This window comes from Streptomyces sp. NPDC045899 (assembly GCF_056431485.1).
In genome coordinates, this window is the sequence record NZ_JBWKKP010000015.1 from 65,839 (window position 1) to 157,305 (window position 91,467).

The window sequence follows — 91,467 nt, forward strand, 5'->3', positions numbered from 1 at the left end:
GGCCAAGGGCGAGTGCAACTACGGCCAGCATGAGATCGCCTTCCGTTACGACGATGCGCTGACCACCTGTGACCAGCACGTCATCTACAAGACGGGCGCCAAGGAGATCGCCGCGCAGCAGGGCAACGCGCTCACCTTCATGGCCAAGTGGGATGAGCGCGAGGGCAACTCCTGCCATATCCACCTCTCGCTGCGCGATGAGTCCGGTGCACCGGTGCTCGCCGACGACACGGGCGAGTACGGCATGTCGAAGACCATGCGCCACTTCCTGGCCGGGCAGCTCGCCGCCATGCGGGACTTCACCCTGCTCTACGCCCCCAACATCAACTCCTACAAGCGGTTCCGGCCCGGTTCGTTCGCGCCGACCGCCGTCGCCTGGGGTCCGGACAACCGCACCTGCGCACTGCGGATCATCGGCCACGGCCACGCCCACCGGCTGGAGAACCGCCTCCCCGGCGGTGATGTCAATCCGTACCTCGCGGTCGCGGGCATGGTGGCGGCCGGACTCCACGGCATCGAGAACGAGCTGGAGCTGCCCGAGGTCTGTACCGGCAACGCCTACAACGGCGACGCCGAGCATGTGCCGACCACCCTGCGCGACGCCGCCGAGCTGTGGGAGGCCAGCCCCATCGCGCGGGCCGCCTTCGGTGACGAGGTGGTGGAGCACTACCTCAACATGGCCCGCGTCGAACTGGACGCCTACGACACCGCCGTCACGGACTGGGAGCGGTTCCGGTCCTTCGAGCGCATGTGAGGAACCAACAGGTGACCAACGACCACCCGCACGAGCACCACGTACTCAACCCGGCGACCGAGGAGGTCATCGCCACCGTCCCGGCGGCCTCCGCGGCCGATGTGGACGCCGCCGTCGCCCGCGCCACCACGGCCCAGCACGGCTGGTCCGCGGCCGCGCCCGCCGACCGGGCCCGGCTGCTGCGCCGCTTCGCCGCCGTCGTCGACGACCACATCGAGGAACTGGCCGCACTGGAGGTCCGCGAGGCGGGCCATCCGATCGGCAACGCCCGCTGGGAGGCGGGCAACGTCCGCGATCTGCTGGACTACGCGGCCGGCGGGGCGGAGCGGCTGACCGGGAGCCAGATCCCGGTCGCCGGTGGCCTGAACGTCACCTTCCATGAACCGCTCGGCGTGGTCGCCGTGATCGCGCCGTGGAACTTCCCGATGCCGATCGCCGCGTGGGGCACCGCGCCCGCGCTCGCCGCGGGCAACGCCGTCCTGCTCAAGCCGGCCGAGACCACCCCGCTCACCGCGCTGCGGCTGGCCGAACTCGCCCTGGAGGCGGGGCTTCCGGAGGGCCTGTTCCAGGTGCTGCCCGGCGCCGGTCCGGTGGCGGGCACCGCGCTGGTCGAGCACCCCGGTGTGGCCAAGGTCGTGTTCACCGGGTCGACCGGCGTCGGCAAGGAGATCATGGCCCGCTGCGCGGCCGGGGTGAAGCGGGTGACGCTCGAACTCGGCGGCAAGAGCCCCAACATCGTCTTCGCCGACGGCGATGTCGAACTGGCCGCCCGCTCGGCCCCGGGGTCGTTCCTCGACAACACCGGGCAGGACTGCTGCGCGCGCAGCCGGATCCTGGTCCAGCGGAGCGTCTACGACCGGTTCATGGAGCTGCTGGAGCCCGCCGTGACATCGTTCGCGGTCGGCGACCCGGCCGATCCGGCCACCGCGATGGGCCCGCTGATCTCGGCCGCCCAGCGGGAGCGGGTGCGCTCCTACGTCCCCGAGGACGCGCCCGCCGCGATCCGCGGCGAGGCTCCCCGGGGCAAGGGCTTCTGGTACCCGGCGACCGTCCTGGAGGCCACCGGCCCGGAGGACCGCACCGCCGTCGAGGAGATCTTCGGCCCGGTGGCCGTGGTGCTCCCCTTCGAGGACGAGGCCGACGCCGTACGGCTGGCGAACGCCACCGACTACGGCCTGTCCGGTTCGATCTGGACCCGGGACGTCGGCCGCGCGCTGCGGGTCTCGCGCGCCGTGGCCGCCGGGAACCTCTCCGTCAACTCGCACAGCAGCGTGCGGTATTCGACCCCCTTCGGCGGCTACAAGCAGTCCGGCCTCGGCCGGGAGCTGGGCCCCGACGCCCTGACCGCCTTCACCGAGACCAAGAACGTCTTCATCAGCACCGAGGAGCAGTGACGTGACCGAGACCCCTGTGTGCCGCCGACTGGTCGGCCGTACCGCCGTCATCACCGGAGCGGGCAGCGGCATCGGCCTGGCCACCGCCCGCCGCCTCGCCTCCGAAGGCGCCAACGTGGTCTGCGCCGACATCGACGAAGCCGCGGGCAAGGCCGCGGCCGACGAGGTCGGCGGGCTCTACGTCCGCGTGGACGTGACCGACCAGGAGGAGGTGGAGGCGCTGTTCAAGACCGCGTACGACACCTACGGCTCGGTCGACGTGGCCTTCAACAACGCGGGCATCTCGCCCCCCGACGACGACTCGATCCTCACCACCGGGCTGGACGCCTGGAAGCGGGTCCAGGAGGTCAACCTCACCTCCGTCTACCTGTGCTGCAAGGCGGCGCTGCCGTACATGCAGCGGCAGGGCCGGGGCTCCATCATCAACACCGCCTCCTTCGTGGCCGTGATGGGCGCCGCGACCTCGCAGATCAGCTACACCGCGTCCAAGGGCGGGGTGCTGGCGATGTCCCGCGAACTGGGCGTGCAGTTCGCGCGTGAGGGCATCCGGGTCAACGCCCTGTGCCCGGGGCCGGTCAACACCCCGCTGCTGAAGGAGCTGTTCGCCAAGGACCCGGAGCGGGCCGCGCGCCGTCTGGTGCACGTCCCGGTGGGCCGGTTCGCCGAACCGGAGGAGATGGCCGCCGCGGTGGCCTTCCTCGCCAGCGACGACTCCTCGTTCGTCAACGCGGCCGAGTTCCTGGTGGACGGCGGTATCGCGGGCGCGTACGTCACACCCGTGTGAGGGATGCCGGTGTGAGGGATGTCCGGCCCCGGTGACGGAAGGGTGTCCGAGGGGGCGGGGGTGAGGACCCGGCCAGGGGGTGGCGTGCGTGCGTACGCCACCACCGGCCGGCACCCCGGTCCCGGACCCCGGGGCACCGGACCGGACGGGGCGTCCCGCCCCGGTGTACGGCCGCCGACTCGTGGCCATAAGGTGACAGCGTGACCACGAACACACCTCCCGGCTGGTACCCCGACCCCGGTGACGCGGGCAACGGCCCCGGCATCGAGCGCTGGTGGAACGGCTCGGCCTGGACCGAGTACACCCGCGGCGGCCCCGCGGCGCCCGGGATGCCGTACGGCACGCCCCCGGTCCCCGGCCATGTCCCCGGGCAGCCGGGCGGGCTCCCTGGGCGCGGGCGCGGACCGAAGGTCGCCGCGCTCGCGGTGGCCGTGGGGGTCGTGATCGCCGCGATCATCGGGGGTGTGGTGCTGCTGGGCGACGGCGGGGACGACGACGGCAGGCCCAAGGCCAAGCCGTCCCCTTCCGCCCCCGCCCCGGAGGACGACGGCAACGGCGGCGGCGAGCCGTCGGAGCCGCCCACCGAGGACCCCGGCGGTACGCCCAGCTTCGACCCGGACACCGCGCCCGACCCGGTGAACGGCATCAGCCTGCCGGTGCTCTCCGGGTGGCAGGCGGGGCGCAGCAGCTCAGGCGGCGCCGGGATCACCACCTCCCGCTACCCCTGCCCGGGTGATCCGTCCACCGAGTGCGTGCGCGGCGGCGCCTTCTCCCGGACCGCCAGCGGCTACAAGGCCGACACCGCCAAGGGCATAGCCAAGGAGGACATCGCGCAGAACGCGGAGGACTCCTACGGCCAGGACGAGGAGAGCAACCGCAAGGCGTACGGCGGGATCAGCTCCCACAAGCAGCTCAAGGCCGGGGCGGTCGACGTCGCGGGCGGCAAGGGCTACCTCGTCCGCTGGAAGGTGAACACCAAGAAGGGCGACGACGGCTACGTCCAGTCGGTCGTCTTCCCCTCGCCCACCGTGCCCGACACGATGGTCGTGGTGCGCTTCGGCTTCGACGTGAGCGACAAGGCTCCGCCGCTCAGCGATATGGACAAGATCATCAAGGGCATCAAGGCGCTGGCCGGCGACGGCCGTACCATCTGAGCCCCGGCCGGTCCCCTTCCCCGGAGCCCGGAGGCTAGAGGAACGTACGGCCCTCGCCCCGGTAGGTCGGGACGGAGTTCACCACCCGGTCCCCGCTCTCTCCGTCGATGAGGTGGAGCACCGCGAAGCGCTCGCACAGCTCACCGGCCTTGGCGTGCCGGAACCACACCTTGTCGCCGATCAGCAGATCGTCGGCGGCCGTGCCCAGCAGCGGTGTCTGCACCTCGCCGGGCCCCTCCTGCGGGTCGTACGCCAGCCCCTCCGGGAGGTAGGGCACCGGCAGCCGGTCGGCCCCGGCCGCCCCCGAGGCCGGATAGCCGCCGCCCAGCACCGTCACCACCCCCACGCCCGGGCGGCGCACCACCGGCTGGGCGAAGAGCGCCGCCGGGCGGCCGTGGAACGAGGTGTAGTGGTCGAACAGCCGCGGCTGGTAGAGCCCGGATCCGGCGGCGATCTCGGTCACCGCGGCCTCGGCCGCGGTGTGCTGCACACTGCCGGTGCCGCCGCCGTTGACGAACTCCAGATCCGCCACCGCGCGCACCGCCCGGACCGCCGCCGCCCGGCGCTCGGCCAGCTCCCGGCGGGCGGTGCTCTGCATCAGCCGGATCATCCGGGAGCGCAGCGGACGGCCGGGCACCGCGTCACCCACCCCCGCCACATGCCCCTCGTACGCCATCAGACCGACCACCCGGAAGCCGGGGCGGCGCTCGACCGCCCGCGCCAGCTCGGCCAGTTGGACGGGTTCGCGCAGCGGTGAGCGCCGGGCACCCACCCGCACCCGGCCGCCCAGCAGCCGTAGCGAGGTGTCCAGCTCCAGACAGACCCGGACTTCCTCGGTCCCCGCGCGGACACTGTCGATCAGATCGAGCTGACCGATCCCGTCCACCATCACCGTGACCGCCGCGGCCAGTTTGGGATCGCTGGTCAGCGTGGCGAACCCGTCCCGGTCGGTGGAGGGGTAGGCGAGCAGCACGTCGTCGAAGCCCTCGCGCGCCAGCCACAGCGACTCCGCGAGCGTGAAGCTCATGATCCCCGCGAACCCGTCCTGCGCCAGCACCCGTTCCAGCAGGGCCCGGCACCGCACCGACTTGCTGGCCACCCGGACCGGTTTGCCTCCCGCCCGGCGCACCAGGTCCCGGGCGTTGCGGTCGAACGCCCTCAGGTCGACGATGGCCAGGGGCGCTTCGAGATGGGCGGTGGCCCGGTCGTACCGGGCCCGGTCAGCGGCGGCAGACGACATGCACGCAGCTTGCCAGACCGCTATTACCACTGGGTAGAGGGCAGCGGTGCGCGGGCCCCCTGGTGCACCGTAGAGTGTCGCGCACGCCACGACCGGCAGGTCAGGGGCGTGATGTCCGTATACGGGCCCGCCTGTCCGAAAGGCGGTGGCACAGCGCGGCGAACCGGACGGAGTCAGGTGAACCAGGTCCTGAAGCGCGCGAGGGGGTGCAGGTGAGCACCGACGCCGAAGCGGCACACTCGCCCCACGACACACCTCCGCCACACCCCGCGTACCCACCCCAGCCGTCCCGGCGTGCGCACACCGTGCCCACACAACCGTCCGCCCCGCCGCGCCCCTCCGCGCCGCCCGGTTTCACCCCGGATCCGGACACCCCGGTCCTCGGTGTACCCGCCCGGGTCCCCTCGCCGCGGCGCTCCCGGCCCCGTGACGACCGCCCGCGCACCACCACCGCGGCGCACGGCCACCAGCCGCCCCCGCGGCCACCCGATCCGCCGCACACCGCGATATCCGCCCCCGCCACCAGCGGCCGTCGTTCCCGCGGCCGCACCGCGGCCGCCGCCGTCTGCCTCGTGCTCGGACTCGGACTGCTCGGCGGGGCGGCGGCCGGAAGCTGGCTCGGTGACGGCGCCGGGACCCCGCCGACCACCGCCGACACCTACGCCCACGCGCGCACCGCCTGGCGTGCCGTCCCCGTCGACACCCTCTTCCCGCGCACCCTGCGCGGCAAGGGCGAGGGCCCCGGCGGCGCCGACCGCGGCTGGACCCGGATCGCCGTCGCCCCCGACAGCAGCTGCGGCGGCGGATTCGACCCGCTGCTCGGCAAGGCACTGGCCCCCGTGGGCTGCAAACGGCTGCTGCGCGCCACGTACACCGACGCCACCAGCACCAACGTCACCACCGTCGGTCTGCTGATCACCACCTCCGACGCCGCCGGGATGCGTGCGCTGCACCAGCGCTTCTCCATCGAGCGGCTGGACGAGCGCACCGACCTGATGCCCCGTCCCTACGCCGCGAAGGGCACCGCGGCCGCCCGGTTCGGTGACGACCAGCGCGCCAGCTGGCACATCACGGTCCTCACCGACGCCCCCGCCGTCGTCTACAGCGTCAGCGGGTTCGCCGACGGCCGGAAGGTCACCGACCCCGGCCCGGCCGGGGAGGCCATCGAGCGCGGCGCGACCACGGCCCCCGCGCAGTCGGGCCTCGGCCATGACGCCCGGGGCCTGGCCGAGGAGATCACGACCGCCTTCCGCCGGACCCTGGCCGACTCCGGGGACGGCACCGCATGACCGGGACGGGACGGCGGTTCGCCGTGGCCCTGGCCGCCGCCGGTCTCGCCCTGCTGCCCGTCGCCCCCGCACGGGCCGACGGCATACAGGCCCAGGAGTGGGCGCTGGACGCCCTCCACGTCCGGCAGGCGTGGCAGACCACCAAGGGCGCCGGTACCACCGTCGCGGTCCTCGACACCGGTGTCGACCCCGACCACCCCGACCTCAAGGGCCAGGTGCTGCCCGGCAAGGACCTCATCGGCTTCGGCGCCGGACCCGGCGACCGCGCCTGGGCCCGCCACGGCACCGCCATGGCCGGGATCATCGCCGGCCGCGGCCACGGCACGTCCCGCGGCGACGGGGTGCTCGGCGTCGCGCCCCGTACGAGGATCCTCCCGGTGCGGGTGATCCTGGAGGACGCCGACCCCGACCGGAAGAAGGCGCGTGCCTCCCGCGGCAGCGCGCTCGCCGACGGCATCCGCTGGGCGGCCGACCACGGCGCCGACGTGATCAACCTGTCGCTCGGCGACGACAGCGAATCCGCCCACCCCGAACGCGCCGAGGACGCCGCGGTCCAGTACGCCCTGCGCAAGGGCGCGGTGGTCGTCGCCTCCGCGGGCAACGGCGGGGAGAAGGGCGACCGCGCCTCCTACCCGGCCGCCTACCCCGGCGTGATCGCCGTGACCGCCGTGGACCGCTACGGCAGCCGCGCCGCGTTCTCCACCCGCCGCTGGTACGCCACCGTCTGCGCGCCCGGGGTCGACGTGGTCATCGCCGACCCCGACCGGCGCTACTACGAGGGCTGGGGCACCAGCGCCGCCGCCGCCTTCGTCTCCGGCTCCGTCGCCCTCGTCCGCTCCGCCCACCCCGGGCTGAGCCCGCGCCAGATCCGCCAACTGCTGGTCAGCACCGCACAGGACGGCCCCGAGGGCGGCCGCAGCGATGAACTCGGCGCGGGCATGGTGGACCCGGCGGCGGCCGTCGCGGCGGGGGGCAGGCTGACGCCGCGCGCCCAGGAGCCCACCGCCGCTGCCGCCGCGCACCGCTACTTCGGCTCCGGCCCCGGCCACGGCACGAGCCACCGGGAAGCGGACGGCCCGGGCCGTCCGGCGCTGTTCGCCGGACTCGCCGGAGCGGCCCTGGTGGTGGTCGCGGTCGCGCTGTGGCGGGGCTCAGGACCGCTGCGACTGCCGGGGCCGCGCGGGGCGTTCACCAGCCGCCGTCCCCGTTGAGGGCCGCGGTGGTCGCCTCGACGGCCCGTCGCGCCGCCTCCTCCACCAGCGCGACCCCGCTGTCCATACCGGCGCTGCCGTCGGAGAGCACGGCGACGAGGTAGCCGCGCCCGCCCGCCGTGATGTGACCGATGCTGTTGACGTCCCACAGACCGGTGGTACTGCGCGGCAGCCAGCCGTTCTTGAGCCGGAATCCGGTGCCGTCACCGTCGGCGGCGGCCGAGACGCCCCAGCTCTGCTCGTCGGCGGTGCGTCCCATCAGCGTGCCGATGTAGTCCCGGGCCCGCTCGCCCAGTGCCGAACCGTCCTCGAAGACCGCGCTCAGCAGCCGCAGTTGGTCCGCCGCGGTGGTGCGGGTCAGGCCCCACCTCCCGGCCTCGCCGCCGAACGTCTCCGTCAGCCCCAGCCGGCGGTGTGCCGCGTCGAGTCCTTCGGCGCCGCCGATCGCCCGCCAGAGCGCGTTCGCGGCGCCGTTGTCGCTGTGCTCGATCATCGCGGCGGCATGTGCGTGCTCCTCACCGCTCAGCTCCCGGCCCTCGTCCTGGGCGTCCAGCAGCAGGGCCGCGAGGATCCCGACCTTGACGATGCTCGCGGTGTCGTACCAGCCGCCGCCGTACACCCCGACCGCCCCGGACCGCAGGTCGCGCAGGCCGACGGAGAAGTACGCGCCGGAGCCTTCCGCCATCGGGGTGAGTGCCCGGGTGAGGGTGTCGCTGAGGGGGCGGGCCGGGGGCGGTGGCGCCGACCGCGGTGGCGCGGATGTCCGTGTTCCGTCGTCGCCTGCCGCAGCTCCTCCTCCGTCCATGTCCGCCGTCGGTCGCCCCGGGCCTCCGGCCGGCCGTTCGGGGCCGCCCGCCGGCCGGGCCGGTACGTCTCCGTCGGCCTGCCGGTCCCGTACCCCGGCGGTGCCGCAGCCGAGCAGGGACAGGGTCAGCGCCGCGACGACCGCGACCGCGGCGCTCGTGGTGACCCGGGCGGGGCGCCGGGTCGGTCGAGTGTCGTCGTATCCGTCCGAGGACGCCAGATGGCCTGCTTTCGTCCGTGATGAGGAAATGATCAACATCTCATCAGTAAAGACGGCTCCCCGGCGCGAGGCCGGTTGCCCCGCCCCCGATACCCTCGCCATGTGGCGTTCAAGAACATTCCCGACCCCGGCTTCTCCGGCGACGACGGCTCCGCCGACCCCCGCCTGACCGCGGCGCTCGCCGCCTGGGCCGATGACCGCTCCACCGAACCCGAGGTGCTGGCCGCGCTCGCCGGGGCCCGGCTCCTGGTGCCGGTGGTCGCCGTGCTCGGCGAGGTGGAGGAGGGGCCCGGGGGGCTGCGCCGCGAGAAGACCAGCGACATGGCGGTGCCGACGCTCCAGGCCCCGGACGGACGCCGCGCGCTGCCCGCCTTCACCTCGACCGAGACCCTGGCCCGCTGGCGTCCGGACGCGCGCCCGGTGGCCGTACCGCTGCGCCAGGCCCTGGAGGCCGCCGCGCACGAGAAGGCGGACACCCTGGTCCTGGATCTCGCCGGTCCGGTGCCCTACCAGCTGACCGGTCCCGCCCTGCTGGCCCTCGCCGAGGGCCGGACCAGCGCCGATCCGCTCGGCGACCCCGCGGTCACCGAGGCGGTGCGATCCGTGCTGGCCGCCGAGCCGGATGTGGTCCGAGCCCATCTGGGACCGGCCAAGGACGCCGACGGCATGCTCGCGCTCGCCCTGGCCCCGCACGCTCCGGCGCGCGAGACGGCGCAGCGCGTGGCGGGCGCCCTGGCCTCCGACGAGGTGCTGCGGGCCCGGCTGGTGCGCGGGCTGACGCTGGCACTGCTGCCGCCGGACGCCACGGTGTCCGGGGAGCCGCTCTTCCGCCGCTGAGCGGGACCCCGGAACGGGCGCGGGATCAGCCGCCCCGGCCTGCCCCGACCCCCTCTGACCCGGGCCGCAATCGAACCAACAGGCGAAATCTCCTGAATCGCCCCACAATGCATAGGGCAACTGGCGGTCCGATCGGTAATGAGGAGAGCGCCATGGAGACGAGAACGGTCGTAGCGGAATGCACGGGGACCGCGATGCTGGTCCTGTTCGGAGTCGGTTCCCTGGTCCTGGCCGGGGATTACATCAACGCCCTCGGCATCTCGCTCGCCTTCGGCTTCACGCTGATCGCGATCGCCTACGCGTTCGGGCGGATCTCGGGCTGCCACGTCAATCCGGCGATCACCCTCGGGGCGCTGCTCGCCAAACGCATCGACATCCGTCGGGCCGTGGAGTACTGGGTCGCGCAGCTGGTCGGCGCGATCATCGGCGCCGCGGTGCTCTTCCTGCTGGCCAAACAGGTGCCCAGGCTCCAGACCGACGGCGCGTTCGGCACCAACGGCTACGGCGGCCGGTCACCGGTGGGCCTGGGCGCGGGCGGTGCCTTCCTCGCCGAGGTGCTGCTCACCTTCCTGCTGGTCTTCGTGTTCCTCACGGTGACCCAGCGGGCGGACCGGAAGGCCGGCCAGGCCGGCGAGGGGGAGGGGGCGGAGGAGGAGCCGTCCGGCTTCGAGCCGATTCCGATCGGCCTCGCCTACGCCGCGGTCAACCTGATCGGCATCCCGCTGACCTGGGCATCGGTGAATCCGGCGCGCAGTCTGGGCCCGGCGCTGTTCGCGGGCGGCGCGGCGCTGTCGCAGCTGTGGCTGTTCCTGATCGCGCCGCTGGTCGGCGGAGTGCTGGCCGCGGTGGTGCACCGGTTCACCCATCAGCACCCGGTGGGCCAGGCCCAGCGGGAGCAGACGACCGGACAGCCCGCGGCCGGGCCGTGGGGCCGGATGCGCGGCGGGCACCGGCCCGAGGCGGGCGGCCCCGGGGCCAAGGGCTCCGAGGCGGCCTGAGCGACTGCGCCGGCGTCCGTTCCGCGGAACTCTCAGCTGAAGACGGGGCCGGTGAACTTCTCGCCCGGCCCCTGACCCGGTTCGTCCGGCACCACCGACGCCTCGCGGAACGCGAGCTGAAGCGACTTGAGGCCGTCCCGCAGCGGGGCGGCGTGGAAGGAGCTGATCTCCGTGGCACTCGCCGTCACCAGCCCCGCCAGCGCGTTGATCAGCTTCCGCGCCTCGTCCAGGTCCTTGGTCTGCGGACCCTCCTCGGCCAGCCCCAGGTTGACCGCGGCCGCGCTCATGAGGTGCACCGCGACCGTGGTGATCACCTCGACCGCGGGCACGTCCGCGATGTCACGGGTCATACGGTCGAAGTCGGGGGCCGGCTGCCCGGCGTTGGCGTCGCTCATGGTGGTCGGGGCTCACTTCCTGGAAGATGGGTGTCCCCAGCCTAGGGGGCCGCCCGGAACCGCTCGTACCGGGCGGGTGCCGGCCACCGGGCGGGCGGTGCGGTGAGCAACGCTCCGCGGTCCTGGTAAGCTAGGTGAACGACCGGCCGGTCACTCGCGTGCCCGGCCCACAAGTGGAGGCTCCACGCTCCCACCTTTCGGCCCTCGGTCGGCAGGTCATCGGTCAGGCTGCGCCCCGCGGTGATATCGCGGCGGTGCTCCCGGTCAATGAGGAGCCCCGCCTGTGCACCGCCAGGGGCGTTTTGTGCGTCCGGCGCGGTGGTCTCAACCGATACAGACGTTACGCGGCAGTCCGCCAGGCGGTCGCGTGGTGCAACCGAGGAGGATCCATCAGCGCCGAGCCCCGCATCAACGACCGGATTCGCGTCCCCGAGGTGCGACTCGTCGGTCCCAGTGGCGAGCAGGTCGGCATTGTGCCGCTTGCCAAGGCCCTGGAGCTTGCGCAGGAGTACGACCTCGACCTGGTCGAGGTGGCGGCGACCGCCCGTCCGCCGGTCTGCAAGCTCATGGACTACGGAAAGTTCAAGTACGAGTCGGCCATGAAGGCCCGTGAGGCGCGCAAGAACCAGGCGCACACGGTCATCAAGGAGATGAAGCTCCGGCCGAAGATCGACCCGCACGACTACGACACCAAGAAGGGTCACGTCGTCCGGTTCCTCAAGCAGGGTGACAAGGTCAAGATCACGATCATGTTCCGTGGCCGTGAGCAGTCCCGGCCCGAGCTCGGCTACCGGCTGTTGCAGCGGCTCGCGGAGGATGTCCAGGAGCTCGGCTTCGTGGAGTCCAACCCGAAGCAGGACGGCCGAAACATGATCATGGTCCTCGGTCCGCACAAGAAGAAGACCGAGGCGATGGCCGAAGCCCGCGAGGCCCAGGCCGCCCGCAAGGCGGAGCGCCAGGGCGGCACTGCCGCCGAGGAGCACGCCGAGGAGCCCGCCGAGGCGTGATCGCGAGGCGCGAGCCTCCATCGCCCAGCCGGGGCCGCAAGGCTCCGGAGACCAACCGAAATACCAGACGCTTCCGGACGCCGGACCGCGGTCACCGCCGTGCCCGCCCGGTACCGGACAGCGCCCCCGACGAGGAGTGAACGGCGACATGCCGAAGAACAAGACGCACAGCGGTGCCCGCAAGCGCTTCAAGCTCACCGGTTCCGGCAAGGTCATGCGCCAGCGCGCCGGTCGCCGCCACCTTCTCGAGCACAAGTCGTCCACGCTGACGCGCCGCCTGGCCGGCAAGACCGAGATGGCCCCGGCCGACGCCAAGAAGATCAAGAAGCTCCTCGGCAAGTGACGCCCCCGCCCCGCCGAGGCGGGGTGTGCGTCGAGCCGACCGGGACCTATTCGTTTCCGGGCCGTATGAGTCACCCGCGGCCCCGTACAAGGAGTTAAACAAGTGGCACGCGTCAAGCGGGCAGTCAACGCCCACAAGAAGCGCCGGGCGATCCTCGAGCAGGCCAGCGGCTACCGCGGCCAGCGGTCCCGCCTGTACCGCAAGGCCAAGGAGCAGGTCACCCACTCCCTGGTCTACAACTACAACGACCGCAAGAAGCGCAAGGGCGACTTCCGGCAGCTGTGGATCCAGCGCATCAACGCCGCTGCCCGCGCCAACGGCATGACGTACAACCGCTTCATCCAGGGTCTGAAGGCCGCCAACATCGAGGTGGACCGCAAGATCCTCGCCGACCTCGCGGTCAACGACGCCAACGCGTTCGCCGCGCTGGTCGAGGCGGCCCAGAAGGCGCTGCCGAGCGACGTCAACGCCCCGAAGGCGGCCTGACGCGTAACGCTGAGCCGTACCGGCGACGGACCCGCAGGTGATCACTCACCTGCGGGTCCGCGCGTGTCGGCGCCCCTGCCCCGTCACCCCGCATGAAAGAGCGCACCCCATGGCGGCCCCTGAGCTGACTTCCCTGAAATCGCCGCGTGTCACGGCGGCGCGACGGCTCGCCAAGCGCAGCTTCCGCGGCAAGGAGCGGCGGTTCCTCGTCGAGGGTCCGCAGGCCGTACGGGAGGCCGTCGCCCATCTCGTCGAGGTCTACGCGACCCCCGAGGCCGCCGGGCGCCACGCGGAGATCGTCGTCGCCGCGCGGGCCGCGGGCGTGCCGGTGCTCACCGCCTCCGACGAGGTCGTCGCGGAGATGTCGGACACCGTCACCCCGCAGGGCATCGTCGGGCTCTGCCGCTTCCTGGACTCGCCGTTCGAGGAGGTGCTGCGCGCCCGCCCGCGGCTCGTCGCCGTCCTCGCCAACGTCCGTGACCCCGGCAACGCCGGAACCGTGCTGCGCTGCGCGGACGCCGCCGGGGCGGACGCGGTGGTGCTCACCGACGCCTCGGTGGACCTGTACAACCCCAAGGCCGTCCGGGCCTCCGTGGGCTCCCTCTTCCACCTCCCGGTCGCCGTCGGGGTGCCCGTGGAGCGCGCGGTGAGCGGGCTGAAGGAGGCCGGCGCCCGGGTGCTGGCCGCCGACGGGGCGGGGGAGCGGGACCTGGACTCCGAGCTCGACGACGGCCTGCTGGGCGCCCCCACCGCCTGGATCTTCGGCAACGAGGCATGGGGACTGCCGGAGGAGACCCGCGCACTCGCCGACGAGGTGGTGCGCGTTCCGATCCACGGGAGGGCCGAGAGCCTCAACCTGGCCACGGCCGCCGCGGTGTGCCTCTACGCCTCGGCTCGTGCGCAGCGCGCTCCCGCGGGGTGCCGCTCCGTCACACCGACCTAGTAGGGTTGCCCCCTCTGGGGGCCCAGGAGGGGGTGTGGGGATGGACGTCAGGACCTCCGGTGCCAGGGCGGCCGACGCCTGCGCGCCCGGAGCGGGGCTGCCCGCCGCCGCGGACGGGCCGCCGGAGCCCGACGCCTTGGCGGCCGCGCTCGGCCTGCACCCCGACGATCTGCCCGACGGCCTGGTGGTGGCCGATGAGACCGGCCTCGTCACCTGCTTCAACGCCGCGGCGGCCCGGATCACCGCCACCCGGCCCGCGGACGCCGTCGGCGTTCCGATCGAACGCGCCCTGCCGTTAGAGGACCTGGACGGCCGCCGCTGGTGGACCCTGACCGATCCCTACGGCGGGCTGGCCACCCGGGTCGGGCAGCCGGAGCGCAATCTGCTGCTGCCCGGCGGCCGGGAGGTGCTGGTCTCCGCGCGGTACGTCCGTGACCACCCCACCGGACCGGTGCGCCGGCTGGTGGTCTCGCTGCGCGGCACCGAGGCGCGGCGCCGCACCGAGCGCAGTCACGCCGAGCTGATCGCGACCGTCGCCCATGAGCTGCGCTCCCCGCTGACCTCGGTCAAGGGGTTCACGGCCACCCTGCTCGCGAAGTGGGAGCGGTTCACCGACGACCAGAAGCGGCTGATGCTGGAGACCGTCGACGCCGACGCCAACCGGGTCACCCGGCTGATCGCCGAGCTGCTGGACATCTCCCGTATCGACTCCGGGCGGCTGGAGGTGCGCCGCCAGCCGGTGGACGTGGCCGCCGCCGTCCGCCGCCACGTCCAGGCGCTCACCGCCGCCGGACACTGTGCCGAGCGCTTCCTGATCCGGGTCAGGGGCCCGCTGCCGGATCTGTGGGCCGATCCCGACAAGATCGACCAGGTGCTGGGCAACCTGCTGGAAAACGCGGTGCGTCACGGCGAGGGAACTGTCACCATCGAGGTGGCATCCGCACCGGCCAGGCCCGCTGCGGACGGCCCGGCCGTGGAAGGCCCCGCAGTGGAGAGGACCGCCGTCACCGTGAGCGATGAGGGCCCCGGGATCCCCGAGGAGTCGATGAGCCGCGTCTTCACCCGCTTCTGGCGGGGCAGCAAGCGCGGCGGCACCGGCCTGGGCCTGTATATCGTCAAGGGCATCGTCGAGGCCCACGGCGGCACCATCACCGTCGGGCGGGCCCGCGGCGGCGGCGCCGAGTTCCGATTTACCCTGCCCGTGGGCACCCCGGCCTATCTGGTCTGAGTCCGCCCACGGGCTTCCCGCGGAACAGCAGAACCCGCGCGCCCCTTAGACTCGGGCCCTGGCACCTTTGGCGTCCCTTGTGGTCCCTGTGGTCGCAGCAGCCGTCGAGCGGGGTCGCGCAGCCAGGGGGCACCTCCCCAGCGGTAGCTGGGGAACAAACGGAAGCACGGGAAGAGATGTCGGCACCCAATAAGTCGTACGACCCTGTCGAGGTCGAGGCACTGAAACCGGAAGAGATCGCCCGGATGCGGGACGAGGCGCTCGCCGCCATCGCCGCCGCGGGTGACCTCGAGGCGCTGCGCGAGGTGAAGGTCGGCCACACCGGTGACCGTTCCCCGCTGGCCCTGGCCAACCGCGAGATCGGCGCCCTGCCACCGCACGCCAAGGCGGACGCGGGCAAGCGCGTCGGTCAGGCCCGCGGCCAGGTGAATCAGGCGCTCAAGGCCCGTCAGGAGGAGCTGGAGGCGGAGCGCGACGCCCGTGTGCTGGTCGAGGAGGCGGTGGACGTCACACTGCCCTACGACCGCATCCCGGCCGGCGCCCGCCACCCGATCACCACCCTCTCCGAGCGCATCGAGGACGTCTTCGTGGCCATGGGCTACGAGGTCGCCGAGGGCCCCGAGGTGGAGGCCGAGTGGTTCAATTTCGACGCGCTGAACTTCCCGCCCGACCACCCCGCCCGCGAGATGCAGGACACCTTCTTCGTGCGGGGCGCCCAGGGCGACGAGCCCTCGGGCGTGGTGCTGCGCACCCACACCTCGCCGGTGCAGATCCGGTCGATGATCGACCGCGAGCCGCCCATCTACGTCGTCTGCCCGGGCCGCACCTTCCGCACCGATGAGCTGGACGCCACCCACACCCCCGTCTTCCACCAGGTCGAGCTGCTGGCCGTGGACGAGGGGCTGACCATGGCCGACCTCAAGGGCACGCTCGACCACATGGTGCGGGCGCTGTTCGGCGAGGGCATGTCCACCCGGCTGCGGCCGAACTTCTTCCCGTTCACCGAGCCGTCCGCCGAGATGGACATGCTCTGCTACGTCTGCCGCGGTGAGTCGGTCGGCAACCCCGACCGCCCCTGCCGCACCTGCTCCAGCGAGGGCTGGATCGAGCTGGGCGGCTGCGGCATGGTCAACCCGCGGGTGCTGGTGGCCTGCGGTGTCGACCCGGAGAAGTACAGCGGGTTCGCCTTCGGCTTCGGCATCGAGCGGATGCTGATGTTCCGGCACAACGTGGAAGACATGCGAGACATGGTCGAGGGTGATGTGCGCTTCACCCGGCCCTTCGGGATGGAGATCTGATGCGGGTCCCGCTTTCTTGGCTGCGGGAGTACGTCGACCTGCCGGCCGGTGAGACCGGACGCGACGTACAGGCCAAACTCGTCGCCGCCGGGCTGGAGGTCGAGACCGTCGAGCAGCTCGGCGCCGGTCTCAAGGGCCCCCTGGTGGTGGGGCACGTCCTGGCCATCGAGGAGCTGGAGGGGTTCAAGAAGCCCATCCGCTACTGCCAGGTGGACGTCGGGCAGGCCAACGGCACCGGTGAGCAGCAGAACATCGTCTGCGGCGCCCGGAACTTCGCCGTCGGCGACAAGGTCGTCGTGGTGCTCCCCGGCGCCGAACTCCCCGGCGGTTTCGCGATCGCCGCGCGGAAGACCTACGGCAAGGTCTCCGAGGGCATGATCTGCTCCGCCAGTGAGCTGGGCATGTCCGACGACCACGACGGCATCATCGTGCTGCCGCCGGAGTACGAGCCCGGCACCGACGCCATCGAGCTGCTGGAACTGGTCGACGAGGTCCTGGACATCGCGGTCACCCCGGACCGGGGCTACTGCCTGTCGATGCGCGGTGTCGCCCGCGAGACCGCCACCGCCTACGGGCTGCCGCTGCGCGACCCGGCCCTGCTGGACGTGCCGTCGCCCAACAGCCACGGCTATCCGGTCACGGTGACCGATCCGGTCGGCTGTGATCGCTTCACCGCCCGGACCGTCACCGGGATCGACCCGCAGGCGCACTCCCCGATCTGGCTCCAGCGCCGGCTGCAGAAGGCCGGGATGCGCCCGGTCTCGCTGGCCGTCGACATCACCAACTACGTGATGCTCGAGCTCGGTCAGCCGCTGCACGCCTACGACCGCGCCCGGATCAACGGCACGATCGGGGTGCGCCGCGCCGAGCGGGGCGAGAAGTTCACCACCCTGGACGGCACCAAGCGGGTGCTGGACGCGGAGGACCTGGTCATCACCGATGAGAGCGGGCCGATCGGCCTCGCCGGGGTGATGGGCGGCGCCGACACCGAGATCGCGGACGCGGTGGCCGACCCCGCGACCGGGGAAGCGGGCGGCACCACCGAGGTCGTCATCGAGGCCGCCCACTTCGCACCGGTCTCGATCGCCCGCACCGCCCGCCGCCACAAGCTGTCCTCCGAGGCGTCGAAGCGGTTCGAGCGCGGCGTCGACCCGGAGGCCACCTCGGCCGCGGCCCAGCGCACCGTCGATCTGCTGGTGCTGCTCGCGGGCGGCACCGCCGAGGCGGGTGTCACCGAGATCATCTCGCCCGGCGCCCCGCACACCATCACCCTGCGCGCCGACCACCCGGACCGGGTGGCGGGCGTGGCGTACGGCCGCGAGACCGTGGTGCGCCGCCTCCAGCAGATCGGCTGCGACGTCTACGGCGCCGACGACCTCACCGTCACGGTGCCCAGCTGGCGGCCGGACCTCACCGACCCCAACGACCTGGCCGAGGAGGTCATCCGGCTCGAGGGGTACGAGAACCTCCCCGCGACGCTGCCCCAGCCGCCCGCCGGGCGCGGGCTGACCGAGCGCCAGCGGCTGCACCGCAGGGTGGGCCGGGCGCTGGCCGGTGCCGGGTACGTGGAGGCGCTCAACTACCCGTTCATCGGCGAGGAGGTGCTCGACCAGTTCGGACTGGCCTCCGACGACCCGCGCCGGGACCTCGTCACGCTGGTCAACCCGATCTCGGACACCGAGCCCGCGCTGCGCACCACCCTGCTGCCGGGGCTGCTCGCCGCGCTGCGCCGCAACAACGGCCGGGGTGAGCACGACCTCGCGCTCTTCGAGACCGGTCTGGTCTTCCGCGCCGGCGGTGCCCGGCAGACCGCGGTCACCCTGCCGGTGGACCACCGTCCGTCGGACGAGGAGATCGCCCTGCTGGACGCCGCACTGCCGCGTCAGCCACGCCGTGCCGCGGTCGTACTGACGGGCGCGCGCGAGCAGTCCGGATGGTGGGGCACCGCCACCCCGGCGACCTGGGCCGACGCGGTCGAGGCGGGCCGGACCGTGGCCCGTGAGGCGGGTGTCGAGCTGATCGTCCGCCAGGACCAGCAGGAGCCGTGGCACCCGGGCCGCTGCGCCGCGCTGCTGGCCGTCGTGGACGGCCAGGAGGTCCTGGTGGGCAACGCCGGCGAACTGCACCCGCGGGTCACCAAAGCCCTCGGCCTCCCCGAGCGCACCTGCGCCATGGAGATCGAGCTCGACCGTCTGGAGGAGGCCGGTTCCGGCTCCCTGGAGGCGCCGCGGGTGTCCACCTTCCCGGTGGCCACCCAGGACGTGGCGCTGGTCGTGGACACCGCGGTGGCCGCGGCCGATGTGGAGTCGGCACTGCGCGAGGGCGCGGGCGAACTGCTGGAGTCCCTGCGGCTGTTCGATGTGTTCACCGGTGAACAGCTCGGCGCGGGAAGGAAGTCGCTGGCCTACGCGCTGCGCTTCCGCGCCGCCGACCGCACGCTGACCGCCGACGAGATCGCCGCCGCCCGGGACGCGGCGGTGGCCCTCTCGGCCGAGCGCACCGGCGCCGTGCTCCGCGGCGCCTGACACCGGTCGTACGGCCCGACAGGGCGCGTCCCGCCTCGGCGGGGCGCGCCCTTCGCGTGCCGTTCGCTCTCCCGTCCGTGCCGCGGCGCGGTGTTCGGACGCCGCTCGAGGACGGCATCACACGATCGGGTGAGAATCGGAAGCTGCTGGTCCATTTGGCAGTGACTGTCGCGAGAATCGTCCCGGTCGCACGGCCCAGGTCAGGACCGAGTCAGAGCCGATCCCAGGGTCCCGCCGGCCGCCTCATTGGCTGTGAACGGGGGCGTCGCATGATCGGAAACAGGGCGGGAGGCGGGCCGCCGGGAACGGCCCCCCGATGCGGGCGGAGGGCTGCCGTCGCGCTGATGTGCGGATGGCTGCTCGGCATCGTCGTGTGGGAGCTGAGCTGTCCCTACGGCCCGCGGGTGATCCAGCTCCTGGCCGCGGCGCCCGCCATCGCCTGCGCCTTCACCGGCAGCAGACTGTGCATGGTGCTCGGCGGCGCGAGCGCGCTGTTCGCCCTCGTCCCGCTCGGCATCCCCGCCCCGGAGAGCTCCGCCGACGCCCTGGGGGCCCGGATCGGCGCCTGCGCGGCCATCCTCACCGTGGTCGCGGTCGGCTATCTCACCACCGGCCGGCACTCCCGGCTGGTCCGTGAACTCCACCGGGCCCGGGAGGTGGCGGCCGCCGCCCAGCAGGCTGTACTGCGCCCGCTGCCGCCCCGCCTGGAGGGCATCGAGCTGGCGGGCGGCCATCTGTCGGCCAGCCGCGGCGCGGCGGTCGGCGGCGACCTCTACGAGGTGCTGGCCACCCCGTACGGCGTCCGCGCCGTCATCGGGGACGCCCGCGGCCACGGCCTCGCCGCCATCGGCACCGTCGCCGCCGTCCTCGGCAGCTTCCGCGAGGCCGCCCACGAGGAACGCCGGCTCGCGGGTGTGCTGCGGCGGCTGGACCGCGCCCTGGAGCGGCACCTGCGCGAGCGCGCGGGCGGCGCGTACACCCCGGAGAGCCCCGAGGCCGAGGAGTTCGTGACCGTCCTGCTGCTGGAGGTGGGCCCGGACGGCGAGGTCACCGCGCTCAACTGCGGCCACCCCTGGCCGTACCGGCTCCTGGAGCAGCCGGTCGGCCCCGCCACCGCCCGGCAGACCGCGCCCGGTGAGGTGCTGCCCCCGCTCGGCCTCTTCCCGCTCCCCGCCGAACTCCCCCTGGCCCGCTGCGCGCCGCTGCCACCCGGGGACGCCCTGGTGCTGCACACCGACGGTGCCGAGGACGCCCGGGACGCGGCCGGCACCTTCTTCCCGCTGCGCCGTGCGCTCGCCGTGGCCGCGGGCCCCGGACCGATCGTCCCGGCAGCGGTGGTCGAGGGGGTGCGCGCGGCGGTACTGCGGCACACCGGCGGACGGCCGGCCGACGACATGGCGGTGGTGGCGCTGCGCAACGACCGCCGCCCGCTGTCCGCCACCTCCTCGCTCTCCGTCCCGGCCGGCGATGCCCGGCACCGTTGACCGCTGTCCCGTTCACACCCCGTGCGAATCCGTCTCCACTACGCTGGCGCCACCGAGGGCGTCGGGAGGGCGAGATGGAGCCCAACACACTGCTCGACTCCGTACTCGACGAGGCCGGGATCTCCCACGCGGGCCTGGCCGCGCACATCAACGAGGCGGGCCGGGCACGGGGTATGACACTGCGCTACGAACACACCGCGGTGGCGCGCTGGCTCAAGGGGCAGCGTCCGCGCGGCCAGGTGCCCGACCTGATCTGCGAGGTGCTCGGCGAACGGCTGCGCCGCGCCCTCACCCTCGACGACATCGGGCTCGGCACCCCCGGCAGTCCCCGCGCCCCCGCCACCCCGCTCTCCGGGTTCGTCGAGCGCGCCACCGCGCTGTGGCGCTCCGACGAGCAGCAGCGCCCGCATGTCATGGCCGCCCCCGCGGTCACCGGCACCTCCGCCGTCATCCCGGTGTGGGAGTGGGAGAACCCGCCCGAGGACGGCGATGTCTCCCGCAAGGGGCTGACCCGCGTCAACATGTCCGACATCGAGATGCTGCGCGCCGCCCGCGCCCACTACGAGCAGCTGTACCGCAAGGCCGGGGGAGTGGCGACCCGGGCCCGCGTCGTGGGCTTCCTCAACGCCGAGACCGCCCCGCTGCTGCGCGGCAGCTACCCCGACGACACCGGGCGCCAACTCCACCGCGCCACCGGCGGACTGGTGGCCATCGCCGGGATCTGCGCCTACGACTCCGACGCCCACGGCCTGGCCCAGCGCTACTTCCACCAGGCGCTGCGGCTGGCCAAGGCCAGCGGGGACCGCGGGCTGGGCGCCTATGTGATAGCGCTGCTGGTCAACCAGTCGCTGTTCATGGGGGAGTACCGGCAGGCGGTCGCCTTCGCCGAGTCCGCGCTGCGCGCCGCGGGCACCCAGATCACCCCCGCGCTCGCCGCCGATCTGTACGCCATGCAGGCCAAGGCGTACGCGCGGCTCGGCGACGGCGCCGGGGCGCTGGCCTGTATCCGGCGGGCCGAGACCGCCGCCGACCGGATCCGCCCGGGCCAGGAGCCCGAGGAGACCGGGTATGTCCAGCCGGGCCTGGTCAACGTCCAGGTGGCCGAGGCGCTGTTGAGCCTGGGCGACCTCGGGGCCGCCCGCGAACACGCCACCGCCGCCGCCGGCGCGCCCGCCCACGACCGGGGGCGGGTGCACCGGCTCGCCATGCTCACCCATATCGAGCTGCGCACCGGCGACGCGGACCGGGCGGGCGCCACCGCGGTGGAGATGACCGAGCGGGCCCGCGGGATGGAGTCCCAGCGGTTACGCGACCGGCTGCGGGCGGTCCGGGAACACCTCGCGGCCAGCGGGTGCGCCGCGACGAACGAGGCCGCGGAACTCATCGACGGGGCACTGCGCGTTCCTCTCTGAGCGCGGTCCGCACTCTCGTCAGCGGCTGGCCGGGGATTGCCATCTGTGCGGCGGAAGGTGTCCGGTAGTGCGGTGGAAGAACCTCAGGGAGCGGACCGTGTACGAGAACCGGTGGTTCCGGGTCAATCTCGCCGATGTCAGACTTCCCGACGGCCGCCATCTCGACCACTATCTGATCCGGCTGCGCCCGGTGGCCGTGGCCACCGTGGTCAACGCGGCCAATGAGGTGCTACTGCTGTGGCGGCACCGCTTCATCACCGATGCCTGGGGCTGGGAGCTGGCCGCCGGTGTCGTCGAGGACGGTGAGAGCGTCGAGGACGCCGCCGCGCGGGAGATGGAGGAGGAGACCGGCTGGCGCCCCGGGCCGCTGCGCCATCTGCTCTCCGTCGAACCGTCCAACGGGCTCACCGACGCCCGCCACCACATCTACTGGGCCGAGGAGGCCGCGTACGTCGGCCCGCCCGAGGACGACTTCGAGTCCGACCGCCGGGAGTGGGTACCGCTGAAGTCGGTGCCCGATCTGGTCGCGCGGGGCGAGGTGCCCGCGGCCAACATGGCGGCGGCGCTGCTGCTGCTCCACCACATCCGCCTCGGCTGACCGCGGGCCCCGGCGGGACGCTGCCGGTACGGCCTAGCGCCCCGCCACCTGCCACACCGCGAGCACCAGGGACAACAGGCCGGTCACGGCGGCGATGGAGGGCAGTGGCCAGCGCCCGTGCTCCAGGATCCTGATCCGACCGGCCAGTTGGCCGACGTCCTCCTCCGCCTGGTCCCCCCGGTGGTCGAGCAGGGCGAGCTGGCCGTCGACACGGGTGAAGCCCACGTCGACGGTGCGCCGGAGTTCCGCGAGCTCCACGGATAACGCGACGTGGTCGGGCTCGGTGGTCACGGGTTGATCCCCTTCCGGATGTACGTCCGTGCAGTGGTCACGTAGCCGAGTCAACCGCTTACCGGGGTCGCGCGGGAGAGTGTGCGGCGGGGGTGTGTGAGTCACCGGCGCACACCCCGTGCGAACGTCGGCGCGCTCCGGCCCCGCTCTTCCGTTTCCCCTTCCGGTTGGCACGTTTTCCGGCCGGTCCCTGGGTACTCGGGGCAGGCATGGGGTGGGCTTTACACAGAGTGAGCAGGGAGGGCTATCCGTGCACACGATCGCCGCCCCGCTGTGGGACTTCTCCGCCGACCAGGGGGCGCGGCAGTTCGCCGAGCTGGGCATCGCGCTGGTGCTCTCCACCCTGATCGGGCTGGAGCGGGCCGTCCAGCAGAAGAGCGCGGGGCTGCGCACCCACACCCTGGTCGGTGTGGGCAGTGCGCTGTTCATGCAGGTCTCGCAGTACGGCTTCGCCGATGTGCTGCTGCGCGACCACGTCACCCTGGACCCCTCCCGGGTGGCGGCGCAGATCGTTTCCGGGATCGGCTTCATCGGCGGTGGCCTGATCTTCGTCCGCCGGGACGCCGTCAAGGGGCTGACCACCGCGGCGACCATCTGGCTCACCTGTGCGGTGGGCATGGCCTGCGGCGGTGGGCTGGCGCTGCTGGCCACGGCGGCCACCGCGGTCCACTTCCTGGTGGTGCGCGGCTATCCGATGGTGACCCGCCACCTCCCGGCCGTCTGGGCGGAGGAGCAGGTGGAGGTGCAGCTCGCCTACCGGATCGGTGGCGGACTGCTGCCCCGGGTGCTGGAGCTGTGCACCGCCGCCGGGTTCCGGGTGCTGCGGGTGCGGGTGGACCGGGCCCCATGGAAAGGCCGGGACCGGCCGACCCGGACGGTGCGCGCCGAGGAGGAGCGCCGCCCGGACGACCAGGGCGTCGCCGAGGTGCTGGTGGCGCTGGAGGGCAGCGGTGATGTCCACCGGCTGGTCGGGGAGATCTCCGAGCTGGACGGGATCCTGGGCGCGGACGCCGGACAGGACCTGGACTCCTCCGACTGACCGCCGGCCCGCCCCCGCCCCGGAGGGAAGGGCACGGGCCCGTGGCGCGCGGCGGGATCAGTACAGGTAGAAGCCGGAGCCGGTCTTACGGCCCAGCCGTCCCGCGTCCACCATGCGCAGCAGCAGCGGGGGAGCGGCGTACAGCGGCTCCTTGTACTCGGCGTACATCGAGTCGGCGATGGCCGCGATGGTGTCCAGGCCGATCAGATCGGACAGCTTCAGCGGGCCCATGGGGTGGGCGCAGCCCAGCTCCATGCCGTTGTCGATGTCCTCACGGCTGGCGATCCCGGACTCGAACATCCGGATCGCGGACAGCAGATACGGGATGAGCAGTGCGTTGACCACGAAACCGGAGCGGTCCTGGGCCCGGATGGCGTGCTTGCCGAGTGCGTCGTGGACCAGCGCCTCGGCGCGCTTGAGGGTCTCCTCGCTGGTGGTCAGCGCCGGGATCAGCTCCACCAGCGCCTGCACCGGGGCCGGGTTGAAGAAGTGGATACCGATGACATGGTCCGGCCGCGAAGTGGCGACGGCCAGCTTGACCAGCGGGATCGAGGAGGTGTTGGAGGCCAGGATCGCGTCCGGGCGGGTCACCACCTGATCGAGCACCTGGAAGATCTCGGTCTTGACCTGCTCGTTCTCCACGACGGCCTCGATGACCAGATCGCGGTCGGCGAACTCCCCCAGATCGGTGGTGAAGCTCAGCCGGGCCAGCGTCGCGTCCCGCTCCTCCTCGGTGATCTTGCCGCGTTCGGCGGCCTTGCCGAGGGAGTTGGTCAGGCGGGTCCGCCCTATCTCCAGGGCCTCGCCGGTGGTCTCCGCGACCATGACGTCCAGGCCGGAACGGGCGCACACCTCCGCGATGCCCGCGCCCATCTGGCCGCAGCCCACCACTCCGACGCGTTCGATGTCGGTCACATCGTGCCTTTCGCTGATCACTGATCTGTCTGCCGGCTGTGTCGTCCCCCTGTCGCCCCAGACGTTACCTCCCGGTTATGGCCGGGGGACGGGGCGGGGCCGGATTCACCTGGGGCCCTCCGTCCCCGGTCACCCCTCCGTCACCACCCGTTTCCGCGCGGACGCGCGCGGCCGGGCGCCCGCGCGGGAAGAGTGAAGTCACCGGGGTGCGGCGACCGGCGGATCAGGCCATCGCGGGAACCGCGGGAGGCATTGCCTCCGGGCCCGCAACGGCCGCATCATCAGCGGGAGTTACGGGCGACAGCGGGAGTATCGGCGAGCGGCGAGCGAGGAGACGGCCATGGGGCGGATCACACGCAGAAGTCTGACGGTGGCGGCGGCCGGGACGCTCGCGGGCGCCACCACGGCGGGTGAGGCGCTGGCCGCCGGGCGGGCCGCGCGGCAGCGCCGTGAACTCCGCGGGATGTGGCTGGCCACCGTCGCCAACCGGGACTGGCCCTCCCGGCCCGGCCTCCCCGCCGAACAGCAGCGGGCGGAACTGCTCGCCTTCCTCGACACCGCCGTACGGCGCAGGCTCAACGCGGTGATCTTCCAGGTGCGGCCGACCGCCGACGCGCTGTGGCCCTCACCGTACGAGCCGTGGGCGGAGTACCTGACCGGCGCCCAGGGCCGGGACCCGGGCTGGGACCCGCTGGGGACCGCCGTGCGCGAGGCGCACCGGCGCGGTCTGGAGCTGCACGCCTGGTTCAATCCCTACCGCATCGCCAACCACACCGACCCCGGGCGGCTGGTCCCCACCCATCCCGCCCGGCGCCATCCCGAATGGGTCGTGCCCTATGGCGGGAAGCTCTACTACAACCCCGGACTGCCCGAGGTCCGCCGCTTCGTCCAGGACGCGATGCTGCACGCCGTCGTCCGCTACGACATCGACGCCGTCCACTGGGACGACTACTTCTACCCCTATCCCGTCGCGGGCCAGGTCTTCGACGACGACGACGCCTACGCGCGCCACGGCACGGGTTTCCCGGACCGGGCCGCCTGGCGCCGGGACAACATCGACCGCCTGGTCAGCGAGACGGCCGCGCGGATCAGGCGGCTGGGGCGCGGGGTGCGGTTCGGCATCAGCCCGTTCGCCGTCTGGCGCAACGCGGCCACCGATCCGCGCGGCTCGCAGACCACCGCCGGGGTGCAGACCTACGACGACCTCTACGCGGACACCCGCGGCTGGGTGCGGCGGGGCTGGCTGGACTACGTGGTGCCGCAGGTCTACTGGAACATCGGCTTCGCCGCCGCGGACTACGCCAAGCTGGTGCCGTGGTGGGCGGACGTGGTGCGCGGCACCGGGGTGCGGCTGTACATCGGCGAGGCGCTCTACAAGGCGGGTGATCCGGCGCAGCCCGCCCCCTGGCAGGACCCCGTGGAGCTGTCCCGCCATCTCACCTTCGACCGGGACTTCTCCCAGGTCCGCGGCAATGTCTTCTTCTCGGCCAAGGAAGTGGCCGCCGACCGCAACGGCGCCATGGCGCGTGTGGTCGCCGACCACTACGGGTGCCGGGTGCGCCCGCCCCGCTGAGCCGCTCCCGCCGAGCCGGTCCCGCGGCGGCCTAGCGCCGCGGTCCGGTGGACAGGTGGCGGACGATCGAATCCGGGCCGGGGGAGAACAGGCACTCGTGGCCGTCGTCCTCGTAGCGGACGCGGTAGGGCGGTTCGCCGTGGTCCCCGAGCACTTCGATGATTTCCGCGGTCCGGTCGTGAATGCCGACAACCCTGCCGTGCACCAGCAGTTTGTCGCCTACGGTGGCCTCCATCTGCATGACCTCCTACGGCTTTTCCGGAGGACAATCCCTGTGGCCAGTTTATGGCCGCTCCTCCGGGTTTGCGCCTGCCCGGATGCCGTGCCCTCCGGTCTTCTCCGTCATCCGGGCCCGCTGGGTCGCCCCGATGCACACCAGCACCGCGACCGCGGTGGCCGGGGCGGCGGGGGAGAGGTCCTCGTCGAGCAGCAGCACCGACCACACCAGGGTCAGCAGCGGCTGGGCCAGCTGCAGCTGGCTGGCGCGGGCCACCCCGATGGCGGCCATCCCGCGGTACCAGACCAGCAGCCCCAGGAACTGCGAGCCCACCGCGAGCCACAGCAGTCCGGCGACGGCGTGGAAACCGAGGTGGACCGGTTCGAACCGCAGGGACAGGGCCGCGCCCGCCACGGCGAGCGGCAGACATCCGACCAGGGCCCAGCCGATCACCTGCCAGCCGGGCATATGGGCGGCCAGCCGTCCGCCCTCGGTGTAGCCCGCTGCGCACACCAGCAGCGCGGCGAACAGATACAGATCGCCGGTGGTCGGGGCGCCGCCGCTCTGCTGCACCGCGAAGGCGATCACTACCGCGGCCCCGGCCAGTGCCGCCGTCCAGAACAGCCGGGACGGCCGCACCCCGGTGCGCACGGCGGAGAAGGCGGCGGTGGTCAGCGGCAGCAGTCCGACGACCACCGCCGCGTGGGAGGTGGTGGAGGTCTGCAGGGCCAGCGTGGTCAGCAGCGGGAAGCCCACCACCACCCCGGCGGCCACCACCGCGAGACCGGCCCAGTGGCGGCGGGGCGGCAGCGGTACCCGCAGCGCGAGCAGCGCGCCGCCCGCGACCAGCGCGGCGAGCACCATCCGGCAGGTGGTCACCGACCAGGGACCGAGTCCCTCCAGGCCCCAGGCGGTGGCGGGGAAGGTCAGGGAGAAGGCGGCCACGCCGAGCGCGGCGAGCAGGGTGCCGGTTCCGGAGCCCTCGGTGGGTGCGGTGCCGCCCGGCCGCGGACTGTCGCCCTGGTGCACCGCTATCGCGTGGGATGCGGTAGCGCTATCCTGTGCTGTCATGCATGAGCGTAGCAGTGTGACCGAGCTGGCCGAAACGTTGCGGAAAGAGCTGAACCGCTACTCGCCGGGCGAGAAACTGCCGTCCAGTCGGGCCCTGATGGAGCGCCATCGGGTGAGCCCGGTGACCGTCTCCCGCGCCCTCGCCGCCCTCGCCGCCGAGGGACTGGTGGTCACCCGCCCCGGCGCCGGTGCCTTCCGTGCCGTCCGTTCCGCTCCCGGGACCTCACGCCCCGGCGACACCTCCTGGCAGGAGATCGCCCTGAGCGTCGAGACGGCGGGCGAGTCCGTCCCCCGCTCGGTCGACGCCTCGGGGGTGCTCGCCACACTCGCCGCCCCGCCGCCCGGCATCCTGGAGCTCAACGGCGGCTATCTCCACCCCTCCCTCCAGCCCGAGCGCGCCCTGGCCGCAGCCCTCGCCCGCGCCGGACGGCGGCCCGGCGCCTGGGGCCGCCCGCCCATGGAGGGGCTCACCGAACTGCGGGACTGGTTCGCCCGGGAGATCGGCGGTCCGGCCGGCACCCTCGCCGCCGGCGATGTCCTGATCACCGCGGGCGGCCAGGCCGCGCTCACCTGCGCACTGCGTGCCCTCGCCCCGCCCGGCGCCCCGGTGCTCGTCGAGTCCCCCACCTACCCCGGCATGCTGGCCGCCGCCCGCGCCTCCGGACTCCGCCCGGTGCCGGTCCCGGTGGACAACGACGGGGTGCGCACCGATCTGCTCGCCGAGGCGCTGCGCGCCAGCGGCGCCCGGGTCTTCGTCTGCCAGCCGCTCTTCCAGAATCCGACCGGGGCGAGCCTGGCCGCCGGGCGGCGGGGCGAGGTGCTGCGCATCGCCCGCGAGGCGGGCGCCTTCGTGGTGGAGGACGACTTCGCCCGCTGTCTGGTCCACGAGGACTCCCCACCGCTGCCCGCCCCGCTCGCCGCGGACGACCCCGACGGGGTGGTGGTCCACGTCCGCTCGCTCACCAAGGCCACCTCGCCCAGTCTGCGGGTCGGGGCGCTGGCCGCCCGTGGCCCCGCCTTCGAGCGGCTGCGCGCGATCCAGGTCGTCGACAGTTTCTTCGTTCCCCGGCCGTTGCAGGAAGCCGCCCTGGAACTGGTCGGCGCCCCCGCCTGGCCCCGTCATCTGCGGACCGTCGCCGGCGAGTTGCGGGCCCGGCGCCAGGCGATGGTCACCGCTCTCGGACAGGAGCTGCCCGGTCTCCACCTGGCGCACGTCCCGCCCGGCGGCTACCTCCTGTGGCTGCGGCTGCCCCAGCACACCGACGATGCCGCGCTGGCCGCCGCCGCGCTGCGCGCCGGGGTCGCCGTCGCCCACGGCCGCCCGTACTTCTGCGCCGAACCGCCCGCGCCCCATGTGCGGCTGAGCTTCGCCTCGGTGGCCGGGCCCGGTGAGCTCGCCGAGGGCGTCCGCAGGCTCCGTACCGCCTGTGCCGAGGTGCTCGGCTGAGCGGGCCGCCCGGGCCCGGCCACCCCCGGGGCCCGGGCGGCAATTCGGTCGCCGCGCCGCCCGGCGGCTGATAGGAACACCCCATGAACGACGGTTTCGAGATATCCACCGACCCGGCGCGGCTCGATCCGGCCCGGATCCATCACTGGCTGTCCACCGACGCCTACTGGGCGATCGGCCGCAGCCGGGAGACACAGGACCGGGCCATCGCGTCCTCGCTCAACTTCGGCGTCTACGACACCGCATCGGGCGCCCAGGTCGCCTACGCCCGCATCGTCACCGACTACGCCACCTTCTCCTGGCTGTGCGACGTCTACGTCGACCGCTCGGTGCGCGGCAAGGGAGTGGGCTCCGACCTGGTCACCGCCGTCCGCGACCACCTCGCGCCGTACGGGACCCGCCGAATCCTGCTGGCCACCGACGATGCCCACGGTGTCTACGCCAAGGTGGGCTTCGAACCGCTGGATGACCCCTCCCAGTGGATGAACCTCCTCTTCGCCCGGCAACCGTCCGCCCGCGCCGAGGGGTGAATACGATGCCGGGATGACGTTCCGGCTCACGCTGATCGCCGCCGCCCGCAGCTCCTCCCGGCTCGGTGAACGGTTCGAGGACGAGCGGCCCCTGGACGTGGAGGGCCGTATCGCCGTGGAGCGGGCCGCGCCCGCCCTGCTCCCGCTGGCCGCGGCGGAGCTGCGCTACTGCTCGCCCTCGCCGCGCAGCCGGGAGACCGGCGGCGCCCTCGGCTTCACCCCGCTCGTCCAGCTCGCCCTGCGCGACTGCGATATGGGCCGCTGGCGGGGCCGCACCCTGGCGGATGTGATGGCGCGCGAACCGGCAACGGTGGACGCCTGGCTCGCCGATCCGCGCTCCGCCCCGCACGGCGGTGAATCGCTGCTGGAATTCATCACCCGGGTCGGCGGCTGGCTGGACACCCGCCCGGCCGAGGAACACAGCAAGATGCTCGCCGTCGCCGACCCCGGGGTGATACGCGCGGCCATGATGTACGCCCTCAAGGCGCCCCCGCACTGCTACTGGAACGTCGACATCCAGCCACTGGCCACCCTCGTCCTCACGGGACGGCCGGGCCGGTGGCGGCTGCGGATGGACGCGGACGCCCTGCGCTGACCGGGCGCTCACGGGGCGGCCGTTCACCTGGATGATCTTGTCAGGTCGCCAGGGAGCGCGAACCGGGTGAGGCTGACGGCGGAGCCGGGTCCGCGGTCCGGCGTGGGGCCGGACCGAACGGCTCCCCAGACCTTACGGAGTCGTACGATGCGCCGCTTCGCCCCCCTCGCCCTGAGTGCCGCCGCGCTCATCACCACCCTCGTCCAGGCCGCCCCGGCGGTGGCCGCCGGTTCCGTTCCCGGCGGTGGCCATCCGGCGGGCGGTCACCGGACCGAAGTCCTCGAACTGGTCGCGCGGCAGACCCAGACCACCTTCATCGACCACGGCGACCCGGGTACGAGCCAGGGGGACGAACTCGTCCTGGCCGGGGACCTGCTGCGGGGGCCCGCCCTGTTCGGACGGTTCGGCGAGGTCTGCACCCTGACCCGGGTCGGCCCCGCGCCCGACTCCTTCGACCAGCAGTGCGTGGGAACCCTCACCCTCCCCGGTGGTGACCTCACCCTCCAGGGTCTGATCTCGGTCACCGCGGCCGGACCCGGTGAGATCACCGTCGCGATCACCGGGGGCACCGGGCGCTACCGCACGGCCCACGGCGTCATCGAGGCCGTCAACACCAGCGACACCGAGACCCGGCTCACCCTGCGCATCATCTTCTGACCGCGGCAGCCGCCCGCCCCCTGAGCACGCGGGGAAGAAGCGGCCGGTCCGGCGGTGACCCCGGCCGGGCCGGCCGCCCCGTGTCAGGGCGCGGAGGTGAAGACCAACGAGGCGTTGTGGCCGCCGAATCCGAAGGAGTTCGCCAGTGCCGCCGTCAGCGCGCCCCGCCGCGGTCCCTCCGCCACCACGTCGAGCCCCACCTCCGGGTCCAGCGTGTCCAGGTTGCGGGTCGGCGGGATGACGCCGTCACGTACCGCGAGGACCGCCGCCAGCGCGCCCACCGCCCCCGCCGCCCCGAAGAGATGGCCGGTCATCGACTTGGTCGCGGTGACGGCCGGATGTGTCCCGACGGCCTCGGTGACGGACCGCGCCTCGACCAGATCGCCCTTGGGGGTCGAGGTGGCATGGGCGTGGACGTGCCCGATGTCACGCGGGGAGAGCCCCGCCGCCCTCAGCGCCCCCCGCATCGCGCGCACCTGGCCCTCGGGGTGGCCCGCGGTGATGTGGTACGCGTCCGAGGTGACCCCCGCGCCCGCGAGCGCCGCATGGGCGCGGGCCGTCCGCGCCGCGGCGAACCCCGCGCGCTCCAGCACGACCACCGCCGCGCCCTCCCCGATGACGAAGCCATCGCGGTCCACATCGAACGGGCGGGAGGCCAGGGCGGGTTCGTCATTGCGTGTCGAATGTGCCCTGGCCTGGGCGAACCCCGCCATCGGCAGGGCGTGGACACAGGCTTCGGTGCCGCCCGCCACCACCACGTCGGCCCGGCCGAGACGGATCAGATCCAGTCCCATCGCGATGGCCTCGGCCCCCGACGCACAGGCGCTGACCGGAGTGTGGGCGCCCCCGCGCGCACCCAGCTCGATACTGACCCACGCCGCGGGACCGTTCGCCATCAGCATCGGCACGGTGTGCGGCGAGACCCGCCGCACACCGGACCGCTCCAGGACATCGTCCTGACCCAGCATGGTCAGCGCTCCGCCGGTGCCGGTCCCGATCACCACCGCCAGCCGCTCCGGATCGACCCCGGGCCGCCCCGCGTCCGCCCATGCCTCCCGCGCCGCGATCAGCGCGATCTGCTCACAGCGGTCCAGCCGCCGCGCCTGGATCCGGTCCATCACCTCGGTGGGCTCGACCGCGAGCCGGCCCGCGATCCGTACCGGCAGCCCGGCCGCCCACTCCTCCTCGATCGGGACGATCCCCGACCGCCCGGCCAGCATCGCCTCCCAGGTCGAGGTCACGTCCCCGCCCAGCGGTGTGGTGGCCCCCAGTCCGGTGACCAGCACCGGTTCCGCGTTCCCGGCCGTATGGGTGTGCGTTATGGACATTCAACAACCCCCTTTGTCGTAGTGACACAACCCCGCACATCGATGACGATGGCGGGGATCACGTCTCAACGGCCAATCTGCCAGGGGTATTGCATGTGATCACATGAGGTGCGGTGCCGAGACCGGCGCCGAAGATTTATAGGAATCTTCTAGGACAGCTGGTAGATCTGCCCAGTCTGGGCACCCTCCACGGACCGGATGTACGCCTGGGCCACCCGGGCCAGGCCGACCGGCTCCATCCCCGGGAAGAAGTCCCCGTAGTCCGCCAGGCTCTCGGTGAAGACCGTCGGGCTCACCGCGTTGATCCGCTGCGGGGCGATCTCGATGGCCGCCGCGCGGACGAACGCCTCCACCGCGCCGTTGGCCATGGACGCCGCACTGCCGGTCGGAATCGGCTCCCGGGCCAGCACTCCGGTGATCAGCGTGAACGATCCGCGGCCGGCGATCCGCGGCACACCCTGCCGCACCAGTTCGAGCTGGCTCAGCACTTTCCCCCGGAACGCCGACAGATAGTCCTCCGGCGCCATCTCCGTCACCGGCTTGTACGGCACGTCGCCCGCCGCGCTGACCACCGCGTCCAGCCGTCCGGCCCGCTCGTACAGCGCGGTGATCCGCTCCGGATCGGTGATGTCGTACCGCAGCTCACCACTGCCGCGCCCGGCGGTGAGCACCTCGTGGCCGCGCCCGGTCAGCGCCTCGGTGACGGCCGTGCCCAGCTTTCCGGCGGCCCCTATGACAAGAATCCTCATACCGGTGACGCTAGATCTCACCCGCGCACCCTGAGAAATACCGTTTGCGCTGCACTTATGCTGGGCGGTTATGAATGTGGAGCTGCGCCATCTGCGGGCCCTGGCGGCCATCGGCGACGAGGGCACCATCACCGGTGCCGCCTCCGCCCTGCACATCAGCCAGCCCGCGCTCTCCCGCACCCTGGACCAGCTGGAGAGCCGGACCGGCACCCGGCTGGTGGAGCGCACCACCCGGCGGCTGTCCCTCACCGACGCCGGGCGGCGGCTGTGGGAGCACTCCCACCGCATCCTCAACCAGCTCGACGAGGCGCTGGCCGAGGCCACCACCGCCGGGCCGCGGCCCCTGCGGATCGGCTTCGCCTGGGCCGCCCTCGGCCGTCACACCGTGCCCCTGCTGCGCACCTGGCGCGAGGACCACCCCGGCGTCCCGGTCCGGGTGCACCGCCGTGACGACCCCGAGGCCGCCCTGCGCCGCGGTGAGCTGGACGCCGCCTTCCTGCGCACCCCGCCCCCGGACGACGCCGGGCTGACCGCGCTCGCGCTGTACACCGAGCGGCGGTTCGCCGCCGTACCCGACGGCGGGCCGCTCGCCCGCCGCTCCGCGCTCCGGCTGGCCGATCTCGCCGGTGAACAGGTGGTCCTGTGCGCCACCGCGGCCACCTCCGGGGCCGGACTCTGGCCGGAGGGCAGCCGTCCGCACACCTTCGAGGTGGCCAACGTGGACGAATGGCTCACCGTGATCGCCACCGGGGAGGCCGTCGGTGTCACCGCCGAGGGCACCGGGCACAGCCATCCGCACCCCGGGATCCGCTATCTCCCGCTGGAGGACGCGGCCCCCGTCAGCGTGCACCTCGTCACCCCCCGCACCCCCACCCACCCCGCCACCGGCGCCTTCCGCGCACATGCGCGGCATCACACGGCCGATTCCCGAGGGCCCTTTCGAGAGGGGCCCGAACACGAGATATCTTGATGTCGAGCAATGTTGCAGACGTGGAGGAGCGGAGCACCCGGTGACTGACTCGACGATCATCTACACGCACACCGACGAGGCCCCGGCCCTCGCGACGTATTCCTTCCTGCCCGTGATCGAGGCCTACGCCTCGACCGCCGGGGTCACCGTCGAGCGCCGGGACATCTCCCTGGCCGGACGGATCATCGCTCAGTTCCCCGAGCGCCTCGAGGAGAGCCAGCGGATCCCCGACGCCCTCGCCGAACTGGGCGAACTCGCCAAGACGCCCGAGGCGAACATCATCAAGCTGCCGAACATCTCGGCGTCCATCCCGCAGCTGAAGGCCGCGGTCGCCGAGCTCCAGCAGCAGGGCTACGCGCTCCCGGACTACCCGGACGACCCCAGGACCGACGAGGAGCGCGACATCCGCGCCCGCTACGACAAGGTCAAGGGCAGCGCCGTCAACCCGGTGCTGCGCGAGGGCAACTCCGACCGCCGCGCCCCCGCCTCGGTCAAGAACTACGCCAAGGCGCACCCGCACCGCATGGGCGCCTGGACGGCCGACTCCAAGACCAATGTCGTCCACATGGACGGCGACGACTTCCGCTCCACCGAGAAGTCCGCCGTCATCGCCGAGGACGGCTCGCTGCGCATCGAGCTGACCGGCGACGACGGCTCCACCACCGTGCTGCGCGAGTCGGTACCGGTGCTCGCGGGCGAGGTCGTGGACGCCTCCGTGATGCGCGTGGCCGTGCTGCGGGAGTTCCTCGCCGCGCAGGTCGCCCGCGCCAAGTCCGAGGGTGTGCTGTTCTCGCTGCACCTGAAGGCCACGATGATGAAGGTCTCCGACCCGATCGTGTTCGGCCACGCGGTGCGCGCGTTCTTCCCGAAGACCTTCGCCGCCCACGGTGAGACCCTGGCCGCGGCCGGTCTGACCCCGAACGACGGCCTCGGCGGCATCCTCAAGGGCCTGGAGTCCCTCGCCGAGGGCCCGGCGATCAAGGCGTCCTTCGACGCCGAGCTGGCCGAGGGCCCGGAGCTGGCCATGGTCGACTCCGACCGCGGCATCACCAACCTGCACGTCCCGAGCGACGTCATCGTGGACGCCTCCATGCCCGCGATGATCCGCACCTCCGGCCACATGTGGGGCCCGGACGGCGAGGAGGCCGACACCCTCGCGGTCATCCCGGACAGCAGCTATGCCGGGATCTACCAGGTCGTCATCGACGACTGCCGCGCCAACGGCGCCTTCGACCCGGCCACCATGGGCTCGGTGCCCAACGTCGGTCTGATGGCGCAGAAGGCCGAGGAGTACGGCAGCCACGACAAGACCTTCGAGATCCCCACCACCGGCACCGTGCGCGTCCTGGACGGCGCCGGGAACGTGGTGCTGGAGCAGGTCGTCGGCGCCGGTGACATCTTCCGGATGTGCCAGACCAAGGACGTGCCGATCCGCGACTGGGTCAAGCTGGCCGTCACCCGCGCCCGCGCCACCGGCGACCCGGCCGTGTTCTGGCTGGACGAGGGCCGCGCCCACGACGCCAACCTCATCGAGAAGGTCAAGGCGTACCTGCCCGAGCACGACACCGAGGGCCTCGAGATCAAGATCCTGTCGCCGGTCGAGGCGATCACGTTCTCGCTCGAGCGCATCCGCCGCGGTGAGAACACCATCTCGGTCACCGGCAACGTCCTGCGTGACTACCTGACCGACCTGTTCCCGATCCTCGAGCTCGGCACCAGCGCCAAGATGCTCTCCGTGGTCCCGCTGATCAACGGCGGCGGGCTGTTCGAGACGGGCGCGGGCGGTTCGGCCCCCAAGCACGTCCAGCAGCTGGTCAAGGAGAACTACCTGCGCTGGGACAGCCTGGGTGAGTTCCTGGCCCTCGCGGTCAGCTTCGAGCACCTCGCGCAGAAGACGGGCAACGCGCGCGCCCAGGTGCTCGCCGACACCCTGGACCGCGCCACCGGCTCGTTCCTCAACGAGAACAAGTCGCCCAGCCGTCGCGTCGGCGGGATCGACAACCGCGGCAGCCACTTCTACCTGGCCCTCTACTGGGCCCAGGAGCTGGCCGGGCAGACCGATGACGCCGAGCTCGCGGGCGCGTTCGCGGCCCTGGCCAAGACGCTCACCGAGCAGGAGCAGACCATCGTCGACGAGCTGATCGCCGTTCAGGGATCGCCCGCCGAGATCGGTGGCTACTACCAGCCCGACGCGGCCAAGGCGTCGGCGGTCATGCGGCCGTCGGCCACGCTCAACCAGGCCCTCGCGACCCTCGGCTGACGCCGGCGTGAGCGCCCCGGCGACGTGACCCGCACCGCCCCGGCCGGATCTCCCGGCCGGGGCGGTCGTCGTTCGCCCCTGGTCAGTTGGAGAGCAGCCCGCCGGTGTACGGATCCTCGGCGAGCATCCGCCACGAATGGGCCGGGGTCCGGAACGCCTCCGGGTCCACCGCCTCCACCATCGTGTCGACCCGGCTGCTCAGCAGCGCGAACGGGTCGAAGACCCGCCAGGTCTCCGCGGCGGCGCCGTGGTCCCAGCGGTACCACTCCCTGCGCAGCCGCTCGTAGATCCACCAGGCGTACAGCAGCGCCGACAGATCCCGGTTGAGATAGGCCGCGGGTTCGCCCTCCCCGTACCAGTCCGGGAGCTCCAGCCGCCCGGTGGCGCCGTCGAGCGCGACCGCGAGATCGTGCGGCCACCAGCCGAGGGCGAGGAAGTCGCGCTGGTGAGCCCGGCCGGACGCCGCGTCGAAACCCTCTCCGTCCGCCGTCGCGAAGGTGTCCGGATGGGTTTCGGCCATGGTGCGCAGCGGTTCCTCCCCCACGCTGAACAGCTCGCCGCCGAGGGGCAGTCCGGCCTCGGTGAGCAGCCGCCGGGTCGGTTCGTGGGTGAGCCGGTCCGGCAGTTCCTCCGGGCGGTAGCGGCGCACCCGGTCATCACCGTCCAGCCGGGCGAGATCCCGCACCAGGTCCGGGCCGAAGGCGTACGCCAGCCCGTCCGCCGGACCGGGCCGGGCGCCCCAGGCCAGGGAGCGCACCAGCAGACAGGTGCGCCAGTGCGCGGGGGCGGCCCCGGCACCGAACAGCTCCGGATCGGCGGCGCGCAGCCGCCCCGAGGCGGCCTCGATCACCTCGGCCATGACATCCGGCCCGCGGCGCCCGCCGTACGCGTCGGCGTCCCGCGCGGTCTCCGACACCCCCTCACAGATGCCGATCAGCTCCACGAGGGCGGACAGGGAGGAGGCGAGCGGATCGTGGACGAGCTCCGCCTCCGCGCCTGCCTCCGCGTCCGGGTGGCGCGTACTCCCGGCCCACTCGGCCAGCATCACCGCGCCGGTGTCCCCGTCGAGCACCACCCGGCTGCCGCAGTAGTCGGTGGTGCCGAGCACCAACAGCCGTCCCTCACCGACCAGTCGGCCGCCACGGGTGGTGAAGGGCTCCAGGGTGCCCGTGCGCAGCGCGGTGAAGTCGAGGTCGGCGGCGGTTCCGGGCAGCCCGCACCCGGTCAGGAACGCCCGGCTCGGCCTGTGGCCCAGCCCCTCCGGCAGCGCCTCCGCGGCCAGCCGGCACCTGTGGCCGGCCGTCGCTCCGGTGTCCATGCTCGGCCTCCCCGAGATCAGCGAGGTGCCAGTATGACGTCATGCCGAACGCGTGAACGAGGAACGGGGATTCCCTGTACGAGGGTGAGTGCATCGTCCGGCCTGCTGTGCCGGGCGGCGCGTTGGGCGGCGATTCCGATACGCGCCACGGCGGCCCAGCAGCCCCGGTACCTCCTCGGCGGTTCCGAAGTGGTGGCGCACCAACCCACCCCGCCCGCCGAGGAGTCACCGCTTGATGCGGGGAGCAGAACCTAGCGGATCTTGAAGTAGGTGTAGCAGGTGTAGGCCAAGCCCAGCGTGAGGTGGGCGTTGGAGGCGCTGCCGGGTTTGACCCAACCGCTGGAGCGCTTGGAGCCGGCGATCTTCACCGAGGACGCGTGCCACTTCGACCCGTGCAAGTAGTTCGAGTAGCAGTACTTGCCGCTCGTCGTGGTCCTCCAGCCGTAGCACCACTTGCCGCCACTGGTGGGAACGCAGGCCTCCTGGTCCGGCCTGACGGAGTGCGCCGAACTGTTCACCTTGATCTTCGCCACACCCCATGCAGAGGGGTTCCCCAGCTCCGCGGGCGGCTTCGTGCCGTCACCGCGCTGATGGGTGGTGACCTGACCGACTTCAGAACCATCCGCGGTACCCGTCGCGGTCTGAGCGCCGTTTGCGGCGGCCGGCGCAACGAGGCTGCCTACCGCGAGTGCCGCGCTCGCGAAGCCGAGAGCCATCGATCTACCAGAAATCCTCATGTGCACACACGCCTCCCGTTTTTTCCGCATTCTGCGGTCCTTCATTCGATGTCTGCCCGGGGGCGTCGGCAGGCGCGCCGCTGCCGGATTTCCCGCGCGGCACGTCCCGCTCCGGGCAGCCCGGGGCGGCTGTGCTTCCAGCGCCTCGTGCTCCCGCCCCCCATTGGTCCGGCAGGTACATCGACAGACTGCCGGGTCCGCCACCGGGAGGGCGTTAGCGGTGAGTGCACAGGTGCTGCGCAATGCGTCTCGGACGGGGCGAGCATGCGGAACTCATTGCCCTCCACCGGACGCACGGAGCCCGGCCACCGCCCATTTGGCCCGGGTGGACAGCCGGCTGAGCTCCTTCGCCCAGCCCTTGCCGATCACCTTCAGCAGGAGTCGGCCGTGGGCCATCGTCGCGCGGGCCAGGTCCGCGTCGCCCGTCTCGACCGCGGCGAGCACCAGCTCCAGATGCTGTTCGGTGATCAGCCGGCCGAGCCCCCGGCGGTGCCACTCCTCGACCGTCCCGTCCGGCGGTGTGCCCCCGGCGCCGACCGCCGCCCTCGCCCGTTCCAGTGCACGGGCCGCCGCATCGAGGTCGCCCTTGCGGCGCTCCAGACGGGCCAGTACATACGCCTCCGAGGCCCGGCCGCGGGCGGTGTCCTGGAGCGAGAGGAGGCTGGTCTGGGCGCGGGCCGCCTGCGCGTGGTCGCCGAGGCGCTCCAGCGCTTCGCGCAGCCTCCGGAGCCGGTCCGCGTCCGGACCCGTGGCGTCCAGCAGGCGGATGAGCGCGACGCGGGCATGCTCGATGCGGCCCTGCCGGTGGGCCAGTTCGATCCAGGTGAACTCGCTCTCCGGGGCCACGGCCCGCGCGGCCCACTCCACCGCCTCCGCGGTGTCGGTGATCTGCCCGATGGTGGCCGACCGCAGCAGCGGAGCGTCCTCGTCCTGCCCGTGCGCGGCCACCAGCGCCGCGGCCAGCCACCGTTCCTCGTACCACTCGGACCGTTCCGCGGCCTCGCGTTCCAGCAGGAAGCGCAGCAGCGGCAGATCACCGTCACGGCGGTCGTACCGCGCCGCGCGCAGCACCCCCGCCCGCAAGCCCGGATCCCCGGCCGCCTCCTCCCGTGCGCCGGGATCGCCGGAGCGCAGCCGCTCCAGCACCTCCCGGCCGGGCTCGAGAACGATCTCGCGCAGCGGCTGCCGGAAGGCTGCGTCCAGCTGGTAGGCGCACAGATCCCGGGAGTCGAGCAGGACATGGTCCGGCTCGGTGCGCCGGCCGGCCGACTCCGACCGGGCGAGGAGTTCGACCAGCGGACGGTCCGGCAGGCCCAGTCCCTCGATCAGCGCTGCTCGCCGTGCGTCCAGGTCCGGGACGAACTCCTCCCGCGCCTCCTGGTCCGCCGCGCGTATCGCGGCCCGGAGCCCCTCCTCGTCCAGCCCGGTGGAGAGGTTCTCGCACCATCGGGGCAGCCGGACCAGGATCTCGAGCGCTTCACCCACATCGTCGGCGAACAGCGAGGCGGCCCCGTCGGAGGACGCGTGGAGCACGGCCGTTCCCCCGGACAGGAAGTGTGTGCCGCCGGATTCGTCACCGGCGATCGGCTCCAGTGACGCACCGGAAGCCAGATGCACCGCCTCTCCGTGGTACGCCCGGTTCAGGTCGAAGCCAAAGGGGAACGCGGCCAGTTCGGCCAGTTCCGGCCGGGCGCGCAACCGTTCCAGAACGCGGTCGGTCATACCGCGTTCCCGTGCGGGGGCCCGGACCGGTCGGCCAGGGCGGTGATGCCCGCCGCGGCGGCGGTGGCGAGGTCGGTGATCATCGCGTCGTCGACGGGCAGATCGAGGATGTACAGGCCGGACGCCAGGGAGCCGAGCAGCAGCAGATGGGCCATCGCGGGGTCGACGGTCCCGGCCAGTTCGCCGCGGGCCACGGCCTGTTCGATGATGCCGGCGAAGGCGGCCTGTTCGGTGGCCAGGAAGGTGTCCTGGAACCGGGCCCGCAGTTCGGGATTGACGGCGAGTTCGCCGATCAGCGCCGGTGCCAGCTGTCGGGCCGCCGGGGTGGCCATCCGGGCGTGGAACGCGCGGACCAGCGCCAGCAGATCCCCTCGCAGGGAGCCGGTACCGACCGGCGCGGGCAGCTGCCGCTCGTGCACGGTGGCGACGAACGCCATCTCGGCCTTGGAGGCGTAGCGGCGGTAGATCGCCGCCTTGCCCACCCCGGCGCGCGCCGCCACCCGGTCCACGGTCAGGGCCGGATAGCCGACCTCATCGAGCAGTTCACGCGTGGTCCGCAGGATCTCGTGGTCCACCCGACTGTCCCGGGGGCGGCCGCCCCGTTGCCTTCTCACGGTCATGCCCCCCATGATACGGAACGCGTGTATCGAAACTGCAGTATCGTAATTAGCTCCTTCACGGCGAGTGGGAACGGAGAACTCAGGTGATCAAGTGGGCTGGCTGGATCATCACGTTATGCGGCACCGCGCATACGATCGGTGCCCTGGCGGTGCAGAAGGCCGCGCGCCACGCAGGGGCGTGGTTCAGCGGCGGACTCTGGGACGAGGACCTCGCGGAGATGAGCCCGGCGGGCAGTGCGTACTGGCTGAGTCTGGCCAGCTTCGGCATACCGCTCATCCTCATCGGCCTGACGGTGCTGTGGCTGGACCGCCGTGACATCACCCCGCCGGCGTTCATCGCCTGGACGCTGGCGGCCTGGACCGCCGTCGACGCCGTGGTCCTCCCGTTCACGCCCTGGCCGCTCTTCGCCCTCGCGTGCGCCCTGCTGCTGACCGGGGCCCGCCGCGCCGATCGCGGCAACCCCGTGTGTGACAGGGCCTAGTGGGCGGATCGGGTCGGTGAGCGGCGTTCACCGCCGGGCGGCCAGCACTGCCGCGAGGCCCTCTCGCAGATCTTCGACGAAAGGCCCGGGAACCTCCAGCGACGGAAAATGTCCCCCGGTATCAGGCTCGGCCCATCGGACGATCTGCCGGTACCGCTCCTGTGCCCAGGGGCGCGGACACTTCTCGACGTCGCGGGGATACATGGTGATCGCTGACGGGACGTCGACCCGGAGTTCGGGATCGAGCGAGTCATGGCTTTCGTAGTAGATGCGGGCCGACGATGCGCCGGTCCGCGTCAGCCAGTACAGCGTGACGTTGTCGAGGACGCGGTCTCGGGAAATCCTTTCGAACGGGCTGTCCTCGGTGTCCGTCCACTCGGCGAACTTGTCGAGGATCCAGGCGAGAAGTCCGACCGGTGAGTCGACGAGCGAGTAGCCGATGGTCTGCGGCCGGGTCGCCTGCTGCTTCGCGTATGCCGCGTGGTGGCGCCAGAAATCGCGGTTCTCCTCGGCCCACTTGCGCTCGACCGCCGTCAGCCCGTCCATGGTCAATCCCGGCGGGCCCTCCGCGAACGTCGTGTGGATGCCGAGGACGTGCGCCGGGAACCTGCCGCCGAGAACCGTGGTGATATTTCCTCCCCAGTCGCCGCCGTGGGCCACGAACGTGCTGTAGCCGAGCCTTTCCATCAGTTCCACCCATGCGGCCGCGATCTTTTCGGTTCCCCATCCGGTGGTGGCCGGCTTGTCGCTGTAACCAAAGCCTGGAAGTGACGGAACCACGACGTGGAACGCCGGTGCGGCCGCGTCGTCCGGATCTGCCAGCTCGTCCACCACATCGATGAACCGGGCAATGCTGTCCGGCCATCCGTGCGTCAGGAGCAGAGGAGTGGCATCCGCGCGCGCGGACCGGCGGTGCAGGAAGTGGATTCCCAGATCGTCAATGGTCGTGCGGAACTGGCCGACACGGTTGAGGCGCTCTTCGAACGACCGCCAGTCGTACCCGGTGCGCCAGTAGTCCACGACTTCGACGAGGTCGGCGAGCGGAACGCCCTGGTCCCATCGGCGAGGACCGGGTGCGGCGCGATGGACCGTCTCGGCCTCCGGCAGCCGCGCCGCGGCCAGCCGAGCGCGCAGATCGTCGAGGTCGGCGTCAGTTGCGTGGGTTTCACATTTTTGGACGTCGCTGGTGGGGCGGGGCATGAGACCTCCTGGGCATCGTGGAACCGGCTAAGGCGGTTCTAGCAGCTCTCCGAGCGGCGCCGCAACCGGCTAAGGTGGTTCCATGTGCGCAGCGTTTCCTGATTTCCGCCTCGGCAAGGTGCTGGCGACCAGCTTCACGGGGACGCTCTCGGAGCGTTATGGCGACGCCGTGGAGCGCATTCCCGTGCCGCGGCGACTCGTCGACTGGCTGGCGGTGAGCGGCCTCGCCGTGGACTCCTGCACCACCGCCCAGCTCGACCTCGCCCGGGAGCTGAGGGAGTCGATCCACGCCGCCGCGACGGCGGCCGCGCTCCAGGACGCTCTCCCCGCGTCCGCCGTCCAGGTCATCAATGACTTCAGCGCCCGGGGCCGGGCCGCGGCGATCCTGACGCCCGAGGGCGAGCGGCGATGGCAGCTCAGCTCGGCTTCCTCCGTGGAAGATGCCCTCGGTGTGATCGCCGCCGACGCGGTCAGCATCATCGCGGGCGAACGAGACGGAAAACTGGCCTTGTGCGCGTCACCGACCTGTCAGGCCGCCTTCTTCGACGCCAGTCAGAGCCGCACCCGCAAATGGTGCGAGATGAACACCTGCGGGAATCGCCAGAAGAAGGCGCGCTTCCATGCCAATCAGCGCAGGAACCCCGGTTCGCCGGAGTGACCGGTTGGCGGGATACGCCAACCGAAGCGCGCTCCCATGGTCGGGGTCACATCCGGGGACTCCGGACGCGTCTCGGCTCGCCGACGACCCGGTTCACAGGAGCGTGCTTCCTGCCCGGGCAAGTGCCACTGCGGCACTGAGGAGGAGCGCGCCGAGAACGATCCTGTGGAAGCGTGCTCCGTCGAGGGAGCTCAGTACCCGGCTTCCGGTCCAGCCCCCGATGGCGCTGGCAAGCCCGCCGGCCAGGCACAGCTGCCAGGTGTTCCGGGTCGCCTCGCAGGACCAGAAGAACCCGGCGACGCCCAGTGCCCCGCTGAAGGTGAACACCGCCGCGAGGGTGGCCCGAAAGGCCCGCGGCTCCAGGCCGAACGCGCGCACGGCCGCCGCCAGGGGCGGACCGTAGGTACCGGTGGCGGTCAGGAGCAGGCCCGAAAGCGCTCCGACCGCGCCGACCCTCAGCGGTGTCGGCTCCAGCTGCCACCCGCGCCAGACGACGGCGGCGCAACCCGTCACCACCACAGCGATCAATGCCGTCAGCGTCGACGCGGACACCTCGGACAGGACGAGCAGCCCCAGGGGTATGCCGAGCAGGGCCGTCCCGGAGAACGCCAGCGCGACCGGCCAGCGCACATGGCGGTGGTCGGCCGTCGCGGTGACGGTGGTCAGGAGAAGGCTGACCTCCCCGACCGTGACCACGGCGGCCTTGGGATCAATGACCGATCCGAGCAGCGGAACGGCGGTCAGCGCGAATCCGAACCCGGTCACCGACTGCGCGAAGGCCGCCACGGCAAAGATCAGGAACACCGGAATCGTGGCCATTCCGCCTCCAGCCGCGCAGCCGAGTCCCCGCCGGTTCGGCGAAGTCCCGCCGGACGGCGGGCCCATTCGACGACCGAAGCGCTCGGTCACACCCGCTGAAAGGCTGGGCTCGCCATCCTTTGCATAAAACTGTCCTCGATCGTATAGTCATGCCATACCCGAGGAGGACAGCGATGGCGGTACGTGCTGCGGTGGCAGGGGCGAGCGGATACGCGGGCGGCGAGCTGCTGCGTCTGCTGCTGGCCCACCCCGAGATCGAGATCGGCGCCCTGACCGGCAACTCCAACGCCGGACAGCCGCTCGCCGCCCTCCAGCCGCATCTGCTCCCGCTCGCCGACCGGGTCCTCGAGCCGACCACCGCGGACGCCCTGACCGGGCATGACGTGGTCTTCCTCGCCCTGCCGCACGGCCAGTCCGCCGCCGTCGCCGAGCAGCTGGGGGACCAGGTCCTGGTGATCGACTGCGGTGCCGACTTCCGGCTCGCCGACGCGGCGGACTGGGAGCGGTTCTACGGTTCGCCGCACGCCGGTACCTGGCCGTACGGCCTCCCCGAGCTGCCCGGGGCCCGCGCCGCACTGGAAGGGTCCCGGCGCGTCGCGGTGCCCGGCTGCTACCCGACCGCCGTCTCGCTCGCGCTCTTCCCCGCGTACGCCGCCGGGCTCGTCGAGCCCGAGGCCGTGATCGTCGCCGCCTCCGGCACCTCCGGGGCGGGCAAGGCGCCCAAACCGCATCTGCTGGGCAGTGAGGTCATGGGCGCCATGAGCCCGTATGGTGTGGGCGGCGGCCACCGGCACACGCCCGAGATGATCCAGAACCTCTCCGCCGCCGCTGGTGAGCGCGTCTCCGTCTCCTTCACCCCGACCCTCGCGCCCATGCCCCGCGGCATCCTCGCCACCTGCAGCGCCAAGGTCAGGCCCGGGGTGACGGCGGAGGCGCTGCGCGCCGTGTACGACAAGGCGCTGCGCGACGAGCCGTTCGTCAGGCTGCTGCCCGAGGGGCAGTGGCCGTCCACCGCCGCCGTCCACGGATCCAACGCCGCGCTGCTCCAGGTGGCCCTGGACGAGGCGGCCGGCCGCGCCGTCGTGATCAGCGCCATCGACAACCTCACCAAGGGCACCGCGGGTGGCGCGGTGCAGAGCATGAACATCGCCCTCGGCCTCCCCGAGGAGCTGGGACTTTCCACGATCGGAGTCGCTCCATGAGCGTTACGGCCGCCAAGGGCTTCACCGCCTCCGGCGTCGCGGCAGGGATCAAGGAGAGCGGAGGCCCCGATCTCGCCCTTGTCGTCAACAACGGGCCGCGCCTCGCCGCCGCGGGCGTCTTCACCTCCAACCGCGTCAAGGCCGCCCCGGTGCTCTGGTCCGAGCAGGTGGTCAGGGGCGGACAGATCTCCGCGGTGGTCCTCAACTCCGGTGGCGCCAACGCCTGCACCGGTCCGCTCGGCTTCCAGGACACCCACGCGACCGCCGAGAAGGTCGCGGACGCCCTCGGACACAGCGCGGGCGAGGTGGCCGTCGCCTCCACCGGGCTCATCGGCATCCGGCTGCCGATGGACGCCCTGCTGCCCGGTGTCGACAAGGCCGCCGCCGCGCTCTCCCCGCACGGCGGTGAGAAGGCCGCCATCGCCATCAAGACCACCGACACCGTGCACAAGACGGCCGTCGTGCAGAGCCCGGACGGCGCCTGGACGGTCGGCGGCATGGCCAAGGGCGCGGGCATGCTGGCCCCGGGCCTCGCCACCATGCTCGTCGTCCTCACCACCGACGCCGATGTGGACACCCCCGGCCTCGACACCGCGCTGCGCGCCGCCACCCGCACCACCTTCGACCGGGTGGACTCCGACGGCTGTATGTCCACCAACGACACCGTGCTGCTGCTGGCCTCCGGCGCCTCCGGGGTCGCCCCCGGCCGGGCCGAGTTCGCCGAGGCGGTCCGCGCGGTCTGCGACGACCTCGCCCGTCAGCTGATCGGAGACGCCGAGGGCGCCTCCAAGGACATCCGGATCGAGGTCATCGGCGCGGCCACCGAGGACGACGCCGTCGAGGTGGGCCGCTCCATCGCCCGGAACAACCTCCTCAAGTGCGCCATCCACGGCGAGGACCCCAACTGGGGCCGGGTGCTCTCCGCGATCGGCACCACCTCCGCCGCCTTCGAGCCCGACCAGCTCAACGTCGCCATCAACGACGTATGGGTCTGCAAGAACGGTTCGGTCGGCGAGGACCGCGAACTGGTCGACATGCGCTACCGCGAGGTGCGGATCACCGCCGATCTGTCCGCGGGCAGTGCCTCGGCCGTCATCTGGGCCAATGACCTGACCGCCGACTACGTCCACGAGAACAGCGCCTACTCCTCATGACGCAGACGAATCCCGCCACCCCGGACGACACGACTCGTCCCACCGCCCGCAGGCACACCGCGCTGCCCAAGGCCCGCACCCTCATCGAGGCGCTGCCCTGGCTGACCCGCCACCACGGCAAGACCGTCGTGATCAAGTTCGGCGGCAACGCGATGGTCGACGAGGAGCTGAAGTCCGCCTTCGCCCAGGACGTGGTCTTCCTCCGGCACGCCGGACTGCGCCCCGTCGTGGTCCACGGCGGCGGCCCGCAGATCAGCGCCCAGCTCGACAAGCTGGGCCTGGTCTCGGAGTTCAAGGCCGGTCTGCGGGTCACCTCGCCCGAGGCCATGGACGTGGTGCGGATGGTGCTGGCCGGACAGGTCCAGCGCGAACTGGTCGGTCTGCTCAATCAGCACGGCCCGCTGGCCGTCGGTCTGACCGGCGAGGACGCCCACACCATGACCGCCACCAAGCGCTGGGCCGAGATCGACGGCGAACGCGTGGACATCGGCCGGGTCGGTGAGATCACCGAGATCGACGCGGGCGCGGTCCGGGCGCTGCTGGACGACGGCCGGATCCCGGTGGTCTCCTCGATCGCCCGCAGCGCCGACGACGGCCATGTCTACAACATCAACGCCGACACCGCCGCCGCCGCGCTGGCCGCCGCCCTCGGCGCCGAGACGCTGATGGTCCTCACCGACGTGGAGGGGCTGTACGCGGACTGGCCGGACAGCGACGAGGTGATCAGCCAGCTCACCGCGAGCGAGCTGGAGAAGCTGCTGCCGGAGCTGGCCAGCGGCATGGTGCCCAAGATGGAGGGCTGTCTGCACGCCGTGCGCAACGGCGTCACCACCGCCCGGGTGCTCGACGGCCGGGTCCAGCACTCCATCCTGCTGGAGATCTTCACCGACGAGGGCATCGGCACCATGATCGTTCCGGACCCGGCCGGCACGGCCCACGACGAGGGGGAGGACAGTTGAGCAACACCGGACTCGCACAGCGCTGGCAGGGGGCGCTGATGGACAACTACGGCACCCCCCGCCTCGCCCTCACCCACGGCGAGGGCGCCCGGCTGTGGGACGCCGACGGCAAGGAGTACCTGGATTTCGTCGGCGGCATCGCCGTCAACGCCCTGGGCCACGGCCACCCCGCCGTCGTCCGGGCGGTGTCCGACCAGATCGCCACCCTCGGCCATGTCTCCAACCTGTTCATGGCGGAACCGCCGGTGGCCCTCGCCGAGCGGCTGCTCCGGCTCTCCGGCCGCACCGGGCGGGTCTACTTCTCCAACTCCGGTGCGGAGGCGGTCGAGGCCGCGTTCAAGATCGGACGGCGTACCGGCCGAACCCACATGGTGGCCACCACCGGCGGTTTCCACGGCCGCACCATGGGCGCCCTGGCACTGACCGGCCAGCCCAGCAAGCAGGAACCTTTCCTTCCGCTGCCCGGCGAGGTCACCCACGTCCCCTACGGCGACACCGAGGCGCTGCGCGCGGCCGTCACCACCGACACCGCCTTCGTCATCGTCGAACCGGTCCAGGGCGAGAACGGCGTCGTGGTGCCGCCGACGGGCTATCTGGCCGCGGCCCGCGAGATCACCCGGGCCACCGGCACCCTGCTGGTGATCGACGAGATCCAGACCGGAATCGGCCGGACCGGCCACTGGTTCGAGCACCGGGCACAGGGTGTGGAGCCCGATGTGGTCACCCTCGCCAAGGGGCTCGGCGGTGGTCTGCCGATCGGCGCGACCCTCGCCTTCGGCCCCGCCGCCGATCTGTTGACCCCAGGTCAGCATGGATCCACCTTCGGCGGGAACCCCGTGGCGTGCGCCGCCGCGCTGGCCGTGCTGGACACCCTGGAGGCCGACGGGGCCCTGGACCGCGTCAAGCGCGTGGGGGAGCGGCTGCGTGACGGAATCGAGTCGCTCGGCCACCCGTTGATCAGCCAGGTCCGTGGTGCCGGGCTGCTGCTGGGTATCGTGCTCACAGAGTCCCTCGCGCCACAGGTGCAGCAGGCGGCTCAGGATGCGGGACTCCTGGTGAACGCGGTCGCTCCGGACGTGGTCCGGCTGGCCCCGCCACTCGTCGTCGCCGACGGCGAGGTGGACACCTTCCTTCGGGAGCTGCCCGCCGTCCTGGACGCCGCACACGGGGGCCACGGGGAACGACGATCCGGAGACTGACGAGACGATGACCGAGGCGCAGCACACCGAGGCCCAGGACGCCGGGACGAACCACAACGGACCGTCCGTGCCGCAGACCCGCACCGCCCGCCACCGCCGGATCGTGGACATCCTGAACCGGCAGCCGGTCCGCTCCCAGAGCCAGCTCGCGAAGCTGCTCGCCGACGACGGACTCTCCGTCACCCAGGCGACGCTCTCCCGCGACCTGGACGAACTGGGCGCGGTGAAGATCCGCAACACCGGCGGCGAGCTGATCTACGCGGTGCCCAGCGAGGGCGGCGACCGCACCCCGCGCGCCCCGCTCGGCGAGTCGGCGAGCGAGGCGCGGATGGCGCGGCTGGCGGGTGAACTCCTCATCTCCGCCGAGGCGTCGGCCAACCTCGTGGTGCTGCGCACCCCGCCCGGCGCCGCCCAGTTCCTGGCCTCGTCCATCGACTCGGCGGAGCTGCACGCCATCCTCGGCACCATCGCGGGCGATGACACGGTGCTGCTGATCAGCCGGGACCCGGCGGGCGGGCAGGCGCTCGCCGACCATCTGCTGAGGCTGGCCCAGAAGGCGCGCTGACCGCTCCGCGGGGCCGGCCCCTCAGGCCGGGCCCGGCGGAAGAGGCAGCGGCAGCCCCGGCAGCCCGTCGATGCTCCGCGCGATGTGCTCCTTCTTCCCGAAGTAGCGGCTGAGCGAGGCGTCGTCCTCCCGGTGGAAGCGGTCGCCATGCAGGGTGCGCTCCTCGCGGTAGTCCAGATACGGGACCGCGAAACCACAGGTGTCCCGGATCAGCTCGGCCGTCACCACGATGACCGCGCGCAGCCCGTGCGCGTCGATGTCCACCTCGGGGAACTGCTCCACCAGCCCGGCGAACCGCGGATCGTCACGGAACACCGGCTCCCCGCGGCCGTGCACCCGCACGATGTTCGGCGGGCCGGTGAAGGCGCACCACATCAGCGTGATGCGTCCGTTCTCCCGCAGATGGGCGATGGTCTCGGCGTTGCTCCCGGCGAAGTCCAGGTAGGCCACCGTCCGTTCGTCGAGCACGGCGAAGGAACCGGCCAGCCCCTTCGGCGAGAGGTTCACCGTCCCGTCGCCGTCCAGCGGGGCGGTGGCGGTGAAGAAGACCTTCTGCTGTTCGATAAAGGTCCGCAGCCTGCCGTCGATCCGTTCGTAAACCTTTCCCATGTGGCGCATTATCCGCCGGGGTCGTGGCCACGGGGATGGTTCCATGGGTGACATGGCCGACAGCACACGGCCCGGTGTCCGTGTCCGCCGGGTGTACGAGGCGCCGGAGCCGGAGGACGGCGCCCGCGTCCTGGTGGACCGCGTCTGGCCACGGGGCCTCACCAGGGACGACGCCCGGCTGGACGCATGGGCCAAGGCCGCCGCCCCCTCGACCGAGCTGCGCCGCTGGTTCGGCCACCAGCCCGAGCGCTACGCCGAGTTCGCCCGGCGCTACCGCGCCGAACTGGCCGACCCGGAGCGGGCCGAGGCCGTGGCGGAGCTGCGGGAGCGGGCCGCGGCCGGGCCGCTGACCCTCCTCACCGCCACCAGGGACCTCGACCATTCACACGCCCCGCTGCTCGCGGACGCCGTCCGCGGCCACCGCTGACGGCGTCCGCGCGCATCGGCTACACCCCGCACAGCCCCGCCGCGTACCGGGCGAAACCACTGGTCCGCCAGGTGCCGCCGCCCGCCGTGACCACGAACGCCTCGGCCCCGGCGAGCCGTTGCAGCCACGGCCGGGCCCGTTCGGCGCCCATCGCGCAGGCCGCCGTCGCCCAGGCGTCCGCGTCGGCCAGGCTGGTGGCGATCACGGTCACCGAGGCGAGGTCCTGCGCCGGGGGGAGGCCGGTGTGCGGATCCAGGATGTGGCAGCCCCGCTCGGCCGGGCCGGAGGTCGCCACCGCCAGTTCGCCCCGCGTCTCCACGACCGCGATCAGCTCACCGCGCCGGTGCGGATCGGCCACCCCGACCCGCCACGGTCCGCCGTGCACCTGTACGTCACCGCCGCCGTTGACACACACCGACCCGGCGCCCGCCGAGTCCAGCATCCGGGCGGCACGCTCCACCGCCCACCCCTTGACCAGCCCGGTGGGATCCGGCTGTCCGCCGGCGTAGCGGGCGCTGAACCAGCCACCGCTGCGGTACTCGGCGTCCTCGCACATCCGCAGGACGTCGCGGACGTCCGGATCGCACTGGGCGAGCGTGAGCTCACCGCGGGCCAGCCGGCTGATCTGGCTCTCCGGCCGGAAGGGGGAGAACAGCTCGTCCACCCGGTGGAGTCCGACCACGGCGCCGTCCAGCGCGGCCTGCACCCGCGGCCGGGCCGCGTCCGGCACCTCGCGCACATCGAAGGAGAAGACCGTGCCCATGACGTGTTCGACATGGCGCAGCGGTTCGAGTCCACAGCTCATTTCACACCTGCCTTGTCGAGGGCGCTCTGGAGCGAGGTGGCGTACCCCTGACTGGTGTAGGTGGCACCGGAGACGGTGTCCACCGTGGCCGCGGCCACCGCCTGCTGATTGAGCTTCGGCACCGCGTTCTTGGCGATCTGGACGCTCTGCGGCTCGGAGTCGGGCGTCTTGACCGCCTGCGCGGCGGTGATCTTCGTTCCGCTGACGGTGAGGCGGACCTGCACCGGTCCGTACTGGGTGCGGGCCTCGTCCCCGGTGACGGTCCGGGTGGCGGCGCCACCGCCGCCGCCCCCCTGGCCGTTCCCCGCGGCGCCGCCGCCGTCCGCCGGCGCGGTGGCCGCAGCCGGGGGAGCCTGCCCCGGCTGGGCGGCGGTCTCCCCGCCCGAACCGGGCTGCTTCAGCGCGAGCAGCGCCACCACACCGGCGACGGTCGCGGCCGTGCCCAGGATGATGCGGCGCAGCGGATGCTTCCTCTTCATGGCTTCACCTCGGTCACAGCGTTCGGATCGTCACAGCTCGAAGGATTCGTGGTGGATGCGGCGGTCCGGCACCCCGGCCTCGTGCAGCGCCTCGTAGGCGTGCTCGGCCAGTCCAGGCGGCCCGCACAGATAGACGTCGTGGTCCTCGACATCGGGCAGCAGCGACCGCAGCCGCTCCGCGGTGATCTCCGGACGGGCGCCGTCCGGGCCGTTCACCGCGTACAGCAGCCGGGCCCCGCGCTCGTTCGCGATCTGCTTCAGCTCCCCCCACAGCGCCAGATCGTCCACGCTCCGGGCCCGGTACAGCAGGGTGAGGTCGCCGCCCCGGCCGGGCAGCGTCTCGAACAGCGCCCGGATCGGGGTGATCCCGGCACCACCGGCGATCATCAGCACCTTGCCGCGGCTGCGCCGCGCCGCGGTCATCGCCCCGTACGGGCCCTCCGCCCACACCCGCGTACCGGGCTCCAGCGAGGCCAGCCCCGAGCTGTGCCCGCCCACCGCCTTCACGGTGATCCGCAGCAGTTCGGGGCGGGGCGGTGCGGACAGCGAGTACGGATGCGAACCCCAGCGCAGACCGGGCGCCAGGAAGCGCCACCGGAAGAACTGGCCCGCCTCGGCACCCAGCCGGTGCAGCCGCCGCCCCTTGATCAGCACCGACACCATCCCGGGCGCCTCCGGCACCACGGCCTCCACCCGCATCCGGTGCATCAGGTTCAGCCGCAGCGGCATCAGCAGCCGGTACCAGACGACCAGCGCGGTGACCGTCGCGTACAGCGCGTACCACGCGGTCTGCGCCGTCTCGTCCCCCACGAACTCCGCACCGGTCGACAGCTGGTGCCAGAAGGTCAGGAACACCGCGGCGTAGGTCAGCAGATGCAGGTAGTACCAGATCTCGTAGGAGATCCGGCGGCGTACCATCCCCGCCGAGATCAGCCCGATCACCACCAGGGTCACGGTGCCGATGGTGGCCTCGATCATGTCGGGGAAGTCCGTCACCACCGTCACGGCCTGTTCGACGAAGCCGGTGCCCGCCTGTTCGGCGTACCCGGCGACGATCAGTGCCATATGCGCCACGATCAGACACAGCGCGTACCGCCCGCTCATCGCGTGCCACCGCGCCACCCGGTCCGATCCCACCCGCCGCTCCAGCGCGGGAACCCGTGCCATCAGCAGCACCACCAGCGCCAGCACATATCCGCCGAGCAGCCCGCTGAGCCGTCCGGCGCCGGTGAGCCACTGGGTGGTGCCCTCGACGTTGGGGGTGTTACGCCACCACAACGACAGCACCGCCGCGGCCCCCGCCCAGGCGAGCACCAGCAGCGGTACGGCGGGCGAGCGGCGCGGCCGGATCCGGCGCATCGCCTGCCGCCGCCCGGCCCGGCTGTTCAGTAGCGTCGTCACGGCCTGTCCCCTTCGCATACGAGCTCCGGCGAACGGGGATACGGCTGCGGGTGCGAACTGTCTCAATGACCGCCGAGATTCACGGGTTGCGCTGCGCGTCGGAACTGTGTTGCCGGGACGGCCAGTCCTGCTTGTAGTGTTCATACCGACAAGTAGGGGGGCTGCATGTCGACGTCAAAGGGCAAGCAGGGATGGGACATTGATCCTGATGGAGTGCGGGGCGTTGTTCTGAACGTCGGGGTGGACGTGCGGAGCTTTCAGGATGACGTGAAATCGTTCGGTGATCACGTCGCCGATGCCGCCGAGTCCGCGGGTTCGCTGGGCGCGGGCAAGGACATACCTGAGCTGGGGCTGGTGGGCGCGGCGCTTGCGCTGTTCGCCCAGGCCGCCACCAAGAAGATCGCGTTCATGGGTGCGCGTACGGGCAAGTCCGTCAACGGTGCGGCGCAGGCAACGCAGGAATACCTGGACGGTGACCTGCGCATGGCTGCGAACGCGCAGCGGAAGGCGCTGAAGGCGCCGGAAGTACACGTCAAGGGGAAGCCCAAGCCCAAGGGCGAGGCCGGGAAGGGGGAGTCGCGCTCATGAAGATGATCAGCCCGAAGGACATCCCTCAGTTCACCGGCAACACCTCCCGATTAGAGGGGGCGGCAGAGGAGCTCACTGCGGACGCGCATCAGATCCGCAGGGCCGGTCAGACCATTCACGATCGCTTTCAGGGGCTGGCGGGGTACTACCACGCACCCGAGGCCGAGCAACTGTTCGCCACCACGAAGCCGGTGCGGGACACCGCCGACGAGGTCGCTGATGACGTCGAGACGGTCGCCCGGGCGCTGAACGCCTACGCGGCCGAGGTCCGTCCGATCGCCGAGAAGCTCGCCCGGCTCAAGCGGCAGGCCACGCGGTTCGTCGCGGACGTCGCCGACGATGACGACTGGGCCTACGACGGTGACAAGGTCAGCGAGCATCAGGATCTCCTGCACGACGTCAACGCCGCGGTGGCCGCCTTCTGGGAGGCGGAGCGCCGGGCGGCCAACACCATCACGGCTTTGTGTCACGGTCCGCACTACGTGGTCGACGACGGTTCCCACAAGCGGAACGCGTACGGCTACAGGGCGTCGGACCTCGACCATGCGGAGAGGACCCCTTGGGGTTCGCCGGTCCAGCAGAAGCACCACCCTTGGGACATCGGCCACTGGTTCAAGAGCTTTGTCTGGGACGGCTTCATCGTCGACGGCGTGTGGGGCACCCTCAAGGGGCTCGGACGGCTGGCCGGGTTCAACGGCTGGGACGAGGCGAAGGCCGCCTGGAAGAACCTGGGACGGGTCGCGGTCGGTGCGGGCGTCTTTCTGACGCCCTCCCTGAGAGGCAAGCCTGATTCCGAATTGCCTGAGTTCCTGCGGGAGAGCAAGGCGGCCGCGAAGGAGTCGGCCAAGGGCCTCGTCGCCTGGGACCAGTGGGACAAGAACCCGGCACGGGCGGCTGGCGCAGTCTCTTTCAACGTGGTCACCACCGTCGCCGGCGGCGGCACCGGTGCGGCGGCGAAGACCGGCGCGGTTTCAAAGGCGATCAGCACCGCAGGCAAGATCGGCCGCCTCGCTGACCCCACGACCTACCTGCTCAAAGGCGCGAGCCTCGCCAAAGTCAAGGTTGCGGATGTGATGGTGGGTCTGAAGCGCGTCTACTCCGGCCACGTGCTGGAACTCGCCGACGGTTCCCTGAAACTGCCCAACCACGCGGTCCTCCATCCAGACGGTCGGCTGAAGCTGCCGAGCGGTCAGTATCTCGACCGCCATGGCACGCTGTACGACGCGGATGGCATGCGCGTCGGCAAGGGCGAAGTTGAGCTCTCGGCAGCGGATAGGCAGGCGCTCAGCGACGTCCAGCACGCCGCCGAGAAGCCGGAGTCCGTCCGCACGGGCGGACACGGCTCCCATGTGGGCCACGGGGATTCCCATGCATCCGAGCACGGCACTCCGCAACACACCGGAGCTGTGGGCAGCGGTGGCGAGCATTCAGGAACGTCGCACGTCACTTCAAGCTCCATTGACGACCTATTCCCGGATGAGGGCCCGCGAGGTGAGAACGATCCGCTTCCTTCCCATGGGGAAGTCAAAGATGCCCTCATAGAACGCCGGCTTCAGCCTTCATCGCGGACCTATACGTCTGAGCAGGGGCACGGTTATGCGACACGAGTTTTCGCCGGGGGGCGCGCCGACGGAGAGACGGTATTCGCCGGGCACGGCTACCTTGAGCGGGGAGCAGACGAGATTACGGTGCCGCCGGGGACGACCATATCCTTCTATGTCCAGCATGGCGAGCGCATACCGGGGCTCAACGGACTCTCGGTAGAGGCTGGTGTCTATCCGAAAGGCGGCTATGTTGAGACTTTTCATCCCGGAGACGTAATCCCCGACTATACTCTTGCTGCACCCAGCGCGACCGGTGGAGGAGCTTTCAGTGTTATGGAGGACTCAGTAGCCGTCGCGCGACGTACACGACTGGGCGATCTCCTCAAGCGGGGCATGGGGCACGTGCATTGGGCTGCCTGCCGGGAACTCCGATGATCAGGATTCTGAGATGAAAGAGTACGTGGATGAGGGCGGTCCGTGGGTTCTGACGGACGCTTCTCTCACGGTTGAGAGTCCGGATCTTGATCCGGATGCGGTGACATCGCTGCTGGAGATCGAGCCAACGGGTAAACGCCTTCCTGGTCCCAGTCGCTGGCGCCCAGCGGATGACGTCAATGGGCTGTGGATTCTGAGCGCTGACGATCATGTGTCAAGGGATCTGCTGGAACAGCTCGATTGGCTGTTGTTGAAAATCGAGCACAGGGCGCCCGAACTGCAACGCCTGAAGGTGTCGGGATGTAAAGTGTATTTGCAGGTGTATGGCTTTGTGGGGTCCGGGGCAACTTTCCAGCTACCCGTCGACCTGGTCTCCAGGATTTCGCAACTTGGAGTTCCGTTTCAGGTGGTGACAAATACAAATGAGCGCTGATTGGGACTCCGTCACTGTTTCTCTCGTCGTCACCAAGGACGACCTGTCGCCGGCGAGTGTGAGTGAGAGATTGAGGCTGGAACCGACCGCCACCCGCGAGCCCGGGGCGGAGGTAGATATTCGGGCGGGCTCGGGATGCTGGATTTTGACGGCGGGCAATGCTGGAAATCTCCAGACGCAGTTGATCAATCTCTGCCGTCTGCTGATGACTCGCCGTTGCGAACTGGATGAACTTCGAACACGGGGCTGCGCTGTGTACCTCGACATCGCTGGAGCCGTAGAAACCAACTCCAAACTGCTCTTGGCGCCGGAGGCCCTTGCCCAGGTCGCCGAATTGGGCATCCCGATCTCCTTCACTACTCGATGCGCGGCAGTGCGTGACGATCTTGACTGGCTTCCGTCTCCCGAGGGTGTGGAGCCGAGCCAGGATTGAAGCCATTCGCCATGCCGTGTGGTACCCGACGAGGTGTTTCAGTCCTGGCGAGGGGCCCGACCGGCCACGGTCTCCTCCGTCCTGGCCCGGGCCCGGCCGAGGAACCACGCGGTCAGGCCCGTCAGCACGGCCACCCCGATCGCGTAGACCGGCAGCCATCGGGTCGTCGTGGAGGCCAGGCAGTCGGCCACGGCGGCTTGGCTCTGGGCTTCCACGGCGTGCGCCATGGCCGTACGGTCATGGCCGGCCAGGTGAGGCAGCGCGGCCTCCGCGTGGATGCCCTCGTACCTGCCCAGCTCAGGACAGGCGCTACGGGTGCCGGGCATCGGGAACAGCCACGCCCAGCGCTGGAGCGCCGGGGCCAGTGTGATCGCCACGCACAGGCCGACGACAAGCGAGTACGCCATCAGATTCCGCAGGTACACGGAGCTGGGGCGGCCAGGTGTCCATGACGGCAGTCGGTAGAAGGCGAAGATCAGCGCCAGCAGCGTCGCCCCGAGGTAGGCGGAGAACCATTGCCAGGAACCCTGCGCGAACGCGACTGCCAGCACAGCACCGAGGACAATACCGATGACCCCCGGACCGGGAGTGTCATGGCCCGCGCCGGTGGTCGCCGATTTCCCGGCTCCTTGAGGGCTGGCGTTGTCCACGGTCTCTCCTGCGTGGCTTGGATGCCGTCAGCATCCAGCCACACGGGGCCGTCGGCCCGGCACCATGCCGGACCCGGCCCGAAATCCCGCTCGGTTGGACCTTGCGGCCTTCCTACGCGCGCTTCGCGTAGGAGACGAACGCGGTCCACGCGGTGGGGGAGAAGGCGAGCTGGGGCCCCTGGGTGTCCTTGGAGTCGCGTACGTGGACGGCGTCGGGGCAGGTGGCGATCTCGACGCAGGCGTCGCGGTCGCCATCGCTGTGCGTGGACTTGCGCCAGGGGAGAGCGACTTCGACACATTCGTCGCCGTCGCCTCCGCTGTAACTGCTCTTGAACCAGGCCAGCTCGCTGTTCATAGCGCTCCTCTGATCTGCCGCAGCAGGCTCGCCGAATCCTCGGGGGTCAGAGCCTGTGAGCGCAGTTTGGCATACCGCATCTGGAGCACGCTGATGTCTTTCCGGTCACAGATCAACTGACCACTGCGTTGGCCCTCGGAGTAGCCGAACCACTGATGGTCAGGGGTCTCAAGCAACCGGATGGGCCCCTCCATCCCGGCATGCCACTCTTGCTCGAGCGGCATGATCTGCAACTCGACATTGCGTGCCTCGGCGCACGTCAGCACATGCCCGATGAGTTCTCGCATCGCGTCCGTGCCCCCTGTGCGACGCCGGAAGAGCGCCTCCTCAACGATGAAACTGAACGCCGTGTTGGGTCGGTCCCTGAGCAGGCGTTGCCGCTCCTGTCGGGCGGCGAGCTGGGTCTCGATCTGCTCGTCGGTCAGGGGCGGCACCCTGTTGTGGAACACGGCCCGCGCGTACGCCTCGGTCTGTAACAGCCCCGGAACCGCCCGACACTCGTACATGCAGACGCTGACCGCCCGCTCCTCCAGCCCCGCCCACTGCCGGAACCACGACGCCAATCCCTTCCGCCGCGCCAAGTACTTCGCCGCCGCCCGCAGCACACCGAACGCGTCCAGGACATCTTCCGCGCGCTCGATGAAGTCCTGCTGCGGAAACCGTCGGCCTTGCTCGATCGAGGCGACGGTCTGCGGTGAGTACCGCACCAGCGGGGCCAGTTCCTCCTGGGTGAGGCCCGCCCGTTCGCGGAAGACCTTGACCACGGCCCCGAATGCCCGCAGGCCGTCCGAAGGCTCCGGTTCGTTGTTGTTCGCGCTCTCCGCCATACCTGTTCAACGCGCCCAGGGGCAGGGTCGGTTACGCGTACGGTCCGACCGGCCGTACCCGTACGCCCGCTCCCCGTACGGGCCGCTGACCTGGTTCGACCCATCGGGCAACCGGAACGGTGGCCGCATGTCAGCCCAAGCACGGCCGGAAGCCCAAGCCCCCGCCACCGTACGCACCTTCACCCGCCGACTGAGCCCCACCCGGAGGGGAGCCAGGCTCGCCCGGCTGCTCGTGGTCCGGCAGCTGAACGCATGGGAGTGCCCGACCGAACCGAACGCTGACGCCGCCGCGATCGTCGCCGAACTCGCGGCAAACGCCGTCACGCACGGCCGGGTGGCCGGGCGGGACTTCGAGGTGGGGCTCGTCCTCACCGGGCCGACGCTACGGATCGAGGTCGCCGACACCCGTGCCGAACGACGCCCGTCCGTCGTCGCCGACCCGGACCCGGACTGCGAGAGCGGCCGTGGACTGCTCCTGGTGTCGGCCCTCGCCACCCGCTGGGGCGTCGCCGAGCGGCGCGGCCCGGGGAAGACGGTCTGGGCCGAGATCGACCTCAGCGGTGGTGGCGTTTGATCGGATAGGAGACGTCGGAGCGCGGCTCCCGCTCGGACTTCTTCCGGTCGTGGTGGCGAAACTTGATCGGGTAGGACACCGTCGAGCGCGGCTCGGGCCGCTTCTTGCCGCTCGCCTTGCCCTCCTTCTTGTCTTTCCCGTCGTCCTTCTGGACGTGGTACCGCCCCGTCTCACGCGGCCCGGGAGACTTCCCGTCGCCGTGGTCGCCGTCGCCCTGGCTGTTGATCCACAGCACCCCCACCACGATCACACCGAGCACCATCGTCTGGTTCATCTTGACCGGCACCGACTCCCCCTCGGTCCACAGCTGCGCATACCCCCGCACCGCGCATGGTCCCATCCACCGCGGGGTGGCGCACCGGGGCACCGCCCCCCGCCGGGCCGGTGCGGCTCGCTTTGACGAAACATACGGCCCAATGCATACTTATGCCAGTCAGTGCATGGAGCGTAAGGAGATACCCGTGACCGAGCGCGTCGTACTCGCCTACTCGGGCGGTCTGGACACCTCCGTCGCCATCGGCTGGATCGCCGAGGAGACGAACGCCGAGGTCATCGCGGTCGCCGTGGATGTCGGCCAGGGCGGCGAGGACCTGGACGTCATCCGCAAGCGCGCGCTCGCCTGCGGGGCCGTCGAGGCCGAGGTCGCGGACGCCAAGGACGAATTCGCCGAGGAGTACTGCCTCCCGGCGATCAAGGCCAACGCACTGTACATGGACCGCTACCCGCTGGTGTCGGCCCTCTCCCGTCCGGCCATCGTCAAGCACCTGGTCGCGGCGGCGAAGAAGCACGGCGCCTCCACCGTGGCCCACGGCTGCACCGGCAAGGGCAACGACCAGGTGCGGTTCGAGGCGGGCATCTCCTCCCTCGCGCCGGAGCTGAAGTGCATCGCGCCGGTCCGGGACTACGCCATGACCCGGGACAAGTGCATCGCCTTCTGCGAGGAGAAGAACCTCCCGATCGCGACCACCAAGAAGTCCCCCTACTCGATCGACCAGAACGTCTTCGGGCGGGCCGTGGAGACCGGCTTCCTGGAGGACATCTGGAACGCGCCGATCGAGGACGTCTACGAGTACACCTCCGACCCGGCCGAGCCGCGCGAGGCCGACGAGGTCGTCATCACCTTCAAGGAGGGCGTCCCGGTCGCGCTCGACGGCCGGCCGGTGACCGTCCTCCAGGCGATCCAGCAGCTCAACGAGCGGGCGGGCGCCCAGGGTGTCGGCCGGATCGACATGGTCGAGGACCGGCTCGTCGGCATCAAGTCCCGGGAGGTCTACGAGGCCCCCGGCGCCATCGCGCTGATCACCGCCCACCAGGAGCTGGAGAGCGTCACCGTCGAGCGCGAGCTCGCCCGGTACAAGCGGCAGGTCGAGCAGCGGTGGGGCGAGCTGGTCTACGACGGTCTGTGGTTCTCGCCGTTGAAGCGGGCCCTGGACGGTTTCCTCCACGAGGCCAACCAGCAGGTCTCCGGTGATATCCGGATGACCCTGCACGGCGGCCGGGCCGTGGTCACCGGACGCCGGTCCGAGCAGTCGCTCTACGACTTCAACCTGGCGACCTACGACACCGGCGACACCTTCGACCAGTCCCTCTCCAAGGGCTTCATCGAGATCTTCGGCATGTCCAGCAAGATCGCCGCCAAGCGGGACCTCCAGCAGTAGCCTCGGACCCGGCACCGACGCAACGAGCCGCCTCCCCGCCCCGACCGGGGGGAGGCGGTCGCACACCCACAGCCTTGAGGAGCAACAGCGTGAGCAACGGCAACAGCGGTGACGTCCGGCTCTGGGGCGGCCGCTTCGCCGACGGGCCGTCCGAGGCACTGGAGAAGCTCAGCGCCTCCGTGCACTTCGACTGGCGCCTGGCGCCGTACGACATCGCCGGTTCCCGCGCCCACGCGCGGGTCCTCCACACCGCCGGGCTGCTCACCGCGGACGAGCTGGAGCGGATGCTCGAAGGGCTCGACCGGCTGGAGGCCGATGTCGCCTCCGGCGCGTTCACCGGCACCATCGCCGACGAGGACGTGCACACCGCCCTGGAGCGCGGACTGCTGGAGCGGCTGGGCCCCGACCTCGGCGGCAAACTGCGCGCCGGACGGTCCCGCAACGACCAGATCGCCACCCTCTTCCGGATGTACCTGCGGGACCACGCCCGGATCATCGGCAAGCTGATCGCCGACCTCCAGAGCGCCCTGGTCGGCCTGGCCGAGGCGCACCCGGACGTGGCGATGCCCGGCCGCACCCACCTCCAGCACGCCCAGCCGGTGCTCTTCGCCCACCACGTCCTCGCGCACGTCCAGGCGCTCTCCCGGGACGCCGAACGGCTGCGCCAGTGGGACGAGCGGACCGCGGTCTCGCCCTACGGCTCCGGCGCGCTGGCCGGATCGTCCCTCGGGCTCGACCCGCAGGCGGTCGCCGCCGACCTCGGCTTCGAGCGCGGCTCGTCCGCCAACTCGCTGGACGGCACCGCCTCCCGGGACTTCGTCGCCGAGTTCGCGTTCATCACCGCGATGATCGGTGTGGACCTCTCCCGGATCGCGGAGGAGATCATCATCTGGAACACGAAGGAGTTCTCCTTCGTGACCCTCCACGACGCCTTCTCCACCGGCTCCTCGATCATGCCGCAGAAGAAGAACCCGGACATCGCCGAGCTGGCGCGCGGCAAGTCCGGGCGGCTGATCGGCAACCTCACCGGGCTGCTCGCCACCCTCAAGGCGCTGCCGCTCGCGTACAACCGCGACCTCCAGGAGGACAAGGAGCCGGTCTTCGACTCCTGCGACCAGCTCGAGGTCCTGCTCCCCGCCTTCACCGGCATGATGGCCACGCTCACCGTCCACCGGGAGCGGATGGAGGAGCTGGCCCCCGCCGGGTTCTCGCTCGCCACCGACATCGCCGAATGGCTGGTCCGGCAGGGCGTGCCGTTCCGGGTGGCGCACGAGGTCGCCGGCGCCTGCGTCAAGGAGTGCGAGCTCACCGGTATCGAGCTGGACCAGCTGACCGACGAGCAGTTCGCCAAGATCTCGCCGCATCTGACGCCGGAGGTCCGCTCGGTCCTCGATGTGCCCGGCGCGCTCGCCTCGCGCAGCGGCCGCGGCGGTACCGCCCCCTCGGCGGTGGCCGTCCAGCTCGCGGAGGTCAAGACCGACCTCACCGCCCAGTACGAGTGGGCCGACGCCAAGGCTTGAGCGCACAATGGGGCCCATGGGCTTCTCGCGTCTGGCGGAGATCACCGCCCCCGCGGCCAGGATCGGACTCGGCCTGGCCGCGGTCGGCCGTCCCGCCTACATCACCCTGGGCCGGGACCGTGACCTCCCGGCCGAGCGCACCGTCGAGGCGATGCGGCGGCGCAGCGAGGAGCTGCTGGACACCGCCTACGCCCACGGGGTGCGCTATCTGGACGCCGCACGGTCCTACGGCCGGGCGGAGGAGTTCCTCGCCGGCTGGCTGGCGGGCCACCCGGACGCCCGGGATGTGGTGGTCGGCAGCAAATGGGGCTACACCTACGTCGCGGACTGGTCCCTGGACGCCACCACCCACGAGGTCAAGGACCACAGCGCCGCCGCCTACGAACGGCAGCGCGGACTGACCGACGCCCTGCTCGGCGACCGGCTCGACCTCTACCAGATCCACTCGCTCACCCCCGACAGCCCCGCCCTCACCGACCGCGCGCTCCACGAGCGGCTGGCCGCGCTCGCCGCCGAGGGCGTCACGATCGGCGTGTCCACCAGCGGACCGCACCAGGCCGACACCATCCGCGCCGCGCTCACCGTGGAGACCGGCGGGGTCCCGCTGTTCCGCACCGTCCAGACCACCTTCAATCTGCTGGAGACCTCGGCCGGGAGCGCGCTCGCCGAAGCCCGGACCGCGGGACGGTCGGTCATCGTCAAGGAGGCCGTGGCCAACGGCCTGCTGGCCGTGCCCGAGGCCGCGCCGCCCGCGCTGCGCCAGGTCGCCGAGGAGACCGGGGCCACCCCGGACGCCGTCGCGCTGGCCGCCGTACTGCACCGGCCGTGGGCGGATGTGGTGCTGTCGGGCGCGGCCACCACCGCCCAGCTGCGCTCCAACCTCGCCGCGGCCACCCTCCGGCTGAACGAACGCCAGCTCACGCTGCTGGACGGGCTGGCCCAGGAGCCGGAGGAGTACTGGCGCCACCGCGCGGAGCTGCCCTGGGCGTGACCCCCGGGCATGACCGGGCCGCCCGCAGGCCGCCCTGAGAGATGGGCCCGCGGAGCGGGCGGTCAGAGCGTGGCGAGGAAGGCGCCCACCGCCCGCGCGTATGCCTCCGGCGCGTCGTCGTGGATCCAGTGGCCGCACCCCGCGAACTCCCGCAGCCTGGTGTGCGGACGGCGGTCCGCCATCTCGCGGGCGTGTCCGGGCGGCAGCAGCGAGCTGTGCTCACCGCGCATCAGCAGCGCGGGACAGGACGACCCCAGCCACTCGTCCCAGAAGTCACCGCACATGGCCCGCTGGGACGCCATCATGTGGGCGGGCTGGAACAGCAGTCGCCAGCCGCCCGCCGCACGGTCCGGCTCCGCGCTGTCCAGGAAGTACGTGGCGTCGGGGATGCCCCGGTCCTCGATCCCGGCGCGCAGCCCTTCCAGATCGGCGGCCCAGGTCGGCCAGGAGGACACATCCAGCACCGGATGGGCCACCACCGGACGGTCGGTCACCGCGCCCACGTCCTCCACGACCAGCGCGGCCACCCTCTCCGGATGGCGCGCGGCCAGCGCGTACGCCGCGACCGCGCCGGTGGAGTGGGCGACCACCGGGACCGGTCCGAGGTCCAGCTCGGCCAGCAGCGCCGCCGCGTCGGCCACGTACTCGTCCAGGGTGAACGGACCACCGCCCCCGGTGAGCCCGTGCCCCCGCTGGTCCAGCGCGATCACCCGCCGGTCGGGCGCGAGCGCGGCGGCCAGCGGCGCGTACATCCTGCCGCGGCCGAAGTGACCGTGGAGGGCGAGCACCGGGGTGCCCGGCCCGCCGAAATCGGTCACGGCGAAGCGCCGGCCGCGCAGCGGGACAAACGCGGGGGAGGGCACGGTGGAGGTGGTCATCGGCGCACCCTAGTTGCCGGACCCATACGGTGGCCAGGGGCTTTGCCCCCGGCATCACTGTCGGTCGGCGGTGCCCGTCAGGCGGCGGCCTTGGCCTTGGTGGCGTACATGTCCACGTACTCCTGGCCGGAGAGCCGCATGACCTCGCTCATCACCTCGTCGGTCACCGCCCGCAGCACGTACCGGTCGCGGTCCATGCCCTCGTAGCGGGCGAAGTCCAGCGGCTCGCCGAAGCGGACCTCCACCCGGCCCGGCCGCGGCAGTCCCTTGCCGCCCGGCTGGATCCGGTCGGTGCCGATCATCGCGAACGGCACCACCGGGGCACCGGTCATCAGCGCGAGCCGGGCGATACCGGTCCGGCCGCGGTAGAGGCGGCCGTCGGGGGAGCGGGTGCCCTCGGGGTAGATGCCGAAGACCCTGCCCTCGTCCAGCACCCGGCGGCCGGTCATCAGCGCGGCCACTCCGCCGTGGCCGCCGTCCCGGTCCACCGGGATCATGCCGACACCGGTGAAGAACCAGGCCATCAGGCGGCCCTTGAGCCCCTTGCCGGTCACATACGCGTCCTTGCCGATGAAGACGACCTGACGGTCACAGACCAGCGGCAGGATCATCGAGTCGATGAAGGTGAGGTGATTGCCGGCGAGGATCACCGGGCCCGAGCCGGGGATGCGCTCCGCCCCCTCGACCCGTGGGCGGAACATCAGGCGCATCAGCGGACCGAGTACTGCCTTCAGAAACGCGAATCGGGACAACGGGTCCTCCGGTCGGGGTCATGTCCGGCGCGTCCGGCGTACGGTCCGTTCTCGCACCGCACACCCGCGCCGCCTTAGGACGATACTCGCCGGTCGCGCTCCCGCGCACACCGGGTTCACCCACCTGATACGCGGTGTTGACACACGTTTCCCACGCGTTTCCGCCGACGTCTCCCGTTCACAAGGTGCGCCCGCCTACCATCGGCCCGTTCTCTGACAGGTCATCCACAGGTGTGTTGGACACCAGAGCGAGGAGTGCTCATGGAGCGGGAGCAACAGCCCGGACGCCGCGCCCTCCTGGGGGCCGCGGCCCTCGGTGCGGGAGCGGTGGCGCTCGGCGGGGCGGGTACGGCCGAGGCCTCCGGGGCCACCGACGGGGCGGGTACGGACGCGGCGGCGGACGCGGCGAACTCCGGCCGTGCGCACGGGCTGCCGGTGCCCACCGTCATCGGCCACCGCGGAGCCAGCGGCTACCGGCCGGAACACACCCTCGGCTCGTACCAGCTCGCCCTGGACATGGGCGCGGACGTCATCGAGCAGGACCTCGTCCCCACCAAGGACGGCCATCTGGTCTGCCGTCATGAAAACGACATCACGGCCACCACGGATGTCTCGGACCATCCAGAATTCGCGGGGCGCAAGACCACCAAAACCGTGGACGGGACAAAGTTCACCGGCTGGTTCACCGAGGACTTCACCCTCGCCGAGCTGAAGACGCTGCGCGCCAAGGAGCGCATCCCCGGCACCCGTCAGCGCAACACGCTCTACGACGGCCGCTGGGAGGTGCCCACCTTCGAGGAGGTGCTCCGGTGGGCCGAGCGGGCGGGCCGCAAGCGCGGCCGCCCGGTCTGGCTGCACGTGGAGACCAAGCACCCCACCTACTTCCGCAAGCTGGGGCTGGGCCTGGAGGAGCGGATCGCCCCGCTGCTGCGCCGGTACGGCCGTCACAAGAAGGACTCCCCGCAGTTCCTCCAGTCCTTCGAGCCCAGCAGCATCCAGCGGCTGCGCAAGCTGGTGGACACGCGCTCGGTGGTGCTGCTGTCCACCCTCACCAGCCGCCCCTGGGACTTCACCGAGGCGGGCGATCCGCGCACGGTGGCCGATCTGGTCAAGCCCGAGGGGCTCGCGTGGATGGCGCGCTTCGCCCAGGGCATCGGCCCCGATCTGTCGGTGATCATTCCGCGCACCGCCGACGGCAAGCTGGGCACCCCTACCAGCGTGGTCAAGGACGCGCACGCGGCCGGGCTGTTCCTGCACCCCTACACCATGCGCAACGAGAACAGCTTCCTGCCCGCCGACTTCCGCCGGGGCACCGACCCCAACGCCTACGGTGACGCCTTCGGCGCGTTCAAGGCGTACTTCGCCACCGGTATCGACGGCATCTTCTCCGACAACGCCGACACCGCCCTCCTCGCGCGGGCGGACTTCCTCGGCGAGGACTGACCGGACGGCGCGGTGACGGCCGCCGGGACCCCGGGCGTCAAGTCCGGTCCCGGCGGCTACCCGGTCGGGTGAGACCGCGGCCCACCGGCAACCGCACCGCGCCCGGTCCACGTCCCGCCCGGCATGGACCTAGTGGAGGAACTGCGCCCGCTGCTGGCCGCCGAGGCGGCGGCCGAGGCGTACGCCGCCGGTGTCGAACCCGATGAGCTGGAACAGGCCGTCTGGCTGCGGCTGCTGGAGCGCACCCGGGACACCGGCCCGCCACCGGAACCGGCCCGCTGGCTGCGCGGTGCCGTCCGCGCCGAGGTGCGCGGCGCCCGTCGCCGGGCCCGCCGCGAGGTGCCCTACGACCCGGTGGACGATCGACTGCCGGAGGGGCCCGAGCCACGCCCCGCGGAACAGGCCGTGCTGACCGCCGAGACCCGCCGGGTGCTGCGCGCGGCGGTGCGCAGACTGCCCGGCCGCTGCCCACGGCTGCTGGGCGCGATGCTGTCCCGTTCGGACCCGACGTACCGGGAGATCGCGGGCGAGTTGGGAATGTCACAGGGCAGTCTGGGGCCCGTGCGTTCCCGATGTCTGGGTTGCCTGCGCAGAATGCTCACGGCGGAGATTGCGGCTCCCGAACCCTGGGGAAAGGAGCGTTAGACAATCGGCGCCCGGGAAGCGGACGCACCACCGCGCGGCGCTTCCACCCAGGGCCATGAACCCCGGCCGCACACCCACCCTCACCGCGGCCGGGAGGACCGAGACAAGGGGAGGCATGCGCACATGGGCATGAGCGTGACCATCTCCGCGGCGACCGCGGACGACGCCGAGCAGATCCTCAAGCTCCAGTATCTGTGCTACCAGGGCGAGGCCGAGCTGTACGGGGACTACTCCATCGAGCCGCTGACGCAGACGCTGGACGATCTGCGGGCCGAACTCGGCGAGGGGTGCGTGCTCGTGGCCCGGCTGGGCGCCGAGGTCGTCGGCTCGGTCCGCGGCGCGGTCGACGACAAGGGCACCGCCGCCATCGGCAAGCTCATCGTCCACCCCCGGATGCAGCGCCACGGCCTGGGCGGCCGGCTGCTCGCGGCCATCGAGGGGCGGCTGGCCGAGGAGCGGGCCGCCAAGCGCTACCGCCTCTTCACCGGACACCGCAGCGACGGCAATCTGCGGCTGTACCGCCGTAACGGCTATGCCCAGGTGGGCACCGAGGAGGTCAGCCGGCGGCTCAGTGTGGTCACGCTGGAGAAGGACGCCTCGGCGTCGGCCTTCGCCGCCAGCGCCTAGCGCTCCGCGGGACGTGCCGCGAGGTGCCGTCGTTCGTCCGTGGCCGCGTCGTGGCTGGTCGCGCCCACGCGGCGGAGCCGCACATGACACAGCCCCGCACCCCATCACCAACATGCCGGACGGACCGGGCGGGACACCGCTCGGTCCGCCTCGGCTTCAGTCCTTGCGGCGCAGCCAGAGCAGACCGGTGACCGGCAGGAAGATCGGGATGAAGAGATAGCCCATCCCGTAGTCGGACCACACCGTCTGGTCGGGGAAGGCGGAGGGGTCGGCCAGCGTCCAGGTGCCGATGGTGAGCACCCCGATCAGCTCCAGCGCACAGCAGACCATCGCCGCGCGGCGCGCTCCCTCGCCGCCGCGCACCAGCGAGATGGTGATGAACGCGTACACCGCCGCCGAGACCGCCGAGAGGATGTAGGCCAGCGGCGCCTCGTGGTACTGGGCGATGAGCTGGTAGATCGAACGGGATGCCGCCGCGACGGTGAACACTCCGTAGAGCAGCACCAGCAGCCGGCCCGGCCCCTGTCCGAGACCGGTCCGCCGGGCCACGCGGCCCGGCGTCTCGTCGGTCCGCGCGGAGGCGGACCGCGAGGATTCCGTGGACTCAGCCACCGACGCCTCCCCAGATGTCGTACAGCCGCACTTCGAGCACGGCCAGCACCACGGCCGCGGCCGCGACCGTCGCCGAACCCCAGCGGGTCCGCTCGGCCAGCGACATGAACGCCGCGACCGGCACGGCGAGCGCGGAGCCGATGAGATAGGCCACGAAGATCGCCAAGCCCTGGTCCGGGTCGTCCCCGCCCGCCAGCCGGACGATCCCGACGACCAGCTGGACGATCGCCAGCAGGGTCACCACGGCCATACCGATGAAGTGCCAGTCCTTGGTGGGCTGGTCGCGATAGGCGGCCCAGCCGCACCAGGCGGCGAGCAGGAGCGCGGTCACACCGAGCGCGACCGTCAGCGCCGCGATCAACGGGACCTCCGTGCGGTGTGATGGCGCACACAGGGGGTGACAAGCATGGGACGACTGTAATCGCCCCTGATGACCGCGTTGTCATCGGCCCCGGGCCCGGGGCCGATGCGGTGGCCGGGCCCGGGGAGGCGCCCACGTACGCTGCGCGCCATGAGGATCTCCGCTGACGCCCTGCTGTTCGACAACGACGGAACCCTGGTCTCCTCCATGGAGTCGGTCGTGCGCTGCTGGACCCGGTGGGCGGGGGAGTACGGCGTGTCGGAGGAGGAGTTCGCGGCCGTCGAACTGCACGGCCGCCCGGCGGACGACATCATCGGCGATCTGCTGCCCGCCGAGCGGATAGCCGGTGCCCGCGCCCGTATCGACGCGCTGGAGCTGGCGGACGTCCCCGGCGGGGTCAAGCTGCTGCCCGGCACCGCGGAACTGCTGACCGGGCTGCCCGCCGCCCGCTGGGCCGTGGTGACCTCGGCGAACGCACAGCTGGCCGCTGCCCGGCTGACCGAGGTGGGGCTGCGCCCGGGGACGCTGATCACCGCGGACGACATCACCCGCGGCAAGCCCGACCCCGAGCCGTTCCTGCTGGCCGCCGAGCGGCTGGGGGTGGACCCGGCCCGCTGCGTGGCCTTCGAGGACGCCCCGGCCGGGCTCGCCTCGGCCCGCGCGGCCGGGATGCGGACCGTGGCGTTGACCACAACGGTTCCCCGGGCCGAGCTGATCGCCGACTGGGTGGTGGAGGACCTCTCGGCCGTGTCGGCCCAGGCCACCGACGGGGGAGTGGAACTCACCGTACGGATCTGAATGACCGCTTCCGCTTGTCCACGGACTGGTCAGCGATGTCCGCTATACGGACATGGTTGATCGGTCCGTCCTGCTCTCTGCTTTACTTGCGGCCATGACCACGACGAGCATCCGCATCCCCGCGACCGAGGCGTTCACCGCGCCCGGTGCTCGTTGTCGGTGTCGAATGTGTGACTGCTGAGGGCCCCTGTCCGTGCCTCGCGCCCCGAAGCGAGACCGCTGAGCCGGATGCCGCGCGCCCATAACGCGCCGGACCGAGCTGCCCCGCGTCACCGGAACCCGTAGCCGCGCCACGACGTCCCGCCGTCGTGCCCGCTGGGATCCCCCTGCCGCGTTCCGTAATGAACGAACCGTGCCCGGCGCACCCCCGCCGCGCACTCAACAGTGACGGAAACCCTGTGATCACCACCACGGACCTGACCAAGGTCTACCGCTCACGAGGCCGCGAGGTCACCGCCCTCGACGGCGTCGATCTGCACGTCCGCGAGGGTGAGGTGTACGGCGTCGTCGGCCAGAGCGGCGCCGGGAAGTCCACCCTCATCCGCTGCGTCAACCTCTTGGAGCGCCCCACCTCCGGCACCATCGCCGTCGCCGGTCAGGACCTCACCGCGCTCGCCGGGCGCGGGCCGCGCGCCGGATCCGCGCTGCGCCAGGCCCGCAGCCGGATCGGCATGGTCTTCCAGCACTTCAACCTGCTGTCCTCGCGCACCGTGCGGGACAACGTCGAACTGCCGCTGGAGATCCTCGGGGTCTCCGGCCGGGAGCGCACCCGCAAGGCGCTGGAACTGCTCGAACTGGTCGGTCTCGGCGACAAGGCCAAGGCGTACCCGGCCCAGCTCTCCGGTGGCCAGAAACAGCGGGTCGGTATCGCCCGTGCGCTCGCGGGTGACCCCAAGGTGCTGCTGTCGGACGAGGCCACCTCGGCGCTCGACCCCGAGACCACCCGCTCGATCCTCCAGCTGCTGCGCGACCTCAACCGCCAGCTGGGGCTGACCGTACTGCTGATCACCCATGAGATGGACGTGGTCAAGACGATCTGCGACTCGGCCGCGCTGATGCGCGGCGGGCGGATCGTGGAGTCCGGCCGGGTCACCGATCTGCTGGCCACTCCGGGGTCCGAGCTGGCCCATGAGCTGTTCCCGGTCGGCGGCGAGCCCTCGGCCGCGGACCGCACGGTCGTGGACGTCACCTTCCAGGGCGAGGCCGCCACCAAGCCGGTCATCTCCCAGCTGTCCCGCACCTACAACATCGACATCTCGATCCTCGGCGCCGCGATGGACACCGTCGGCGGCAACCAGGTCGGCCGGATGCGCATCGAACTGCCCGGCCGGTTCGAGGAGAACGTCGTCCCGATCGGCTTCCTGCGCGAGCAGGGGCTCCAGGTCGACGTGGCGGCGATCGCCGACGGCCCGCGGGCCGCCGCACCCACCCCCCAGCTGCTCAAGGAGGGCGCCAAGTGACCTGGTCCGAGATGGAGCCCCTGCTGGAGCAGGCCTGTTGGGACACCCTCTACATGGTCGGCTGGTCCGGACTGATCGCGGTCGTCGGCGGACTGCCGCTCGGAGTGCTGCTGGTCCTCACCGACCGTGGCGGGGTTCTTCAGAATGTGGTTGTCAACAAGGTTCTCGGCCAGATCGTGAACGTCGCCCGCTCGATGCCGTTCGTCATCCTGCTGGCGGCCCTGATCCCCTTCACCCGTCTGGTCGTGGGCACCACCATCGGACCCGAGGCCGCGGTCGTGCCCCTGGCGATCGGCGCCATCCCCTTCTTCGCCCGGCTGGTGGAGACCTCGGTGCGCGAGGTGGACGGCGGACTCGTCGAGGCCGTGCAGTCGATGGGCGGCTCCACCTGGACCGTGGTCCGCAAGGTTCTGCTGCCCGAGGCGCTGCCCTCGCTGATCTCCAGCGCCACCACGACCGTCGTGGCACTGCTGGGCTACTCGGCGATGGCCGGCACGGTCGGCGCCGGCGGACTGGGCGACCTCGCCATCCGCTACGGCTACCAGCGGTTCGAGACCGATCTGATGTGGATCACCGTCGCCATCCTCGCCGTGGTGATCTCCGTCATCCAGTTCGTGGGCGACTTCGCGGCACGCTTCCTCGCGCACCGCGGCCGTTCCTCGTCCGTCCCCCGTCTGGTGCTGCTGCGCCCCGCCAGGAGCGCCCGGTCCGCCCCGGCCGCCACCGGGGCCGCCGCGGCCACCGGTGAACCGGCCGGTGCGGAGCCCGCGGACACCGAGCCCGCCAAGGTTCCCTGAGCCGCCGCCCCCTCCGACCACACTCCCACCTCCCCCCCACAGCCCCACCCCTCGCACGGTGCCTCCGCACCCGCGGTGGCACCGTGCGCCCCAGAAGAAAGGCACTTTTCGTGCGTAACACCACCAAGACCGTCACCATCGCCCTCACCGCCGGAGCGCTCGCCCTCGGCCTGTCCGCCTGCGGCACCGAGAACGCCGCGAGCAAGGACGGCCCGCTCATCGTCGCCGCGAGCCCGGTCCCGCACGCGGAGATACTCACCTACGTCAAGGACCACCTGGCCAAGAAGAACGGCCTCGAGCTCGAGGTCAAGGAGTTCACCGACTACAACACGCCGAACCTCTCCACCCAGGACGGCTCGGTCGGTGCCAACTACTTCCAGAACCAGCCGTTCCTGGACGACTTCAACAAGAAGAAGGGCACCGACATCGTGCCCGTCGTCACGGTGCACCTCGAGCCGCTCGGCCTCTACTCCGACGGGGCGAAGAAGGTCGGGGACATCAAGAAGGGCGCCACCGTCGCCATCCCGAACGACACGGTCAACGAGGCCCGCGCGCTGAAGCTGCTGGACGCCAACAAGGTCATCGAGCTCAAGGACGGCGTCGGCACCGAGGCCACCCCGAAGGACATCGCGGCCAACCCCAAGGGCCTGAAGTTCAAGGAGCTCGAGGCCGCCCAGCTGACGCGTGCGCTCGGCGACGTGGACGCCGCGGTGATCAACGGCAACTTCGCCATCGCGGCCGACCTCAAGCCCGCGAAGGACGCCCTGATCCTGGAGTCCCCCGACAAGAACCCCTACGGCAACTTCCTCGCCGTGAAGAAGGGCAACGAGGACGACCCGCGGGTGAAGAAGCTGGCCAAGCTGCTCACCTCGCCCGAGGTGAAGAAGTTCATCAAGGACGAGTACGCCGGCTCCGTCCTCCCCTCGTTCTGACCGGCCCGCGCGTCACCGCACCGAAGGAAGCGACATCATGCGCCAGATCGCCCTCCCCGTCGCCGCGGTGGTACTCACCCTCGGGCTGACCGGGTGCGGGGCGGGCTCCGCCGGTGGCTCCGACGACGGCACCCTCGTCGTCGGGGCGACCGCCGTCCCGGCCGGTGAAGTGCTCGCCCACATCGAGAAGAACCTGGCGGAGAAGGCCGGGCTCTCGCTGGAGGTCAAGGAGTTCACGGACTACGTCCTGCCGAACACCGCCCTCCAGGAGGGTTCGCTCGACGCCAACCTGTACCAGAACGCCCCGTTCCTGGATAACTTCAACCAGACCGAGGGCACCGATCTGGTGGCCGTCACGGACGCCTATCTGCCCCCGATGGGCGCGTACTCCAAGCGCGTCAAGGACATCTCCGCGCTGTCCGAGGGCGCGACCGTCGCCGTGCCCAATGAACTCACCAACGAGGGGCGGGCGCTGCAGCTCCTCGCGGCCAAGGGCGTCATCGGGCTGAAGAAGGACGCCGGACCCACCGCGAGCCCGGCCGACATCACCTCCAACCCGAAGAAGCTGACGTTCAAGGAGCTGGAACCCGCCCAGCTGCCCCGCTCCCTCGACGATGTGGACGCGGCCGTCATCAACAGCAATTACGCGCTCGACGCCGGACTCGACCCGGCCAAGGACGCGATACTGCTGGAGTCGGTGAAGGGAAATGAATACGCCAATGTCCTCGCCGTGAAGAAGGGCAATGAGGGCGATCCGCGGGTGAAGAAGCTGGCCAAGCTGCTCACCTCCCCCGAAGTGCGGAAATTCATCCAGCACAAGTACCGCGGTTCGGTGCTGCCGGTCACCGCGGGTTAGCCGACGACAAGCCCAGGGCTCCGCATTCCGGCACACAACCGGATGCGGAGCCTTCCGCTTGGCCACCCCGTGCTGCGTTTCCCCTGGCCGATGCTGCATGCTGGGCACTCTTGACGGCTACGGAAAACGACCCCCGGTTACGGAGCGGCGCATGACATCCACCTTCCCGGACATCTCCATCAGCACCGAACGCCTGGTGCTGCGCCCGTTCGAGGAAGCGGACGTACCCGCGCTCGCGGAGATGATGACCGACGAGCTCGTGGTCACCTGGACCAGGGGGCCCCTCCCGTACACCCAGCGCGACGCCCGCGACCAGGCGCTGCGGCTCGCCCCGGCGGAACGCACCACCGGCCGTGGAATCGTCTTCGCCGTCGCCGAGTTCCTCACCCAGCGACTGGTGGGACTGGTCCATCTGCGCAACACCGACTGGCGGGTCCTGGGCGCCGAGGTCAGCTACATCACCGCCCCCTGGGCGCGCGGTGAGGGCTATGCCTCGGAATCGGTGCTCGCCGTCGCCCGCTGGCTCTTCCAGGACCAGAAGTTCGAGCGGCTGGAGCTGCGCACCGCCGCCGACAACACCGCCGCCCAGCAGGTGGCCCAGAAGGTCGGCTGCATCAGCGAGGGCGTGCTGCGCAACGCGGGGATAGCCCGCACCCAGACGGAGGACGGCGGCTGGACGGATCTGCGCACCGACCTCATCGTGTGGAGCCTGCTCGCCGAGGACCTCGACGGGATCCCCGAGTCCATGGCCGGATCGGACGCCTTCGGCGGCTATTCCGACTGGGGCTGACCCCGGGGACGCGCGCCCCCGCGCCCCCGGCGCACCACCCCGGCCGCCGCCCCCGCTCCGGCGGTCCGGACCAGGCGGGGTAATCTGCCCGAGCCCGCGTACCGCGTACTCACGTACCGGCCCGCCCGCGCCGCACCGCGCCATCCGGCGGCCGCGTCCGCGGCGCACCCGCGAACCCTCGCGAGCACACCCCGCGGCACCCGCCGCACCCGGCACACCTGCGGTACCCCGCACGGCGACCCGACCGACCGAACGACACCCGGGGAGACAGACGACGATGGCCGACCGCGTCACGGTGATCGGCTGGGACGGCTCACCGCTCACCGACGTGGCCCGTTCCGCCCTCGGCGCGGCCACCCTCGTGGCCGGAGCCGCCCACCATCTGGCGTTGCCCGAAGTGCCACCGGGCGCCGAGCGGATCCGGCTGGGCAGTGTGGACCTCGCCGCCCGCCGCATCGCCCAGCACCGCGGCTCACCCGTGGTCCTCGCCGACGGCGACCCCGGCTTCTTCGGTGTCGTCCGGGCCCTGCGCGCCCCCGAGCACGGGCTCGAGGTCGAGGTCGTCCCCGCCGTCTCCTCCGTCGCCACCGCCTTCGCCCGCGCCGGAATGCCCTGGGACGACGCCCAGGTCGTGGTGGTCGCGCACAGCCGCGATCTGCGCCGCGCCGTCAACGTCTGCCGTGCCCACACCAAAGTCGCCGTCCTCACCTCGCCCGGCGCCGGGCCCGCCGAACTCGCACTGCTCCTCGGCCCGGTGCACCGCACCTTCGTCATCTGCGAGGCCCTGGGCACGGAACGCGAGCAGGTGACCGTCCTGACCTCGGAGAAGGCCGCCGACCACGTCTGGCGCGACCCCAATGTCGTCATCGTCATCGGCGGCTCGGGCACCACCGCCCCGCCCGCCGGGCGGCCCACCGGAACCGCGCGCGGCGCCCTGCACGGCGGCTGGATCGCCGGACGGGACCCCGGCTTCCCGGGCGCCGTCCGCGGCTGGGCGCTGCCCGCCCCCGCCTACGCGACCGTGCTGGGCGAGAGCGAATCCCAGCAGTTGCGCGCCCTCCAACTGGCCCGGATCGGACCCCGGGTGGGCGACCTGGTCTGGGACATCGGCGCGGGCAGCGGCGCGGCCGCGGTGGAGACCGCCGGGTTCGGCGCCGCCGTGATCGCCGTGGACCGGCACGCGGACGCCTGTGAGCGCACCGCGACACTCGCCCGCCGGTTCGGCGTCCAGCTCCAGGTCGTCCAGGGCACCGCCCCCGACGTCCTGGAGGACCTCCCGGAACCGGATGTGGTGCGCATCGGTGGCGGGGGCGCGTCCGTGGTCGCCGCGTGCGCTGCACGCCGCCCCGAGCGCATCGTCACCCACGCCACCACCCGGGACGAGGCGGAAGCCGTGGGGCGGGCGCTGGAGGACGGTGGCTACGCCGTCGAGTGCGTCCTGCTGCAGTCCGTCGAGTTGGACACGCGGGGGTGGACCGAACGCGAGCGCGCGGTCGCCTTCCTGGTCTGCGGCCACCGCCCGCACCAGTGATTTTGTCCCTGTGACGTTCGCCCCGTGCATCGCCCCGGTGACCTTCCCGCGGGCTCGCGCGGGGTAGGCTGGCGGATCGTTGTACTGCCTGTGCCGCTGCCCGGTGTTCGGCGCTTTATCGGTCAATGGCCGGAATATGTGCCTCCCTTGATGGGGCCGCGGCAGGCAAGCCTCGGGCGTGCTACGTGCCGCGCACGGCGCACGCTCGTTCTTGCTCACGGGGCTTGCTCTCGGCGGTAGGCGGTTGGAAGGAGCACTAGCGATGGGCGAGGGGTACGCATGACCGACACCGGCCAGGTCCCGGGTGAGGGACAGCCGGAGAACGCAGGCGGACGACTCGGACACCCGCACCCGGCGGATGTCCACTCCCCGCCCGCCGACGCCGGTTACACCGAGCAGCCGCAGCCCGGTGCCGCTCCCTACCCCTACCTCGAACCGCACGAGACCGGCGGCGAGGAGGACGACCTGCTGCTGATGCCCGGCGCCCAGGGCGCCTGGAGCGAGCAGCAGGCCCAGTACCAGCAGCCGTCGGCCGGAACGCCGCCGCACGGCACCTACGCGGACGGGGTGCCGGACCCGGCCGCCGCCGAGTACGCCGGAGCGCAGCCGGCCGCGGCCCCGCAGGCCCCCGAAGCGCAGCCGCAGCCCCTTCAGCAGCCGCTGTCCCAGCCGCAGCCGCTCCACCAGTCCCCGCCGCAGCCCGCGCGGCGGCCGTTGCACATGGGTCCGCCGCTGCCCGACGCCTCCAATGGCGTGGTGCGGTCACTGGCCGACCGGGGACCGGCCGCCGCCCGGCACGCCGGGACCGCCCCGCATGTCGAGCCCCCGGTCGTGGAACCGGAGGCCGAGGCGGAGCCGCAGGGCGTCCTCGCCGAGCCAGGACCCGAGCCCGAGCCCGTGTCCCAGCCGGAACCGCAGCCCCAGCCCGAGTACGTGGTGGAGCCGGAGCCGGAGCAGTCGGCCGGCGGCGAGTTCGTGGTGGGCGCGCAGGGCGCGGACTACGCCACCGCGCCGGAGTACGCGGCGGGGCCGCAGTACTTCGCCGCCCCGCCCGAGGACGCGGCGCCGCTCCCCGGCCCGCAGCTCGCGGACATTCCGCAGCCGGGCGAGGCGTGGGACTCCGCGCCGCCGCAGGCGCAGCCCGCACCGCAGGTCCAGCCGGAGCCCGTGCGGGAGCCCGAGGCCGAACCCGTGCCCGAGGCCGAGGCCGAGCCCATGCACGCAGAAGCGGTCGGTCGTGCGGAGGCGGTCGCGGCACCGGAGGACACCGGGGTGTCCGAGCCGGTCCAGGATGCCGACGTGCCCTCGGCTCCCCTGCCCGCGGAACACACCGGACCGTCGGAGCCCGTGGAGCCGGAGTCCGCCGAGACGCCCCCGGCTGCCGCGACCATCCCGGCCCAGGGCGGTGAACCCGTCATGGAGCCCGCCCATGTGCCCGCGCCCCACGCGGCGGCCGCGCAGGGTGCGGACGCCACGATGGCCGAGGAGCCGGTGATCGGTATCCCGGCCCAGGTCCAGCCCGCTCTCGCTCCCGAGCAGCTCGACGCACGGTCCGCCCCGTACCCCGGCCCCGTACCGGAGATCCCGGCGCAGCTGGCGCACGAGGCCGTGACCACACCGGCCGACCCGGCCCCGGCGGAGGAGGACGCCCCGCAGGCGGAGGACGCCCCGCAGGTGGAGGACGCCCCGGTGGCGGAGGCGGCCCTGCCGGCGGAGCAGCCCCCGGCCGTGGAGGAGGCCATGACGTCGGAGGAGGAGACGCCGTGGCCCGCGGAGGAGCAGGGCGCTCACCCCGCGGAGCCGGTCGCGGTCGACCCCGGTCACTCGATAGTCACTGACGATCAGTCCCAGCCCGCCGAGGCCGAGGCCGAGGTCGTGGCCGAGGTCCCGGTACCCGAGGCGGACGCGGCAGCGGAGGCCCCCGCGGAGGAGCAGGTCGAACTCCCGGGGGCGGAGGCCGTCGAGGAGGAGCCCCCGCAGCAGGACGCCGTACCGGAGGAGCTCGCCGGGGTGGAGACATCCGAGGCCGGGCCCGCGGTCATGGAGGCCGCCGAGCCGGTTGAACCCGTCGAGGCCGTCGAGGCCGCCGAGGCCGCCGGGGAAGAGACCCCCGAGCCCGTCGTCCAGGAGCCGGCCGCCGAGGAGACTCCCGAGGCCCCCGCGACCGAGGCTCCCGCCGACGCGACCGAGGCCCCCGAGGCCGAGACCGTGGAGGCCGTGACCCCCGAGGCCGTGACCCCCGAGGCGGTGGCCGCCGAAGCCGAGGCCGAGGAGGCGAGCGAGGCCGAGGACATGGCCGAAGCCGGGGAGCCCGTCCCGGCCGTGGCACCCGACGCCGTCGCCGAGGACACGGCCCCCGCCGACACGGCTCCGGAGGGCGCCGACGCCGAGGCCACCGAAGAGCCCGAGCCCGAGGCCGAGCCGGAGCCCGAACTCGAACGTGAACCCGAGCCGGAGCCCGAGCCGCTCGGCCCGCCCGCCGAGGGCTACGCCGAGGCCGAGCGCGCCGCCGTGCACCGCGTGATGCGCGAGCGCCGCGACATCCGCAACGGCTTCCGCTCCGACCCCATCCCGCACGAGGTGCTGCTGCGCGTCCTCGAAGCCGCGCACACCGCGCCCAGCGTCGGCCACTCCCAGCCGTGGGACTTCGTGGTCATCCGCTCCGAGGAGACCCGGCGCACCATGCACGAGCTGGCCACCCGCCAGCGCGAGGCGTACGCCAAGTCCCTCCCCAAGGGCCGGGCCAAGCAGTTCAAGGAACTGAAGATCGAGGCGATCCTCGAGACCCCGGTCAACATCGTCGTCACCGCCGACCCGACCCGCGGCGGCCGTCACACCCTGGGCCGTCACACCCAGCCCCAGATGGCGCCGTACTCCTCCGCGCTCGCCGTGGAGAACCTCTGGCTCGCGGCCCGCGCCGAGGGCCTGGGCGTCGGCTGGGTCAGCTTCTTCGACGAGCGCGAGATGGTGCGGTCACTCGGGCTGCCCGAGCACCTGGAGGCCGTGGCCTACCTGTGCGTCGGCTACGTCGACGAGTTCCCGGAGGAGCCGGAGCTGATGCGGGCCGGGTGGTCCAAGCGCCGCCCGCTGTCCTGGGTCGTCCACGAGGAGACGTACGGCCGCCGCGCGTTGCCCGGCGAGGACCCGCACAACCTGCTCCAGGAGACCCTCCAGGGCATCCGCCCGCTGGACGCCAAGGCGCTCGGCGAGGCGTGGGAGCGGCAGAAGCGGATGACCAAGCCGTCCGGTGCGCTCGGCATGCTGGAGATCATCTCCGCGCAGCTGAGCGGACTGTCGCGGCAGTGCCCGCCGCCGATCCCGGAGCCCGCCGCCGTGGCGATCTTCGCGGGTGACCACGGGGTGCACGCCCAGGGCGTCACCGCCTGGCCGCAGGAGGTCACCGCCCAGATGGTGGCCAACTTCCTGGGCGGCGGTGCGGTCTGCAACGCGTTCGCCAGCCAGGTCGGCGCCGAGGTGTGCGTGGTGGACGTGGGCGTGGCGAGCGATCTGCCGAGCACCCCCGGTCTGCTTCCGCGCAAGGTGCGGGCAGGCACCGGTGACTTCACCACCGGACCCGCGCTGAGCCGCGAGGACGTGCTGCGCGCCCTGGAGGTGGGCATCGAGACCGCCCGCGATCTGGTGGCCGCCGGGAACAAGGCGCTGCTCACCGGTGAGATGGGCATCGCCAACACCACCGTCTCGGCCGCCCTGGTCTCGGTGTACACGGGTGTGGACCCCTCCGAGGTGACCGGGCGCGGCACCGGTATCAACGACGAGATGCACGCGCGCAAGATCGACGTCGTACGGCGCGGTCTGGAGCTGCACCAGCCCGATCCGGCGGATCCGATCGGGGTGCTGGCCGCGTTCGGTGGTCTGGAACACGCCGCGATGGCCGGTCTGCTGCTGGGCGGCGCCTCGCTGCGCACACCCGTCATCCTGGACGGGGTGAGCGCGGGGGCGGCGGCCCTGGTGGCACGGGCCATCGCACCCGAGGTGCTGGCCGCGTGCATCGCCGGGCACCGCAGCGCCGAGCCGGGTCATGTCGCGGCCCTCAACAAGCTGGGTCTGCGTCCCCTGGTCGATCTGGATCTGCGGCTCGGTGAGGGGACGGGCGCGCTGCTCGCCCTCCCGGTGGTGCAGAGTGCCGCGCGCGCGATGCACGAGGTGGCCACGTTCGACTCCGCCGGGGTCACGGAGAAGAACTGAGGCGAGCCCCCGCGACGTAAGGTGTCCGCGGGGGCCACGCCCCACTGTTGATCAGCCGCTCCAGTGCCGCAGCGGCAGGCATTCGCACGAGGAGAGCCGCACCGCATGTCCGAGAACTTCGCCTACCCCGTCGGACTGCGCCTTGCCGGGCGGCGCGTCGTCGTGCTCGGAGCGGGCCAGGTCGCCCAGCGCCGGCTGCCCGCGCTGATCGCGGCGGGTGCGGACGTCCTGCTGATCTCCCCGTCGGCCACCGCCTCGGTGGAGGCGATGGCCGAGGCGGGCGAGGTGCGCTGGGAGCGCCGCCGGTACCGTGCGGGCGACTTCGAGGGCGCCTGGTACGCCCTGATCACCACGGATGACCCGGAGGCCAACGCCGCCGCCTCCGCGGAGGCCGAGGAGCGCCGGGTGTGGTGTGTGCGCAGCGACGACGCCGCGGCCGCCTCGGCCTGGACCCCGGCCACCGGGCGCAGCGAGGGCGTCACCGTGGCCGTGCTCACCGGACAGGACCCGCGCCGTTCGGCGGCGGTACGCGACGCGGTGGTCGAGGGGCTCCGTGACGGTACGCTCGCCGCGCCCCGGCACCGGGCCCGCGGTCCGCGGGTGTCCCTGGTGGGCGGCGGCCCCGGCGATCCGGACCTGATCACCGTGCGCGGCCGTCGGCTGCTGGCCGAGGCGGACGTGGTGGTGGCCGACCGGCTGGGTCCCCGCGATCTGCTCGATGAACTCCCGCCGCACGTCGAGGTGATCGACGCCGCGAAGATCCCGTACGGGCGTTTCATGGCGCAGGAGGCGATCAACAACGCGCTGATCGAGCACGCCAAGGCGGGCAAGTCGGTCGTCCGGCTCAAGGGCGGCGATCCGTTCGTCTTCGGCCGCGGGATGGAGGAGGCGCAGGCCCTGGCCGAGGCCGGGATCCCGTGCACCGTGGTGCCCGGGGTGACCAGCGCCATCAGCGTGCCGGGCGTGGCCGGGATCCCGGTCACCCACCGCGGGGTGGCCCATGAGTTCACGGTGGTCAGCGGACATGTGGCGCCCGAGGACCCCAGCTCGCTGGTGGACTGGTCCGCGCTCGCCCGGCTGCGCGGCACGCTGGTGCTGCTGATGGCCGTCGAGAAGATAGGGGCCATCGCCACCGCGCTCATCGGACACGGCCGGGCCGCGGACACCCCGGTCGCGGTGGTCCAGGAGGGCACCACCGCCGCCCAGCGGAGGGTGGACGCCACGCTCGCCACGGTGGCGGAGACGGTGGCCGCCGAAGGTGTGCGGCCGCCCGCGATCGTGGTGATCGGTGACGTCGTCACTGTCGCCTCCCCCGACCACACCTGACCCGGCCGCCCGTGGCGTAACCGCGGGTAACGCAAATCGCGTCTGCCGCATTGGCACCGCAACCAGGACAAGGCAGTATCACTCAAGTGGCTGATCTCATCACCGTCGATGATCCCGACGACCCGCGGCTGAGCGACTACACGGGTCTGACCGATGTGGAGCTACGGCGTAAGCGGGAGCCCGCCGAGGGCCTGTTCATCGCCGAGGGCGAGAAGGTGATCCGGCGCGCCCGGCAGGCCGGTTACGAGATGCGCTCGATGTTGCTGTCGTCGAAGTGGGTCGATGTCATGCGCGATGTCATCGAGGACGTCCCGGCACCGGTCTACGCGGTCAGCCCCGAGCTGGCCGAGCGGGTGACGGGCTATCACGTCCACCGCGGCGCCCTCGCCTCCATGCAGCGCACCCCGCTGCCCGAGGCCGGGGAACTGCTCGCCGGAGCCCGGCGCGTCGCCATCATGGAGTCCGTCAACGACCACACGAACATAGGGGCGATCTTCCGCAGCGCGGCGGCCCTCGGCATGGACGCCGTCCTGCTCTCCCCGGACTGCGCCGATCCGCTCTACCGGCGCTCGGTCAAGGTCTCGATGGGTGCCGTCTTCTCCGTCCCCTACGCCCGGCTCGAGACCTGGCCGCGCGGACTGGAGACGGTCCGTGACGCGGGGTTCACCATCCTCGCCCTGACCCCCGACGAGAAGGCCACCAGCATCGACGACGCGGCGCCGCACCGGCTGGACCGCGTCGCCCTGATGCTGGGCGCCGAGGGCGACGGCCTCTCCGCGCAGGCGCTGATGGCCGCGGACGAGTGGGTCCGCATCCCGATGGCCCACGGCGTGGACTCGCTCAACGTGGGCGCGGCCGCGGCGGTGGCCTTCTACGCGGTGACCGCGGGCCGCCCCCAGCACTGAACCGACCGGCGGACCGGGCCCCCGGACCGTCCTAACGCCATCCGCCGTGCTGCACGGCCGTCGACGGGGCACCGGGCACCGACGCCGGCGTGCCGAGTCCGTTCGACGGGCCCTCACAGCCCTGCGCCGCGGCGATCCCCAGCGCCACCAGCAGCGTCACCACCACGAACACCGTCAGCCGCTGCCGCAGCAGCCGGGGGTTCGGACCGCCGGGCCGCCGTCCGTTCGGCGTCGTGCGCACCGTGCGTGCGGGCGGGCCGGGGCGGCGGCGCGGCGCGCCCTGGCGCGCCGGGGTGTTGCGCCCCGGCGCACGGCCCGCGCCCGTACCGGACCCCTGCCGGGACGACGCACCGCGCGGGGCGGCCCCCCGGGACGGGTGCGAGGCGCCCCGGGGCGGCGGAGTGCCTCCGGGCCGCCGCTCGGTGTGCTGCTCCGCGTACTGATCGGCACGTCGCCCGGTGGGCCGGGACTCGGACGTGCCGTACGGCGCCCCGCCGTACGGCTGCCCCGGACCCTGCTCATGGCCGTGTCCGTGGCCCTGTCCGTGGGCTTCGCGCGCCGCGATCTCCTTGAGCCGCAGCGACAGCTGGAGGGTGCTGGGCCGGTCCTCCGGATCCTTCGCCAGACAGGCGTGGAGCAGTGGCGCCAGCGCGTCCGGCACCCCGATCAGCTGGGGCTCCTCGTGCACCACCCGGTAGAGCATCACCTCCGAACTCCCGTGCCCGAAGGGGGAGTCCGCCGTCGACGCGTAGGCGAGCGTGGCGCCCAGCGCGAAGACGTCGGTCGCCGGGGTCACCGTCGCGCCCCGCACCTGCTCGGGCGCGAGGAAACCGGGCGAGCCGACCGCCGTGCCGACATGGGTCAGCGTGCTGGCCCCGGTCGCCCAGGCGATACCGAAGTCGATGATCCGCGGGCCCTTGGGGGAGAGCAGGATGTTCGACGGCTTGAGGTCGCGGTGGACCACTCCGGCCTCATGGACCGCCAACAGCCCCTCGGCCAGGGCCGACCCGATCGAAGCGACCTGCGCCGCGGGCAGCGGGCCCTCCTCGTTCACCTTGTCGTGCAGGGAGGGGCCGGGTACGTACTGGGTGGCGAACCACGGGCGGTCGGCCTCGAGGTCGGCGGCCACCAGCCGCGCCGTACAGCCGCCGCGGATCCGGCGGGCGGCCGACACCTCGCGGGCGAACCGGGAGCGGAACTCACGGTCCTCGGCCAGGTCCGGCCGGATCACCTTGAGCGCCACGCGCTGTCCGCGCCGGTCGGAGCCGAGGTAGACCACCCCCATACCGCCTGCGCCGAGCCGCCGGTGAAGGCGGAAGGAACCGACGACACGCGGGTCCTCGCGCCGGAGCCGCATCATCGCCATGTCCGTCCCCTGCCTCCGGTGGGGCGGGCCCGTCCGGGCCCCGGTGTGAGCCCTGGAGGGGAGCCCCATCCGCTGCCGTCCACTGCTGTCCGTCTGACGTGCACAGCTTACGGATTGACGGCCCCGCGCGCTGAGAGGCCGCGCATGCGTCGGCCGACGGATTGTCAGTCCCCCCTGGGATCCTGGAGATGTGGGCCGGAAACGTGGCAATCCGTGCCCGTGCTCAGGCATGCGTGATCTCAAGGGGCCGTCCCAGAAGGGGGATTGAGAGCGTGAAGGGTGACCGTGTGGAGATAGTGGTGGATGCCGGGGACACGACCCGGACGTACGAAGTCACGGCGAGCAGGGCGGGCCGCCGGGTGGAGACGGCGGTCCGGCGCGGGGTGGTGGAAGTGAGCGAAGTCACCCGTAATGGGTCCGTCGTCCGCACTGCGCGGTTCATGGCCACCCGGGTGCTCGCGCTGGTGGAGCAGCCGGTGCCGCGCAGCGGTGTGGACGAGGGCGAGGACGAGGCGGCGTAGCGGGGGAGGAGCGGGCCGGGTGAGGGGGCCGTTCCGGTGTCCCCTCACCCGGCCCTTCCGGGATGACCCCGGCTCCGGGAGCGGAGTCTCCACCCAGGGGAGTACGCACGGTGGTCCGGGGTCATCCTCCGGGAGGCCCGTCAAGCGGTACGAAGGCATGACGCCGAGCGCGGGGTGCGCGCCTAATGTTGTCGTCAAGCGGCGGGCGCAGCACTCGTCCCCCGAGGTCAGACGCTCGCCGCCCCAGATGTGAAGGAGGAGGGACGATGGCGCACACGGCTGGAGGTTCGGTCATCCGAGTGCGGCGGCGCCGGATCGCCGAAGCGTTCGCCGGCTCCGAGCCGGGCACCCGTCATCCCTTGGTCGCGGTGGCCATGGTGCTGCCGCTGGCCGTCCTGCTGAGCATCGCCTTCGGCGGCTGGGAAGCCGTCGTCACACAAGCGTCGTCCGTGGCGGGAATGCTGGGGCGCTGAGCGCCCCGGGTCCAGGAGAGCGGCCTGGGCCGGGGACTTCCTGTCATCAGCCCCGTGGGGACGGGGGTGCGGCGGACGGCACGAATGCCCGGACAGCTGGGGAGCTGTCCGGGCATCGCGCCGTCCAGGGCCGTCTGTCGGATCACACACGCGGCCGCGACCCCGTGGCGGGGTCGCCGGGGCCGGTCACGCTCCGGGCCGGGATCGTCCGCGTGCCGGGAGCGCGGCGCCTGCCCAAGGCCGTGACGTTGCACGTACCGCGCGGGTGCGGCGACGTGTCGGCGCGGGCTTCGTCCGCATCGGCGACATCGTCCCCCGCTTCATCGGCCACGGCCTGACCACCCTCCAGGAGAGCTGAGAGGTCATGGATCGGGCGTATGGCACGGGCCCCTGGCCGGCCCGCCGGGGTACGCCGCGCGGGGCCACCGCAGCGGGTGCGGCGCGGGTCCACCCCCCTCGGCCTGCCGAGGGGGAAGGAACCGGGCCCAAGGCCACGACGCCAGACGTACCGCACGGGACCATGGCCGGCCCCGCCGGGCGTATCGCCCGGGCCCGGCCGTCGTTCTGCGCGTCGGTCCGCCGTGGCGCCCAGCCCCGGTCCGGCCGCTGTCGCGGCGTTCATCCAGGGCCCCGCCCCTGCCGCGCTCGCTGGTGGTTAGGATCCCGACGACATCGTTCTTGAGGGGGAGCCGTGGGCACGACGCGGGCATTGCTGGCCGATGCCGTCCGGGGAATCCGGCCAGGCGCCCGTGACGAGGCCGTCGTCCTCGCCGACCGCCCCGACGGGACCGTCGTCCGCTGCGGCCCGGTCGTCGCCAAGGCCCATGCCCCGGACGCCGATCCGGCCGCGCTGGCCGCCAGGCTGGAGGTCGCCGCGCATCCCCGCTGTGCCGGGGCCCTGCTCGCCCCGCTCGCGGAGGCCGGGGCGCTGCCCGACGGACGGCGGATCACCCTGTGGCCCTACGGGGAGCCGGTCGCGCCGGACGAGCCCGGCGCGGCGCCCTGGGCGGAGGCGGGGACACTGCTCGCGCGGCTGCACACCGTGCCGCCCGCCGCGCTCCCCGGGCCGCTGCCGCCGATGCGCGGTCCCGCCAAGGCGGCCCGCGCCCTCGACCGGCTCCGGGCGGTTGCCACCACCGCCCCGGGGCTCCCTCCCCGGCTGGCCGCCGCCGCGCATGCGGTGGAGCGGGCCTGGGCGGGGTTGCCCGGGTGGGCGCGCTCGGCGCCCGGCGAGGGACCGGCCGGATCCGGCCCCGGCGCGCTCTGCCACGGAGACTTCCACCTCGGCCAACTCGTCGGGCACCAGGGCCGCTGGCTGCTGATCGACGTCGATGACCTCGGTCTGGGCGACCCGGGCTGGGACCTGGCGCGCCCCGCGGCCTGGTACGCGGCCGGGCTGCTCGCACCCGCGGACTGGGCGGCGTTCCTCGGGGCGTATCGCGCCGCGGGCGGTACGGCGGCGGGGCCGGACGATCCGTGGCCGCGCCTCGACGTACCGGCGCGCGCGCTCACCGTGCAGACCGCCGCGCTCGCCCTGGCCAAGGCGGCCGCCGCGGAGCGGGCGTTGGACGAGGCGGAGGAGGCCATGGTCGACGCCTGTGTCCGCGTCGCCCGGCTCAGCGAGGCCGTAGGGTGAACTCACCACGGCTGGACGGACGTTCCGGCGGTGTGTTTTGTCCGTAGTTGAGGGAGATGAGCGGACCATGCAGTGTCCCAAGTGTCATGCGCCGATGCACACGTACAACCGCAATGGCGTGCAGATAGAGCAGTGCAGCGGCTGCCGGGGGATCTTTCTGGACTACGGGGAGCTCGAGTCGCTGACCCGGCTGGAGGCGCAGTGGACCCAGCAGGCTCCGCCCGCGCCCCCGGCTCCGCCCGCTCCCGGCGCTCCGCAGGCGTACCCGGCCGGGCCCGCGTGGGGCGCGCCGCAGCACGGCCACCACGGTCATCACGGCCACCACAAGCACCACCGGGGCTTCGGCCACATGCTCTTCTCCTCGTGACCATGGCACGATCCTGAAGGCGTAGCAGCCTGAAACGGCGGAGGGCCGGAGCTGATCGCTCCGGCCCTCCGCCGATCGGTGTGGACGATACTGGGATTGAACCAGTGACCTCTTCCGTGTCAGGGAAGCGCTCTCCCGCTGAGCTAATCGTCCTCGGGACTGCGTGCGCGATACTGGGATTGAACCAGTGACCTCTTCCGTGTCAGGGAAGCGCTCTCCCGCTGAGCTAATCGCGCGAGAAGGGCCCGTGAAGGCCCCAGTGGACGATACTGGGATTGAACCAGTGACCTCTTCCGTGTCAGGGAAGCGCTCTCCCGCTGAGCTAATCGTCCGAGGTGGAGACGGGATTTGAACCCGTGTAGACGGCTTTGCAGGCCGTTGCCTCGCCTCTCGGCCACTCCACCAGGCGCGGGGACTCTGAAACCCCCACTCCGAGCGGACGACGAGATTCGAACTCGCGACCCTCACCTTGGCAAGGTGATGCTCTACCAACTGAGCCACGTCCGCAGGTGTCGTTTTCCCGGGGCGCTTCCGCGTCCCGGCGACGTGTTGAACTCTAGCGGATTCCCCGGCCAGCTCAAATTCCGTTTCCGCAGCGTGCTGCGCTGCTCGCACGGCGGGGCCCGGTCCCCACCGCCGCTCCCGTCCCCTGCGAAGCCCCTGTGACCAGGGCGCCATAGACTCACAACCGTGCACAACCTGCCCCCTCTCGCCCGCTTCGGCGGCCTGCTCGCCACTGATCTCCGTGATGTGACCAGTGACCCCGCAGCCCTGGACTCCCGGGGTTTCTGGGCCGTTGTCGCGGACTTCGAGGGCGGTACGGTCTGCGCCCGCTTCGGCGACGTACGGTCCGCGCCCGTGCCCGCCCCGGTGCCCGGCGCCTGGCGGGGACCCGCGCCGGAGGACTGGGACTCCTCGCTGGACCGGGCCGCCTACACCGAGGGCGTACGGCGCATACGGCGCCATATCGCCGCCGGAGAGGTCTACCAGGTCAATCTCTGCCGGGTGCTGTCCGCGCCGCTGCCCGATCCGGACGCCGCCGACGTGGACGCGCTCACCGCGCTGCTGGCCCGGGGCAACCCGGCCCCGTACGCGGGTACGGTCCGGCTGCCCGCCCACGGGGTGGAGGTGGCCACCGCCTCGCCCGAGCTGTTCCTGCGCCGCACCGGCCGCACCGTGGAGTCCGGGCCGATCAAGGGCACCGGCCGCAGCGCCGCGGACCTGCTGGAGAAGGACCACGCCGAGAACGTGATGATCGTGGACCTGGTCCGCAACGACCTGGGGAGGGTCTGTGAGACCGGTTCGGTGACCGTCCCCGCGCTCTGCGCGATCGAGCCGCACCCGGGACTGGTCCACCTCGTCTCCACGGTCCGCGGTGAGCTGGCCGCCGGGGCGGGCTGGCCGGAACTGCTGGCCGCGTCGTTCCCGCCCGGCTCGGTCAGCGGTGCGCCCAAGTCCAGTGCGCTGCGCGTCATAGAGCGGCTGGAGACCGCGCCCCGCGGTCCGTACTGCGGTGCGGTCGGCTGGGTGGACGCCGACCGGGGCACCGCCGAGCTGGCCGTCGGGATCCGGACGTTCTGGATAGACCGGGCGCCGCCCGGCCCGGCCGGTGGCGGCGCCGTGCTGCGCTTCGGGACCGGGGCCGGGATCACCTGGGGCTCCGACCCGGAGGACGAATGGGAGGAAACCGAACTCAAGGCGTCGCGGCTGCTCGCGGTAGCGTCGGAAGTACAGCAGCCGACGGGAAGGGCGACACGATGACGACGCTCACGATCTGGCTCGACGGATCCCTGCACGAGGCCGACACCGCCCGGGTGTCGGTGTTCGATCATGGACTGACGGTCGGCGACGGTGTCTTCGAGACGATCAAGGCTGTCGAGGGACGCCCCTTCGCGCTCACCCGCCATCTGCGGCGGCTGGCCCGCTCCGCACACGGTCTGGGTCTGCCCGAGCCGGACCAGGACGAGGTGCGGCATGCCTGCGAGGCGGTCCTCAAGGCCAACCCCATGGCGCTCGGACGGCTGCGGATCACCTACACCGGAGGGTTCTCCCCGCTGGGCTCGGACCGGGGCACCGAGGGCCCCACGCTGGTGGTCGCCATCGTCGAGACCCACCGGCGGCCGGACACCACGGCCGTGGTCACCGTGGACTGGGCGCGCAACGAGCGCGGGGCGCTCACGGGTCTGAAGACCACCTCCTACGGCGAGAACGTGGTCGCCCTCGCCCGCGCCCGGGAACACGGCGCCAGCGAGGCGCTGTTCGGCAACACGGTCGGCGCCCTGTGCGAGGGCACCGGCTCCAATGTCTTCGTGGCCCTCGACGGCGAGCTGTACACCCCGCCGCTCACCTCCGGCTGCCTCGCGGGCATCACCCGCGCCCTGGTCCTGGACTGGGTGGGCGCGCGGGAGGCCGATCTGCCGCTGGACGTGGTGGAGCGGGCCGAGGAGGTCTTCCTGACCTCCACCACGCGTGATGTGCAGGCCGTGCACCGGGTGGACGAGCGCGCCGTGCCCGGCGCCCCCGGCCCCGTCACCGCCAAGGCCATGCGGATCTTCACCGAGCGGGCGGCGGCGGACATCGACCCGTGACGGCCGCCCGGCCGCGTACCGGACCGCGGGGCGCAGGACCCGGCCGGATGGGCCGGGTCCCCGAAGATCCGTCGAAAAGCTGATGACGAGCGCGCGGCGGGCCGGTACAACACCAGGGTGACCACCACCCTGCGGCCCACCGAGCCGGAGCAGCGCACCGAGGGCGGCGGACGCGCCCGCTCGTACGAGGTGTGCGTCAACAGCCGCCCCGTCGGCACCATCCGCCTCACCACGGACGCCCGGCTCGGCCCGGCGGCCGGACGTGTCGAGCACCTCCGGGTCGACGAGGCGGACCGGCACCGGGGCCGCGGCACCGTCGCCGCCCTCGCCGCCGAGGAGGTGCTCCGAGGCTGGGGGTGCACCCAGGTCGTGGCGAGCGTGCCCGCGTCGGCCACCACCGCGCTGGGGCTGGCCACCGCCCTCGGCTACCGCGAGCGCGGCCGCAACATGGTCAAGCCGCTCACCGGGGCGCCCGCGCTCCCCGACGGCAGCGCGATCCGGCCGCTGACCGAGGCCGAGTACCCGGCCTGGTACGCCCATGAGCGGGCCGACTACGTCAAGGATCTGGTCCAGCGCGGACTGAGCGGACCCCAGGCCGAGGCCAAGGCCGACCGTGACTACGAGACATTGCTTCCCCACGGCCGGGACACCGTGGGCGCCTGGCTGCGCGTCCTGGTCCACGACGGCGCCGAGGTGGGCACCCTGTGGGTCGCGCTGCGCGAGGGGGAGGCCGACGCCGCCGTGATGGGGGAGGCGTACGTCTTCTCCGTCGAGGTGGCCGAGGAGCACCGCGGCCGGGGCCACGGCCGCACCCTGATGCTCGCCGCCGAGGGCGACGCACTGGCGGGCGGGGCGCACAGCCTGGGACTGCACGTCTTCGGGGGCAACACCCCCGCGCTGCGCCTGTACGAGTCGCTCGGCTACGAGCCGGTCGAGTACCAGCTGTTCAAACCGCTGCTGTAGGGCGGCCGACGGGGCCGCCCCACGCCGTCAGGCAGGTTCGGCCAGCAGCCGCGCGACGATCTCCTCGATCCGCTCCCGCAGCCCCTCCTGGCTCTTGCCGCCGTCCAGCCGCTCGCCGCCGATCACATAGGTGGGGGTGCCGGTCACTCCGATCGCCTTGCCCTCGGCCTGGTCCGCGTCCACGATCAGGATGTGCCGCCCGTCGATCAGCGCGGTGTCCATCTCCTCGGCGTCCAGGCCCAGTTCACGGGCGATCTCGACGAGCAGCAGCTCACCCCGCTCGGCCAGCTCCCCGGTACGCGCCAGCACCGCCTCGGTGTACGGCCAGCCCTGCCCCTGGGCGAGGGCCTCCTCGGCCGCCTGGGCCGCGGCGTGGGCGTGACGGTGGCGCTCCAGCGGGAAGTGCCGCAGCCGGATCTCCAGGGCGTCCCCGAAGCGGTCGCGCAGCGCGCTGAGATCCGCCAGCGCCGTACGGCAGTCGGGGCACTGCAATTCGCACCACACATCGAGTACGGGACGTGCGGGATCGGTGTCGCTCATGGGGCCAGTCTTCCAGCCCGCCGCGGTCGCGAGGCACCCGGAGGGCGTTCGGCCCCGGGGAGGAGACGGTCCCCGGAGATGTCCCTGATCCCGCGCCCCGGCCGTGGCCCCTTCCGCCCCCGGGGGTGCAGGATGGAGGGACCGGACATCCGTCCCGGTATCCACCGGCAGGAGGACCCGATGCTGACCGACACCGTCTGCGCAGCGCTCTCCGCGGCCGGACTGGGCATCGCCGGTGTGACCGCTTACCGCAAGCGGTTCCTGGCCGCGGCCCGGATCGCCGCCTACGCGCTGGTGCCGCTGGGCCTGGCGATGACCGGGATCCTGGACTGGCTCACCGACCTGGTCTTCAAGCCGACCGTCTGGGCGGGCTTCGCCGTGCTGGGGCTCTCCTGGGCGCTGTTCATGGTGACCCGGGCCGTCGAGCGCCGCCGGGGCGGCACCCGCGAGGAGCGCCGTGCCGCCGCCGCGGCCGGGCAGGGTGGCGCGTCGGCTCCCGCGGCCTCCGACCCCGCCCTCGGCGCGTCCGGTGCCAAGGCGGCCCGGACGGGCCGTTCCGGCAAGGCGTCCGGGGCGTCGAAGAGCAAGGCCGGAACCAGCTCGGACACAGAAGACTTCTCAGACATCGAAGCGATTCTCAAAAAGCACGGAATCTGACGAACTACCGGTCAAAATCGGCACGATGGTCGTAACCGGGGTTTGCGCTGCGCCATGATCTGCCGCGAGATGCTGCAAACACCCGGGGAGCAGTCCCCCATCGAAGGCCCCCCTGTGCCCCCGAGCGAGGAGACCCGTGGCTGTCTCTTCGCCCTCTCCCAGCCGCCGCTGATGTTCTTCCTGGCGGTCATAGGCACCCTGCTCTTCATCACCGCCCTGCACGACCTCCACCGCTGGTGACGGGGGACCCGGCCCCGGCTCAGCCGGCGGCCTCCCGGCGACGCGCCCGGTAGGCGGCGACATGCAGCCGGTTCCCGCAGGTGCGGCTGTCGCAGTAGCGGCGGGAGCGGTTGCGGGACAGATCCACGAAGGCGTGGCGGCAGTCCGGGGCCTCACAGCGCCGCAGCCGCTCGCGCTCGCCCGCCACCACCAGGAACGCCAGCGCCATACCGCCGTCGGCCGCGAGGTGGTCGGCGACCGACGCGCCCGGCGCGAAGTAGTGCACATGCCAGTCGTAGCCGTCGTGGTCGGTGAGCCGTGGAGTGGTCCCGGCCGCGGCGATCATCGCGTTGAGCAGTTCGGCCGCGCGCGGGGTGCCACCGGCGTCCTCGGCCGCGCCGAAGACCTCGGCGAACCGGGAGCGGACGGCCCGTACCGCGGTCAGATCGCGGTCACCGAGCGTGCCGATGTCGCTGATCGCATGGCGCTCGACGAATCCCCGCAGGGCGTCGACATCGGTGAGACCGTCCGTGTCCGTGCCCTCGGGCGCGGTGTTCACCAGATCGACGACCACGTCGAGCGCGCACCGGGTGTCGTGATTGATCAGCACCATTGGCTCCCTGACCGGCCGGGTCGGAGGCTGCTTCTGGACCGCCCCTCGGTCCGACCGACTCTAGCGGCGCGCGGAGCGCGGTGTGACACCGCGTGCCCCCGTGGGGTCACACACGGTGGTGGGGGGGGGGGGGGGGGGGGGGGGGGGGGGGGGTGGGGGAGGGGGGGGGGGGGGGGGGGGGGGGGGGGGGGGGAG

General features: G+C 72.2%; 94 protein-coding genes and 5 tRNA genes (1 of these 99 only partly in view). 64 read left to right on the top strand and 35 right to left on the bottom strand.

The features are described from left to right. The 4 genes from AC07FT_RS22595 to AC07FT_RS22610 form a co-directional block, all read left to right on the top strand. A protein-coding gene (locus AC07FT_RS22595; protein WP_479177819.1) for a glutamine synthetase family protein crosses the window boundary here: on the top strand, window positions 1-754 show its 3' portion. The gene continues 614 nt to the left of window position 1, outside the view; 754 of the gene's 1,368 nt are visible here — the last part of the coding sequence; its start codon lies beyond the left edge, outside the window; the stop codon is at window positions 752-754. A gap of 11 nt (window positions 755-765) precedes the next feature. Beyond that, the gene (locus tag AC07FT_RS22600; RefSeq protein ID WP_479177820.1) at window positions 766-2,148 is read left to right on the top strand and encodes an aldehyde dehydrogenase family protein; all 1,383 of its coding nucleotides are present in this window, start codon (window positions 766-768) and stop codon (window positions 2,146-2,148) included. A gap of 1 nt (window position 2,149) precedes the next feature. Continuing rightward, on the top strand, window positions 2,150-2,932 hold the full coding sequence (locus AC07FT_RS22605; RefSeq protein ID WP_431772914.1) for a 3-oxoacyl-ACP reductase: 783 nt from the start codon (window positions 2,150-2,152) through the stop codon (window positions 2,930-2,932). Window positions 2,933-3,132: 200 nt separating this feature from the next. Continuing rightward, window positions 3,133-4,086 carry a DUF2510 domain-containing protein gene (locus AC07FT_RS22610; protein ID WP_479177821.1) on the top strand — a complete coding sequence of 318 codons (954 nt, stop codon included), beginning with the start codon at window positions 3,133-3,135 and terminating at the stop codon, window positions 4,084-4,086. 34 nt (window positions 4,087-4,120) lie between these two features. On the opposite strand, the gene AC07FT_RS22615 is transcribed toward AC07FT_RS22610, so the two are convergent. Next, window positions 4,121-5,326 carry an amino acid deaminase/aldolase gene (locus tag AC07FT_RS22615; protein WP_479177822.1) on the bottom strand — a complete coding sequence of 402 codons (1,206 nt, stop codon included), beginning with the start codon at window positions 5,324-5,326 and terminating at the stop codon, window positions 4,121-4,123. Between the two features lie 305 nt (window positions 5,327-5,631). On the opposite strand from AC07FT_RS22615, the gene AC07FT_RS22620 reads away from it, so the two are divergent. Next, window positions 5,632-6,615 (top strand): hypothetical protein, encoded by a 984-nt coding sequence (locus tag AC07FT_RS22620; protein WP_479177823.1) that lies wholly within the window; start codon window positions 5,632-5,634, stop codon window positions 6,613-6,615. After that, on the top strand, window positions 6,612-7,826 hold the full coding sequence (mycP, locus tag AC07FT_RS22625) for a type VII secretion-associated serine protease mycosin (protein ID WP_479177824.1): 1,215 nt from the start codon (window positions 6,612-6,614) through the stop codon (window positions 7,824-7,826). The genes AC07FT_RS22620 and mycP overlap by 4 nt, the downstream gene beginning before the upstream one ends. Here mycP and AC07FT_RS22630 read toward each other — a convergent pair. Then, window positions 7,804-8,889, bottom strand: coding sequence for a serine hydrolase (locus AC07FT_RS22630; protein WP_479177825.1), 1,086 nt, complete (start codon window positions 8,887-8,889; stop codon window positions 7,804-7,806). The two genes, mycP and AC07FT_RS22630, sit on opposite strands and share 23 nt — an antisense overlap. Before the next feature lie 63 nt (window positions 8,890-8,952). Between AC07FT_RS22630 and AC07FT_RS22635 the strand changes: the two genes are divergently transcribed. Both AC07FT_RS22635 and AC07FT_RS22640 read left to right on the top strand, forming a co-directional pair. Continuing rightward, entirely contained in the window at window positions 8,953-9,687 is a 735-nt protein-coding gene (locus AC07FT_RS22635) for an SseB family protein (RefSeq protein WP_479177826.1), read from the top strand. Between the two features lie 152 nt (window positions 9,688-9,839). Further along, the gene (locus AC07FT_RS22640; RefSeq protein ID WP_479177827.1) at window positions 9,840-10,685 is read left to right on the top strand and encodes an MIP family channel protein; all 846 of its coding nucleotides are present in this window, start codon (window positions 9,840-9,842) and stop codon (window positions 10,683-10,685) included. Between the two features lie 32 nt (window positions 10,686-10,717). Here AC07FT_RS22640 and AC07FT_RS22645 read toward each other — a convergent pair whose 3' ends face one another. Further along, window positions 10,718-11,080 (bottom strand): DUF1844 domain-containing protein, encoded by a 363-nt coding sequence (locus AC07FT_RS22645; RefSeq protein ID WP_471205659.1) that lies wholly within the window; start codon window positions 11,078-11,080, stop codon window positions 10,718-10,720. A gap of 389 nt (window positions 11,081-11,469) precedes the next feature. Between AC07FT_RS22645 and infC the strand changes: the two genes are divergently transcribed. The 10 genes from infC (at window position 11,470) to AC07FT_RS22695 (ending at window position 22,404) form a co-directional block, all read left to right on the top strand. Continuing rightward, window positions 11,470-12,087 (top strand): translation initiation factor IF-3, encoded by a 618-nt coding sequence (gene infC, locus AC07FT_RS22650; RefSeq protein WP_471205717.1) that lies wholly within the window; start codon window positions 11,470-11,472, stop codon window positions 12,085-12,087. A 148-nt stretch (window positions 12,088-12,235) separates the two neighbouring features. Next, window positions 12,236-12,430 carry a 50S ribosomal protein L35 gene (gene rpmI, locus AC07FT_RS22655; RefSeq protein ID WP_254742375.1) on the top strand — a complete coding sequence of 65 codons (195 nt, stop codon included), beginning with the start codon at window positions 12,236-12,238 and terminating at the stop codon, window positions 12,428-12,430. Between the two features lie 102 nt (window positions 12,431-12,532). Continuing rightward, entirely contained in the window at window positions 12,533-12,916 is a 384-nt protein-coding gene (gene rplT / locus AC07FT_RS22660; protein WP_009713826.1) for a 50S ribosomal protein L20, read from the top strand. Between the two features lie 109 nt (window positions 12,917-13,025). Beyond that, a complete protein-coding gene (locus tag AC07FT_RS22665) occupies window positions 13,026-13,859 on the top strand; it encodes a TrmH family RNA methyltransferase (RefSeq protein WP_479177828.1) in 834 nt (277 codons plus the stop codon). Window positions 13,860-13,899: 40 nt separating this feature from the next. After that, the gene (locus AC07FT_RS22670; protein WP_479177829.1) at window positions 13,900-15,087 is read left to right on the top strand and encodes a sensor histidine kinase; all 1,188 of its coding nucleotides are present in this window, start codon (window positions 13,900-13,902) and stop codon (window positions 15,085-15,087) included. 176 nt (window positions 15,088-15,263) lie between these two features. Then, window positions 15,264-16,385, top strand: coding sequence for a phenylalanine--tRNA ligase subunit alpha (pheS, locus tag AC07FT_RS22675; RefSeq protein ID WP_471205664.1), 1,122 nt, complete (start codon window positions 15,264-15,266; stop codon window positions 16,383-16,385). Next, on the top strand, window positions 16,385-18,910 hold the full coding sequence (gene pheT / locus AC07FT_RS22680; RefSeq protein WP_479177830.1) for a phenylalanine--tRNA ligase subunit beta: 2,526 nt from the start codon (window positions 16,385-16,387) through the stop codon (window positions 18,908-18,910). The genes pheS and pheT overlap by 1 nt, the downstream gene beginning before the upstream one ends. Before the next feature lie 344 nt (window positions 18,911-19,254). Continuing rightward, complete coding sequence (locus AC07FT_RS22685) at window positions 19,255-20,394, top strand: PP2C family protein-serine/threonine phosphatase (RefSeq protein ID WP_479177831.1); 1,140 nt, start codon at window positions 19,255-19,257, stop codon at window positions 20,392-20,394. 74 nt (window positions 20,395-20,468) lie between these two features. After that, window positions 20,469-21,806, top strand: a complete 1,338-nt coding sequence (locus AC07FT_RS22690) for a transcriptional regulator (protein WP_479177832.1) — start codon at window positions 20,469-20,471, stop codon at window positions 21,804-21,806. Between the two features lie 67 nt (window positions 21,807-21,873). After that, window positions 21,874-22,404, top strand: coding sequence for an NUDIX hydrolase (locus tag AC07FT_RS22695; RefSeq protein WP_254742352.1), 531 nt, complete (start codon window positions 21,874-21,876; stop codon window positions 22,402-22,404). A gap of 33 nt (window positions 22,405-22,437) precedes the next feature. Here AC07FT_RS22695 and AC07FT_RS22700 read toward each other — a convergent pair whose 3' ends face one another. Beyond that, on the bottom strand, window positions 22,438-22,695 hold the full coding sequence (locus tag AC07FT_RS22700; RefSeq protein ID WP_479177833.1) for a hypothetical protein: 258 nt from the start codon (window positions 22,693-22,695) through the stop codon (window positions 22,438-22,440). Window positions 22,696-22,945: 250 nt separating this feature from the next. On the opposite strand from AC07FT_RS22700, the gene AC07FT_RS22705 reads away from it, so the two are divergent. Then, complete coding sequence (locus tag AC07FT_RS22705; protein WP_479177834.1) at window positions 22,946-23,734, top strand: MgtC/SapB family protein; 789 nt, start codon at window positions 22,946-22,948, stop codon at window positions 23,732-23,734. A 57-nt stretch (window positions 23,735-23,791) separates the two neighbouring features. Here AC07FT_RS22705 and AC07FT_RS22710 read toward each other — a convergent pair whose 3' ends face one another. Further along, complete coding sequence (locus AC07FT_RS22710; protein WP_471205674.1) at window positions 23,792-24,649, bottom strand: 3-hydroxybutyryl-CoA dehydrogenase; 858 nt, start codon at window positions 24,647-24,649, stop codon at window positions 23,792-23,794. A gap of 340 nt (window positions 24,650-24,989) precedes the next feature. Here AC07FT_RS22710 and AC07FT_RS22715 point away from each other — a divergent pair, with 340 nt between their 5' ends. Beyond that, on the top strand, window positions 24,990-26,222 hold the full coding sequence (locus tag AC07FT_RS22715; protein WP_479177835.1) for a glycoside hydrolase family 10-like protein: 1,233 nt from the start codon (window positions 24,990-24,992) through the stop codon (window positions 26,220-26,222). Between the two features lie 31 nt (window positions 26,223-26,253). On the opposite strand, the gene AC07FT_RS22720 is transcribed toward AC07FT_RS22715, so the two are convergent. Then, window positions 26,254-26,457: a DUF1918 domain-containing protein gene (locus AC07FT_RS22720; RefSeq protein WP_254742341.1), complete on the bottom strand. Its 204-nt coding sequence runs from the start codon at window positions 26,455-26,457 to the stop codon at window positions 26,254-26,256. 48 nt (window positions 26,458-26,505) lie between these two features. Beyond that, window positions 26,506-27,510, bottom strand: a complete 1,005-nt coding sequence (locus AC07FT_RS22725; RefSeq protein ID WP_479177836.1) for a DMT family transporter — start codon at window positions 27,508-27,510, stop codon at window positions 26,506-26,508. Here AC07FT_RS22725 and AC07FT_RS22730 point away from each other — a divergent pair. The 4 genes from AC07FT_RS22730 (at window position 27,509) to AC07FT_RS22745 (ending at window position 30,739) form a co-directional block, all read left to right on the top strand. Continuing rightward, window positions 27,509-28,957: an aminotransferase-like domain-containing protein gene (locus AC07FT_RS22730; protein ID WP_479177837.1), complete on the top strand. Its 1,449-nt coding sequence runs from the start codon at window positions 27,509-27,511 to the stop codon at window positions 28,955-28,957. The two genes, AC07FT_RS22725 and AC07FT_RS22730, sit on opposite strands and share 2 nt — an antisense overlap. 83 nt (window positions 28,958-29,040) lie before the next feature. After that, entirely contained in the window at window positions 29,041-29,487 is a 447-nt protein-coding gene (locus AC07FT_RS22735; RefSeq protein ID WP_471205682.1) for a GNAT family N-acetyltransferase, read from the top strand. A 13-nt stretch (window positions 29,488-29,500) separates the two neighbouring features. After that, on the top strand, window positions 29,501-30,082 hold the full coding sequence (locus tag AC07FT_RS22740; protein ID WP_479177838.1) for a histidine phosphatase family protein: 582 nt from the start codon (window positions 29,501-29,503) through the stop codon (window positions 30,080-30,082). Window positions 30,083-30,229: 147 nt separating this feature from the next. Then, window positions 30,230-30,739, top strand: coding sequence for an allene oxide cyclase barrel-like domain-containing protein (locus AC07FT_RS22745; protein WP_479177839.1), 510 nt, complete (start codon window positions 30,230-30,232; stop codon window positions 30,737-30,739). A gap of 83 nt (window positions 30,740-30,822) precedes the next feature. Here AC07FT_RS22745 and AC07FT_RS22750 read toward each other — a convergent pair whose 3' ends face one another. Next, window positions 30,823-32,067, bottom strand: a complete 1,245-nt coding sequence (locus tag AC07FT_RS22750) for a beta-ketoacyl-[acyl-carrier-protein] synthase family protein (protein ID WP_479177840.1) — start codon at window positions 32,065-32,067, stop codon at window positions 30,823-30,825. A gap of 149 nt (window positions 32,068-32,216) precedes the next feature. After that, window positions 32,217-32,816 carry a short chain dehydrogenase gene (locus AC07FT_RS22755; protein ID WP_479177841.1) on the bottom strand — a complete coding sequence of 200 codons (600 nt, stop codon included), beginning with the start codon at window positions 32,814-32,816 and terminating at the stop codon, window positions 32,217-32,219. A 70-nt stretch (window positions 32,817-32,886) separates the two neighbouring features. Here AC07FT_RS22755 and AC07FT_RS22760 point away from each other — a divergent pair, with 70 nt between their 5' ends. Then, window positions 32,887-33,786, top strand: coding sequence for a LysR family transcriptional regulator (locus AC07FT_RS22760; RefSeq protein WP_479177842.1), 900 nt, complete (start codon window positions 32,887-32,889; stop codon window positions 33,784-33,786). A 40-nt stretch (window positions 33,787-33,826) separates the two neighbouring features. Then, window positions 33,827-36,046 (top strand): NADP-dependent isocitrate dehydrogenase, encoded by a 2,220-nt coding sequence (locus AC07FT_RS22765; RefSeq protein ID WP_479177843.1) that lies wholly within the window; start codon window positions 33,827-33,829, stop codon window positions 36,044-36,046. An 82-nt stretch (window positions 36,047-36,128) separates the two neighbouring features. On the opposite strand, the gene AC07FT_RS22770 is transcribed toward AC07FT_RS22765, so the two are convergent. From AC07FT_RS22770 to AC07FT_RS22785, 4 genes are all read right to left on the bottom strand, one after another. Further along, window positions 36,129-37,364, bottom strand: coding sequence for an SUKH-4 family immunity protein (locus AC07FT_RS22770; RefSeq protein ID WP_479177844.1), 1,236 nt, complete (start codon window positions 37,362-37,364; stop codon window positions 36,129-36,131). A 251-nt stretch (window positions 37,365-37,615) separates the two neighbouring features. Continuing rightward, window positions 37,616-38,080, bottom strand: coding sequence for a lactococcin 972 family bacteriocin (locus tag AC07FT_RS22775; RefSeq protein ID WP_479177845.1), 465 nt, complete (start codon window positions 38,078-38,080; stop codon window positions 37,616-37,618). Between the two features lie 294 nt (window positions 38,081-38,374). Beyond that, complete coding sequence (locus AC07FT_RS22780) at window positions 38,375-39,823, bottom strand: hypothetical protein (RefSeq protein WP_479177846.1); 1,449 nt, start codon at window positions 39,821-39,823, stop codon at window positions 38,375-38,377. Beyond that, complete coding sequence (locus tag AC07FT_RS22785; protein WP_479177847.1) at window positions 39,820-40,443, bottom strand: TetR/AcrR family transcriptional regulator; 624 nt, start codon at window positions 40,441-40,443, stop codon at window positions 39,820-39,822. The genes AC07FT_RS22780 and AC07FT_RS22785 overlap by 4 nt, the downstream gene beginning before the upstream one ends. Before the next feature lie 83 nt (window positions 40,444-40,526). On the opposite strand from AC07FT_RS22785, the gene AC07FT_RS22790 reads away from it, so the two are divergent. Then, window positions 40,527-40,925, top strand: a complete 399-nt coding sequence (locus tag AC07FT_RS22790) for a DUF6463 family protein (protein ID WP_479177848.1) — start codon at window positions 40,527-40,529, stop codon at window positions 40,923-40,925. A gap of 27 nt (window positions 40,926-40,952) precedes the next feature. Here the strand turns inward: AC07FT_RS22790 and AC07FT_RS22795 are convergent, their stop codons facing one another. Continuing rightward, complete coding sequence (locus tag AC07FT_RS22795) at window positions 40,953-42,125, bottom strand: epoxide hydrolase family protein (protein WP_479177849.1); 1,173 nt, start codon at window positions 42,123-42,125, stop codon at window positions 40,953-40,955. Between the two features lie 82 nt (window positions 42,126-42,207). Here AC07FT_RS22795 and AC07FT_RS22800 point away from each other — a divergent pair, with 82 nt between their 5' ends. After that, window positions 42,208-42,783, top strand: a complete 576-nt coding sequence (locus tag AC07FT_RS22800; protein WP_479177850.1) for a CGNR zinc finger domain-containing protein — start codon at window positions 42,208-42,210, stop codon at window positions 42,781-42,783. Between the two features lie 93 nt (window positions 42,784-42,876). Here the strand turns inward: AC07FT_RS22800 and AC07FT_RS22805 are convergent, their stop codons facing one another. Then, the gene (locus AC07FT_RS22805; protein WP_479177851.1) at window positions 42,877-43,602 is read right to left on the bottom strand and encodes a sulfite exporter TauE/SafE family protein; all 726 of its coding nucleotides are present in this window, start codon (window positions 43,600-43,602) and stop codon (window positions 42,877-42,879) included. Window positions 43,603-43,775: 173 nt separating this feature from the next. Between AC07FT_RS22805 and argC the strand changes: the two genes are divergently transcribed. From argC to AC07FT_RS22830, 5 genes are read left to right on the top strand one after another with little or no spacing between them, the layout of a single operon-like run. Further along, the gene (argC, locus tag AC07FT_RS22810; protein WP_471206774.1) at window positions 43,776-44,804 is read left to right on the top strand and encodes an N-acetyl-gamma-glutamyl-phosphate reductase; all 1,029 of its coding nucleotides are present in this window, start codon (window positions 43,776-43,778) and stop codon (window positions 44,802-44,804) included. Then, entirely contained in the window at window positions 44,801-45,958 is a 1,158-nt protein-coding gene (gene argJ / locus AC07FT_RS22815) for a bifunctional glutamate N-acetyltransferase/amino-acid acetyltransferase ArgJ (RefSeq protein WP_479177852.1), read from the top strand. Before argC ends, argJ begins: the two co-directional genes overlap by 4 nt. Beyond that, the gene (gene argB / locus AC07FT_RS22820) at window positions 45,955-46,917 is read left to right on the top strand and encodes an acetylglutamate kinase (protein ID WP_479177853.1); all 963 of its coding nucleotides are present in this window, start codon (window positions 45,955-45,957) and stop codon (window positions 46,915-46,917) included. Before argJ ends, argB begins: the two co-directional genes overlap by 4 nt. Next, window positions 46,914-48,116, top strand: coding sequence for an acetylornithine transaminase (locus AC07FT_RS22825; RefSeq protein ID WP_479177854.1), 1,203 nt, complete (start codon window positions 46,914-46,916; stop codon window positions 48,114-48,116). Before argB ends, AC07FT_RS22825 begins: the two co-directional genes overlap by 4 nt. Before the next feature lie 7 nt (window positions 48,117-48,123). Beyond that, window positions 48,124-48,681, top strand: coding sequence for an arginine repressor (locus AC07FT_RS22830; protein WP_254742289.1), 558 nt, complete (start codon window positions 48,124-48,126; stop codon window positions 48,679-48,681). A gap of 21 nt (window positions 48,682-48,702) precedes the next feature. Here AC07FT_RS22830 and AC07FT_RS22835 read toward each other — a convergent pair whose 3' ends face one another. After that, entirely contained in the window at window positions 48,703-49,290 is a 588-nt protein-coding gene (locus AC07FT_RS22835; protein WP_479177855.1) for a pyridoxamine 5'-phosphate oxidase family protein, read from the bottom strand. Between the two features lie 52 nt (window positions 49,291-49,342). On the opposite strand from AC07FT_RS22835, the gene AC07FT_RS22840 reads away from it, so the two are divergent. Beyond that, window positions 49,343-49,717, top strand: a complete 375-nt coding sequence (locus tag AC07FT_RS22840) for a DUF488 domain-containing protein (RefSeq protein WP_471206759.1) — start codon at window positions 49,343-49,345, stop codon at window positions 49,715-49,717. Window positions 49,718-49,736: 19 nt separating this feature from the next. Here AC07FT_RS22840 and AC07FT_RS22845 read toward each other — a convergent pair whose 3' ends face one another. Genes AC07FT_RS22845 through AC07FT_RS22855 form a run of 3 tightly spaced genes read right to left on the bottom strand, consistent with a single transcriptional unit; the run spans window position 49,737 to window position 52,360 of the window. Then, on the bottom strand, window positions 49,737-50,522 hold the full coding sequence (locus tag AC07FT_RS22845) for an FAD:protein FMN transferase (protein ID WP_479177856.1): 786 nt from the start codon (window positions 50,520-50,522) through the stop codon (window positions 49,737-49,739). Then, window positions 50,519-51,001, bottom strand: a complete 483-nt coding sequence (locus AC07FT_RS22850) for an FMN-binding protein (RefSeq protein ID WP_479177857.1) — start codon at window positions 50,999-51,001, stop codon at window positions 50,519-50,521. The genes AC07FT_RS22845 and AC07FT_RS22850 overlap by 4 nt, the downstream gene beginning before the upstream one ends. A 30-nt stretch (window positions 51,002-51,031) precedes the next feature. After that, a complete protein-coding gene (locus AC07FT_RS22855) occupies window positions 51,032-52,360 on the bottom strand; it encodes a ferredoxin reductase family protein (RefSeq protein WP_479177906.1) in 1,329 nt (442 codons plus the stop codon). Between the two features lie 207 nt (window positions 52,361-52,567). Between AC07FT_RS22855 and AC07FT_RS22860 the strand changes: the two genes are divergently transcribed. The 4 genes from AC07FT_RS22860 to AC07FT_RS22875 are packed head-to-tail and all read left to right on the top strand — an operon-like array spanning window position 52,568 to window position 55,835. Beyond that, window positions 52,568-52,990 carry a DUF6507 family protein gene (locus AC07FT_RS22860; protein ID WP_479177858.1) on the top strand — a complete coding sequence of 141 codons (423 nt, stop codon included), beginning with the start codon at window positions 52,568-52,570 and terminating at the stop codon, window positions 52,988-52,990. Next, window positions 52,987-54,969 carry a putative adhesin gene (locus AC07FT_RS22865; protein WP_479177859.1) on the top strand — a complete coding sequence of 661 codons (1,983 nt, stop codon included), beginning with the start codon at window positions 52,987-52,989 and terminating at the stop codon, window positions 54,967-54,969. The genes AC07FT_RS22860 and AC07FT_RS22865 overlap by 4 nt, the downstream gene beginning before the upstream one ends. 13 nt (window positions 54,970-54,982) lie before the next feature. Further along, complete coding sequence (locus tag AC07FT_RS22870; RefSeq protein ID WP_479177860.1) at window positions 54,983-55,402, top strand: DUF4279 domain-containing protein; 420 nt, start codon at window positions 54,983-54,985, stop codon at window positions 55,400-55,402. After that, a complete protein-coding gene (locus AC07FT_RS22875) occupies window positions 55,392-55,835 on the top strand; it encodes a DUF4279 domain-containing protein (protein ID WP_479177861.1) in 444 nt (147 codons plus the stop codon). The genes AC07FT_RS22870 and AC07FT_RS22875 overlap by 11 nt, the downstream gene beginning before the upstream one ends. A gap of 38 nt (window positions 55,836-55,873) precedes the next feature. Here AC07FT_RS22875 and AC07FT_RS22880 read toward each other — a convergent pair whose 3' ends face one another. The 3 genes from AC07FT_RS22880 to AC07FT_RS22890 all read right to left on the bottom strand — a co-directional run bounded on the left by AC07FT_RS22880 (window position 55,874) and on the right by AC07FT_RS22890 (window position 57,667). After that, the gene (locus AC07FT_RS22880; protein WP_479177862.1) at window positions 55,874-56,386 is read right to left on the bottom strand and encodes a hypothetical protein; all 513 of its coding nucleotides are present in this window, start codon (window positions 56,384-56,386) and stop codon (window positions 55,874-55,876) included. A 211-nt stretch (window positions 56,387-56,597) separates the two neighbouring features. Then, a complete protein-coding gene (locus AC07FT_RS22885; protein WP_479177863.1) occupies window positions 56,598-56,840 on the bottom strand; it encodes a DUF397 domain-containing protein in 243 nt (80 codons plus the stop codon). After that, on the bottom strand, window positions 56,837-57,667 hold the full coding sequence (locus AC07FT_RS22890) for a helix-turn-helix domain-containing protein (protein WP_479177864.1): 831 nt from the start codon (window positions 57,665-57,667) through the stop codon (window positions 56,837-56,839). The genes AC07FT_RS22885 and AC07FT_RS22890 overlap by 4 nt, the downstream gene beginning before the upstream one ends. Before the next feature lie 127 nt (window positions 57,668-57,794). Here AC07FT_RS22890 and AC07FT_RS22895 point away from each other — a divergent pair, with 127 nt between their 5' ends. Continuing rightward, window positions 57,795-58,241 (top strand): ATP-binding protein, encoded by a 447-nt coding sequence (locus AC07FT_RS22895; RefSeq protein WP_479177865.1) that lies wholly within the window; start codon window positions 57,795-57,797, stop codon window positions 58,239-58,241. Here AC07FT_RS22895 and AC07FT_RS22900 read toward each other — a convergent pair. Further along, entirely contained in the window at window positions 58,222-58,581 is a 360-nt protein-coding gene (locus tag AC07FT_RS22900) for a hypothetical protein (protein ID WP_479177866.1), read from the bottom strand. The two genes, AC07FT_RS22895 and AC07FT_RS22900, sit on opposite strands and share 20 nt — an antisense overlap. Before the next feature lie 121 nt (window positions 58,582-58,702). Here AC07FT_RS22900 and AC07FT_RS22905 point away from each other — a divergent pair, with 121 nt between their 5' ends. The 3 genes from AC07FT_RS22905 to AC07FT_RS22915 all read left to right on the top strand — a co-directional run bounded on the left by AC07FT_RS22905 (window position 58,703) and on the right by AC07FT_RS22915 (window position 62,410). Continuing rightward, window positions 58,703-59,899, top strand: a complete 1,197-nt coding sequence (locus AC07FT_RS22905; protein WP_479177867.1) for an argininosuccinate synthase — start codon at window positions 58,703-58,705, stop codon at window positions 59,897-59,899. 89 nt (window positions 59,900-59,988) lie between these two features. Continuing rightward, the gene (argH, locus tag AC07FT_RS22910) at window positions 59,989-61,419 is read left to right on the top strand and encodes an argininosuccinate lyase (protein ID WP_471206741.1); all 1,431 of its coding nucleotides are present in this window, start codon (window positions 59,989-59,991) and stop codon (window positions 61,417-61,419) included. Between the two features lie 16 nt (window positions 61,420-61,435). Beyond that, window positions 61,436-62,410 carry an aldo/keto reductase gene (locus AC07FT_RS22915; protein WP_479177868.1) on the top strand — a complete coding sequence of 325 codons (975 nt, stop codon included), beginning with the start codon at window positions 61,436-61,438 and terminating at the stop codon, window positions 62,408-62,410. Between the two features lie 62 nt (window positions 62,411-62,472). Here AC07FT_RS22915 and AC07FT_RS22920 read toward each other — a convergent pair whose 3' ends face one another. After that, the gene (locus AC07FT_RS22920) at window positions 62,473-63,288 is read right to left on the bottom strand and encodes an alpha/beta fold hydrolase (protein WP_479177869.1); all 816 of its coding nucleotides are present in this window, start codon (window positions 63,286-63,288) and stop codon (window positions 62,473-62,475) included. 77 nt (window positions 63,289-63,365) lie between these two features. Then, a complete protein-coding gene (locus tag AC07FT_RS22925) occupies window positions 63,366-64,040 on the bottom strand; it encodes a lysophospholipid acyltransferase family protein (protein ID WP_471206733.1) in 675 nt (224 codons plus the stop codon). 261 nt (window positions 64,041-64,301) lie between these two features. Here AC07FT_RS22925 and AC07FT_RS22930 point away from each other — a divergent pair, with 261 nt between their 5' ends. From AC07FT_RS22930 to AC07FT_RS22940, 3 genes are all read left to right on the top strand, one after another. Further along, window positions 64,302-65,483: a glycerophosphodiester phosphodiesterase gene (locus AC07FT_RS22930; protein ID WP_479177870.1), complete on the top strand. Its 1,182-nt coding sequence runs from the start codon at window positions 64,302-64,304 to the stop codon at window positions 65,481-65,483. 123 nt (window positions 65,484-65,606) lie between these two features. Next, the gene (locus tag AC07FT_RS22935; protein ID WP_431772958.1) at window positions 65,607-66,128 is read left to right on the top strand and encodes a sigma-70 family RNA polymerase sigma factor; all 522 of its coding nucleotides are present in this window, start codon (window positions 65,607-65,609) and stop codon (window positions 66,126-66,128) included. Window positions 66,129-66,251: 123 nt separating this feature from the next. Beyond that, entirely contained in the window at window positions 66,252-66,755 is a 504-nt protein-coding gene (locus AC07FT_RS22940; protein ID WP_254742247.1) for a GNAT family N-acetyltransferase, read from the top strand. Between the two features lie 156 nt (window positions 66,756-66,911). Here AC07FT_RS22940 and AC07FT_RS22945 read toward each other — a convergent pair whose 3' ends face one another. Both AC07FT_RS22945 and AC07FT_RS22950 read right to left on the bottom strand, forming a co-directional pair. Next, complete coding sequence (locus AC07FT_RS22945; protein WP_479177907.1) at window positions 66,912-67,304, bottom strand: hypothetical protein; 393 nt, start codon at window positions 67,302-67,304, stop codon at window positions 66,912-66,914. Between the two features lie 55 nt (window positions 67,305-67,359). Next, complete coding sequence (locus tag AC07FT_RS22950) at window positions 67,360-67,728, bottom strand: hypothetical protein (RefSeq protein WP_471206725.1); 369 nt, start codon at window positions 67,726-67,728, stop codon at window positions 67,360-67,362. A 150-nt stretch (window positions 67,729-67,878) separates the two neighbouring features. Here AC07FT_RS22950 and AC07FT_RS22955 point away from each other — a divergent pair, with 150 nt between their 5' ends. The 10 genes from AC07FT_RS22955 (at window position 67,879) to AC07FT_RS23000 (ending at window position 81,329) form a co-directional block, all read left to right on the top strand. Continuing rightward, the gene (locus AC07FT_RS22955) at window positions 67,879-68,526 is read left to right on the top strand and encodes an HAD-IA family hydrolase (RefSeq protein ID WP_479177871.1); all 648 of its coding nucleotides are present in this window, start codon (window positions 67,879-67,881) and stop codon (window positions 68,524-68,526) included. A gap of 398 nt (window positions 68,527-68,924) precedes the next feature. Beyond that, complete coding sequence (locus AC07FT_RS22960) at window positions 68,925-69,986, top strand: methionine ABC transporter ATP-binding protein (RefSeq protein WP_479177872.1); 1,062 nt, start codon at window positions 68,925-68,927, stop codon at window positions 69,984-69,986. Beyond that, on the top strand, window positions 69,983-70,783 hold the full coding sequence (locus tag AC07FT_RS22965; protein WP_479177873.1) for a methionine ABC transporter permease: 801 nt from the start codon (window positions 69,983-69,985) through the stop codon (window positions 70,781-70,783). Before AC07FT_RS22960 ends, AC07FT_RS22965 begins: the two co-directional genes overlap by 4 nt. 110 nt (window positions 70,784-70,893) lie before the next feature. Further along, window positions 70,894-71,715 carry a MetQ/NlpA family ABC transporter substrate-binding protein gene (locus tag AC07FT_RS22970; RefSeq protein ID WP_479177874.1) on the top strand — a complete coding sequence of 274 codons (822 nt, stop codon included), beginning with the start codon at window positions 70,894-70,896 and terminating at the stop codon, window positions 71,713-71,715. A gap of 37 nt (window positions 71,716-71,752) precedes the next feature. Beyond that, window positions 71,753-72,571, top strand: a complete 819-nt coding sequence (locus AC07FT_RS22975) for a MetQ/NlpA family ABC transporter substrate-binding protein (RefSeq protein WP_479177875.1) — start codon at window positions 71,753-71,755, stop codon at window positions 72,569-72,571. A gap of 151 nt (window positions 72,572-72,722) precedes the next feature. Beyond that, on the top strand, window positions 72,723-73,361 hold the full coding sequence (locus AC07FT_RS22980) for a GNAT family N-acetyltransferase (RefSeq protein WP_471206707.1): 639 nt from the start codon (window positions 72,723-72,725) through the stop codon (window positions 73,359-73,361). Window positions 73,362-73,638: 277 nt separating this feature from the next. Beyond that, a complete protein-coding gene (gene cbiE / locus AC07FT_RS22985) occupies window positions 73,639-74,892 on the top strand; it encodes a precorrin-6y C5,15-methyltransferase (decarboxylating) subunit CbiE (RefSeq protein WP_479177876.1) in 1,254 nt (417 codons plus the stop codon). 279 nt (window positions 74,893-75,171) lie between these two features. Then, complete coding sequence (cobT, locus tag AC07FT_RS22990) at window positions 75,172-79,098, top strand: nicotinate-nucleotide--dimethylbenzimidazole phosphoribosyltransferase (RefSeq protein WP_479177877.1); 3,927 nt, start codon at window positions 75,172-75,174, stop codon at window positions 79,096-79,098. Window positions 79,099-79,203: 105 nt separating this feature from the next. Next, window positions 79,204-80,424: a uroporphyrinogen-III C-methyltransferase gene (gene cobA / locus AC07FT_RS22995; RefSeq protein ID WP_471206699.1), complete on the top strand. Its 1,221-nt coding sequence runs from the start codon at window positions 79,204-79,206 to the stop codon at window positions 80,422-80,424. Between the two features lie 86 nt (window positions 80,425-80,510). Beyond that, on the top strand, window positions 80,511-81,329 hold the full coding sequence (locus AC07FT_RS23000; protein WP_431772967.1) for a TrmH family RNA methyltransferase: 819 nt from the start codon (window positions 80,511-80,513) through the stop codon (window positions 81,327-81,329). Between the two features lie 31 nt (window positions 81,330-81,360). Here the strand turns inward: AC07FT_RS23000 and AC07FT_RS23005 are convergent, their stop codons facing one another. Further along, window positions 81,361-82,695, bottom strand: a complete 1,335-nt coding sequence (locus tag AC07FT_RS23005) for a serine/threonine-protein kinase (RefSeq protein WP_479177878.1) — start codon at window positions 82,693-82,695, stop codon at window positions 81,361-81,363. A gap of 272 nt (window positions 82,696-82,967) precedes the next feature. Between AC07FT_RS23005 and AC07FT_RS23010 the strand changes: the two genes are divergently transcribed. The 4 genes from AC07FT_RS23010 to AC07FT_RS23025 all read left to right on the top strand — a co-directional run bounded on the left by AC07FT_RS23010 (window position 82,968) and on the right by AC07FT_RS23025 (window position 85,692). Beyond that, window positions 82,968-83,216 (top strand): hypothetical protein, encoded by a 249-nt coding sequence (locus AC07FT_RS23010; protein WP_471206691.1) that lies wholly within the window; start codon window positions 82,968-82,970, stop codon window positions 83,214-83,216. 266 nt (window positions 83,217-83,482) lie between these two features. Next, window positions 83,483-83,689: a hypothetical protein gene (locus tag AC07FT_RS23015; protein ID WP_479177879.1), complete on the top strand. Its 207-nt coding sequence runs from the start codon at window positions 83,483-83,485 to the stop codon at window positions 83,687-83,689. A gap of 709 nt (window positions 83,690-84,398) precedes the next feature. Then, window positions 84,399-85,325, top strand: coding sequence for a phosphotransferase family protein (locus tag AC07FT_RS23020; protein WP_479177908.1), 927 nt, complete (start codon window positions 84,399-84,401; stop codon window positions 85,323-85,325). 67 nt (window positions 85,326-85,392) lie between these two features. After that, a complete protein-coding gene (locus AC07FT_RS23025; protein ID WP_479177880.1) occupies window positions 85,393-85,692 on the top strand; it encodes a TFIIB-type zinc ribbon-containing protein in 300 nt (99 codons plus the stop codon). A gap of 81 nt (window positions 85,693-85,773) precedes the next feature. Here AC07FT_RS23025 and AC07FT_RS23030 read toward each other — a convergent pair. The 5 genes from AC07FT_RS23030 to AC07FT_RS23050 form a co-directional block, all read right to left on the bottom strand. Next, window positions 85,774-85,845: transfer RNA gene (locus AC07FT_RS23030), tRNA-Val, on the bottom strand. Between the two features lie 11 nt (window positions 85,846-85,856). Next, a tRNA-Val gene (locus tag AC07FT_RS23035) sits at window positions 85,857-85,928 on the bottom strand. Between the two features lie 24 nt (window positions 85,929-85,952). Further along, window positions 85,953-86,024: transfer RNA gene (locus AC07FT_RS23040), tRNA-Val, on the bottom strand. A 1-nt stretch (window position 86,025) separates the two neighbouring features. After that, a tRNA-Cys gene (locus tag AC07FT_RS23045) sits at window positions 86,026-86,096 on the bottom strand. A 30-nt stretch (window positions 86,097-86,126) separates the two neighbouring features. Next, window positions 86,127-86,199, bottom strand: a tRNA-Gly gene (locus AC07FT_RS23050). Between the two features lie 183 nt (window positions 86,200-86,382). Between AC07FT_RS23050 and AC07FT_RS23055 the strand changes: the two genes are divergently transcribed. From AC07FT_RS23055 to AC07FT_RS23065, 3 genes are all read left to right on the top strand, one after another. Beyond that, window positions 86,383-87,453, top strand: coding sequence for a chorismate-binding protein (locus AC07FT_RS23055; RefSeq protein WP_471206685.1), 1,071 nt, complete (start codon window positions 86,383-86,385; stop codon window positions 87,451-87,453). Then, window positions 87,450-88,280 (top strand): aminotransferase class IV, encoded by an 831-nt coding sequence (locus AC07FT_RS23060; RefSeq protein WP_471206682.1) that lies wholly within the window; start codon window positions 87,450-87,452, stop codon window positions 88,278-88,280. Before AC07FT_RS23055 ends, AC07FT_RS23060 begins: the two co-directional genes overlap by 4 nt. A gap of 117 nt (window positions 88,281-88,397) precedes the next feature. Continuing rightward, window positions 88,398-89,243 (top strand): GNAT family N-acetyltransferase, encoded by an 846-nt coding sequence (locus AC07FT_RS23065; RefSeq protein ID WP_479177881.1) that lies wholly within the window; start codon window positions 88,398-88,400, stop codon window positions 89,241-89,243. Between the two features lie 27 nt (window positions 89,244-89,270). Here AC07FT_RS23065 and AC07FT_RS23070 read toward each other — a convergent pair whose 3' ends face one another. Continuing rightward, window positions 89,271-89,783, bottom strand: a complete 513-nt coding sequence (locus tag AC07FT_RS23070) for a DsbA family protein (RefSeq protein ID WP_479177882.1) — start codon at window positions 89,781-89,783, stop codon at window positions 89,271-89,273. A 180-nt stretch (window positions 89,784-89,963) separates the two neighbouring features. Here AC07FT_RS23070 and AC07FT_RS23075 point away from each other — a divergent pair, with 180 nt between their 5' ends. Continuing rightward, on the top strand, window positions 89,964-90,440 hold the full coding sequence (locus AC07FT_RS23075) for a hypothetical protein (protein ID WP_479177883.1): 477 nt from the start codon (window positions 89,964-89,966) through the stop codon (window positions 90,438-90,440). A 69-nt stretch (window positions 90,441-90,509) separates the two neighbouring features. Then, window positions 90,510-90,680 (top strand): hypothetical protein, encoded by a 171-nt coding sequence (locus AC07FT_RS23080; RefSeq protein ID WP_471206671.1) that lies wholly within the window; start codon window positions 90,510-90,512, stop codon window positions 90,678-90,680. 19 nt (window positions 90,681-90,699) lie between these two features. Here AC07FT_RS23080 and AC07FT_RS23085 read toward each other — a convergent pair whose 3' ends face one another. Continuing rightward, on the bottom strand, window positions 90,700-91,269 hold the full coding sequence (locus AC07FT_RS23085) for a CGNR zinc finger domain-containing protein (RefSeq protein ID WP_479177909.1): 570 nt from the start codon (window positions 91,267-91,269) through the stop codon (window positions 90,700-90,702). Window positions 91,270-91,467: the final 198 nt, after the last annotated feature.

Coding starts and splice junctions, on each gene's coding strand:
- AC07FT_RS22615 (WP_479177822.1), bottom strand. CDS start 5,326: ATGTCGTCTGCCGCCGCTGACCGGGCCCGGTACGACCGGGCCACCGCC.
- mycP (WP_479177824.1), top strand. CDS start 6,612: ATGACCGGGACGGGACGGCGGTTCGCCGTGGCCCTGGCCGCCGCCGGT.
- AC07FT_RS22630 (WP_479177825.1), bottom strand. CDS start 8,889: ATGTTGATCATTTCCTCATCACGGACGAAAGCAGGCCATCTGGCGTCC.
- AC07FT_RS22640 (WP_479177827.1), top strand. CDS start 9,840: ATGGAGACGAGAACGGTCGTAGCGGAATGCACGGGGACCGCGATGCTG.
- AC07FT_RS22645 (WP_471205659.1), bottom strand. CDS start 11,080: ATGAGCGACGCCAACGCCGGGCAGCCGGCCCCCGACTTCGACCGTATG.
- rpmI (WP_254742375.1), top strand. CDS start 12,236: ATGCCGAAGAACAAGACGCACAGCGGTGCCCGCAAGCGCTTCAAGCTC.
- AC07FT_RS22665 (WP_479177828.1), top strand. CDS start 13,026: ATGGCGGCCCCTGAGCTGACTTCCCTGAAATCGCCGCGTGTCACGGCG.
- AC07FT_RS22670 (WP_479177829.1), top strand. CDS start 13,900: ATGGACGTCAGGACCTCCGGTGCCAGGGCGGCCGACGCCTGCGCGCCC.
- pheS (WP_471205664.1), top strand. CDS start 15,264: ATGTCGGCACCCAATAAGTCGTACGACCCTGTCGAGGTCGAGGCACTG.
- pheT (WP_479177830.1), top strand. CDS start 16,385: ATGCGGGTCCCGCTTTCTTGGCTGCGGGAGTACGTCGACCTGCCGGCC.
- AC07FT_RS22685 (WP_479177831.1), top strand. CDS start 19,255: ATGTGCGGATGGCTGCTCGGCATCGTCGTGTGGGAGCTGAGCTGTCCC.
- AC07FT_RS22690 (WP_479177832.1), top strand. CDS start 20,469: ATGGAGCCCAACACACTGCTCGACTCCGTACTCGACGAGGCCGGGATC.
- AC07FT_RS22715 (WP_479177835.1), top strand. CDS start 24,990: ATGGGGCGGATCACACGCAGAAGTCTGACGGTGGCGGCGGCCGGGACG.
- AC07FT_RS22720 (WP_254742341.1), bottom strand. CDS start 26,457: ATGGAGGCCACCGTAGGCGACAAACTGCTGGTGCACGGCAGGGTTGTC.
- AC07FT_RS22730 (WP_479177837.1), top strand. CDS start 27,509: ATGCATGAGCGTAGCAGTGTGACCGAGCTGGCCGAAACGTTGCGGAAA.
- AC07FT_RS22725 (WP_479177836.1), bottom strand. CDS start 27,510: ATGACAGCACAGGATAGCGCTACCGCATCCCACGCGATAGCGGTGCAC.
- AC07FT_RS22735 (WP_471205682.1), top strand. CDS start 29,041: ATGAACGACGGTTTCGAGATATCCACCGACCCGGCGCGGCTCGATCCG.
- AC07FT_RS22740 (WP_479177838.1), top strand. CDS start 29,501: ATGACGTTCCGGCTCACGCTGATCGCCGCCGCCCGCAGCTCCTCCCGG.
- AC07FT_RS22745 (WP_479177839.1), top strand. CDS start 30,230: ATGCGCCGCTTCGCCCCCCTCGCCCTGAGTGCCGCCGCGCTCATCACC.
- AC07FT_RS22750 (WP_479177840.1), bottom strand. CDS start 32,067: ATGTCCATAACGCACACCCATACGGCCGGGAACGCGGAACCGGTGCTG.
- AC07FT_RS22755 (WP_479177841.1), bottom strand. CDS start 32,816: ATGAGGATTCTTGTCATAGGGGCCGCCGGAAAGCTGGGCACGGCCGTC.
- AC07FT_RS22760 (WP_479177842.1), top strand. CDS start 32,887: ATGAATGTGGAGCTGCGCCATCTGCGGGCCCTGGCGGCCATCGGCGAC.
- AC07FT_RS22770 (WP_479177844.1), bottom strand. CDS start 37,364: ATGGACACCGGAGCGACGGCCGGCCACAGGTGCCGGCTGGCCGCGGAG.
- AC07FT_RS22775 (WP_479177845.1), bottom strand. CDS start 38,080: ATGGCTCTCGGCTTCGCGAGCGCGGCACTCGCGGTAGGCAGCCTCGTT.
- AC07FT_RS22780 (WP_479177846.1), bottom strand. CDS start 39,823: ATGACCGACCGCGTTCTGGAACGGTTGCGCGCCCGGCCGGAACTGGCC.
- AC07FT_RS22785 (WP_479177847.1), bottom strand. CDS start 40,443: ATGACCGTGAGAAGGCAACGGGGCGGCCGCCCCCGGGACAGTCGGGTG.
- AC07FT_RS22795 (WP_479177849.1), bottom strand. CDS start 42,125: ATGCCCCGCCCCACCAGCGACGTCCAAAAATGTGAAACCCACGCAACT.
- AC07FT_RS22800 (WP_479177850.1), top strand. CDS start 42,208: ATGTGCGCAGCGTTTCCTGATTTCCGCCTCGGCAAGGTGCTGGCGACC.
- AC07FT_RS22805 (WP_479177851.1), bottom strand. CDS start 43,602: ATGGCCACGATTCCGGTGTTCCTGATCTTTGCCGTGGCGGCCTTCGCG.
- argC (WP_471206774.1), top strand. CDS start 43,776: ATGGCGGTACGTGCTGCGGTGGCAGGGGCGAGCGGATACGCGGGCGGC.
- argJ (WP_479177852.1), top strand. CDS start 44,801: ATGAGCGTTACGGCCGCCAAGGGCTTCACCGCCTCCGGCGTCGCGGCA.
- argB (WP_479177853.1), top strand. CDS start 45,955: ATGACGCAGACGAATCCCGCCACCCCGGACGACACGACTCGTCCCACC.
- AC07FT_RS22830 (WP_254742289.1), top strand. CDS start 48,124: ATGACCGAGGCGCAGCACACCGAGGCCCAGGACGCCGGGACGAACCAC.
- AC07FT_RS22835 (WP_479177855.1), bottom strand. CDS start 49,290: ATGGGAAAGGTTTACGAACGGATCGACGGCAGGCTGCGGACCTTTATC.
- AC07FT_RS22840 (WP_471206759.1), top strand. CDS start 49,343: ATGGCCGACAGCACACGGCCCGGTGTCCGTGTCCGCCGGGTGTACGAG.
- AC07FT_RS22845 (WP_479177856.1), bottom strand. CDS start 50,522: ATGAGCTGTGGACTCGAACCGCTGCGCCATGTCGAACACGTCATGGGC.
- AC07FT_RS22850 (WP_479177857.1), bottom strand. CDS start 51,001: ATGAAGAGGAAGCATCCGCTGCGCCGCATCATCCTGGGCACGGCCGCG.
- AC07FT_RS22855 (WP_479177906.1), bottom strand. CDS start 52,360: ATGCGCCGGATCCGGCCGCGCCGCTCGCCCGCCGTACCGCTGCTGGTG.
- AC07FT_RS22860 (WP_479177858.1), top strand. CDS start 52,568: ATGTCGACGTCAAAGGGCAAGCAGGGATGGGACATTGATCCTGATGGA.
- AC07FT_RS22865 (WP_479177859.1), top strand. CDS start 52,987: ATGAAGATGATCAGCCCGAAGGACATCCCTCAGTTCACCGGCAACACC.
- AC07FT_RS22870 (WP_479177860.1), top strand. CDS start 54,983: ATGAAAGAGTACGTGGATGAGGGCGGTCCGTGGGTTCTGACGGACGCT.
- AC07FT_RS22875 (WP_479177861.1), top strand. CDS start 55,392: ATGAGCGCTGATTGGGACTCCGTCACTGTTTCTCTCGTCGTCACCAAG.
- AC07FT_RS22885 (WP_479177863.1), bottom strand. CDS start 56,840: ATGAACAGCGAGCTGGCCTGGTTCAAGAGCAGTTACAGCGGAGGCGAC.
- AC07FT_RS22890 (WP_479177864.1), bottom strand. CDS start 57,667: ATGGCGGAGAGCGCGAACAACAACGAACCGGAGCCTTCGGACGGCCTG.
- AC07FT_RS22895 (WP_479177865.1), top strand. CDS start 57,795: ATGTCAGCCCAAGCACGGCCGGAAGCCCAAGCCCCCGCCACCGTACGC.
- AC07FT_RS22900 (WP_479177866.1), bottom strand. CDS start 58,581: ATGGGACCATGCGCGGTGCGGGGGTATGCGCAGCTGTGGACCGAGGGG.
- AC07FT_RS22915 (WP_479177868.1), top strand. CDS start 61,436: ATGGGCTTCTCGCGTCTGGCGGAGATCACCGCCCCCGCGGCCAGGATC.
- AC07FT_RS22920 (WP_479177869.1), bottom strand. CDS start 63,288: ATGACCACCTCCACCGTGCCCTCCCCCGCGTTTGTCCCGCTGCGCGGC.
- AC07FT_RS22930 (WP_479177870.1), top strand. CDS start 64,302: ATGGAGCGGGAGCAACAGCCCGGACGCCGCGCCCTCCTGGGGGCCGCG.
- AC07FT_RS22935 (WP_431772958.1), top strand. CDS start 65,607: ATGGACCTAGTGGAGGAACTGCGCCCGCTGCTGGCCGCCGAGGCGGCG.
- AC07FT_RS22940 (WP_254742247.1), top strand. CDS start 66,252: ATGGGCATGAGCGTGACCATCTCCGCGGCGACCGCGGACGACGCCGAG.
- AC07FT_RS22955 (WP_479177871.1), top strand. CDS start 67,879: ATGAGGATCTCCGCTGACGCCCTGCTGTTCGACAACGACGGAACCCTG.
- AC07FT_RS22975 (WP_479177875.1), top strand. CDS start 71,753: ATGCGCCAGATCGCCCTCCCCGTCGCCGCGGTGGTACTCACCCTCGGG.
- AC07FT_RS22980 (WP_471206707.1), top strand. CDS start 72,723: ATGACATCCACCTTCCCGGACATCTCCATCAGCACCGAACGCCTGGTG.
- cbiE (WP_479177876.1), top strand. CDS start 73,639: ATGGCCGACCGCGTCACGGTGATCGGCTGGGACGGCTCACCGCTCACC.
- cobT (WP_479177877.1), top strand. CDS start 75,172: ATGACCGACACCGGCCAGGTCCCGGGTGAGGGACAGCCGGAGAACGCA.
- cobA (WP_471206699.1), top strand. CDS start 79,204: ATGTCCGAGAACTTCGCCTACCCCGTCGGACTGCGCCTTGCCGGGCGG.
- AC07FT_RS23005 (WP_479177878.1), bottom strand. CDS start 82,695: ATGGCGATGATGCGGCTCCGGCGCGAGGACCCGCGTGTCGTCGGTTCC.
- AC07FT_RS23015 (WP_479177879.1), top strand. CDS start 83,483: ATGGCGCACACGGCTGGAGGTTCGGTCATCCGAGTGCGGCGGCGCCGG.
- AC07FT_RS23025 (WP_479177880.1), top strand. CDS start 85,393: ATGCAGTGTCCCAAGTGTCATGCGCCGATGCACACGTACAACCGCAAT.
- AC07FT_RS23060 (WP_471206682.1), top strand. CDS start 87,450: ATGACGACGCTCACGATCTGGCTCGACGGATCCCTGCACGAGGCCGAC.
- AC07FT_RS23070 (WP_479177882.1), bottom strand. CDS start 89,783: ATGAGCGACACCGATCCCGCACGTCCCGTACTCGATGTGTGGTGCGAA.
- AC07FT_RS23075 (WP_479177883.1), top strand. CDS start 89,964: ATGCTGACCGACACCGTCTGCGCAGCGCTCTCCGCGGCCGGACTGGGC.
- AC07FT_RS23080 (WP_471206671.1), top strand. CDS start 90,510: ATGCTGCAAACACCCGGGGAGCAGTCCCCCATCGAAGGCCCCCCTGTG.